This is a genomic window from Shouchella rhizosphaerae (assembly GCF_036700015.1).
Classification (GTDB): Bacteria; Bacillota; Bacilli; order Bacillales; family Bacillaceae_D; genus Shouchella; species Shouchella rhizosphaerae.
The window spans coordinates 3279206-3394548 of the sequence record NZ_CP144921.1 but is presented as its reverse complement, the minus strand read 5'-3'; the positions used below and the strand labels follow the sequence as shown (position 1 = coordinate 3394548).

The window sequence follows — 115343 nt, the reverse complement described above, 5'->3', positions numbered from 1 at the left end:
CACCAGGCACAATGACCAATCAAATGTACTTCCAACGCATTTATGCTGCTGACAGTATGAAGACAGTCGTCATTTCATTGCTTTCTACTGCCGCTCTCCTCATTTTGACGAAGCTTTACGCAGCGTTAGTCGGCATGTCCGCCTACACGATGAACCCGAACTTGGATAACCCTGAAAGTGCTGCTGGCATGTTTTTATCGAATATGCCATCGATTTTAATGGTCGCCTATTCTACTTTCATTTGTGCAACCTTGTTGTCAACGGTCACCAGCGCAGTCCAATCGGTCGTCGTTAATATCACCCGTGATATATACCAGTCGTATCTTAATCCGAAAGTCAGCGACGGACAGCTACTCCGGACATCGCGTATTTTTTCAGTATTTGTCATCTTCTTTGCATTTGCTCTTGCGACGTTATATCCACGGGCACTTGACTGGATTGTCGCTTCTTATGCTTATTCAGCCGCAGGTCTGTTTGCTCCACTGTTTATCGGCTTCGCTTTAAAAGACAGACAATTCCTTACTTTCAAAGGCGCGATTGCCGGTATGCTTTTTGGAATCGCAGGCGCAGGCTTAGCCCATTTGCTCGGTACAACCATCCCATACGTTGCGTTCGGCTTAGTTGCCTCGACAATTGGCCTGCTCCTAGTAAGTGCAGCGACCCGAAACAAGAATACGCCAACTGTCGTCCGTAAAGAAACGTCCATTTAACATCACTGAGAAAAGCAGGCTGCACTAGCCTGCTTTTCTCAGTCATGAACTAATATAATCCCCGCCATTAATATGGATCGCCTGTCCGGTCATGTAGGAAGAGTCGTTAGAAGCGAGGAGTACATAGGCACCGACAAGTTCACTCGGCTGCCCTGCTCGTCCCATTGGCGTCGTTGTGCCAAACTCAGACACTTTCTGCTCGTCAAAAGAAGCAGGAATCAACGGCGTCCAGATCGGGCCAGGGGCTACGCTGTTTACGCGGATATGCTTTGAAGCAAGCGCCTGCGCCATTGAACGGGTAAAGGCTGTAATGGCGCCTTTGGTACTCGTATAATCAATCAACGTCACGTTGCCCCGATAGGCATTAATGGAAGACGTATTGATAATAGCGCTGCCAGGCTTCAAATAATCAAGCGCTGCTTTCGTATAATACACATACGAATAGAAATTGGTCGCGAATGTACGGTGAAGCTGTTCGGCTGTTAGTTCCCGTAAATCGTTGACTGGATGTTGCTCTGCAGCGTTGTTGACTAAAATATCTAGGCCGCCAAGTTCTGTGACTGTACGTTCAACGCTCTCCTTACAAAACGTTTCATCACTTATGTCGCCAGAAATTGTAATGCACTGAACACCTTCTTGCTCGACGCGCTGCTTTGTTTGTTCTGCGTCTTCATGCTCATCTAAATAGACGATCGCAATATGGGCGCCTTCTTTGGCATACCCAACTGCCACGGCGCGGCCGATACCCGAATCGCCACCAGTAATAAGCGCTACTTTGCCGCGAAGTTTTCCTGTACCTTTGTAATCGTCGTCTTCATAGATCGGGCGCGGTTCCATCACCGCTTCATCCCCTGGTTGCTTGTCTTGTTTTTGCGGCGGAATGCCGTTTGCTAAATAATTGTGTAAGTCCATTTTCTCTCTTTCCTCCTCTTCTTCATCATTAGTATTGGTATACCTCAAAAGTGAGGGTATTTAAACATCAGCACTTTTCATCCGTTAAACACCTGAAATTTTTGCTAAAAAACTGCATACAAACGCGTTTTGATCATGCTAATCTGTGATTAAGGTGTACAAAATAGCTCTTTTTCATGCAAAAACAACTCTACTTGGACAGCCTTCAAAAAAAGCGGTATACTCTAGCATAGATTGAGGTGAAAACGGTGAAAACAATCCACGTAACAAGAAAACTTCTTTCCAAATACAAAACGATTGAAGAAGCGTTGCTTGATGCGAACGATGGGGATACGATCAAAATAGATCCAGGAACATACCAGGAGTCTGTGACAATTGCCAAGTCTGTTCATTTAGTCGGCCTTGGCGAACCAGAAACAGTCATTATTCAAGCGCCAATGGAGATCATCAATAAAGCGTCGGTGTCGATAAAAAACATCTCTTTTGCGGAATGCGAAAAAGGGCTAACCGTTAAAAACGGATATGCGCAATTGACTCATTGCCAGTTTACCCGCCTAAAAAAATGGGGGATCCATGTTCTTGAAGATGGCCATCTTGATTTAACCGACGCCACGATTCGCCACAGTGGCATCGGCCTATTTGTAGTTGGGCGAGCCCGTGCCGAGTACTGCGCCTTATACAGCCAACGGGGCAGTCAAGTATGTGTAAGCGGGAACGGCCGGTTTGTGATGAAACACTCGCATATTTACCAAGGAAAGAGCGCGGCAATTTATTTTGACCAGAACAGCCGCAGTTTTGTGGAAAATTGCCAAATCTACGGCCATCATTCTGAAAATATGCAACTTAAATCGATGGGCAATAGTGAAGTGGCTTTAAAAGATTGCCTGATCTATGAAGGCTCTTCTGGAGGGGCACTTGTCCTCGGCGAATCAAAACTGACATTGAATTCATGTACGTTGACGAATAATGTACCGAAGCAAGTAGTCGTTTTAGGCGGGGAAACGATTATCCAAAACAGTTTGTTTGAAGCTGGACAAATCGGAGTCGACATTAACGATAACGGTACTGCCCAACTTGAAGCAACGATTCTCACGTCGCACGAAGACGACCATATTCGCGTTGGCGATGGCGCCCTTTACGTGTATAGAAGCACGATTAAATTTGGGCAAAAATCAGGGGTAGTCCTGACGAAAAACGCTTATGCCCATGTGGAATCAAGTGACTTGTTCGGCCACATGATGCCACAATTAGCAGTAAGCGAACAAGCACGGATAAGCCTAAAACATAGCGCTATCTTCTATGGCAAACATTATGGGTTTTGGCTAACGGAACAAGCAAGTGCAGATGTGGGCCACTGCCGCTTTTATGAAAATGAACTGAATCAACTCGTCATTGCTGACAAAAGCGAAGCCGACCTAGAAGACATACAAGTCTTTGATGGAGCGCAAAGCGGCTTATATATTCATGACCATAGCCATGCGAATGTTGTAAATTCAACTTTTTACCATCATAATGACCTTTACCCGCAAATTTATGTAAGCAGCCATTCCACCATTACCATGAAAGAAAGCAAGCTTTATGACAGTTATGAGAGCGGCATCCGCTTTGACATGGAAGCGAGCGGGCTCCTGGAACATTGCCAGTTTAGCGGCCATTATGAAGCACAAATTGATATCCAACATAGCGCGCCAACGATTCGAGAATGCGTGATCGAAAACGGCGGGACCTGCGCCATCCGCTTGCTCCATGCTGGCGGCTTCATCGAAAATTGTACATTTACCGGTCATGAACACAATATTGCCATTGGGGGCGAATGCGACACCGACATTATCGGCCAAGAAGCTGACGCATTGCGCCAATACGCTGAAGCATTAAGCGTGACAGAAGAAATGGAAGCACAGCTCTCACAAGCTGAAATGCGAGCAGCACTAGAAAAAGCACAAAAAGACGCAGAACGTGAAGAGCGGACAGTGGAAATTGTCGGTCTGGTAGAGGAATTGGAAGAACAACTCGGGAAAAAATAATCCTTTAGCTGATAATAGCTAAAAATTGAGGCGCCCTCTACAAGAAGGCGCCTCATTATAGTTGAACATAGAAATAATCGGTAAACGGTCCTTTCTTTTAATCGTTACATGTCAAATCTGCCTCTGTTTTGCAACTTCTAAAGCTTTAAATCACGGGCTTATCCATTTTCCGTAAAAACGCGATTTGCCCGATATGGTAGGCATTATGCGTTGTTGCATTTGCAATTAACCCCCACCATTCGGCCTCTACCGGATAGCCTTTTACCTTCTCTGACAATTGCTTTTCTGTAATTAAGTCCTGCCAACGCAACAAAATGTCCAGCAGCTCCGTTTGCAAAGTTTGGAAGGTTTTATTTTTCGGGACAAGAAAGCTATCCACATTCTTTTTGACGCTAGGTACTGTACGTGCGTCCGCTTTTTCATAGCGTGTCTGCCATATTTGATTCCAGTAGATTAAGTGTTGGACAATCTCGGCAATGCTATGGCTCGATTTGTCAGGTTTCCAAAACGCCTCTATTTCCGAGATCCCTTTAACAGCTTCTTGGAAAGGAATATACCAGCTGGGGTCATTTGCATTTGCTAATAATTGGTCTAACAATACGGTCTTAGCATCAACCATTTTTCTGAACTCCTCCTAGATCTTCTAAAAAATCGGATTTGGCAGTTTCCACTGGAACTCCTTTCAGCCTGTACCGCTGTTTATCCGCTTTTTGACTCCTATTTTATTAAAAGCAAAAGGATACCATACACCTACTATCGCAGAAGTGATATAGGGCGTTGGAACCATGTCAATCACCGTAAATTGCGCCAAAACAAACAGTAGCCCGCTAAAATTGCCGCCTAGACGTAAAGAGTCATCAAAAACATAGCGGCAAAACAATTGATGAAACAGCCAACAGGCACTGAAAACAGCAAAAGACCAGCAAATACCTGACTGCTGGTCGTCTTGTTTCATTTCTTATTCCGGTACAAATACATCGTGAGCGGAGCAAAAACAGCTGCAATCAAAAACGATACAGCTACTACCCAGCCTACCTGTTCACCAGTAGCCGTTCCATGCATGAAGCCACGAACGGCATCGACTAATAAGGAGATTGGATTGATGTCGACAAAAACTTGGAGCCACGATGGCAGTGTTCCTGGATCGACGAAGACATTGCTGACAAAAGTGAGCGGAAACAGCACCATCATACTGACCATCATGAGCGACTTATCAGAACGCATAATAAGGCCAAGCGTCGTCCAAATCCACGATAAACTGAAGCAGAAAAGCAAGATTAACGCAACGGCGGCAATGACGCCAAGCGCTCCCCCTTCTGGACGGAACCCAAGAATAAGGCCAAGTATAATCATGATCGCTGATGCCATTGTATAGCGGACTGTATCTACTAGCAACGAGCCGATCAGGGCCGAAGGCAGCCAGAGTGGCAACGTTCGGAAACGGTCGAAGATGCCTTTTCGAATATCGTTGTTTAAATCAAGTCCGGTATACATCGTAATTTGCGCGACGGTCATGACAAGAATCCCTGGCAGGAGGAATTGCAAATATTCATTTGTGGAGCCAGAAATCGCACCGCCAAATAAATAAGTGAACATCAACAGGAAAATAACTGGAAAAACTGTCACATCAAACATTTGTTCAGGAATGTGCTTAATCCGCAGTAGTGCCCTAGTCGCGAATGCCATTGACGCAGCGAGTGGGCTCGGGCGAGGCGGGCGCCTGCTTTTGGCAATCGCATCCGCTAATTGCATGCTTTGTTCTTGTTTATTTCCTTCCGTTGCCTTGTTCATTCGCTTCCCTCCCTTTCTTCCTCTGGGGTTTGCACCATTTCACCAGTCAGCGTTAAAAAGACTTCATCTAGACTCGGTTGCCCAAGGGAAAAAGTACGGACAGCTATGTTTGCGCTTGCTAACTTTCCTACAGCAGCTGCCGCCACATCTGGATTACCCGTTTGCGCGGTAAGCGACGTCGGGTCTTTTCCAGCATGCACCATGGTGTTCTGATCTTCCGCCAGCAATTGGATCGCCCTTTCCCGATCACTTGCATGTTGCAGCGTCAAGTGGAGTGTATTCGTGCCAACCGATGCTTTCAACTCACTGCTTGTGCCTTCAGCAATAATCTTGCCATGGTTGATAACGGCAATCCGGTCCGCCAGCTGGTCAGCTTCCTCCAAATATTGCGTCGTAAGGAGCACGGTCGTCCCAGCATCGACTAATGTACGGACAATATCCCACACTTGGTTGCGGCTCCGAGGGTCAAGCCCTGTGGTTGGTTCATCAAGAAACAGCAGTTCAGGGGTAACAACAATGCTGGCGGCAATGTCTATGCGGCGACGCATCCCGCCCGAGTAATTTTTCACTTGCCTTTTTGCGGCTTCCTCTAATCCAAATGCATGGAGCAATTCTTCCCCTCGCTGTTTTGCTTGTTTCCGCTTATAGCCCATAAGTCGGGCAATCATCGTCAAATTTTCGATGCCAGTTAAATCTTCATCAATGGAAGCGTATTGTCCTGTTAAACTAATCCGGCTTCTGACTGCATCTGTTTCTTTGGCGAGGTCATGGCCAAAAATCTTCGCCTCACCGCCATCTGGTTTTAAAAGAGTCGCAAGCATGCGGATTGTTGTCGTCTTTCCTGCCCCGTTTGGTCCAAGAAACCCATAGACCGTTCCTTTTACGACAGACAAATCGACGCCATCAACAGCCCGATGCTTGCCAAATACTTTCACGAGGCCTTTCGCCTCGATCGCCTTTTCTTCTGTCATTTGTACCAACTGTAGCCAGCCCCCTTTTTTACCAACATTACTTCTATTCAGTCAAACGCTCATTTATGCTCAAACGCCTAATCCATAAATGATCACGCTTTGCGCCTGACACTTGGAAAAATACACTACATCATGATATAGACAGCAAGACAGATGGCGCGCACTTCATTCCGTCAATCAAGTATAGCACCTTGTTCGATGTTACTGAACGGTTTTGTCTGAACTATAAAACAAATGCTGCTAGCCAAACATACTCACCTTGCTGGACTGTTAACATCGCAGGCTCTCTTTTCCCAGCTGGCAAGAATGATGAAATCACTTCGCTAAAGCAAAAACCTCGCCTCGTGTATAAAACGAGGCGAGCTTATTTGTGTTTTCGTTAAGAATGATTCGGAGCTTCCGTCAAGTCTTCTGCCCTTCCTGGCAACTCTTCATTGCTGTCTTCAGCAGGTTTTGCCCGTTTCATGAAAAAGGCTAGTACTAACGCAATGATTGAAACGTATACGGTAACCATGAATGCGTCGTTGATCCCTTCGACCATTGCCTGTTGGCCGAGAAGCGCAGGATCAATTGTCCCAGCTAGCTCCTCTGCATGGATTCTTGTCTGTGTAGACATAATCGTCACAAGCAACGCGGAACCAACCGCCCCTGCCACTTGGTTTAGCGTATTATTCATCGCCGTTCCGTGTGGATTCATTCGTGCGGGAAGCTGGTTTAAACCATTTGTCATGACAGGCATCATCAACATAGACATGCCAAACATCCTAAATGAATACAACATAATTAACTCCGTATAAGAAGTATCAAGAGCCAATGTCGTGAAAAAGTAGGAAGTAACAATCGTGATCAACAAGCCAGTGATTGCTAAAATGCGCCCGCCAAATTTGTCAAACAAACGTCCGGTGATAGGGGACATTGCCCCCATGATTAAAGCGCCTGGCAACATGAGCAAGCCTGCATGGAAAGGCGAAATGCCACGGACCGTTTGAATATAAAGCGGCATAAGCAACATTCCCCCAAACATGCCCATCGTCACTGTAAGCGAAATCGCCGAAGATAAAGCAAACATCGGGTATTTATAAATCCGAAAGTCCAGCATGGGCTTTTCTAATTGAAATTGCCGCGTAATAAACAACACAAGGCCAACCACGCCGATGACGATTGTGCCGTACACTTCTAAGCTAGCCCATCCTTTGTCGCCAGCAGCACTAAACCCATACAATATCCCGCCAAAACCGATGCTTGATAAAATAACAGACATCACATCCAAATGTGTATGCACCGATTGTTTATTGTCATATAGGCGAAAAACAGCGAGTAAAAGGGTAACAATCGCGAACGGCAGCATCATATAAAACAATACACGCCATTCATAATGCTCCACAATCCAGCCTGACAACGTCGGGCCAATTGCCGGGGCAAATACCATGACGAGGCCAAAAATGCCCATTGCCGATCCGCGCTTTTCAACGGGAAACGATGTTAACATCACATTCATTAACAACGGCATCATAATCGCCGATCCTGAAGCTTGAATGACACGCCCTGCCATCAGTACAGGAAAACTGTGGGAGAAGCCAGCTAATGCGGTTCCTAAAGTAAACAATGTCATCGCCGTTAAAAAAAGCCCGCGCACGGAAAATTTTTGGATTAAAAACGCTGTAATGGGTATGAGAATTCCATTTACAAGCATATAGCCAGTCGTTAACCATTGAACAGTCGCAGGAGAAATATCAAAGTCTGCCATGATAGACGGCAAAGCCACGTTAAGCAACGTATTGTTTAGTAACGCAATAAATGCACCTGCAAGCAGCATCGCAATCATTTTATATGGCGGTTTCGTTGGTGTATTTTCTGTCATTCAATAACCCCCTCTAAACTGTCGGTCCAATATATATACACCAATTCTATAGTAATAACGAGATTTATCATACTCCTTTCCATTCCTCTTTTCAAGCGAAAAATTTGCGATTTGTTTTTTTTACAAATGTACGGTAGCATTAAATTTGGACGACTGGTTCAGATCATTCAATACGGGGTGACGCAATTGCTGAAACGGAAAGAACATGTCATTGAAACAGCGCTTAACCTATTTTTAAAATCCGGCATCCAAGGGACTTCTATCCAAATGATTATTGACAAAAGCGGGATTTCAAAAGGAACGTTTTATAACTATTTTCAGTCGAAAAATGACCTCCTATACGGAATCATTAAATTGATACACAATAAAGTTATCGCCAAGAGGAAAGAAATTGAAGATGATCCCGCTATTACAGGGATGGAACAATTTACAAAACAAACGATGCTGTTTAGCAAGACAAACAAAAAATACAACCTTTTTCCTTTATTTGAACAAATTTTTTTATCAGACGACCCTTCATTAAAAAAACTGTTCCAGCAATATTTCTTTCATGAAATCGAATGGATTCAAAACCAGTTTGTTCGCATGTTTGGCGAAGAAATAAAACCATACAGCTTGGATGGAGCCCTTATTTTTAACGGCATTATCCATCAATTTATGCGTGTAAAAACGATTTCCAAAAAAGAAGAAGACCAATTTTACGAAAACGTTGTCCGCTATGCCGCTGAAAGGGCAGAAGAGTTTTTCTCCAGCATGCAGCAAACACACAAAGCGCCATTGTTTACTGAAAGTTTGTTGCGGGATTGGCTTGACCAAAAAGCTACAACACCCATGAAGGATCAACGGCATTTTGACACAGCGCACAATACCCTTAAGACAGCGATTCTTTCCGCAAACCACGATACACAAATAGAAAAAGGCTTGCTCGAGGGGCTGGAATTTATTGAGCATGAACTAAAACAGCAGGAACCACGAACATTTGTAATTGAGAGCATCCTTCTCTCCTTTACAGCACATGCTTCAGAATGGAAGGAAACATTGCATCACTATAAAAAAGCGCTTGAACCTTTTATGTAACCAGTTGTTCAATCGATTTAGACAGCAATCGAAAATAGATGTTTAACAGGCCTTTTAAGAAAGGGAGAACATTCACGGTTTAATGGAAGCAACGTTTATGGATGTACTTTTTTCTGCTATACTTTTAAAAAAGGAGTAATGCTTCATGCCTATCATCATGTTGGTTGCAATTTTTGTTGTTACGTTTGTAGTCGTTTTTTTGTTAAGTGGCGTAATCGACACACTTTTGAAAAACAACCCTAGTATAAAGCGGTGGTTCCTCTCATCACTGGCAATTACTAGCATCATCTTTGTGTTTATCTGGACTACAAATCTCATTTAACGTTGTCGTCAAAAACAAATGTTCTAGCAACGAATTCATCACGATCATGCTTTAACAAGTCGCTAGCGATGCGTTCATTAGAACAAGAGATATAAAACGAATAAAATAGTGGCCACTTTCGTTGCAAAAGGAAAAACCCCCTAAACGGGGGCTTCCTCTGCCGATTTTTGAAAGAAAAATTTTAGGGCGTGGTAAACATCGCCTTTTTCTTTTAAAATATAGTGCATAAAACGGGGATCTGTGATGTTTTTGTACGCACTCATTAATGTCGAATGGCGCGAATATTGATTGACTTCCCCGTAGCCAAACAAGTTGGAACGATCCATCAGCTGGTTAACTAGTTTTAAGCAACGTGCGTTATCAGACGTTAGGTTATCACCGTCTGAAAAATGGAATGGGTAAATATTATACGCACGTGGGTTGTATTTCTCGTCAATCAACTCTAGCGCTTTCCTATAAGCGGATGAACAAATCGTCCCCCCGCTTTCTCCCTTTGAAAAGAAATCCTCTTCGCTTACTACTTTCGCTTCTGTATGGTGAGCGATAAATTCGATTTCAACTGTTTCGTATTTTGTACGTAGGAAACGAGTCATCCAAAAGAAAAAGCTGCGTGCCATATATTTTTCAAACCGTCCCATTGAACCACTTGTATCCATCATCGCAATAACAACTGCTTTTGATTCTGGCCGGATCGTTTCCGTCCAAGTTTTAAACCGTAAATCGTCATTGTAAATCGGCATAATGTTCGCTTTGCCATTTAAAGCGTTGCGCTTAATGGCGGCTAAAATCGTACGGCGTTTGTCGACATTTCCCATTAACCCTTTTTTGCGAATATCATTAAATGCAATATCTTCCACTACAAGCTCTTGTTCTTCTTTTTTTTGTAAATTTGGCAATGCAAGCTCAGAAAAAAGCATTTCTTCTAACTCCACGATCGAAACTTCAGCTTCATTATAATCTTCGCCTGCTTGATCGCCTGCGCCTGACCCTTTGCCAGCGCCTGCCTGTTTGTCACCATTTGGATCACGAGCAACGATATCGCCGATTTTGCTGTCGCCCTTCCCTTGGCCAACATGTTGGTTTTTGTCATAGTTGTAACGAATTTTGTATTCATCTAACGAGCGGATCGGAATTTTGATCACGTCTTTTCCATTGGACATCACAATGTTTTCTTCACTAACTAAGTCAGGCAAGTTTTTTTTGATGGCGTCCCGTACTTTTTCTTGGTGTCGACGTTGGTCTTGGAACCCTTTTCGATGGAGGGACCAGTTTTCCTGGGAGATTGTGAACTGCCGGCCGTTGTCTTTTTCCATACCTTCCCTCCTCAGTAAGGTTTGTTTACGTTTATCGATTGAAAGTGGAACGTTTCTAGTTGATTGTGCATATCATAAACTGGTGCAAAATATTGTTGCATGGCTACTTTTCTTATCCTATGTAAGACAAGAGCAAGAGTTGCCAAGAAATTTTTATTGGACAAGCCAAACCGCGCCATGGTAACGATGAAAAGGCTAACTGATAATAAGCATTTCGTATGTATGCATTTTGCAAAGGCCTCGTTCTTGCACCGCTAAAACCTATCAATATAAAAGCAGGCTCCCCCCTTTCGTACATTTTTTGCTACACTAATGTAAAAAGCAGGGAGAGCCTATGATACCTAGACATATGTACATTACACAGTTGCACTACGACAAGCCTGCTAATGGGCGACATCTTGGTTTTCCTCATACCCTTCCATTCCTGCAAGGCTTTGATAGTCTTTCTTTTAAAAAACCTGTCACCATTTTTGTCGGCGAAAACGGAACAGGCAAGTCAACGTTGATTGAAACACTAGCAGCGTTAATGGAATTAAACCTTGAAGGCGGCTCAAAAAACCACCGTTTCGAAACAGAAGCAAGCCATTCCAGTCTCTACCAATATTGCCGCTTAACTAGGGGGGCCTATCGCCCACGCGATGCTTACTTTTACCGGGCAGAGACGTTTTATAATTTGGCTACAGATATGGATCAATTTGCAGAAGGGGAAGGAGTGTTATCACAAGAACTATTTGGCCGCAATTTACACACATTTTCTCGTGGTGAGGCAATGACCACGTTAATGAACCATCGCTTTTTCGGCAATGGCTTTTATTTGATGGACGAGCCAGAAACTGGGCTGTCTGTAAACTCCCAGCTTCAAATTCTCCTTGCCATCAAGGAACGAATCGCCAAAAACTCGCAATTTATTTTCGCGACCCATTCGCCGATATTGATATTGTATCCAGGAGCACAAGTGTTTCAACTAAGTGAAGGCGGCATTGAGGAAATTGCTGCAGAAGAGACGCAGCTTTTTAAAGATTGGCGCATGATTATGGAACGGAACTCCTATTTTATTCACCAACTCTTTTCTGATTAAATGCAAAAACGAGTGCTAAAAGCACTCGTTTTTCAATCCATATAGCCAAATTCAGATACTGGCCAAAAACGCAATCCGACTTTGCCGATGATTTCATCTTCATTAACTGGGCCAATAACACGGCTGTCTAAGCTAGCAGGGCGGTTGTCACCCATTACAAACACATGGTTCTCTGGGACGGTTTCTTCAAATGAGTAATCTTCCGTATACGCAGGCCCTGAATAAGCAGCTTTTGCTTCTTCCAAGTAAGGCTCTTCGATTTGCTCGCCATTAATGTAAAGGATGTCGTCCTCAAATCGAATGGTATCGCCTGGTAAGCCAATCACCCGTTTGATGTAGCTATCCTCTTCCGTCGCATGGAACACAATGAGATCAAACCGCTCAGGCTCGCCAAATTGGTAGCTTAATTTATTTACAATAAAACGCTCACCGTCATGAGCAGTCGGCACCATTGAGACGCCGCGAACTTCAAAGCTGGTCATCACAAATGTCCGGACTACAAACGCAAGAATAAGCGCAATTGCAATCGCCTTTACCCAGCCCCAAAACTCTGATTTCTTTTCCGCTTCTGCCACTGCTGTTCCTCGCTTTCCGTCTTCCATTCATGAGCATCCTGCTCGCCTTTTTATTAACGTATCATTAATTCAAAAAAAGAACAAGAAATCCTCCACGAGGCGATGCGGAGGATTTCTTGCCTACCGGTTCAAAAGTGAGCCAACATAGCGGAGCAATTCGTTAGCTGAAACTGAGTTATAGCCATGTTCATCAATGAGTCTTGCGATGACATCATTCATTTTTTTCAACTGTGATTCATCTGGCGTTTTCACAGAAGTCGTGATTTTTACAATATCTTTCAAATCGGCGAATAGCTTTTTCTGAATCGCTTCACGCAACCGTTCATGGGAGTTGTAGTCAAATTTCTTCCCTTTTCGGGCATAGGCAGATATGCGAATTAAAATCTCCTCACGAAATGCTTTTTTGGCGTTTTCGGATATGCCGATTTGTTCCTCGATTGAACGCATCAGCTTTTCGTCTGGCGACATTTCTTCTCCTGTAAGAGGGTCGCGGAGTTTGTTTTTGTTGCAATAAGCTTCCACATTGTCAAGGTAATTGTCCATTAGCGTCTTCGCTGATTCATCGTAAGAGTAGACGAATGCTTTTTGCACTTCCTCTTTGGCAATCATATCGTACTCTTTGCGGGCAACTGTAATGTAGTCGATATACCGTTCTTTGTCCTCCTTAGAAATCGAAGCATGGGCGTCAAGCCCTTCCTTAATCGAACGAAGCACATCCAACGCTGAAATCGATGTTAATTGCTTACGGATAATCGCTGACGAAATGCGGTTGATCACATAACGGGGGTCGATCCCGCTCATGCCCTCGTCAGGAAACTCGGCCTGCAATTCTTTCACATCCTGGCTGTTGTATCCTTCAACCGCTTCCCCGTCATAGAGCTTCATTTTTTTCACTAGGTCAATTCCCGCTTTGTGCGGCTCTTTTAAACGAGTTAAAATCGTAAAGATAGCTGCTACCTTCAAAGCATGGGGGGCAATATGGACATGAGCTAAGTCGCTTTCAGCAATCATTTTTTTGTAAATCCGTTCTTCCTCCGAAACTTTTAAGTTGTAGGGGATTTTCATGACGATGATTCTTGAATGGAGTGCTTCATTTTTTTTGTTGGAGATAAACGATTTGTACTCTGATTCGTTTGTATGAGCTAGTATGAGTTCATCGGCCGAAATGAGCGCAAACCGCCCTGCTTTAAAATTGCCTTCTTGTGTCAACGACAGCAAATGCCATAGAAATTTTTCATCGCATTTCAGCATTTCTTGAAATTCCATCATACCGCGGTTTGCCTTGTTTAACTCCCCATCAAAGCGGTATGCACGCGGATCGGATTCAGACCCAAATTCAGCAATGGTTGAGAAGTCGATGCTTCCTGTCAAATCGGCAATGTCTTGGGACTTTGGATCTGATGGCGAAAAGGTGCCAATCCCGGTGCGTTTGTCTTCTGAGAAAAACACCCTTTCCACTAAGACATCTTCAATTCTCCCTCCGTATTCCTCCTCTAGCCGCATCATATTTAAAGGCGACAAATTGCCTTCAATTTTTATGCCATACTCCTCTTCAAAGTCTTTGCGCAAATGCAGCGGAATCAAATGGAGAGGGTCCTCATTCATCGGGCAGCCCTTGATGGCATAAACGGCGCCTCTGTCGGTGCGTGAATAGTTCTCAAGACCGCGCTTCAACATCGTTACGAGCGTCGATTTCCCGCCGCTAACTGGCCCCATTAACAACAAAATCCGCTTGCGGACATCGAGTCGTTTCGCGGCCGAATGAAAATACTCCTCTACCAGCTTTTCGAGTGCTTCCTCCAGCCCATATATGGAATCTTTAAAGAAGGAATACACTTTTTTTCCGTTTTTTTCTTCTACGCCAGCGTCTTTTATCATATTGTACACGCGTGAGTGGGCTGTTTGAGTGACCCATGGCTTTTCCTTAATTAACGCTAAATAATCGGCAAACGTCCCTTCCCACTTTAAGCGTTCTTCTTCTTCTCGGTATTGTTCAATTTTTTTTAGAATATCCAATGCGTATACCTCCGTCCTCGTGTAAGCGAGATTACTTAACGTTATGCCGAATGACGCATGAACATGCTACTTTTTGAAAATTGAATCTCTGTCCGTCCCAACAAAACAGTGGTATACTAAACCCATATTAATAGAAAGCGAGTTTTGTCATGAAAACAGGGACAGGCTGGATATTAATTGCGGTTTTAGCCTTATCGACCGTTTTTTTATTTTCCAACGTAACGGCAGAAATCACAAACGTACAATCAGTAAGACAAATAGTCAATGAGCACATTGACCGCGACGCCCTCTACTTGTCTTCAAACAGTACAATTGTTGATGCCAATGGCCGAACGTTTGCGGAACTAAATAACGGAACGAACCGAGTTTACTTGCCTTATAGCGATATTCCAGAAACAGTCATTCATGCTTTTATCGCCACTGAAGACAAGCGTTTTTTTGAGCACCACGGCTTCGATGCCACAGGCATTGCCAGAGCTTTTCTTGCAAATGCAAGCGAAGGCGGCATTGACCAAGGGGCAAGCACCATTACCCAGCAAATGGTACGCAATATCTTTTTAGACCATTCCCGTACATATGAGCGAAAAGTGAGTGAACTGCTTTATGCCTATGAGCTGGAACAACAGTATTCTAAGGAAGAAATTCTTGAGCTTTATTTAAATTCCATTTACTTCGGCAACGGCGCTTATGGCGTTGAGGCAGCGGCTCAGCTTTATTTCAGCGAAACAACGAACCAGTTGTCCCTTGCGCAAATCGCGTTTTTGACAGCCATTCCGAATAATCCAACTTATTATGATCCTTTTAAAGACGAAGCCGCACATACCCATGAACGAAAAGAATGGGTCTTGCAAAAGATGGAAGAGGAAGGGTTCATTACGTCTGCTGAGCATAACGAAGCATTGGAAGAATCGATCGTCTTACATCGTTCCCAGCTTAAAAACGAATTTCCTGATTACAGCGATTTTATCTTAGCTGAATTTAAAATGCTTATCCGCCAACTAGAGAATATGGAGGAAGCGCCAAGCGAGGAAGTCGAAGCGCGCGTTAACGAACTGCTGAAACAAGGGGTAACGATTGAAACAGCGCTTGATCCAGACCGGCAACAGCGGCTAGTCGACAGCGTGGTTCGAGAATTGCCTGACAACGCACAAGGAGCTGCGATGGTGATCGATAATGATAAACGTACGATTGTCGCGATTAGTAACGGAAGAGGCTACGAACGGGGCAACCTCATGTACGCGACACAGTCGTTTCGCCACCATGGGTCCGCTTTTAAACCATTGATCGACTATGTGCCTTATTTAGAAGAAACAGGTGCTCCGCTAACCGCAACTTTTAACGGCAATCCATCGCCTAACTGTGCTCAAAACAGCAGCAAACAAACAGTTGGCTGTGTGAATAACTACAATCATGCTATGCCTGGCGTTGTCACAATGCGAGAAGCATTCAAACATTCCTACAATGTCCCGGCGGAATACATGCTGGCGCAAGTCGGCGTCGAAAAAGCGTTATCTTACTTAGAGCCTTTTTCTTTTAGCAAACTTAATGACGAGGAACGCGGCCTCGCTCTTGCCTTAGGCACCGTTGATGTCTCCGTTTATGAAATGGCCCAAGCCTATTCCACTTTTGCACACGACGGCAAATTTGCTCCAGCACATGGCATCGTTCGCGTTGTTGATGAACACGGGGAAACGCTCTATCAATGGGACGATGTGAAAGAAGTGCTTGTCTGGTCAAAGGAAACGAATGACAAAATGCGGACGTTGTTGGCGGATGTAATCGCCTCAGGGACAGGCAAAGGAATTACGTTGGGGCAAAATGGCTACATCGGCGGAAAGACAGGAACGAGCAGTCAATACCGCGACCTTGCCTTTTCTGGACTAACCGACAAATACACGGCTTCGGTATGGGTAGGAAGGGATGAAGGTTCCGTGGAAGACTTGTCGCCAAGACGACCAGCAATGAATATTTGGGAAACGGCCGTACGCGAGTAGCCTGGCCATCAATGGGAACGAAGATAAACGGACGTAGAGAGGGTTGATACCATACAAAAAACCGGTTCCCGACTCACGACTAAAGACAAGCGCTCTATTTAGTCTAGTATGGCAGGGTCTTCCGGTTTTTTGTAACGGGCTATTGTTTATGAGGGTTGTCCTCATAGCCTCCAGCAAAAATTGAAATTAAAAAGACGACACAAACGCTCATCATCAAAAACGTTCTCATTTTTCCTACTCCTCCTCGCAGGGGCTCGGCTGATTCCATTTCATTATAGCGAATCTGCTCACACTTGAAAAGCATTCCAGTAAACTTTCTAAAACGTTTTCACTTAAAAGAAAGGGTTTTTTCACTATGTATGTTGTCATGAATGAATTGCATGTACCACCAGAAAGAAAAGCGGTGCTGACTGAACGGTTTCGTCAATCAGCAGAGCGCATGGCAGAGGTGCCAGGTTGTTTAGAGTTTTTGTTCCTCACAAACATGGAAGAAACAGGAAAGCAAATTGTTTTTACGAAATGGGCGTCAAAGCAAGATTATGAAAATTGGCTTTCCAGCCCTGCTTTCGCTAATGCTCATTCTGGCAAATCAAAGCAAGCAAAGCCTGCCGCTTCTGCTAATGAGCTTTTTGCCTATGAAGTCGCCCACTATTTTTGCAAAGGCGACTAAAACACCACGATCACCATTTTGTGTTAAGGAGACGACCATGACAAATCGGTATTTAACCGGACATCTTCCATTAATCAGCATATTGCTTTTTAGTTTAGCGTTATCGCTATTTGGCCAATCCTTTGCCATTGGCTGGCTTGAAGAGAATGGCGTTCTTGCCAGCATGACAGAGTTGATCCGTGAAAACGAAATCCGCCTTGGGGTCACGATTCTGTTTTTATTGGCCTTTTTTATGCTATTTTCGGCTTTAAAATTGATTGCCGATACAGTGTTTTCACTGTCATTGCTGTTTTTTTCAAAAGATGAAGAGGGCGCGCTTTGGCAAAAGGTACAAGGCGGCGCCTGGATTTTTCTTGGGGCAAGCATCCTATCCCTTGCTGCCGTAAAAATGATCTTTGCCATTTTGTTACTATTTGTTGCTGCTGCCTTTAGTTATTTGTTGTTTGCCATTTACCGAATTGCCGACTCTTTGACGATTCCAGGCTTAATTGGTTTTGTTTGTTTTCAGCTTTTGTTTTGGGCCGCGTTTTTAGTTACCATCATTTATTTCGCTATCCGCCTTTATAATTCATTTGTCGCCAGCCTTCCTTTATAACAGCATGAACAAGCTCGCACACAGCAACGAGGCGAGCTTGTTTTATTGGACGTTTGGAAATCCTTGTTGCCTTAATGCTTCATACAAAACAATTGCAGCTGTATTGGATAAATTAAGGGAGCGGATTAAATCGGTTTGCGGGATACGGAGGCAGCGTTCAGTGTTTGCCTCTGTTAGATGGTTAGGCAAGCCTGTCGTTTCCTTGCCAAAGACAAAAAAATGGTCAACCTCTGTGTTACGGAAATCAAAGTCCGTATATGGTTTAGAGCCAACTGTCTCAATATAATAGAAAAGCCCTTCTGGATAAGTTTCAAACAGTTCTTCAATCGAATCATAATAGTGAATCGTAACATTAGGCCAATAATCGCAGCCAGCCCGCTTCAACATCCGGTCTTCAGTGGAAAACCCAAGCGGGCGTATTAAATGGAGCGTCGCATTGGTTCCTGCGCATGTGCGGGCAATGTTTCCTGTATTTGCTGGAATTTCAGGTTGGTATAGGACAATATGTAAACTCATGAAAAGCACCTCGGTCTTTACTCAAATACCGCCATTATAGCATGTATCACATTCTTTTCCTAGTTCTCTTTGCCGTCCCCTAATACAAGTTGCCACAGTTTAAAGCCTTCTAGTCAACGACAATGCGAAAAAATTTATATTGGATATCTGGTGTATAAGCAGGTGAATTTTGGTAAGTCCAATAACGCATGCGGCTATTAACTGTTTGCGCATTGACGAGAGGTTCATTGCGCAAATCTTTCGCTACAACAATTGCGGTATGATCCCATCTCCCCGACCCATCAAAGTCATAGCAAATGACATCGCCAGGCAACAATTGGCTTGCTCGTTGTTTTTCCTCGCCACGGAGTCCCTTTTGGGCGCCGCTTAAATACCAGCGAAATGAATGGGCAACAGACCAGCTTAAACTCATCGATTGGCTGTTTTCATACCACCAACCGTGGTGTGTGTTGCCTTTAGCAGTCATTGGAGCACCTCCAGCATACAGGCATTGCGATATAAAATTGGTGCAATTGTCTTCAAAGCGCTTAAATGCGGGGTTATAATCATTCCACCACCTTTCCGCGTATCGGACTGCATCACGGCGGTTGTACTCACGGTGCTTTTGACTTTGCTCGTCTCGCGCCCCCGCGCTTTCATTTTGTGCGTCTTGCACTGGCCCTTGGAGCAGACGGACATCGGCACGTAGCCTTCCCTCTGTAAAGGTTGCCCTACGTTTAAATACCCTTTCTTCCATATAGCTGCCTTCATCTTGAACAATCAACCGTTCAAGCAAAATCGCGTAATCGACTTGTGTCACTTGTTCATGGGTGCGTACCGAAATGATGTCCCCTGAAGCTTGGGAACGGACGACTTCTGCCCCCCTTTTTTCCATCTCTTTCCGCTCTTGTTCAATTGCTTTTTTTTCATCATCGTCAAAGATGGACGCATCTCCTCTTACATACGCTTGGTTCATTTTCTCTACACGGTCATGAATTGCTTTTACGAGTTTCTTTTTCATCGCCATCCTCCTCTCTTCCAATCATATGGCGTTTTTTAAAAACAATGATTGAATAATTATTTATTAATATGTATAATTAAACAAAACGATTACGGAGGCCCTTCTAAATGATACGGTTCGCACAACAGGCAGACGCCAACGCCCTTCATCATTTATTGCAACTTGCATTTAGCAAATATGACACCGAATTGACCGATACACCAGCCCTTGCAGAAACGCCGACCTCTCTAAAAGAAAAGATTGCTTCAAGTCACAAGGCACTCCTTGTCTTAAAAAATGGGCAAATTTCGGCAATGTGTTTATTTCAATTCGCAAATCGCCGTTGCCATTTTATCCGTCTCTGTGTCCACCCGGCATACCAAGGTCAAGGGCTGGGTACTTTGCTTCTGAAAGAAATGGAACAGCATGCGAACGCCCAAGGTTGTTCCTCAATGTGTTGCCAAGCACGGAAAGCCAACTGTGCTTACTACGAAAAACTAGGCTACAGCATTTTTGGGTACAACGCTCAATCTGACTTGTATTTGTTAAAAAAGATGCTCAAGGAAAGGCAAACAAGGCAGTGTGCATAAGCACACTGCCTCCAGACTGTAGACAAACGCTCGCATACTTCGTCGTTTGCCTCACTCATCTACTCATGAACCCCCGTTCTATTCGCATCTTCCCTCGGCTGCACTCCTCGTCTGACAAACGTTTTCTATCAGTCTGAGGGCGGTTATCGACTTTGTCGACAACCTCAAGGCAGCGTGCATAAGCACACTGCCTTGTTTTATGAGGATATTTTTAATGCTCCTTCGAGGCCTAGTAATAGTTGCTTTTTCGTCAAGCCGCCTCCGTACCCCACCATTGCCCCATTGCTGCCGATTACTCTATGGCATGGGATCAATATAGGAAGGGGGTTTTGATTATTGGCGCCTCCCACTGCGCGAACGGCTTTTGGCGCTCCTATTGCCTGGGCAATATCTTTGTACGATTTTGTTTTACCATAGCCAATATTTTGTAGTTCTTTCCACACTTTTAGTTGAAACGGCGTACCGATTAAATCGATGTCGGCATCAAACTCAACACGGAGACCATTAAAGTATTCGCGCAACTGCCCACAAATATCAAGATCTTCATTTTCGTCTAAATGAATCCATTGAGGCCGGATTCCCGCTTTTGACAGCTTTGCCGTAACTTGTGCTTTGTTTATTTCACCAAAGTGGATTTGGCAAACTCCTCGCTCCGATGCGACAATGGACAACAATCCAAGGGGACTCTCCATTTCTTTGACGTACATTTGCTTAAGCGAACTCATGCCATTCCCTTCTTCCCTGAAAAGATTAAAGCCGTCTTTATTATTGGGACCCATTCTGTTTTTTCAACAGATCGAGCCCTTTTTCGATTTCAATTTGCACAAGCTGGTCCGTTTCTGTCTCTTTCGCTTTTAGCAGCGCTTTTTCCTCTTTTTCCGACCCGCCAATTTTGCCAATCGCCCAAGCTGCCGTACCACGGATAACAGGCCGAGGATCAGAAGCAAGCAATTCACACAGTTTCGGCAAAGCGCTTTTTTCCTTGTAATGAGCAAGAGCGATAATGGCATTGCGTTGGATCGGCTTTTTGCCACGCCATGAGCCTGCCATATGGCCAAACTGCTCTTTAAATTTACGATTGCTTATCGACAACAACGGCTCTAGTAATGGTTTGCACAGCTCTGGATCTGGTTCCATTTCTTGATGGTGATGGCTGTCGATTCCTTTATTATATGGGCATACTAGCTGGCAGGTGTCCCACCCGTATAAATAATTCCCGATTTTTTCCCGATACTCATCAGGCATAAATCCTTTCGTTTGCGTTTGGTACGACAAACAAGCCTGTGCATTCAGTTCCCCGGGACCAACGAGAGCGCCAGTTGGACACGCATCAATGCATTTTGTGCATGAACCACATAAATCTTCAAGCGGTTCATCTAACGGGAACGGCAAGGATGTTAATAAGTTGCCAAGGAATACGAAGCTTCCAAATTCAGGCGTAATCGTAAACGTATTTTTCGCTGACCAGCCTATGCCGGCACGTTCTGCCACAGCTCGGTCAGATAAAGCACCTGTGTCAACCATTCGCACCATTTCCGTTTCCCCAACCCGTTCGCGCAAAAATGCCTCCAGTTTTTTTAAACGGTCATTGAGGACGGTGTGATAATCTTGTCCCCATGACGAGCGCGAAAAAACGCCACGCCTTGCCCCTGGAATGCTTTTAGGCGCTTTTTTCATTTTTGTCGGATAGGCAACGGCAATCGAGATAATCGTACGTGCACTTGGCAAGCTCAGCCGCGGATCGACCCGTTCTTCCAATACCGGATGTTCAAAGCCTGAAGCATATCCTTTCTCTTGGTGCTCGATTAAACGGTCTTTTAATGACAGAAATGGCTCAGCAGATGCAATTCGCAGTTTATCAACGCCGATTTCAGCGCTATAAGCGAGCAAATCAGCTTTCAGTTGGGCGTAATCCATGCCCTTGTCTCCTTTTTTGCAATACGCTTTTATTGATTTAAGCAACCGATACGACGATAATGAATATATCACTTTAGGAGGTCGCTATGACGATTGGTTTGCTTTATTCCTATCATATCGAAATTGGCCCATCATCACAAATGTTAAAAGGACGTCTCCAGTTTTTTCAAGAATTGCTGCACTTTGATTTGCAAGATGCTCCGCTTAACGCTTTTGTTGCACGAGAAAACTGGCCCCAAAAAGGGACGCTCCATCATGAGGCCTTGTTTGCCTCGCTTCAAGAAGGGGACTTTTTTAAACCGGTCCATTCAGCAGTGGACTTGACTCGTTTTTTTATGCTTGAGTATAAATTGCCAATTACTTTTCATGACGCCGATTCCCTGAAAACACCGTTAATGGTTGATCCAAAACGGGCTACTGTTTCCGACCAATTAGGCTTGATTTCCAGTCCAGATACGGTTGCTTTGCGAACAGAAGCATCGGAAACGACGACAAATGGACTGCATGTTTTTTACTTTCCGAACCATTTACATGAGGACAAGCGCTTGCCTTTGCTCCAAGCAGCGGGCAGCATGTTTACCCATGTACATGGCGGCAGCACATCGATTCAACTTGTGGAAAGTTCGTCATCCGATGTTTAAGAAAATCGCGATCGGGTATAGTAACGGTAGGCTTACCATAAGGAGGAATCATCCATGGCACAAGAAAAAATCCAACAATTATTAAACAAACAAGTAGCAACTTGGAGTGTTTTATATGTGAAATTGCATAACTACCATTGGTATGTGAAGGGCCCGCACTTTTTTACACTCCACGAGAAATTTGAAGAGTTATACAATGAAGCTGGAGAAACAGTGGACGAATTGGCAGAACGCCTGCTTGCCTTAAAAGGTCAACCGGTGGCAACAATGGATGAGTTTCTGCAACTATCCGCGATAAAAGAGGGCGATAAAACGCTGTCTCCTGATGAAATGGTTCGTGACTTAGTACGCGATTACGAAAAAATTTCTGATGAGCTTAAAAGCGGTATTGACACATGTGGCTCTCTTGGCGACGATGCAACCCAAGACATGCTCATTGGCTTGCAAGAAAACATTGAAAAACACGCATGGATGCTTCGTGCATATACAAAAGAAACGTCGGACATTCGCTCTTAAAAAAGCGGCATACAAACGAGATAATGCGAGCGTTTTGTTATAGTTTAAAAGCTGCCCTTTGGCAGCTTTTTTTATGTGCAAGCCCCATACGCCTCTTAATGGTTCATCTCCGAATAAGTGTATGCACATAGAAGGCGATAGGTGGCTTCCAGTGAAGATTGATGGGTCCGTTCCATCGAATGGGAACCTTCAATGCCTGGCCCAATTAAGCCATGGACTAAATCATGGCCTGCCTTAATAGCAGCAGATGCATCTGAACTATAGTAAGGATAAATGTCTAATTTGTATGGAATCGACTCTTGTTGGCATAGCGAAACAAGGTGTGTCCGCAATCCATAATGGTACGGGCCGCTTCCGTCTTTCGCACAAATGGAAACAGTAAATTCATCGGTTTGCTGGCCGTCGCCAATGGCACCCATATCGACGGCAACATATTCAATCACCTTTTCGGGAATCCCAGCGTTTCCGCCGAAGCCAATTTCTTCATTGTTTGAAATGAGGAAATGGGTCGTATAAGGAAGCTTGATCTTGCTGCCTGCAAGTTGTTTCATTAACTGCAAAAGCAAGGCCACACTCGCTTTATCATCCAAATGGCGCGATTTAATAAAACCAGACGGCGTTTGCTCGAAACGAGGAGCAAAACTAATGAAATCTCCTACGGCAATTCCTAATGCTTTCGTGTCTTTTTCATCATGGACAGCGGCATCAATTCGCACTTCAATATTTTCTTCATTCCGTTTTGCAGTGTCTGCGTCCTTGTAAACATGGACAGAAGATTGATGCATGACAATCGTTCCTGACACCGTGCTTTTGTCTGATTTATGGATCAGGCAATATTCCCCTTCAATGGAGTGAAACGCGTATCCGCCAATTTTGTCAATCGCCAATCGCCCGTTCTCTTTAATGTCTTTCACGATCGCCCCTAATGTATCAACATGGGCAGTGAGCATTCGCTGCTTATCATTGTTTTTCCCATCAATTGTGGCAAGGAGCGCCCCTTTATTTAACAATTGCGTCTGGATTCCGACATCCTCCAAAAAACGCCTAATATAGGCGATCGCTTCGCCGGTGTACCCTGAAGGGCTTGGAATGTGGACCAAGTCTTTCAAAATGGAAATGATCCCCTGGAGTTCTTTATCATACATTTTGTCTGTTCCTTCTTTCTATATAGCCTTCTTCTCATCATAGCGACTTTGCTACAAACTCGCAATTATTCAAAGTTCCAATTTGCGTGTGAGAAAAACAGATACACCCATGTAAACAAAAACCACTACTAGCGTATCGATAAGCATTTGCCACGGACTCGTCTGTGAAAACAGCACGATTGGATTGCTGTCATAAGGCACAGTGGTATTTGCTTCAAATTTAATGGAAATATACGGATAAAAAACCCAGACAAGAACAATATAGACAGCAATAATACCTACTTTTTTCCAGCTGCGAGGGATGCCTAATAAAAGAAACAACAATAAAAATACAACTAAAATACCGCTAATAGGGCTAATAAACAGCGCCCACAAATATTCCCAGCCAAACACTGGCAACATCTCAAATCCTTTTATCATTCGAGTCGCACTTTCTACGCCTGATGTCCAAAGTGTCATCACCAAGAACAGCGAAAAAGCAAGCACCATTTGAATGTATTGCCACCCTAATACAGCCAATATTTTGCTCGCCAACTTCACATGGATCGAGCCAGGCATGGCGTACCAATCATATTGGGTGCGTTTCCGCCACTCTTTCCAAATGGCTTCCACAGCGATGGCTAAACATAATACAAACACGAAAACAAAAAACAATGCGCCTGCCGCCGTCAACGCTTGTATTCCAAAAGGTTCGCCAATTCGTACTTGCAATGCTTTTAGAAGAATCACACCAGTGAACAAAAGCAAAAAAATGATCGTGTTCACAGGAAGCAACATAAAAAAATTACGTTTCAGATAGAACCAAAATACGTTCATTTTTTGCCCACCTCTGCAAACAAATCCTTGAGGGACTGTCCTTTCTCTAAGCGCCATTCCTCTAAATCAGTAATAACGTCCGCTTCATCTTCGCGTAAAAAAATGACACCATCAGCAAGCATTTCCACATCTTCATACGCATGGGTCGCCATGATGATCATCCGTTCTTCTTCCACTAGGAAATCTGTTAACACAGCAATCATCGCCTCTTTTTTTGCTGTATCAAGATTAGCGAGCAATTCGTCAATAAAAATAAAAGGCTTCGGCTTAGCAAGGGCAACGATTAACGAGAGCAAGTGTTGCTGCCCTTTTGAAAGCGCCCCCCATTTAGTCCCTTCTTCCAATCCGGCGGTTTTGCACATTTCTAACGCACGGCGATGCTGGAACGTCTCGTAAACCGCTTTTTGGTCATGCAAAATCGTTTTTACCCGTTTATGGGGCTCGAAACCACCCTCTTCTGAGACATAACTGGCTAATTGAACACGCGCCGCTCGCTTATGCTCGCCATCGAGGGAGATGCGGCCCTTTCCAGCCGGCGCAAGTCCTGCACACACTTTTAAAAATGTCGTTTTGCCTGCACCATTTGCGCCTAGAAGTACGATAAAGCGATTTTTTGTCATCTCTACTGATAAATTTGCAAAAACACGCTTTCGGCCATATTTTTTTTCCAGTGATTCGACCACTAGTGCACTCATGGGTTTCCCATCTCCTTTAATGACCGTTCTAAAGAGGCGCTAATTTCTTGATTGGAAAAACCGAGCTTTCTCATGAATGTAATTAACGCTTGCATCTGCGCATCAGCCAATGTTTCCTTCAGCTGTTTAATCACGGTTAAATCGGTTGTTACAAAAGTACCTTGACCCCTTTTTGAGAACGTAATTTGTTCACGGTCCATTTCTAAATACGCCCGTGAAACAGTGTTTGGGTTTACTTGCAATCGTTGTGCCGTTTCCCGGACCGAGGGCAGCTTGTCTCCAGGAGCCAACTCGCCGCTGCATATTTGCTGATAATAATATTCGGCAATCTGTGTGTAAATAGCCTTATTCGGATCAAATTGCATGCTGCGGATCACTCCCCCCTCTTATCTAAATGAAATAAAGCCAGGCGAGTTACGCCTGGCCCAGACTGTAGCCAAACGCTTGCATCCTTGGCTTCGTTGCTCACCTCGGCTGACAAGCGTTTTCTATCAGTCTGAATTTAAACGCCCGACTTTTTTATTAAAGCACATCTCGCTTTTGAAAAACAACATGTGCCACAAGAAGAATCAAGGCAATATGGGCAGCTAAAAAGCCGAGTGATGCCCACATGTTTGCAAACGGCTCCGGCATCGTCCCCAATTCATGATAGTTGCTGTAAAAATCAATATGAGATAGAACAATCCACTTCGACCATTCGTATCTTACAATAAAAAATTGCACAATTGAGCCGAAAAACATCGGTAAAAACGTAATAATGATTGTTAAAGCGGTGCTTTTTGTGAGGACAGCAATCAATGTTGCAAGCGCCATATAAAAGACAAGCGTCGGCAACTGATAAAGGGCTGTCGCTGCTGTATCTTTTGCGATCTCCAACACAGTTGCGTCTGATTGGAAAACAAGAATTCCTGTTACGGTTGTGATAAGAACAAGAATCCCAAAGGCAAGCCCTGCCAAAAGAAAATTGCCTGCCCATTTGCTTATCAAAACCTTCGTCCGCGATGTGGGGCGAATTAACAATTGTTTGACCGTTCCATGCGCATGTTCGCCTGCAATAGCGCCTGCAATGAGAACGACCCCATAAAGCATAATAAAAGTTGGAAATAACATGACGCTTATTTCAGAAAAATCTTCGGCAGCAATCGTTATGTCAGTGTTTGCTTGGACAAGAAGAGCGATGCCAAGTGCCCCTACCATGAAGACAGCCATTACAATCGAAAATAGCCACATTTTTCGCCCGTACCACGACTTTAGCCACTCATTATGAATAAGACCGATCATGAGACATCCTCCTTTTGCCCTTCTGTTATTGAAAAATAAGCGTCTTCCAAACGATTGCGGTAAGACATGCCATAGACATTGACTCCTGCTGCAACGAGGGCATTAACAAGCTTTGGTATTTGCTCATACGGTTGTTTTTCTAGTTCCAATTTCCCTGCGACTTCCCCTACTTTTCCGAAGCCAGCAAGCACACTTTTTGCTTGCTCTACAGGCTCTGCTTCAATTTGAATATTAAAAGTTGCCGCTTTTTCTTTAACAGCAGTATTCATTGAAATTTGTTCGATGACTTCCCCATGTTTAATGATAATGGCTTTGTCACACAACATTTCGATTTCGTTTAGTTGATGGCTTGAGACAAGCAACGTGACGCCGTCTTCTCGTGCGAGCCGTTGCAAATAGTGACGCAAATCACGGATTCCTTTCGGATCAAGGCCGTTTGTCGGCTCATCAAGAATAAGGACGGAAGGCTTATGAAGCAAAGAGACGGCAATGCCCAGCCGTTGTTTCATACCGAGTGAATAAGATTTGACTTTTTTTTGCATCGCCCCTTCTAGCTCTACAAGCGTGACCACCTCATCGATCCGTTCTTTTGAAACAGGAGTAGCGCTCATCCGCGCAAAGTGCTCAAGATTTTGTCGTCCTGTTAAGTAGCCGTACAAATCTGGATCTTCGACAATGGCACCAATATGCGCCAATGCCTCTTCACGGTTCGTGCGCACTGATTTCCCTTCTATTTCCACATCTCCTGAATCAGGGGCAATTAAGGAAACAATCATACGAATTGTAGTTGTCTTCCCTGATCCATTTGGCCCTAAAAAGCCATAAATCGCTCCCCGTTCCAATTGGAATGACATGTTTTTTATAATCGGCTTTTTCCCAAGCGATTTATTAAGTTCTTTTACCTTTAAAGGGTACTCCATTTTCTCCACTCCTAACCCTATGTTCTAGTGTTCTATTTAAATAGTACACTAATATTAAGCTGGTTGCAAGAAAAATAAAAAGCTACTTCTCGGCATGTAACCATATACGTTCCCGCAGGTCTTCTTTAAATTTTAGGCTCTGTGAATTTGATACGTTTCCAAAATGCTGTTACAATAAGAACGAACGTTCTCTCCCAAAGGGTTGAACTGAGCAAAGTGTTTCGTTATTTAGTTTTTATTTCATTAACGAAGCAAGATGTTTAGATATAAAACGTAATAAAACAAGAAAATTTATGATTAGCGGATTCTAGAAGGCATTGGATGACGTAGTATAAAAAATAAGGAGTACAAAGCAGTGAATGAATTTTATCAGGCGTTAACATATGTAAATAAAATTTTTTATGAGCCAAATCACTTAATTATAAATGCTATTCAAGAAGAAGCGCAAAACTCAGATTATGGAGCTGGTATATTTCAACTAAATTCAAAATCGGTTAGATTTAGAGTCGCAAAAATCACACCTAACAAGATAGGACAGTTTGTTGTTTTTTGGGAAAAAGATCAAGCCAATAAAAATCAAGCCTTTTCATATGAAAAGGCTACTGATTTATTGGTTATCAATACTTTTACTAGTGACAATCATTTTGGCCAATTCGTATTTCCGAAAGAAGTTCTTGTAAAACAAAATATCCTTAAAACACCCACTACAAAAGGAAAAATGGCTATTAGAGTTTACCCTAGATGGGAACATCCCACTAGCAAACAAGCGCTTGAAACACAAAAATGGCAGTTAGCATACTTTATAGAGGTGAACAATACAAATCGTTTTCCAGGACAAGAACTATTAAAGCTGTATTCTTAACTAATTCCTAAGTTGGCTAATTAGTAACTAACAGATGCGTTATTGAAGAAGAACAATCAAATTTAGAAGAGCCACAGGTTTGATCCTTTTCTGATACACCTTCAACACTGCACTAGTACATGTCAGTTGATTTTTTATATTCATAAGGGGTTTTCCCCATGACTTCCTTAAATACTTTTCTAAACGATTTCACGTTAGGGAAGCCGGTTTCATAGGAGATCTCTGTAAGCGACTTGTTCGTAGTATCGAGCAAATCAATTGCTTTCTCTAGACAAAGGATCTGCTTGTACTCCGTAAATGTCTGCCCTGTATATTCATGAAACATCCTGGACAAATAAGCCTCAGAATAACCGCATATGCGGGCGGTTTCGGCCAAACTGATGTTTTCGGTATAATGCTCTTTAATAAAGTCTAGAATCGTTTGGATTTTTTGTCGATCGGATCTGCTAGTAGCAGGGGAAAGCTCGGCTGTTTGGCTAAAATGGCGCGCCAGCCAGTATTTCAACTCAATGATCCGGCTTTGTGCCAGAATATAGTCATACGTGCCCGTTGAATAATGAAGGTTGTATATTTCCATAAGCAGCGTTCTTAGATTGGACAGGACCTGCTCATCCAGCTGTTCTTCCGAGGTGTTCAATTGGATAAGAACTTGTTCGCTGGCAAAAAAAGATTCCGGAAAATACAGCACTAGCACGCGGTTCTCCGTAAGACTTTGAGTGGAGTGGGGGATATTGCTGTTTATGAACAGCATATCCTTATCCATTAGAGTGGTAACTTTTCCTTCGTGCCAGACCCGCAAGCTTCCGTTAATGCAGTAAATCAGTTCCATGTTGCTGTGAAAATGCATCGGAATAACTCTTTCTGTCGTCCTCGCCTGGAAAATAAAGAGGTTAATCAGCTTTTTACGATCGATTTCGATATGTTCATACATCTTTTTCATTTTGCCACCCCGTCACCAAACCGTGAACATGAACCTGCTTGGTTCCTTGGAACTAGAACCAGTCCCTTTTACCTATAGTATACCGATAGTAAAATACGCAAACAAGCGTCAATCCGTCAAAGGCATAAACGCAAAAAAGAAGGCAGCTCCGTCCACGGTGGGATCACTGCCTTCTCTTACCTGCTTGTACATTCAAAAGGGAGAGTCAGGGTACAAGGCAAGCCCGTAATGATGGGTACGTCAGAATCATTCGCTTCTGCCTCATTTATCTTTATACTTCCAGCAGGTTCAAATATATTGGGAACAATTACCGGCTAATCGCTGACAAGCCTATCATGGCGTTTTTGAGCGATGGAAAGTGATAAGTCACTCCTCGTCTATACTTTCTTGCAAGCGGTACATGCTTAAGACAGCTTCGCTGCAGTCTGACTCAAACCGCACGCTGCGCTCGTTCGTATCCTCTAGAAAGTAACGCAAAGAGAATACTTCCTCCCCTTCATTCACAAATAGCTCTATGCTGGAGCTTTCAATAAACATGTGCAATTCTGCAAGCGAATGACCGAGCACAGCTTTACGGTGTTCCTTCTCGTTCGTCAACCAGTTCGTTCTCCAGACAGTCAAACTGTTTTGCTCATGATCATAGTCGATCTGTACGGAGTTTCTGATGATGAGCTGGAAGCTGTCAGGTTGCTCCATAAACCGAATAACGACCTCAGCTGCTAGGGAAGGCAAGCTCCATTGACCGCTGTTGCTAATTCCTTCGTGCACTTCATGCTGCCTTAATAGCTGGAGCTCATGTAACGGTCTCTGATATAGCACACCATCTGCGAAAACGATTTCCCTTGGAAGAGTCAATGCATGAACCCATCCTTCCTCGATTGTCGGGACAGCTTGCTCTGTTTCCTCCGTCATTGCGCTCATCCACCCGAACATCAAAATTCGATTGTTGACCTTGAACGTTTGCGGGGCATAAAAATCAAATCCCCGGTCGAGCTCGTTGAAGTCAGACAACGTACCAAGAAATTTCCCGGACTCTAAAATGCGCCCAATAATATAACCTGATTGATTCGGATTTTTATATTGATCGCCTTCCTCTGGCAAGCCTTGCGGGGAAAAGACAAAGACATCATGTTCAGGAAACTGGAGCACATCAGGACATTCCCACATATATCCGAATGAATGCTCCTGTTCGAGAAACGATCCCTGGCACGACCAGCTGATCAAGTCTTCGGACTTATAAACAAGCGCATCTCCCGTAAGATCTTCCCGCTGGGCCCCTACGATCAACCACCAGTTGCCTGAATCGTCTTTCCAGACTTTCGGATCGCGGACATGTCTCGTATAACCAGCAGGATGCTCGAATAACGGACCGAGTTTCTGGAAATGGTGCCCGTCTTCAGAAACAGCCGCGCATTGATAACTTGCCCGTGTCCCATCTTTGTTGATGACGTTACCTGTATAGAAGAGATAAAGCTTTCCTTCATGAACAATGCTTCCGCCGGAATAAATGCCGTCCTTGTCGTACCATTCCGAAGGTACCAATGCCGTCTCTTTCCTATGCCAGTTCACTAGGTCATCGGAAACAACATGACCCCAGCTTTTGTTTTTATGTTCGGTGCCATAGGGATTCCACTGATAAAAAACATGATACTGACCTTGGAAATAGGCAAGCCCGTTCGGGTCATTTAATAAGCCGTGTGTCGGCGTAATATGGTACTTCAAGTTATAAGCGTCACTTTTACTCATCATGTTCCCCCGCCCGTAAAGCGAAGTTGAACGTCAGCGGCGTTTCTTGTGAGCTTGTGCCGATATAAACCTCAAAATCCCCCGGCTCGCTCTCGAACTTCATACTGGTTCCGTAAAATTTAAGCATGTCTTCTGAAATTGAAAACTGGACAGTCCCCGTTTCGCCGCTCCGCAAAAAAATCTGCTTGAAATCGGCCAACATTTTTATTGGCCTAGCTACACTGGCGAATTGGTCGCGGATGTACAGCTGGACCGTTTCCTTCCCATCATACTTTCCGGTGTTGGTAACGGATACCTCGATGTCGACTGGCTTATCGGCGCTCATTTCCTTGCGGCTGACGGACAGGAGGCTGTAGTCAAACGTCGTGTAGGATTTTCCGTACCCGAACGGATATAGCGGTTCATTCGCTTCATCAATGTACCGTGAGGCAAAACGGTAAAAACCATTTTCAGGCAAGTTTGGCCTTCCTGTTTTAAGCTCGTTGTAATAAACCGGAATTTGGCCAACGCTGCGAGGAAATGTCATCGCCAGCTTCCCTGACGGATTGGCTGTTCCGTATAGGATATTGGCCAGCGCTTCCCCTCCCATTGTTCCCGGGTACCAGGCCTGGATGAGGGCATCAGCTTGGGCCGCTACTTCGGTTAAAATTAACGGACGGCCGCTGTACACGATCACAACAAGTTTTTTGTTCAATTGACTGACTTCGTGAAGCAACTTCAGTTGCGGCTCTGGCAATGTAGGATTCGTGCGGGAACCGCCTTCTCCGCTTTGGTAGATGCTTTCTCCCAACGCGAGAACAACAACATCAGCTTCGCTAGCCTTGCGAACCGCTTCCTGGAGTAACACATCCTCATCAACCGTTTCAACAGGCAGTTTGTCTACATACTTGCCAAGCGCATCTCTGGCATAATCAGGCAGGAGGTGTGAACCCCTGCATACGGAAATTTGCTCAGGATCCACGTGCTTGAGCAGCCCTGTTTTCAAATTCACCGTATCCCTTTCATCCCCCTTAATGGCCCACATGCCGAGGGTAGAGGTTTCCTCTGCGTACGGACCAATCAAAGCGATCTTTGCCTGTTTCGACAACGGCAGCAGTTCTTGCTCATTCTTTAAGAGAACAAGGGATTGCTCTGCCAAAGACCGGGCGGCCGTCTTATGTTCGTCTGACAAGATGCGCGTTGCCAGCAGCGGACGGCTTTCCTTTAAACCGCGGAATGGGTCCTCAAACAGTCCTAAGTCGTTCTTCAGCTTTAAGACGCGGTACACAGCGTCATCCAGAAGCTGCTGCAATTCCTCATTGCCGTTTATTACGTTCTCCAACTGATTGGCGTAAACCGCTGTCTTCATATCGATATCAACACCGGCCACCAAAGCGAGCTTGGCGGCTGCTGCTTCATCTTCCGCGTAACCATGCATGATCAGTTCTTCCACAGCTGCGTAGTCTGAGATCAGCACTCCGTCAAACTTCATTTCCTGCCTGAGCAAATCCCGGTTCAGCCATTCGTTGCCTGTGGCGGGGATGCCGTTCAGCGTATTAAAGGCAGTCATGACAAGCTTGACTCCTGCATCGATTGCAGCCTGATAGCCAGGCAAATAATATTCCCTAAGCATATGCTCCGACATATCTACGGCGTTATACTCCCGGCCGGCTACAGGTGCGCCATAGGCGGCAAAGTGTTTGACACAAGCAGCAATTTTGTCGGCAGGAATGCTGTTTTCCCCTTGTCGGCCTTGGATGCCGTGTACCATGCTTTCTGCATACTTCTTAGCCAACAGCGTGTCCTCACCAGATGACTCCATTACCCGGCCCCAGCGAGGATCTCTGACGATATCGACCATAGGGGCAAATGTTACGTGTACACCTTCCTCGTAACATTCCCGGGCAGCAATCGACGCCGCGTACTCAATAGACTCAAAGTTCCAACTACACGTTTGGGCGAGGGGAATCGGAAAGATCGTCCGATAGCCGTAGATAATATCCGCCATGAACAGCAGTGGGATTTTATGATTGGATTTTTCCAGATAATCGGTTTGCAGCTGAATAATTTTTTCGCGATCGGTCACGTTGAGGATCGAACCGGTGTTATATACATTATAATTTTGATGCAGCCCCAATTTTTTAAGCGGTCCTGTGACAACCGTATCTAGATCTCCTTCAAAAAAATCACCAGTCAACTGTACAAGCTGGCCGATTTTCTCTTCAACAGTAAGACTGCCCAATTTCTCAAGCAGCTGATTATTTTGCATGGTTCTCCTCCTAATTTGTTTATTTCAGATTTGTTTTCTCTTTAAAGCCAAACATCCATGTAAGGGCAAACGCTATCCCAAATCCAATCACGCAGACTGCAATGTACGGAATGATTTGCGCGTTTAAGTACAGCAACATACCTGGAATGACTGTAATCGACATGCCTGTTGCCTGAACATCGAGGATCCGGGCAAAGAATCCAGCAACGGCGCCACCGATCAAGCCCATCAGGAACGGCTTGCCATAACGGATATTCACACCGAAAATAGCTGGCTCCGTAATGCCGAGCAAAGCAGACAAGGAAGAAGGGTAAGCAATCGACTTCGTCTTGAGGCTTTTCGCCTTCAAGCCAACAGCCAACGCGGCTCCCGCTTGTGCAGCGATCGAACCAGAGCTGATTGCATTGACCATATTCCAGCCGGTGTCACTTAGCATTTGAATTTCGATCAAGTTTAAGGCATGATGAAGCCCCGTCACAACGATAAATTGATTAATGCCACCATAGATGAAGCCGCCAATTCCGAACGGCAACTGCAGAATCCATGTAACTGCTGTCAAGATTAAAATCTCTACTTCATGGAACACAGGACCGAGCACAAACAGTCCTAGCATTAGAGCGATCAGCAATGTTAAAAATGGCGTCAAAATTAAATCCAACGCAGCGGGAACGAGTTTGCGGATTCTTTTCTCTAGCAACGCACCAACTATACCGATAATAAACGCAGGCAACACCGAGCCCTGATAACCGGCTACTTTAATAAATCCAAGGAACATTAGCGGTTCCTGAACATTCTGGGCGACATCCCAGGACGTTGGCAGGGAAGGGCTGACGAGCATCAAGCCGAGCACAATCCCAAGCAGCGGTGAACCGCCAAACACTCGAAAGGTTGACCAACATACGAGCACGGGCAAGAAACCAAAAGCAGTGTCTGTCAAAATTTGCGTGAACACTAAAAAATTGTCGGAAATGCTGTCTGGAGTAAGTCCAAACCACGCGAGGATGGCAGGCTGCGTAATAAGGCCTCTGACACCCATGAATAATCCCGTAGCAACCAACGCTGGGATAATCGGTACGAATACGTCCCCGAACACCCGGATCATTCGCTTAAAGAAATGATCATCTTGCTCAGAAGCCTTCTCTTTCAATTCCGCTTTGGAAGTAGAAGAGACGTCCTCTCCGATCATGGCCTCATATACTCGATTGACGGTACCGGTTCCAAAAATGATTTGATATTGCCCAGAAGTAAAAAAGACCCCTTTAGCCTTGTCCACGTTCTCAATAAATTCATCATCAATGATATCCCGATCCTTGACAATCAGTCTAAGTCGTGTGGCACAGTGTGCCATCGATATGATATTTTCTTTTCCACCAAGCCCTTTAATTACATCCTGGGCAATTTTTTTATATTCCTTTTCAGGCCCCATCTGTCTCTTCCTTTCAACTAATTAAGTAGCTTCCTGCTTCTAAGCATATCAAGATGGCGCTTACAATCAACGCTATTATTTTACGTGATTAAGGGCAAATTTTGACCTTTTGTATATTTTGCCCTGGGAAGACGGGCGGAACAGCAATATATGTAAGCTATTTCTAAATTCTGGACGCCACTTCTGTTCTTTTTCCATGCAATGTATAAACATAAAGTGTATTTTGTCCAAAGATATTCTTTATAAACCTTAAAAATGATAGGTACTACAATGGTCCATGCCATCTTGATTCGCCTCTAGTCTTTGTTTAGGCAATGATCGGTACAATAATGTGTTTAAAATTGGAAAAGATCGTCTTCTGACGATCTTTAAGAGGAGCTTTAATTGTAAATTTTTTCTTCATTAGTAGAAATCACTGAAAATCCCTCATAGTCTTTGGCTGCAATTCGATCACAGATTTGACGGTAATTGCCGACCCCTCCCAGATAAGCTAAGAACCCTCTTGGCTTACCTACAATGTTCGTCCCCATGTACCAGGAGTTCGTCTTAGTAACCAACGTAGAATTAGCAATTTCCTGGAAATGCTTGCTCCACCCTTCTTCCGCTTCCACCGTTGCTTCCAAGGCTTCAATCTCGTTACTGCGAAGATATTCAATACAGTCGGAAATCCATTCAACGTGCTGCTCAATGGAAACCAACATATTGCCTATCACAGAAGGACTCTGAGGGCCTGTAATCATAAAAAGATTAGGAAAATCAGCGACTGCGATTCCAAGGTATGTCCTTAACCTTGCTCCCTCTTCCCATTTTTCCTTCAACGAAATTCCAGACTTACCGCGGATATCCATTTTAAATAAGGGCCCTGTCATGGCATCAAATCCAGTTGCACATACAATCATGTCTAGATCATACATTGCTTCCACTGTCCCCGTTGAGGTAATCTCTTCAATCGGGGCTGACCTGACATCAACCAAAGAGACATTGTCACGGTTAAAGGTTTCAAAGTAATTGTTGTCTATAACCGGTCGTTTCGTTGCGTAATAGAACGACGGCATCAGTTTCGTTGCTACTTCAGGATCCCGTACAATTTGACGTATCTTGCAACGGAAGAAATCGGTGATCGTTTCATTCGCTTTTGCTTCAACGAGCAAATCGTTATAGCTGTACAACATCGATAAGAGCCTGCCATCCTCCCACGCTGCCTCATATACAAGTTCGCGTACTTCTGGTGAATCTTGCAGCGCAGACTGATCACGAGCGTGGAACGGTACACCGTGCATAGAGTCACGCATCCGTTCCTTAATTTCTTCATAGTTTTCAACGGTTTTCCGCATGAACTCCCGATTGTAAGGATGATTTTTTGCTGGGGCGCTATACTGTGGCGTACGTTGAAAAATAGTAAGATGCTTCGCCTCTTGAGCAATAATCGGGATACACTGGCTGCCGGTCGAACTTGTCCCAATCACGCCGACCCGCTTACCTGCAAAGCTTACCTTCTCATGGGGCCAACGTCCAGTGTGGTACATCTCGCCTTGAAAGGTATCTATGCCCTTGAATTTCGGCATGTTGGGTACAGATAAACAGCCTACCGCTGTGATGAAGTATTTTGCCGACGCCTGCATGCCATTGCTAGTTTGGATATTCCATCTATGGGTTTGATTATCATAATGGGCTGCGATAATCTTTGTCCCTAATTCGATATCACAGCGCAGATCGAACTTATCGGCCACATAGTTGATATAACGTAAGATTTCCGGCTGATCTGCATACCTCGATGACCACGTCCACTCATGAAGCAATTCTTCGGAAAACGTATAGTTATAATAGATGCTTTCGATGTCGCAACGTACTCCGGGATAACGATTCCAGTACCACGTGCCCCCGATATCGTCACCAGCTTCAAAAACCCGAACGGATAAACCAGCTTCACGTAAACGATGAAGCATATACAAACCCGAAAAACCTGCACCTGCAACAATTGCATCAAAGTTAGTGCCTCGATTTGCTTGTTTAGTTGATGACATTGTATGGCTACTCAATCCCCATTCCTCCTAAAAGTAGGCTGCAAAAATTCATCCCCTCAACAAGTTATTGTTGGTTACTATGAATTTCAGGATAATGTTTGGGCCATATGTTCAAGAAACGCTTCTTCGCCCAACTCTCTACGAAGCTTCAAAAGTGCTTTTGCATCTTTACCAACAACATACCTGAACTGGTTAGTTCCGTCCGTTGCTGCCTGACAGATGGCTTCCGCAACCAATTCTGGGGAAGATATGCTGTCAGAATTTATGGTTGTTTCCTGCCATCTGGGTCGATTTAAAGTATTCTTGATAATCTGTCAACGAATCATCGGACAACACCTCGATCGATCTTCCGAAAAAGTCGGTTTTGACCACACCACGTTTCATCGCATCGCGCCCCCTATTAAACAATGGTTGTTCCACATCACATGTCAAGTTAAGTAATGTGGAATCCTCACGTTGCATTTATGCCCTTCTCACTGCTCTTTTAAGTAGTCATAAACAACGTCCGGTTTAGATAACGTCAAATCAGTCACGATGTGTGAAGCGGAAATAACCTCAAGCACGGGAAGATCCGCCATAGGAGCCAGTGCATGGGCAAACAATTGCAACCGGGCCGGTGCAGTCCAAGCGCCATGAATGGTCAAATCCTTGGTCTGTGTGCGCAACAGTCGGCATACCTGCTGACTACCGTCAAAGTCCGGCACAATTTTCAGCATGTATGTTGGTTTTGTAAGCTCTTGACGAGCGAGCTCTAAGTCGAGAGGTTGATGTTTATAACCCATTGTAGCCGTGGCCACGCGTAACGACCCATAGTCCAAAGTACCAACTAATGTGTCCGAATCAATGTACAATCTTGGCGAGCCAAGTTTTTTCGGGTATGCACTTGCCTCACGTCCACCCGCAATCGCAGGATGATTGTCCACATACATAGCATGTAGATAATCGCCCTTCTCGCCGTTGAAGGATACCGGTATCACTTGGCCGGATTCTGTGTAGGCCCCCAAACCAGTAACATCCGGCATATACATGATTTCAAATTTGACCAGAGGCTCATCAATTTCAAGCGGCTCGGGAACGATACGTCTTAGCGCTTCCATATCGGTACGATACAGAATGTTCAGATACTCGCGATTACGAAAATAAAAAGGGCCAGAAGGATATGCAGGAGCCCCCAACGGAGTCGTCATTTGCTTGCGTATTTCATTTTTCTTCATTATTATGTATCTCCTTGTCGCTTTTCAATTTCCATAAAATTAATTGTCTGGTTACTTTCAACAAATATATCAATACCTTTAATGGTTTCTTTTGGGAGTTCTTCTACTAATGCTTGCATTTGATCCTCATCGCGATAAATGAGCCACCAATCCATGACAGCTTCCATATAGGCAATAGTAGGAGAGTCGGGATGGTAGTTAATGATTAACAATCGCCCGCCTGGATTAAGGAGCTGAAACAATCTCTTTGTTAATCTTTTAGCCAGTTTGTCTGAAAGATAATCATATACACCAAGAGAGTATATAAAATCAAATGTAGGAAGAGGCACTTTGTTTCTAATGATGTCAACCACGGAAGCGTGGATCGTTTCTCCAAAACCCTTTATCGCCTCTGCAGCAACCGAAAGAGCTTCCCGGTCTTGATCAATGGCGACAAATTTTCCAATGCTTTTGTTTTTCACCGCAGTACAATCCGATGTTTCCCTTAAATGGCCACAAGCGACTGAGAGAATAGAAGGATTCGCAACACGTTCTGATGTTTGATTAATCATTTTGGAAAGTATCCGCCTTCTTTCTCGATTAGCATGATTTGCATGACCTATACGGTTTATGTCGTAATAAAGAAGATCGGAAATTTCTGCTTGTTCATTCTCGTAGGGTGACGATTCCAATTTTTCATAGTCATACTGCAAGTCCAGCATTATCGGATCACCTGCATAGCCTCGGGGTTTTTCAAATGCTCGACGAGATAGTGGCTCTTGCCAGAAAAATGCACTTACTGGATGCTCACGATATTGAGAGATAAATTGCTTCCAATCTTCTGTGGAAGAATGGTGACGTATGTTTCTTAATTCATCATAAAGAGTGCTAAAAGCCTCAGAGTATTGACCTTGATTAATTTTCGTTTCAATATTATTAAGTAAATTTCGAATAAAATTGGTTTCCATGTACGTTTTCCTCCTCTTAAGAACTTTGCTACAGATCCACGGTTTATCTATAAACGGTTTACCAGCTCCTTAAAGTACAAAGTTAAACAAAAACAATTTCAAAAATACTAATATTCGGTTAAAACAGACGGGCATTTTACAGATTAAAGGTTTGTAAATCGTTTAGTTTGTAAGTTTTCAAACGCCTCGAACCCATCCAGAAGTTTTCTTTTTTAGATTCGGATACGATTTACCAAATAACAGAACAAACAGACCATGAATATCCGACCCCAAAACCAACTAACATAAGCTTGTCTCCTCGTTTTATTTTCCTATCCCTTGATTCATGGTACAGGGCTATTGGGATAGTAGAGGAGACTGTATTACCGTACTCACGTAGTTGAATGGAGAACTTGTCTTTGGGAATTTCTAATTTCTCCCGTAGCGCCTTCATCATATGTTCATTAGCTTGATGAAAAACAAAATAATCATAGTCAGTAATAGTCTCGTTGTTCTGCTGAAGAAATTTTCTAACACAGCTCGTTACTTCTTTCGACGCAAATTTAAATATTTTATAACCATTCATATACAAATTTACTCTGGAACGGATATTGCCTTTATCATCTTGCTGTTCCATTAGTGAGTCAGTTGTTTGTCGTTCGCGCATTCCACCAGCAGGAACAATGAGATTCTTGCCGCCGCTTCCATCAGTACCGAATTCAAAAGGCCCTACAGAAGAATGAGGTCGCTCACACCTAGTTATTAAAGTAGCAGCTGAACCGTCTCCAAATAATTCTGTGACCGAGTAGTCTTTTGGATGAATAAATTTACTGTAGGTATCTGCAGTAATCAATAGAACGTTTTTTGCTGTTCCAGTTTCAATCAATCCTTTTGCGAGCGATAAACCATACACAAAACCTGAACAACCAAGATTTATATCTAAAGCCCCGCAGGAAGTTGGCAAACCCATTCGATCTTGAATTAAACAAGCAGTCGTAGGCAAGTAATGATCAGGTGACTGTGTACAGAATAATAAAAAATCGATATCTTCAGGTTTGCATACATTTGAATCAAACAGTTTTCGGGCAGCTTCACAAGCTAAATCTGAAGCAAGTTCATCTTCTCCAGCAATATGTCGTGAATGGATACCGATTTTTTTAGTTAGTTTGCTTTCCGGATCGTTTCGAACTTTATTATAAGGAACAAAAAATTCAATCGATTTGATGTAGCTTGAATACATGCTGCCCTCCTATTTTGCCGCAAAATCCCATTCTAGCGTCAAATGTTCTTATTCTAGTCATGATGTTTTCTAGTAAAGTCTCCGTCACCGGGAAATGGCCGAAGTATGCTCAATTTGGAACACATTGCTATAGTTCACTTTATTCCACCCCTTCCATTAATTTATCCTAAAATTTACTACAGTGTTATAGCAATTAGAATAACTAAAAGCATAAATAAATATTAAATATTTGCAATTTTAAATGCAAACAAACTTATTATGATTAGAACTGAACTTATTCGTAGTTGCTTTAATCATTATTAATATATTTACTTCAAAGTAAATCTAGTACCTATTAATAGATTATACTACTATTAATTTAATTACAAGAGTTTTTTGATTAAATATTCACTTTTTTTGTTGACAATTCTTTATTAATCATGCTTGTTTTGGGGTTTTCATCCATATTAGTATTCTATCATACTTTTATTACATACAATTTACTAGATCACTATTAATTTAATTAATAGATTATTAAAAAGCTGCGCTCTGAGCGCAGCTTAGCTTTACATTTTTAAAGAAACGTACTTGCTTTCAAGAAATTCCTCTAACCCTTCATGGCCTCCCTCACGGCCAATCCCGCTTTGCTTGAAACCACCAAATGGCGCCTGGGCAACCGATGGGCCGCCGTCGTTTAAACCGACTACCCCGTAGTCCAGCTTTTCTGCAACTCGAATCCCGCGGCTTAGATCAGTGGTAAATAAGTAGGCGGCAAGCCCGTAAATCGTATCGTTTGCCCGTTTGACGACTTCTTCTTCTGTCTTAAAAGTAGATATCGGTGCGAGGGGGCCGAATGTTTCCTCTGACATGCATGCCATGTCATCCGTTACTCCTGCTATGACAGTTGGTTTAATAAACAGCCCGTCACTGCTGTTTCCTCCTGTTAGTACTTCTGCCCCTTTGTCTTTTGCATCTCGAATATGGGTAAGGACTTTATCAACTGCATCTTCATCAATCAGTGGACCAATGTCTGTCTCCTCGTTCAATCCATTCCCCACTTTCAGCTGCTCGACTGCTTGTTTCATTTTCGTTATGAATGCTTCAGCAATCGATTCATGCACGTAGATACGATTGGCGCATACGCACGTCTGTCCGCCATTACGGAATTTGGAGGCGATTGTTTCTTGGACAGCGTTATCGATGTCGGCATCTTCAAACACAAGGACCGGTGCATGCCCGCCAAGCTCCAAAGAGATTTTCTTAACGGTTTGCCCCGCTTCACTCATAAGAGTGCGGCCAATTTCCGTAGAGCCGGTAAACGTCAACTTGCGGACACGCTCGTCTTCCTGCCACGCTTTTGAGATGTCACTTGTTGACCCAACAACAACGTGGAGCACGCCTTTTGGCAATCCTGCTTTTTCAGCAAGCTCTGCTAGTTTCAATGCAGTCAATGGCGTTTGCGATGCTGGCTTGATCAGCACTGTGCAGCCTACTGCCAACGCCGGTGCCACTTTCCGCGTAATCATAGCGGCCGGGAAGTTCCACGGTGTAATCGCAGCGATGACACCTACAGGCTGTTTTACCACAAATAAACGTTTATCAGGAGATGAAGCCGGAATGGTTTCCCCGTATATGCGTTTGCCCTCTTCTGCATACCACTTTATAAATGAATTGGCATAGGCGATTTCCCCTCGCGCTTCATTAATTGGTTTGCCTTGTTCCATTGTCATTAATCGAGCTAGTTCCTCTTTCTGTTCAGCAATAAGATCGTGCCACGCCTCTAATATGGCGCTTCGTTCATAAGCTGAACGCGCTGCCCATGCAGGCAACGCCTCGTAGGCGCCATCGGCTGCGACTTTTGCCTCCTTCGCTCCTCCTTTCGGCACCGAGCCGACAACTTCGCCGGTAGCCGGATTCACCACGTCAAATACATCCAGCTCTTCGCTAACCCATTCGCCATTTATAAAAAGTTTCATCTTATCGAACTCCTTTGAGGCTTTTTTATTCTGTTCCCTTTCCCTCTATATGTAAACGTCGAAAAGAGGCTCTGATCTAGTGAAGACAGCACCGATATTTTTTCAGAAAGAATTGAATTATCGATTTAATAAATGTATACTAAACACATGTATGTAACCGCTACCAATTTGAATGAGGTGCCCCATGCCAACTGAATTGCCTTTACGCCAACTGCAAAACGCTTTAAAGCACCAGTTTGATGTGTATGAAGACGACCATCTTGGCCATCTCCCACTGCGCTTCAGTGCCCATTATCAGCGGCGCGATGAACGTTATGTCCTTTCCAAGAAAGCAACAGTCTGGAGCGTTGAAAACAACCAGCACTTTTTCTTTTATGAGCCAAAAACAGCAACAATGGACACATTTTCTGAATTTGTGCGCCAGCTTGATGCTCATATTCACACAAACGCAAACCATTCATCTCAGCATATGTCGTCGATTTACATCGGACTGCTGCTAACAGCAACAGTGCCTTCGCCTGAGCTGTGTCAAGCGGCACGCCGTTGCCGTAGCTTATCATTCGTCAAATGGGGCTTGCATGGCTGGGCAGAACGCTATGCAGGAATTTTGCTTCAAGACGGAAGCGAGCTTTACGCGCACAAAAAAGGGAAGCCCTTTATTGAACCATTTCTGCAAATTTATAAAACGTGAGGTGGTCTTGTGAATTTTGTGACGCTTATGCTTATTTGCGTTGCCTTGTTAATTGTCGCCTATTTCACTTATGGAAAATACTTGGAGCGTCGCTTAAAAATTGACGGACAACGGACAACGCCTGCACATACGTTCTATGACGGACAGGAGTATATTCCGACGAAAACGCCTGTACTGCTTGGCCATCATTTCACGACAATTGCAGGCGGCGGTCCGATTACTGGGCCAATTGCCGCGATTGTGTTCGGCTGGCTGCCTGCCGTTCTATGGATTATAATCGGCAGCATTTTTGTAGGCGGCACCCATGATTATGCATCTTTGCAAGCTTCCATTCGCCATAAAGCTAAGTCGATTGGCGAAGTCATTAAAGAACATATGGGGAAACGTGGGCAGTTAATGTTCTTAGCCTTTTCGATAGCGACGTTAATTTTGATCATTGGCGTCTTTATCATTCTAGTTGCAAATACGTTTGTGTCCTTTCCAGGCGCAGCCACTGCTTCCCTTTTGTTTATTGCTGTCGCGATGGGTTTCGGCGTTCTTGTCAACCAAGTGCGCATCCATTTAGCGCTTGCAACGTTGCTTGGCGTCGTCGCCATGGCACTATCGGTTTGGATTGGCCTAAGCTTTCCAATCACCCTTAGTGCTACTGCTTGGTCGCTCATTTTAATCGTTTACGCCTATTTCGCGTCCGTGTTGCCTGTCTGGTTTTTACTACAACCCCGTGATTACTTAAATTCATTTTTGCTCTATTTTCTAATTGGTGGCGCATTTTTAGGTTTGTTAATCGCTAGGCCTACTATTCAAATGCCTGCCTTTACCGGTTTTTATAATGATACGCTCGGCTTTTTGTTTCCCATTTTGTTTATTACAATTGCATGTGGGGCGATTTCCGGCTTCCATTCACTCGTTTCGTCGGGAACAACGTCCAAACAGCTGAATAACGAAAAGAATGGCCGCTTTGTCGCTTACGGTTCCATGTTAATCGAAGCATTTGTTGCCATCATCGCGATTGGTTCCGTTGCTTATTTAACACTTGACCAATTTAATGCGCTTATGGCCGAACTGAATGATCCGATTAGTGTGTTTTCCGTGGGCATTGGACACTTTATGAACACGTGGGGATTGCCTGTGGCAGCTGGTGTTACGTTTACGGCACTCGCTGCATCGGCATTCTTAATGACAACACTTGACTCGGCCACGCGGCTCATGCGTTATGCTGTTACGGAACTAGGCGAAAGCATCAACGTGCAGTTGCTTCGTAATAAGCATACGGCAACCGTACTCGGCTTAATAGGAGCAACGACGCTTGCCCTTTCCGGCACATGGCAAAGCGTATGGCCGCTGTTTGGCGCCGCCAACCAAATGCTTGGGGCGTTGGCTCTCCTTGCCATTACCTTATGGCTTGTGAAAACAAAATCGAAAGCATTGTTTGTGATCATCCCTATGGTGTTTATGTTTATTGTCACCACATCAGCGCTTCTCGTTATGATGCATTCCAATTTTCTTGCCGGTGATTACTTGCTCGTTGTTGCTTCTTTCATCCTATTTGTGATGTGCGTATTCCTCGGCATCGAGGGGGCCCGCAGTGTTACAAAACCTAAAAACAAGCAAAAACCAACTGATTTAAACGCATAAAAAGCATGGGGCGTCTGCCCCATGCTGAAGTTATTAACAAAGTAAGTCGATAATGCCCTTCAGACTGATAGAAAACGCTTGTCAAACGTTTGAATGCTTTGCTGCCAAAAAGTTAAATGGTCTTCGTCTCAAGTGTTTGCCGGGCTTCCTTCGCTGCCTCCACCATCACCTTTAATGCAGCCACTGTTTCTGGTTCTTGCCGTGTTTTCAAGCCGCAGTCAGGATTGACCCAAAATTGCTTTGGATGTAAGACATTCAGCGCACGCTCAATGTTACGGGCAATTTCTTCTTTAGCCGGAACGCGGGGGCTGTGAATGTCATATACACCGAGGCCAATGCCTTTGTTATACGTGTACTCTTCGAATGATGAAATTAGTTCCCCGTGGCTACGGGACATTTCGATTGAAATGACGTCTGCGTCAAGCCCGTCAATCGCTTCGATAATATCTTGGAAATCAGAATAACACATATGCGTATGGATTTGCGTTTCTGGCTTTACTTGGTTGACCGTCAACTGAAAGGCCGTTACCGATTGGTCAAGATAGCTTTGCCATTTCGCGCGCTTAAGCGGCAATCCTTCCCGCAAAGCAGGTTCATCTACTTGAATGACGCCAATTCCATGTTTTTCAAGGGCAAGGACTTCTTTGCGCAAAGCGAGAGCAATTTGATTAACCGCCTCCCCTTCCGTAATATCAGCCCTTGGAAACGACCAATTGTAAATCGTGACTGGACCAGTTAGCATCCCCTTAACCGGTTTGTCTGTTTTGGATTGGGCATAAACCGTTTCTTTTACAGTCATTGGTTGTTTAAAGTAAACATCTCCGTAAATAATTGGCGGTTTGACACAACGTGACCCATAAGACTGAACCCAGCCATATGTAGTAAACTGGAAGCCGCCAAGCTTTTCGCCAAAAAATTCAACCATGTCTGTCCGTTCAAATTCGCCATGGACAAGGACGTCGAGCCCAAGCTGTTCTTGGATAGCGATCCAGCGGTCTATCTCGGCGTTAATGAATGTTTCATAGCCAGCACTGTCCAATTTTCCTTTGCGCCAGTCTAACCGTTTTTTACGGATCTCTTTTGTTTGTGGAAAACTGCCAATCGTCGTCGTCGGCAACAGCGGCAGTTTCAGTTTGGCCGCTTGCAACTTGGCACGCGTAGGTGCGTCTAGACCACGGGATGGGTCCTCGCTGCTGATTTGTGCTACTTCTTGTTGGACCGATTGATTGTTCCGGGCTTCTGAAGCATTTAATCGCCCTAACGCGTGTTTGCTCGCTTCTAATAACGAAGGTGGCTCGTGACCGTTGACCACTTTCGCCAATGAAACGATCTCGATTATTTTTTCATCCGCAAATGCAATCGCTTCTTTTAATTCATCTGCTATTTTCTCTTCTGATTGGACCGTTACTGGCACATGCAAAAGGCTAGATGATGGTTGGAGAATGAGCCTTTCCCGTTCAACTACCTGTAACACTTCCTTTAGTTCGGCATTGACAGCTGTAAGATCCGTCCGCCAAATGTTACGTCCATCAATAACGCCAAGTGCTAACAGCTTATCGTTTGGAAATCCGTTTACACGAAGATTTTGAAATGTTTCTTCTTTTCCAGCTACAAAGTCAAATCCTAGCCCCGCAACTGGCAGCTGTATAAAACGGTTATAGTCAGCGACGCTCTCAAAATAGGTTTGCAGCAAAAGCTTGGCGTTTGGCGCTAGTTTCGCTAATGACTGATACGTTTCCTCGACAACAGCCCACTCTGCTTCGGTCACATCGCCAGCCAAAATCGGTTCATCTACTTGAATCAATGGCGCGCCTGCCTGTGCCAATTCAGCCAGTACTTGTCCGTACAAAGGCACAAGTGTCTGCACATGTTCGGAGAAGGATTTATTTCCATATTGTTTTGCTAGTTTCACAAAACTGACTGGCCCAAGAAGTACCGGTTTGCCGTTAATGCCAAGTTCACTTTTTGCCTCTTCGTACAAACGTAGCCAGCGGTTATCGACAAGGGCTGGTTCTCTGCTAGCCGTTAACTCTGGGACAATATAGTGGTAGTTGGTGTTGAACCACTTTGTCATTTCGGCTGCGACAGCATCATCCGTTCCCCGGGCAATCGCAAAATACGTTTCCTCCTCCACTTTTCCGCCAGCATACGCAAATCTTTCTGGCACAATTCCGAAAGCAACAGCCGTGTCTAACACATGGTCATAATCACTAAAATCGCCTACCGGAATGAGATCAAGGCCGAGCTGTTGCTGTTTTTGCAAATAAGATAGCCTTAACGATTTCTGTTCCTGCAAAAAATCAGTTTTTGAGCGCTTTCCTGCCCAAAACGCCTCAAGGTTTTTTTTCCATTCTCGCTGGCCGCCAATCCGCGGATACCCTAATGATGAACTTCTCACTTTGCTCAAATTTCTCCACCCCTTCATGTTTTTATCATCGACAAACAAAAAATCCCCATTACGTAATTAAAAGGGATTTGGAAAGTTAGCCAATTGTTAACTCGCGCCTCGGCACAAACATTCCATTGGCTTTGTTATCCACTCCTCTCTATATCCACGTAGAGTCAAGCAGTACAAACAGGCAGGCAATCTGACTTCACGAATAAATGTTGCATCTCGTGTCACAGTGGCGGGACCGTCCTGGATTTTCACCAGCTTCCCCTTTTAAGCGGCAATAGCCGCACCTGGTTGCATCTATAAAATTGAAAAACACCCGTTCCGGGATTGGAAAGGGTGTTGTTTTCACGAAATGAATCCCCTTATCTGCCAAAGTTCCCTTTGCTGGATTTAGCACCTTTTCATCGCAATGAATGGTTGCTGAAGCTTCATTGGGCCAGTCCCTCCGCTTCTCGTTATAAGAGTGTTTTTATGAAAATGTGTTGTTCATACTGTAGCATGAGTTTTCATAGTTGTCAAAACAAAAATAGAATCCATTTTTATTGCAAAATGTGACACGATTCTCGTAAACTATAAAAACGCAAACGAATATTTTTAAAAGCAGGTGATCGTTTTTTGAAATCAAAGTCGTATTCTCAGGCAAACAAAATTGGTCTCGTGCTTGGCCCGATTCTGGCTTTGCTTGCTTTTTTGCTCATCCCAGACGATGCCATTGGCTATGAAGGGCGCGTTGTTCTTGCCACAGTCGCATTAGTCGGCACTTTGTGGGTAACTGAGGCAGTTCCAATGGCAGCTGCTTCCTTAATACCGCTTATTATCATCCCCTTATTTGGCGGTGCACCGATTGACGTTGTATCGAGTGGCTATTCGGAACCTGTAATTTTCATGTATTTAGGCGGCTTTATTCTCGCAATTGCGATTGAAAAATGGAATTTACATAGGCGAATGGCTTTATCCATTATTGATTTTATTGGAACAGAAAGCCACAAAATCATTTTGGGCATTATGTTGGCGACAGGCACGCTTACGCTATTCATTTCAAATGCCGCTACCGCTCTTATGATGTTGCCTGTTGCCCTTGCTCTTATTTCTGAAGTTCGCGAAAAACACATTTTAACCGGGGAAAACGTACACTATTTTGCTAAAGCGATTTTGTTAGCGGTTGCATACACAGCCACGATTGGCGGGCTTGCCACTTTAGTTGCTGCCGTGCCCAATGCGGCCCTTGCCGGTATTGCTAGCATTCAGTTTGGTATTGAAGTCACTTTCTTGCAATGGCTTATTTTCGCTGGCCCTGTTGCAGTGGTAATGTTTATTTGCCTCTATTTCTATTTGACAAAAATCCGGTTTAAAGTCAAAGTCAAGCAACAACGCTCTGTCGGATTTATTAAAGAAGAAAAGAAAAAACTAGGGCCTATTCAAACGGAGGAATGGATCGTCATTGTCGTATTTCTTATCACCATTTTCCTCTGGGTCGGAAAACCCGGTATTCTTTGGCTAGCAAACACCTTCTCAGCCTTGGTGTTTCTCGATAACCTCGGAAACTTGCCTGATGCAAGTGTTTCGATGTTAGGAGCGATCTCACTCTTCTTTTTACCAAGCACTAAACAGGGTGAACGGATTTTAAAATGGGAGGACTTAGCAAAACTGCCATGGGGCGTTCTCATTTTATTTGGAGGCGGGCTTGCCTTAGCGAAAAGCCTTGAATCGTCAGGCGTAAACGACTGGATTGCCGTAGCGTTAGAAGGACTTGAAAAATACGCGGCCTTTATTGTGATTCTTTTGCTAGTAGTCATTGTACTGGCGATGACTGAGATTTTATCGAATACCGCTGTCGCCAATTTGGTGCTGCCAATTGCGGCCGGGTTAGGAGTGGCTATTGGCATGGATCCCCTCTTTATGATGGCTGCTGTTGCGCTCGCTGCAGGCTCTTGTTACATGCTTCCTGTGGCAACACCCCCTAATACGGCCGTCTTCAGCGCAGGTGAACTGGATATAGCCGACATGGTTAAAGCAGGCGTATGGCTAAACATTCTTAGTGTCATTGTTATTACACTGGCCGTCTACTTTTGGATGCCTGTAGTCTTCGGAATTTCAAGATAACAATCCACATAATCCATTAAACGAGTAGAGAACGCTTATTAGCCGAAGGAAGAACGAGAGCGTTTTGCTACAAACTGATGCCCATGCTCTAGAGTGTGGGTTTTTTTATGCCGATCACGCACTTATCTTTTCTATGTCCCAACATTTCCCCAGGCAAACACCTTTTTTTCTTTGTGGAATCTGTTAAAATAGGAGAGTTGATTGATAAGGAGGAACATCGATGCCTAAACGAAACGATCTGTGCCCATGCGGGAGCGGAAAAAAATATAAAAAATGCTGTATGAATCGCTCATCTAGCCAGGCGATGGTCGTACAAGACGAACTAAACCAGCTTGAAACCGAATTGCTTTACATGGCATTTACCCGCTATCAAAAACAGTTAACAAATTGGGTGCAAAGCTACCATTCCGTTTATCCTGAGGCTGATAAAACGGTGACTGAAACACTTTCAAGCATGTTGCTTGTTTGGTTGATTTTCACAAAGCCCATTCAAGAGGATGAGACAACGATTTTTGATGTTTTTTATGAAGGGAAAAAGAGAAAGATCAAACGCCCAAAAACTGCTTTCCTGTTGGAAACTTGGAAACACACGCGCCCAGCTGTTCTTGAAATTAAACAGCAAACGGATGAGCGCGTGTACAGAAGCGTCGATTTGTTAACGGGACAGCAGATCGACCATACATTGCCAACTGAACATGAGAAGACTGCACGACCAGGCTCCACTGTCATCGGCTTTCCGGCAAAATCTGATGCGCACATGTCCTTTATTGGTCCTGTTATTAGCCATTTGCCTGAAAAAACGGCTGCTATTAAACAAAAAGTCGCTTCGTTTGTAAACGAAACAGAAGACGCCTTTTTGCAGAAGTGGCCGCAGCTGTTGTCCGCCCTTTTAAATAGCGAACAGGCTCCAACAGTTGCTCCTGATCAGTTTCGCTGGCATACAGACAAACAAAAGGAAACAGCCGAAGCATTGCTCAATGGCCTCCGCCTTGATCGATGCCCGCCGGAAATTGAAATGCTTGCCTTAGAGAAATGGAACCAGTTTTGCCAGGAACAGAATCCGGCAATCCGCAAGCCAGCAGCGTACGCTGCTGCGATGGAATACGCCCTTCAAACAATTGCGCCTATTTCTGCTACACAAAAGGCACTTGCTAAAAAGTATGGTGTTAGCCCATCAACAATTTCCGCTCGCTCTGCAGAAATTGTGACTGTGCTAAAAGAAACAGCAACGGCCTAATGGCTGAACAGCCAAAGTCTTCGCTTTGGCTGTTCGATTCTCGTTTACGCGCCTTGCGCTTTTGTTATCGTCTAGCTTCAGGCGCCATCAGCTCGAGACGCTTCGGGCCATCAGCTCGAGGCGCTTTTGTTAAAAGGAGGGATTTGATGCGTAAGGGTTCTTCGCTGCTCACTGTATGCGTAACTGTGTTTTTTATCATTGTCATCTCAGCAGCGGTTCTCGCATTCATCTTTGGTATATATTATTTAGGGATGGCCGGTTTGTTCCAACTGCTAGGCATCGGCTATGACTCTGTTCAAGCTTTAGCTTTGTTTGTCTTGCTTTTTTTGCTGCTCGGCATTTTTGTTGAATTGTTTGTTAAAGTGTTCAATACGTTGCTTCTCCCTGCTGTCGCAAGCAGACTGCTTCAGAAAATACTAGAATTTTGCATAAGGTATACATTCACACTTCCTGTTGTTTTTTTGCTTAACCACTATATGTCTACCATCCATATTAAACTGATGTCCCAAGCAGCCCTTGCTGCGTTTGTCGTCGTAATAGAGATGCTCATTGACAATGAGGATTACAGCCAGAAAGGCTGATAGAAGTTTGCTTACCGATAGGTGCTTGCCCTTAGGCAGGTGATCTATTTTGTTTAATAGACGGAATATTATGATTTTATACCCGCTTTTCTACTTCCTATACTAGTACGTCCCTCTTATTTTTAGCGTAACTTTTACAATCTATTACATTATAAAACACTATTAAGCGGTTTTTTCTGCTATGATTTGAGTAGGCCCATTTGGTGCTGATCATCTTTTAAGGAGGAACAATATGCCGGTACGAAAATCAATGCGACACATGATTCTGCTTGTTTTTACTCTATTCGTCTGTTTAACCGTCCCACAATCCGCTTCTGGAGAAACAGGTGAAAAAACACTTCATATCATTCATACGAATGATATCCATGCTAGCTTTGACGAGTACGGGAAAGTAGCAGCTTACATACAGAACAAGCGGCAATCGTCCGACCATTTTCTGTATGTCGATGCCGGCGATTTTGCGAGCGGCAATCCTGTCGTCGATTTAAACAACGGAAAGCCAATGATTGATGTATTTAACCTTGCTGGCTTAGATGCGTTCACTATTGGCAATCATGAGTTTGACTACGGACAAGACCATTTAAAAACGAACATGGAACAGGCAGACTTTCCTTGGCTTGCGGCCAACCTTGATACAGGGGCGACGGGTGTCGAAAATACGAAACCTTATGTGTTAATAGATGCAGATGGCATCTCCGTTGCATTATTTAGCTTAACGCAAGCGCCGCCAGCAACAGCACCAGCAAATGTAATTGGTATGGAATTCGATAATGATTATATTGGAACAGCACTTGCTTATAAGGACGAGCTAGAAAGTCAAGCTGATGTCATTATTGCTCTAACTCACATCGGCTACGACCAAGACCGCCGCCTTGCAAATGAAGTCGAGTATTTTGATGCGATTATAGGTGGCCATTCTCATACGACGTTAAACGCTCCTGCTGTTGTAAACGGCACGCCAATTGTCCAAACGGGTTCCAATTTGCAACATATTGGTGAACTCGATTTCACCTACAATGAGACAACTGATGAAGTAACCGAAGTTTCAGGCCAGCTTACTGCGGTATCCTCCTTAACAGAAACAGACGAAGACGTCCAAGCAGTTATTGACAAGTACAACGAAGAGATGGATGAGCTTCTCGGCAAAGTAATCGGCTATTCAAACACCGGGCTATCCCGTGACGGACGCTATGATCGCGATGCTCCTCTCGGCAATTTTTGGACAGATGCCATGCGCGCTTTTGCCGATGCAGATATTGCCTTAACGAATAATGGCGGCATCCGCGACAGCATTGCCCCTGGCGAAGTGACATTAAACGACATCTATAAAATTGAGCCTTTTGCCAACGAGATCATGGTAATTGAAATGACAGGCGAAGCGATTGAAAACGTCATCGCTTATTCATACGCCCGTGATGATCGCAACCAAATCGATTTGCAAACATCAGGACTGCACTACGAAATCATAACAGGAATGACAGGCAACTTTATTGACGTGAACCTATCTATCGATGGCCAGCCACTTGAGGCAGACTCCACTTATAAAGTCGCAGTTGCTGACTATATTGGTACTGGCGGATCAGGCTACCATTTTGAAGGCGAAATCTTACAAGAAACAGTAGGCCTAATGACGACGGCAATGGAACAATATGCTTTGGAACGTACGGCTGCAGGCCAAGCGCTTGACTATGAAAGCGAGGGGCGGATTGCTTTAAAAGTGGATCCAACTGCGCCAAATCCAGGGGAAATCATCGGCTCGACGAACACTGGCCTTTATTCTGAAAACAAAAACAAACAAGATGTTGGCCTTGGCAACTTATACGCCGATTCAATTCGAGCTAAAACAGGCAGCGACTTTGCGCTATTAAACAGTTCTTCCATCACTGGAGAAATTCCTCCAGGCTCGATTACAGACAAACAAATTGAAGCTCTTGACCGTTATGGCAACACCATTGTAGTAGTCGAAACGACAGGTTCCCGCCTAAAAGAAGTTTTGCTCGAACAATCACGTTACCATCGAGGCGTTGATTTGCAAGGTTCGGGCTTGACTTACACGCTCATTCCAGACGAGAACAGCGTCTTTAACGATGTGACTATACTACTTGAAAACGGCGAACCACTTGACCTTAATGGAACGTATACTGTCGCTTATAACGACTATATGCATGCCTCAACCTTTTACAACCTTGGCACGGCTATTGATAACAGCTACGGCCCTGTTTGGCAAGCTGTCGTTGATTATGTATCTACGCAAACAGAGCCAATCGATTATACAGAAGGAAGCCGCATTGCCATTGAAGGCAAAGAGCCGGAAGACCCTACTGGCACACTGACTGTCGCAGAAGCAATCGCCAACAACTCAGGCACAAAGGCAGTCAAGGGCTACATTGTCGGGTCGATCAATAACAACCGACCTATTATCGGTGAAGGAAGCCACGCCCCTTCTAACTTGTTATTGGCAGACTCACCAGATGAGACAGACAGGGCGAAGATGTTGCCTGTTCAGCTTGTGAACGGCACGCCTGTCCGAAATGGGCTAAACTTAGTCAACAATCCTGAAAACATTGGCAAACAAGTACGGATAACAGGTTCGCTAGAAACTTATTTTGGAACGCCAGGCATGAGAAATCCATCAACATACGGTTTTATCGAAGAACCAGTTGAACCAGACCCCGAGCTGCCAGCATGCGATTATAAAGCGTGGGACAAAACTGCCATTTATACAGCTGGCGACCGCGTCGAGCATGAAGGCGATTTTTATGAAGCCAAATGGTGGACACAAGGAGAAAATCCTGCTGCTTCAGGAAGGTGGGACGTCTGGAAAAAAGCAACTGATTGCTATGAGGAGCCTGATGGACCACAAGAATGGCAGGCAGATGAAATCTACACTGCCGGTGATCGTGTCTACTATGAAGGCCAGCTGTACGAAGCCAAATGGTGGACGCAAGGTGAGAATCCGAGTGAATCGGGACAGTGGGATGTTTGGAAAAAAGTAAGCAACTAACACAAAAAAGTCGGGAGCACTCCCGACTTTTTTGTTTATAGCGATTCATTCATGATACAGTGATGGATGTCTCAATGCTTGAACGTTTTACTTTTAGGCTGCTTTCGTCGCTTGTTCTCTCGCTAGCGAGGCTTCTTGCTTTTGTTCACGGAAACCGATATAGACAAAGAACAACGCAATTAAGGCATAGCCAATCGTATAGTCGAAAGCGGCATTAAGAGCGAGTGAAGGGGCATGTGTAAAGCCAAAGAACGCAAGGACAGCGCCGATCCCGGCAAAAAGCGCCGCTTTGTGGAACGTTCGATCAATGAGGCACACGGTAATAGCGCCAATGATTATGGCTGTAAACATTGCTCCTTGACCTAGAGGCACAATCCCTTCAGAAATGCCTGCCACCACTTCCCCTGCGCTATTGTTAAAACGTGTCATCATGTAGTTGGCGATATAAGGAAGCATGGCTAAAGCAACCGCCGGATAGTACTTCTTCTCGTTGTTGGCAAAAGTACTCGATATCATCGACATGCCGACAAAGACAAGAATCGGCGCAATCGCCGCCATCGGAATAAGGGCCGAAAAAGCAGCGATAAGACCAGTTGCTGCTGCAAATAAGAACATCACCGCATTTAAGATGCTGTATCCCCGACCTGCTCCCATTTCTTTAGCGCCTACTGTTGCAATATACACAGTTGTCGGGAACATACCTCCAAAACAAGCGCCAAGCATCGCGCCAACGCCATCTACTGCTTGGCATTCACGAACATCATACGAGTCGCCCGCTGCCGCCATTGCATCAACATTGTTCATCGTTTCAATCGCATTGTAAATCGTAATAGGAATGAGTATGCCGAGCAAACCGATCATCACGCCAAATAAAGCGGACATGCCTTCGAACGCTGCCAACGTTGGCAAAAATGGATAGAAACCAACATTGGCAAACGCGTTTCCAACGTCTGAACTAGATTGGTAGCCTAGTGCAAACGCTAGTATAACGCCAATAATGATCGCAAAAAGGGACGTAGGAATGCGAAACGGCATCCCGACTTTTGCCACAAAGCCAAGCAAAATGATCGACAAGGCCACAAGGCCAATGACAGGCACATCAAAAACAGAAAACAACATTTCCCCGGCAACAAACGTAAACGCCACCCCTGCTAATGCGCCTAATAACGCCGGACGCGGCGTGTGCTTTCTGACCCAATTGCCAAAAAAAGCAACAAGCGCTTCAACAAGGCCTGATAAGAAAGCAGCAGCTACAGCTATTTTCCAGGCTAGTTCGTAGTCGTTTGTCATCGCCAAAGCCGGAGCGGTAACACCGAATAGAAACACAAACATGACAGGCGTGGACACGCCATAAGATAACGCCGTTACATCTGTACGATTTTCTTTTTTCGCTAGCCGTTTGGCCATGTGTGCATAATAGAGGTTTCCGGCAATAACAGCGACAGCCACGCCAGGAATAATTCGCCCGAAGACAAGAGACTCTGGAAATCCCATCCCCAGTAAGGTAACCGTTATGACAACAAAGTTTGCGAGATTGTTTTGAAAAAGAGCAAAAAAAGCATCAATGTCTTGTTTTTTAAATAAAGGATAATGGCCATTCATAAATTGTATATTCCGCCCTTTTTAAGATTTGTTGTAAGCAAAATGTGCCGATTCTTCTACAAACTGAACCTTGTTGCCTTCTAGTGAAGAAATGCGCGCCAGCGATTCAATCCGATAACCTTTTCCTTCAAGCAACGCCCTTCCATCTTGGAAAGACTTTTCGATCACTATGCCGATCCCGGCTACAGTGGCACCTGCTTCTTCAACAATTTGCGTGAGTCCTGTAGCAGCTTGTCCGTTTGCAAGGAAATCATCAATGATTAACACACGGTCACCGGGGCAAAGCCAATCCTTTGAAACGGTCACCTCTGAATATTCCTTTTTAGTAAAAGAGTACACACGACTCGAATAAACGTTTTCTTTGTCCATCGTCACTGATTTCTTCTTTCTAGCAAAAATCAATGGCACTTGAAGAGAATGGGCACACATAAAGCTTGGAGCGATACCAGACGACTCGATGGTCACGACTTTCGTTACATGTTCATCCACAAATAGGCGGGCAAATTCCTCGCCAATTGCGCTCATCAAGTTGGTATCGACTTGGTGGTTTAAAAATTGGTCAACTTTAAGCACGCCACTCGACAACACACTTCCCCGCTTACGGATCGCTTCTTTTAGTAATTCCATTGCTTTCTCCTTTCAAAATAAAAAGCCGAAAGATCACTATAAAAATAGAGTGATCTTTCGGCTTTGAAAATAACAACTGAAAAAGACCACTCGTAGTCAGGCCGTTATCGGCAGCCTGGTAGAGACTCGCGGACCATATTACCGCTATTATACGAGCTGATGCTTTGTTCGTTTATTTAGTTTCCCTTGCCTATTATAAAGAATCTAACCAAAAATAAAAAGAGGTTTGTGGCAAATTAGCCAGAATTACTTTTCCCATTTTATTGCAGTCGGTTTCAAGCAGCTCCTACATTCAAAATCGACTGTCAACGTATGGATTGTCGTTTCCGAATGACAATGAGGACACGTGACCGTTTGCACACGCAACAACGATAAGCCCACACAAATAATCGAAACTGCCAAAATGAGAAAGGCCTGCACCATGCTTTTCGCTTCTAAAGAAGCAATCGCTATTCCGGCAACGACACCGGCAATGCCTATAAAGCCTATGGCCACTTTCCCTATTTTTAATGGCAATGGACTTTTTTTGCGGACCAACACAACCGTTTCTTTATCCATTAAACAGCCTTCTTTCTATTCGTTCGTTTTTTATATGTTAACTGTACCATATTGCTATAGGAAGCCAAAGCGTTATCTTAAACACTGTTCTACCATTTGCCACTACAGCCGGCTTCTTTCATCTTCTAATAAACCAAAGACAAACGAGTCACGCCAGCCATCGCTCAGCCGCAAATGATCCCGCAAGCGCCCTTCCTGCTGCATCCCGACCTTCTTTAATACTTTGGCAGAAGCAATGTTACGAGAATCGCATGTAGCCCATATGCGGTGGAGTTTAAGCCGGTTAAATCCATCGTCTATCAGGCATGTAGCTGCCTCTGTTGCTACGCCTTGTCCCCAATAATCAGGATGGACAATGTAGCCAATCGCGCCGCTGCTGTTAGCACTGTCGATAACTAACTCAGCGGCCCCGACCACGCGCTCCCTATTTTTCAGAGCAATTGCAAATGCAAACCTCGTCCGAGGACATTTGCGAGCATCGGCAATCGCTTGTTTAACATAGTTTTGTGAATCATTTTCGTTATTAGGGCCCCATGTCTGGTACCGGCAGACTTGTTCAAGCGAGGCATATGCATGGACGTCATGCCAATCATCAATTTTAAACTCACGCAAATAGACATTTTTCCCCTTCATTGCTGTCTGCCTCCCTTTAACGATGATCGACTGTTATCGATCGACTCGTTTAAACCAATCAACCACCTGCTGGCTTATACCACTTCTTGAACCGTTCCAGTTCATTTACGGTGCAACGAACATTCGGGAAGTTGCTCATTTTTTTAATCAAACGGACACTGTCAACGTTATAAACAATCAATTGCACACCTTCACGACTGCACTGCTCCGCAAATTTTCTGCTGAAATGGCGGATGTGAATAGCCAGAGAGGAAGCATGGATTGTCTTCATATATGGAAGCAATGCTTTCGTTGGCTTCGTTTGAATAAGGCCCAGCTCAAGCGCTGGAGAAAGTTCCCGCATCCTTTCAATGGACGCATGGTTAAATGAATTGATATAAACATCCTGCTCCAAGTTATAGTCTTTAATCAATTGGTATACCGCATGCTCAATGCCATTGTCGCCGTTTTTGTCTTTCTTTAGCTCTATCGCCATTTTGCAGCGGCCCGCAAAAGCAGCAAACACTTCTTTTAAAGTAGGAAGTCGTTCTTTTTCATAGACCGTTAACTCTTTTAACGCAGCAAGGGAGTAATCTTTTACGCATCCCTTGCCATTCGTCACCCGGTCGACTTTTGGGTCGTGGATAATCAGCGGTACACCGTCTTTCGTAAGCCTCACGTCCATTTCAATCCAATAAAAACCTAAACGGATTGCCGCTTCGAACGCAGACAGCGTGTTTTCTGGGTATTTGCGCGAATAGCCGCGATGGGCAATTGCTTTAATCATTCGGTCACCACCTCACCCGTTCTCTCACATTAAATGGAGACAATCGATTTTTCAAGGAAAAGTCAGTAACTTATAACATAAACTTAAAAATAAACCCTTCACACATAAGAATTATTACGATATAATCAAATTTGCTTTTATAAATCGTAAACATTACGCTTAAAAGGAGAGACTGATGAGAAAATATTTGATGATAGCTAGCGCGTCCTTGCTTGCGTTAGGCGCTTGCCAGCCGGCAGACGAAAGCCAGTCTGGTCCTTCTGAAGAAGATACAATCACTGTATACACAACGATTTTTCCTTATGAAGATTGGACGAAAAAAATTGGTGGTGAATTTGTGGAGGTCGAAAACATCGTTCCTGTAGGCGCCGACGCCCATACATATGAGCCAACGCCACAAACGATGATTGACGTCGCTGAAGCCGATGCTTTCATTTACAACGGGGCAAGTCTAGAACCATTTGCTGATAAAATTACTTCCGCCGTTGAAGACTACGATGTGGTCACATTAGAAGCTTCTGCTGCAACAGATTTAATTGCTCGTGAACACGACCATGAGCATGGAAACGAACATGACGCTCATAATCATGAAGCTGAAGACGAGCATGGTCATCACGACCATGACGAGGAAGATGGACATGACCAGCATGACAATGAAGGAGAAGGGGATAGCGCTACAGCCACAATTGACGATCATGAGGAGGAAGGCGGCTCACACGATGGCCATCATCATGGAGACCAAGACCCCCACGTTTGGCTTGACCCAATTCGTTCAATTGAGATGGCAGAAGCGATGAAAGACATGCTCGTTGAGCTAAAACCTGAACAAGAAGCCTATTTTAATGACAACTTTGAAACATTAAAGGCGCAATTTGAAGAGCTTGATGCACAGATGCAGGAAATGGTTAACGATGCTTCAGTCGATACATTCATTGTTTCTCATGCTGGTTACGGCTATTGGGAAGAACGTTATGGCATTAAACAAATTGGGATAGCAGGCATTTCCTCGACAGATGAACCGTCGCAAACCCAACTTGTCGAAACGGTAGAAACAGCGAAAAAGCTTGGTTTACATTACGTAGTCTTTGAGCCAAATATTACGCCTTCTGTTGCTAAAGTCGTGCAAGACCATCTTGGCGCAGAAGCACTGACCATTCACCCTCTTGAAGCCCTTACACAAGAGGATGAACAAGCCGACGCGGATTATTTCTCGATTATGGAGAACAACATTGAAACTTTGCGCACAGCGCTTAACAATTAAAGGCTGTATGCAATAAACACCAAAAGCGCCTGGATTTTCGCGGCGCTTTTTTCGTGTTACTGGTTTGAATAGTTTTTTTTCTTCTGATGGTGCACCATATCAAGAACAATCATTAAGGCAATGCCGATTGTCTCATGGCGTTGATCGTGAATCGTTAAATGGTATGTATCTCCCCAGCTCAACCATTGTTTCTCAACATTCATAATTTCTTTGCCATCTCCGACCACCCGATAATGATGGTCCAACAAACTGCCCTCTATCGTCCAATTAAGGGGGTTAATTTCATACTTGGCACGAAAGAAAGTCAGTTTCTTTGTTACGTAGCACAGTTCTTTTTCTTCATTCGAAATCGTGTAATGAGGCAAAAACGAAAACAATCTCTCTTTAATTTGCAAGACTGGGTTCCCATCTACGGTTGTGATCGCCAATTGGTTAGCAAAGGAAAACAATTTGCCTTCCACTTTGTATAGCGGTTTTTCATTCCCATCATAAACCGTGAACTGATCTTTAAAGGAGAAAATACGTTGTTTTACATAATAATCCATTGTCCACTTGCCACTCCCTTTCCCCTGTCCATAGCATAAATGAAGCATAGCTTATTATCAACACGGTTCTGTGGAGTACACTCGGATACTTGCCTCTTGGCGGTTCGTTTGCGATAATAAAACCAGTTTTAATACTTTTACAAAGGACCATGTGCCATGAATATTTTGGTGACCCTTAACGCCCATTACTTAAAACCTTTACAAGTCATGTTGACATCACTATTTATGAATAATGCACACGAAGACTTTACGATTTACTTAATCCATTCGTCCATTCCAGAAAAACAGCTTCAACTGCTGGAGCAATTTGTGTGCCATCAAGGGCATTCATTGGTCATTGTAGAAACGGACAAAACGCTATTTGCCAATGCGCCTGTCGTCAAACATTATTCCTCTGAAATGTATTACCGTTTGTTGGCCTATCGATTTCTTCCGACGGAGCTTGACCGCATTTTATACTTGGATCCCGATATTTTGGTGTTAAACCCGATTCGCCCTCTGTATGAAACCAATATCGATTCCTATTTGTATGCGGCGGCACAGCATAGCTTTATTAACATCCAAGAAATCAATAAGTTTAGACTGAATGCGTATGAAATGGACGCATACTACAATTCAGGCGTCCTCCTTATGAACTTAGCCAAGCAACGGGAAACCATGGACATAAACGACATTTTTGCCTATGTCGAAACATACAGAAACCGTCTCGTCCTTCCTGACCAAGACGTATTAAACGCACTCTATTCTCCTCAGATCAAAAATGTCGATGAACGTCTTTATAATTACGATGCTCGTTATTACCGCTACTACAAACTAAAAAGCGGTGGCCGTTTTGACATTGACGCTGTACTGCAGCAAACAGTCATCCTCCACTTTTGCGGAAAAAAGAAACCATGGCATAAAAATTACAATGGCAAGTTTCATTCCCTTTATAAGCATTACGAAAAACAGGCATTTCTAAATAAATCACTAGGCTTTTGAACGTGGCCCAATGGTTTTCTCTCCCTATGATCGGCAAAAAACGCTCTCGTCCCTTTCTTTTGGACGAGAGCGTTTTTTCTTACTGACTTCTTCGCTCCATTAGGTTAATTCCTAGTCCCAGGGCGACAATTCCAATCAACACCATAACCAACAATGACATGCCCACATCCTGCAAACCAGCATTATAAAAGATGACGGCCATAATGGCGTCCATCGCATGTGTCAGCGGAAATAAATCGGCAATAAACAGCAACACCGGGTTTGTAATCGTCCCAGGCATCATATATGCCCCACTAATTAGCGGTATAATGGGAATAAGCGAAGGGTAAATCGCCAAAAATTGCTCCGGCGTTCTTACAAAACCGGTAATAAGCATCGCCACGCTAATCATGCTAAAAGTAAAAAATGCAGCGATCAAAACGACAAGCCCTAGTTGGTCTCCTATTTCATAATTTAAGCCATACTTAAACACGATCAGCACGACGCAAATTTGAAACATGGTTATTAAAAAACTATATAAGAGATGACTGCTGTACATATTGGTTTTGCTTATCGGCGACAAAATCATTCGGTTCCATACGCCAGAAACTTTATCGTACATCACATTGTTTACTTTAAAACCGGCAATAAACATGGAAACTAAAAAAGTAAAAGCAAACAATAACTGCGTGCTTATGTTATACTCAACCGTTTCCTCACGGTCAATGCCTTGAGCCTCTAGTTGAAAAGGGGCATCCGCCAAATACCGCTCAAACGCCTCGCGGCTACTTCCAGCTTGAGACGAAATCGCCCTACCGTATGCCTCCTGTTGAAAGACTTTATCAACATGCTGCTGAACAATGGCCACACTTGGCAGTTCGCCGGCGGCAATGAGTTTATAATCTGACTCCATTAGCTTTACTGCCACATCAACTTGGCCAGCTCGTATGTCCTCCCGGGCTTGCTCAGGATCAACAATGACAAACTGGAATGCATCATCAGCATTCAACAATTCTTCCCATTTTTTCTCAATGTTTGATGCATTCTCCTCTTCACTAAAAATAGCAACTGTTGTCGGCGAATAAACACCGCCAGCAAATAAGAGTGTAGCGAGAATACTTCCAGCAATAAATAAAACTAACAAAAGTGGGTTCCGCTTATCTTTCATAAATTGAGCCCAAAATACTGGTTTCATTACGCTTCCCCCCTTTTCGGATAAAAGGCTAAACCAGCAATACTACACAAGGCAAAGAATGAGATCAACAGGAGACTTGGTCCAACTAGCGACGTTCCTTGTTCAAAACGGATCCAGTCTGTAAACATGACTAATGCAAGACCATTTGGTGTCCATTCACCGATTCGTTGGAGCCAATCAGGCAAGATGTAAATTGGAACAAAATTTCCTCCTACAACACCAAACAGTATAATCACGAGTGCAAATAGGCCATTTGCAGCCTCCACCTTCTTCATTCTCAGTAAAACGGTGGTGAATATAGCAGCTAAGCCGGCAATCGCTAAAGAAACCAAGGTAACGATTCCTAAGAGTCCCAACCAAAAAGACGACGTTCGCTCAGGAAATGCATCAAGAATGAAATGGGCCAACGTAAAGACAAGCATGATTTGCAGCCAAGCCAAACAAAAAGTTGATACCGCTTTTCCAAGTAGAAAAAGCACTCGATTTCGATCTGCTATCAAGATGCGATTAAATACTTGTTGCCTCATTTCCAGCCCTGTTTTTGTAGCGACCGTTTCCGCAGTAAATAAAGCAAATAATATGCCCATCGTAATTGTGAAATATTGCGTTAAAGAAAAGTTCTGCCCTGCTTCCTCCTGTTCAAAGCCTCCTTCAGGAAGCTTTACCTCTACTTCAGTAGCGCCGGAGAGGGTTTCCAAAGCAAAGTGGTAATTTAAATGATCCATAAAGCCGTGAATAATATTGTATAATGCACTAGTAGCACTCGTTTCTTTTTCCCTCTTAAACGTCAACGTCGTAGCCGGAGATTCTCCTGTTACCGCGGCATATAAACTGTCTACAGTAAAGCCATCCGGTATGAGAACAAAGCCATCTATCTCCCCCTCTTCAACCTTTTCGACTGCCTCCGCCTCCTCTAGTTCGTAAACAGTCACCCACTCTTTTAAGTCGTCGCTTTCGAAATAGTCGACAAGTACTTGCATTGGGCGCACTTCATTTGTTCGTCGAACTAGGTCTTGTGCTTCTTGTTCTGCCAATGAAGCATCATGAAGCAATTTTTCCTTTAATTGTGCTGATGCTTCTGTATCATCATCCTGATTGACGAGCGCTAAACGTAAATCAATCGTTTCCTCATCGTTTCCAAGCAACCCAGAAAAAGCAAAATTGAGTACAACTACTAAGAGAATCGGCAGCACCAGCACAGTAATCAGTTCTTTCCGATCACGCCAAAACGTGAGCAAGTCTTTTTTTATATAACTTCGCATAGTGGCCTCCCTTAATCCCGTAGCCTACGTCCAGTTAAGTGAAGAAACACATCCTCCAAACTTGGCGTTTCCGTATGAAAATTAATGATTTGAATACGATGCTGTTCAGCAAGATGAACGAGCTCACTAATTAAATTGCTTCCTTTTTTTGCAATCATCTTCAACTCCACATGGGAGCCCTCTACTTCGCGAATACCATTCAGCGCTTTTACTTGTTTGACAAAACCGGGTTCGACTTTACTAAGCTCCACTTTGATCGTGTCCTCTGTTGATAAGATGCTAAGCAGCTCTGCCTTTGTACCTGAAGCAATGACTTCCCCATGATCCATAATGTATAACCGATCACAAAGTTGCTCCACTTCCTCCATATAATGACTCGTGTATAAAACCGTTGTTCCCTTCTTTTCATTTAGCATGCGCACCGTTTCCAAAATATGATTTCTCGATTGGGGGTCAATGCCGACAGTAGGCTCATCTAGTATGAGGATTTGGGGTTGATGCAACAAGGCTGCGGCAATATTCATTCTTCGTTTCATCCCACCAGAAAACGTTCTCACCAATTCTTTGCGGCGATCGGCTAATCCAACAATTTCTAACGCTTGTTGGATTCTTCCTTCTAGGTCTTTGTTTCTGATTTTATAGATGGAACCAAAAAATTTAAGATTTTCATATGCCGACAACTCTTCGTATAACGCTAATTCCTGTGGCACAATTCCTAATACCTTTCTCATCTCGCCTGGTTTATCTACAACATTCATTCCCTTTAGCCTAATTTCACCGGCTGTAGGCTTGATTAATGTGGATATCATGGAAATGGTAGTCGATTTCCCTGCCCCATTTGGGCCTATTAAACCAACCGATTCGCCATGATCCAAATACAAGCTAACATTTTGTACTGCTTTCTTCCCTTTAAATGATTTGCTTAACTGTATCGTTTCAAGCATAGAGAAGCCTCCCTTTTTTACTTTCTTACATGTAGCTTAAAACAAAAAAACCGCAGTCCCTACTGACTCCGGTCATTCGTTCAAATGACTGTTGTTACTTTCGTCACTTTTTCTCCACTCACACAAGCCGATGGCGAATCGCATAAATGGCCAGTTGAGTCCGATCCCTTAATGCCAACTTGTCAAAAATCTGGCTCGTTTGATTTTTTACTGTGCCAACTGACAAGCCTAATCGCTCTGCTATCTCTTTGTTATTTAGCCCTTCCCCTATACATGTTAAAATCGCCCTTTCCCTTGGGGTTAGGCTAGGATCAATAGACGGCTCCTCTTGATTTTGCAGAAGAGTAGGCACTACTTTAGCAGCTACTTGATCCTCAAGGGAAAGACCTCCATTTATAGTACTTTTAATCGAACGAATCAATGATTCCGTGTCGCCGTTTTTCAGCATATAACCATTAACGCCTAATTTTAAGGACTCGACCACGTACTGATGATCATCAAACGTGGTCAGCATCAAAATTTTCATTTTCGGATAACGCAAGCGCATCATCTTGGCCGCTTCAATTCCATCCATTTCAGGCATGCGAATATCTAAAATCGCCACATCGAACACTTGCGCCTCACATAAACGAAGCGCTTTTCTCCCATCATCAGCCTCTCCAGTTACTGTGATGTCTTCATCGGTTTCGATCATTGCTTTTAACCCTTGCCGTACCATGACTTGGTCTTCTGCTAGCAGCACCTTAATCATTCTATCCTCTCCGATCAGCTAATCGTATACTTCCCCTGACGACAAATTGTGAGCCATCATGAATAACGTCCATAGAACCATTCACTTTTTCTAATCGGTCTCTCATCGCTTTTAAGCCATAGCCCTCTTGAAAATAAGAATTCGGAGTCGCCTCATTCGCCACTTCAAAGCGAAATATACTGCCACCAGGTGATTCAAACATCACTTGCACTTCCCTTGTAGAGCTGTGTTTCATTATATTCGTAAGCGCTTCTTGTACAGCACGATAGACCGCAAAGGATTGCTCACCTGACAACGATGCAGCAAACGCACCATGCTTCACAGAGAAATGAATTTTCATAAAGCTTTCCATTTCCAGCTGACGAATCAAACGGATCACACCCTGTAACCCACCTACATCCTTTTGCTTAAAGGATTTCACTGCCTTCCTTGTTTCCTCTAAGCTTTGTTCAGCCAGTTTTTTAAGCTCCGCAATTTTTTGTTTGTCCTTTTCAGCGGCGGTTAAACGAAAGGCTTCAAATTGCATAAGCAGCGCTGTAAGTTTATGTCCGACAGAATCATGGATTTCGTGGCCAATCAACATCCGCTCTCCCTGCCTCGCCTGCTCCTCCTCTGTCACAAGTTGCCTTTTCATTTTCCTGTATTCTTCAAGTAAAGCGCCGTGCTTTTGTACCAAATCCATTTGCCGATTATGGATCGATTGATAATACAACAAAGATATAAGTAGCAAAAGATAAAATAAGCCTATCCAAGCCAGTTCTGAAATCGCGAGACGTATTTCAGCTACGATCAATAGCATAAAGCCTATTTGAACGCCAATGACAATCAAACTTTTTAAACGTGGCAAGTAAAAAACAGCCTCGGCGAGGACTAACGCTTGAACGAATAATAAAAAGGGAGAAAACCCATTTCCGTTCGGATAAAAGATAACCGTAATCGCCAGTATTTGGATAAGGAACAACGTCATTTGCATCATTGATTTTCCTGCAAACAGCGGGAGCAAAAACAGCAAGAGAAAAAATAAACAAAGACTCGCAAGTTGAATTTCGTTTAAATGAGTGGTCATGCTTGCTATCGCAACCAGCCATACAAGAAAATGGATCCCAATCCAAATAAAATACGTTTTATTCATCCTACAAACTCCTTCCAGGCGTGCCCGCAATCCAATTAGGCAACCAACCTGAAGAATGTGCGAACTTACTTATATATAAACGAAACCACTTTGCCTTAGAATCACGCTTATAGCTATCATCATTCCTCTGGCCCATTCCAAATCCTCTCCACATTTATTAGGTTTTTGCTCTGAAACATGAGTTTATAAATATCAGGCATCTCAAGGCTTTTCCAAAAAAGAAAATCATAGTTTCGGTCAAAGAAGTTCATCAGTAAAACCATGATATTGCCGTGAGTTCCTATGACAATGTTCTTCCCTTCATATTCTTCCAACACGTTTAGCAGTGCTTGAACGCCCCGCTTTTGGGCGGCCACGTTCGATTCTCCCCCTTCCCAAAAGAACGTAGGGTCTTCCCAAACTTTTGCAATCGCTGCTTGAAAGTCCTCCATCGGCTTTTCAGACAAACGCCGTTCCTTAAAGCCCTCTTTTATGATCACTTCTTTCCCAATTCCGGCGGCCACACATTCCACCGTTTGAATCGCACGCTTATATGGACTGGAAAGGACAACGTCAATTTTTTTCCTTGCAAAGAGTTGCCTCACGTTCTCGCTAGCGGCCATCCCTTTTTCTGACAGTGGCCTTCCAAGCTCATCTGCTGTGTACGTTGAATGGGCGTGGCGGACTAAATACACATTCGTTTGCAAATGATCGCCTCCCTTTATGTAGCTCGCATTCCTTTGACTTGAGACAAACGGAATCAATCGTCAGCAATTACTCTCCTAAAATCTCACGTAAAAACAGCTCACGATTTTCTAAAAAATGCCGTGTCAATTGGTAGTGTTCCGTTTGCTCATAGTCAATCTCTTTGATCACATCCTGATCAAAACTAAAAATCGTTCCATGTGGATAGCCTAATAAAATCGGAGAGTGAGTCGCAATAATGAATTGGCTATCCCCTGTCGAAACCAAATCATGTAAAATCGCTAAAAACGAAAGTTGCCGCTGTGGCGACAGAGCCGCCTCAGGCTCATCTAGTAGATAAATTCCTTTTTTATTGAATCGATTCGTAAAAAGGGACAAAAATGCTTCTCCGTGTGACTGATGATGCAAGGAACGCCCCCCGTATGCATCGAATGTACCGATTGCATCAATATGGGAAGCAAACTGATAGAAAGACTCAGCCCTAAGAAAAAAACCATTTGAAACTTTTGGCAACCATGAAAGGCGAATATAATCACCAAGCGCAGATTCTGACGCATCCACTTCATAATAATTGTTGCGTCCGCCCCCCGCCGTATTAAAATCGCATTTATCGGCAATCGCTTCTAGCAATGTTGATTTTCCTGAGCCATTTTCGCCGACAAAAAAAGTGACATGGCTCTTCAAATCAAGCCTATGAAAATGTTTCATAACGGGAATAGAAAAAGGATACGATTGAAAAGAAGAAATTTTTTCCCGCTGCAATTCAATCCGTTTTAAGAACATGTATGCCCACCTACCATTCAATAATCGTACTTTCCACCATGGATCACCCATTTTTTAGCCAGCGCTTGTTAGAATGCAGAGCACCCTTGCTTCTTTTTACATTGTACAAAAAAAGCTTGTCGCCTGTCCTAACAAAACCGAAATGCAAACGGCAAAGTCGTGCCTGGACGTAAAGTTGTACTCCTTTATGTTAAAAGGAGCAATTAAAAAGAAGTATAAAAATCATAATTATGTTATCCTATTGTCCCACCAACCTAAAAGGAGTTTCGGATGATGAGCAACCTTACAGCTAAAAGCTTTATTGATGAGTTGCAACTCCATCAGAATGAAGCGGACAAAGAAAAAATGAAAAAATTCTTTAAAGGGTCAGACAAAAACACGACGTGCTTAGGGTTAAACATGCGTACGGTGTTCCAAATTGCCAAGCAATTCACGGACATGCCCCTGACAGAAATAGAACAGCTCTTAGAAAACGATTATTATGAAGTAAGAATGGGCGCCGTCAGCATTATGGATTTCCAGGCCAAGAAAAAGAAGCTCACAGATGAACATAGACAGGCCTTGTACGACCTTTACATTCAAAGACATGACCGTATCAACAATTGGGATTTTGTCGACCGCGCCGCTCCTTCTGTAGTCGGAACATATCTACTGGATAAACCAAAAGATAAGCTGTACGAAATGGCGCATTCCTTGAATATTTGGGAGCGGAGAACGGCGATTGTAAGTACGTTTAGCTTTATTAAAAACGGCCATTTGGAAGATACATTTTCTATTGCCGAAATACTCATCAACGATAAAGAAGAGTTAATCAACAAAGCGGTCGGCAGTTTTATTCGTGAAGCCGGAAAGAGAGACGAGGAAAAGTTAAAGTCATTCTTGAATAAACACGCCCGCACGATGCCTCGGATTACGCTTAGATATGCGATTGAGAAGTTTGATAAAAGTACACGGGACTACTATTTAAGCTTAAAAAACAATTAACATGATAAAGCGAATCAGCCAAGAGTCTGAACTTTCATCATTATGCCTTGAATACAATCAGTAGTCTGCGCTATACTATAAAAATTAACGACATTAGGCCAATGAAGAGAATCCAACTCGGAGGCGTTTTCGTCAAGGGGAAGCCTTTCCCCCTAAGTTAACCGGACCCGCCCGTTACCGCGGAACTAAGTGGATTGGACAGTTATGCTGTTCGGTCAATTTGGGTGGCACCGCGAGAAAAGCGCTCCTCGTCCCAATCGGACGAGAGCGCTTTTTGTATTCTCATTAAAAAGGAGTGCGTTGCCATGTTGGACATCAAGTGGATTAGGCAAAACCAAGCAAAAGTGCAAACAATCGCGGACCAAAAGGGGATCCCCATCTCCATCTCTCAATTAGTTAAGTACGATGACAGACGGCGAGCCCTGCTCCACGAGTTGGAACAGCTGCGCCAAGATCGGAATCGGCTCAGCCAAGAAATTAGCGTGTTCATGCGGAACAATGAACGTGAGAAAGTGGACCACCACAAAAAACGCGTGAAAGAAATCAACCAACGCTTACACACTATTGAAGAGGAGCATAAAGAAGTCGAAGGCCATTATAGACAGCTCATGCTTTATGTACCCAATGTTGTGTCACCGGATACGCCGGTGGGCGTATCCGATCATGACAATGTCGAGATAAAACGGGTCGGCGAACCGACAACGTTTGCTTTTGAACCAAAAGATCATGTAGCGCTTGGAGAGCTCCATCAGATGATTGATCTCCCCCGCGGCGTTAAGACTGCCGGCAGCCGCAATTACTACTTGACGGATATGGGAGCGCTCTTGCACCGGGCAGTGCAGCAGTTGGCCATTGACGTGTTAGTCCAAAGAGGATTCAAGCTGCTTGAAGTGCCGCTCATGGTCCGGACAGAGGCCTTGCTGAATACCGCACACTTCCCGCTTGGCCAAGAGCAAACGTTCAAAATGGCAGAGGAGGACAAATGGCTGGTCGGTACATCTGAAGTCCCCCTTGTGTCGTATTACGATCATGAAATGATAGACGTCGCAGAGCCGATCAGACTTGCTGCCGTCTCTACCTGCTTCCGCAACGAAGTGGGGTCAGCAGGAAAAGACGTTCATGGCTTGTACCGGTTGCATCAATTTGCAAAAGTCGAGCAAGTCATTTTGTGTGAAGCTAATTTGGATACGTCGGAACAGCTCTTTCAAGAGATTACGGCCAATGCGGAGGAGATCCTGGCGCTCCTTGAACTTCCTTATCGCATCATGGCTGTATGCACCGGCGACATGTCTCAAAAAACCTATAAACAATGGGACATCGAAACCTGGATGCCAAGCAGGCACGGGTACGGAGAGACTCATTCCGCCTCTAACCTGCTGGATTTTCAAGCTCGCCGCTCAAACATTCGCTACCGAGATCGAGACGGCAAGACACAATTTTGCTACACCTTAAACAACACGGCCATCGCTTCTCCCCGAATATTGATTCCACTGCTGGAAAATCACCAGCAGGAAGATGGTTCCATTCGGATTCCTCAAGCTTTACAGAGATACATGCAAGGGCTGGAACGCCTGGAGCCCTGATCATTAAAGGCAGCCCCTTTTGTTCACAGGGGCTGCTAGGTTTTATTCCTGGAAGCCTCCCTGTCGCTGCTATCATTTACGACCTAACCGCCCAAGACAGTCAATATAATCTCGGGTAACAGAGGTTTATATGCTTGCCTTCTATCATCTTTTCATTTTATAATGAATGAGTAAAATTTCACTCATAAAAAATGAGGAGGCAACTACAGCTATGCCCCGTAGCAAAAAACAATTCGAAGAAATGCGTAGCGCAACTCGTGATAAAATTCAATCTGCCGCCATGCACCTGTTTGTTCATCAAGGTTATGGCTCAACGAATGTGCAGCAAATTGCCGATGTAGCGGGTATCAGCATTGGCTTGTTATACCGACATTATAAAAACAAAGAAGTCCTTTTCCATGAGTTGGTGGATTTCGCCATGGCCGGGCTGCAAGCAGTAGTTGATTCATTCCGCACGGGGGATTCACCTAAAAAACAACTTGAGCAATTTGTAAAAGAAATATATAGCGATTTGTCCACAAGTGACGACCTTGCCAACTTGATGGTTCTGATGACACAGTCCTTCTTCTCAGGAGGTGCCAGCCAGAAACATCATGAAATCGTGGGACTGAATCAACAAATGCTGGAGGCGACAGCTGATTTAATCAAAAGAGGACAGGAAAAAAATGAATTTAAGCAAGGACCGCCGGATGAAATGGCGATGCACTTTTTTTCAACTATACAGGGACTGGCCATTATGAAAATTACATTAAAAGAACGATTTGTAATGCCTTCTGTACAAATCATTATTGCTGGACTTTCTAAGGAAGGAGAAAAATAGCATGAACATTCGCCCGCCATTCGAAGTAGTTAGAGCAGATCAAATGCCCCATGATGCAAGAAATCAAATGGCCCATATATTTGCCGATGGATTCAGCCAATGGCTCGATTATTTCTCCAATGACAAAAAAGTAATTGCCAACGCTTTTGCCCATATGTTCAAAATGGACCAGTTTTATGTAGCTGTATCTGGGCAGGAAATTGCGGCTATGGCAGCATGTACCGACTGCCATACCTTATCGTTACAGTTGGACAGAAAACAGCTAAGGAAATTCCTGGGCCTTTATAAAGGGGTGTTAGCAGGGATCATTTTAAAACGGGCGTTTGAAAAACCTTTTGAAGATCCTCCGTCTAACACCGGATCAATTGAATTTGTCGGCACCGCTCTTAAATTTAGAAGCCAGGGGGCAGCTTCTCATCTAATCGATACGATCATGAAAATGATACCGTTTGAGCAATACATTATTGAGGAAGTAGCCGATACCAACTTGCCTGCCATGAAATTGTATCACAAGCTCGGCTTTGAAGAATACAAACGAAAACGGCTTTCCACCTCTGCGGCTAAGAAGAGCGGTATTCAATATATGATTTCTTTAAGACGTATGAATAATAAGCAAACCACTTAGGAAGAGTACAACAGGCCACGATTAGGGATTTTGCTTTCTTTTATATGTTCATTTTAAACATCTGTTTTTTTGCAAGTGATACCAAACCATTTCGCGGCGAGATATGCGGCACGGGCAACCCACTGCCCACTCCCCTAACGAGTAAACTTGCTAGGAAATTGCCAGTTTAATTGTTTTGGTTAGCGACTCCCCATTCACATAATTCCTCCAAAACAGGTAATAATGTCTCTGCTTTTTCAGTGAGGCTGTACTCGACTTTAGGAGGGATTTGCGGATACTCTTTCCGTTTCACCATGCCATCAGCTTCCAATTCTTTCAGTTGCGAACTTAATGTTTTATAAGTAATTGTTCCTATTTGCCTTTTCAACTCATTGAAGCGTACCGTTTCGTTTTCCGCCAAAAGGTAAATAATAACCATTTTCCATTTACCGCCAATAACAGACAATGTGTAACCAAAAGGCGTATCTTGAATATGTTTCACTTTGCCTTTGTATTCAGCCATACTCATCTTCACACTATCCTTTCGGGTAGTACCTATCAAAATAGTGCGTACTACTTTTTATTTTGTGCCCAGTTTATACTAACCTTACTTTGAAGTAAAGGAGAAAAACGATGACACAAAAAACAGTACGCTTATTAATGCCCCCATGGCAAGGAGGAAACAACCCTAACTACTCTTTTGGAGCCGAACTGCTTGCTTGGCTTGCTCCGAACAATGATCAACCTCTTATTCATGTGCCCGTTCAAGCTTATAATGGTACTCCCCTTGAGAACGAGAACGGGATGAATGGTAGAACGCAGTTGCTTGCACAGTTAGAAGCTGCTCAGCATATCATTCATGCTCATAAACCGGATCGCATTGTCATGTTTGGCGGCGACTGCTTAGTCGAGCAGGCCCCATTTGCCTATTTAAACGAACGATACGGCGGGGAATTAGGTTTAATTTGGATTGATGCTCATAGTGATTTAGTTAGATATGTCGGGTATGATAATGCCCATTCTTTACCTCTCGGGGATGAGGAGTTCGCAAAACATGTGAAAATCCCTTTAAAACCAGAAAACGTCTTTATCGCGGGATTAGCGGCTCCTACAGAGCAAGAAATGGAATTGTTTGCAGAAGCGTTTCAAAGACTGGGTATAGCTCCTACAGAACCAGATACGGAAGTAATTCAAAGACTCGGTATTAGAACGGCTGGGACTGAGGAGTTGGCAAACAGTACTGCATCCATTAAAGAGTGGATTAAAGAAAGCGGCATTAAGCACCTGGCTATTCACCTTGATTTAGATGTCCTTGACCCAAAAGCATTCCGTTCTTTATTATTCGCTAACCCTGAAGCACCTTTTAACCTTACTCCGGAGGGAACGATGCAAATCCCGCAACTGATTAATCTGATTAAAGAACTATCTGAAGAAACGGATGTGGTTGGATTAGGAATAACGGAGCATATGCCGTGGGACGCTATTAATTTGAAGAACTTACTTCGGGATATCCCCCTATTAAATGAGTAAGTTTTACTATTTCACGCTTTGACATGTCTTTATAAAAAGAGTACTTCCCGAAAACTGTGAACGCTCATGTCACTGGTGGTCCACTTTCTCCACAGATGACATGAGCATTATTCGTTAGCACAAGTCCCAAAGATAGTCACTGCACGAGTGTCAATTTAGCTTTCTACAAAAAACTCGCCCCCCTAGTAAGAACCAATTTATACTTCCTTCATACGGATCCTGGCGGCAATTATCAAAATCAAATCGCAGATCATTCCAAATGAAATTAGGAATTGAACGCCATGTTACGTGCTGTTTTATAATAAATTCAATCACTTAGTTGAAGGAGGCTAGTGATGTATACAATCGGCCAGCTTTCCAAGAAAACAGGCGTTACAGTTATACTTGACTACTATAGAGCGAGATCAACTTGCTGAAACCTGCTGCCGCCAGCTTTGCGACGATGCCTTTGTTGTTTCGTCAGGCTTGTTTTTGCCGGACTCTATTTAGAATTCATCAGGTTGATTCTTGTTCATGGTTCTATATTGAATAAATTCTTTAGCTCGCGTATATAAAAGGATACTGGCAAACAATCCAGCTAATCCAAAGGAGAACAGAATCCATTGAATGGGGTAAGCGGCAGCTATTAAAGCACTTAAAACAGCATACGCAATAGGGTCAAACCCATTCATGGCCAGATAAACTAAGCTAGTAACCCTGCCCATGATGTGCTGTGGTGTCTTTTCTTGAACACCTGAAAACACTGGAATATACGTAAGTGCAAATCCCCCTCCAATAAAGAAGAGTAGGACAGTGAGTAAATACAGATTAGTTGCTTGGCTAAAGAGAATGAAAAATACAAGCAAAGCGAACAGAGATAAAAGTGCTAGGTATCCCTTACGATCAATCTGTACTTTTGCTAGTATTGATGTTCCTGCAACAATGCCTATACCTAATGAAACCTCCATAAAGCTTAAATTAAGTGGCGTTCCACCGAATGTGTCAACGAGAATAGGGATAGCTAAATGTAACCCTCCAATTACAAAGAAGTTACTAAAGATTAACACCATAATGCCCGTCTTTAAAAATGAAGAGGACATTACATATCGAAAACCCTCTTTAATATCTTTTAACGGTGACTCTAATTTGTCACTGTCAGCAGGAGCTTCTTGTATAAATGGTGGGAATACGAAAAAGGCTGAAAATCCAATAAGTATTGTAGCGACCAAATAACTGATTGAGGCATCACCATACTCCAAAAGGACTCCGGCTAAAATAGGACCTACAAGAAAACATACTTGTGTGATACCTTGATATACAGCATTTGCTTTTTGAATTTGAGAGTGTTTTACAATCTTAGGTATCATAGATGTACTCGCAGGACCGAAGAACGCATCCAAAGCACCGAAAACAGCAGAAATAGCAATTAAAGAAAACACACTTATATAATCATAAGCTACCAAAAATGTTAACAGTCCTAATACAGGAAATTGAACTAAGTTAGTTGAAAACATAATAGTTGTTTTCTTAAATCTATCAGCTAAAAAACCACCAAATATCATCAAAGCAAGTCTAGGTACACTCGATGCAATTAACACGATTCCCAGTATACTTGCCATACCTAAATCCGAAACGATGTACCACGTAGTGGTGGTTAAAAACATACTAAATCCTGATATAGCGAATATGTTTGCTATAGATAATAAAATAAACGTACGATTTTTATAAAGCGATAATGAAATGTCCATTAAAAATTGTCCTCTCAAGTTAGATACATAGACAGACCGTCCGGTTTGTTGGTTCTAAAAAATATTATCAATTACGTGTTATTACTTTAAATCATTCTTTTCTTCTTCCCACGTAATTTTGTATTCGTTAATCTTTTTTTCAATATTCAATTCAATATTCATATTTTGGAACATAGCAGTTACTTCTTCTGTCCTCTTTCTTCGGTCTTTTTCATAATAATAAAACGCATCTCGGTAATCATGATCTCTGAGCATTTTTGCTAGTACCATCGAATCTTCTAGACTAAATGAAGCTCCTTGACCTAAAAAAGGATTCGCTGTATGGACAGCGTCTCCAACGAGAACAACACGACCTTTTGACCACATAGGTAAATCGTTGACCTCGTAAATACTCCTCGGGAAAAACATCTCTGTGTTTTCTATCATACGTTGGAGGTTTTTAGTCACTTTCCAATCTTTCATTTGTTCAGATATAAACTCTCTAATGGTTTCTTTATTGGCTTTCTCAAAATGTTTTGTAGGAAGTTTCTCAGGGCGCATAGAGAAGGCTTGCCATAGAATATTAAACTTGTTTGTGGGATGTGCTTTTCCAAAAATAAAGAATAGATTTTCATCGTAGTATAAATAACTACTGGATTCATCCCATTCAAAATCTTCGACATACGAGACCCCTTGAAGTCCCCACATACCGCTATAATCTAATTTAGCGCTTGATGCAACAGCTTCTCTAGTTCTTGAAAAAGTTCCATCTGCTCCAATAAGAATATCGGTTTTTATTGATGTTTCATCTTCAAAAAAAGCTTCAATTGAATTAGAAAGTTGCTTTACCGAAATCAACTTTTTGCTGTATTTAATTTCTATCCCTTGACGTTGAGCTTCTTTTAAGAGAGGATTTAAGATATTTGACCTCATAACATTAATTAAAGGAGCATTAAAGTGTTTTTCATTGTAATTATTTATAATTGCTTCCACTTCATTTTCACTGTTTATTTGACAAATACTTTTTATGATCGTTGAATTAGCAATGACCTCCTCCTTACACCCTATCTCACCTAAAACTTTCACTCCATTTGGAGACAGTAAAAAACCTGCACCCGTTTCTATTTCGGCTGATCTACTTTCATAAATAGTGCTTTCAATGCCTGCCTTTTTTAAAAATAATGCGGTAGCTACCCCTGCAACACCACTTCCAATAATCGCTACATGCTTATGATTCATGACATTACTCTCCTCTCAATTATAGACAGACCGTTCGGTCTATTATAGTATAAAAAAAATATTTAGCAACAGGGATCCGAAGGAAGCGAAATTTATGCTACCTTCTTACCCCATTTAAGAAAATATCTATGGCTTTCTTATGAAAATTATTCTCATTTTCCTCAAAATCATCATAATAATGTTTATAATCACTACTTATAAATAATAGGCTCATAAGAAAATAGCCTAATACGCTCGGGTCTTCATTTTGGTTGATTTGTTTAGACGTTTGGCATTGCTTAATAATATCCACAAAAAAATCAAGGTATAGTTTATCTATATCTTTAATCTTTTTCATCACCTCGTCTGATTTGAACGCACTAAGATAAAACTCTTCGGTTGCTTTATGGTAATAAAGATTAATGCTAGACTTGGCTACAAATTCTGAGAGTGTATATAAAATATGGTTTGAATTATTTTGTTTTTTTTCAGCTTCTATTTTCCAATCTTTCAGCCATTGATTAGCATCTTCTTCAAGAATATATACAAATAGATTTTCTTTGTTTTTGAAATGGTGATACAAATTCCCTTTACTTGATTGTGCAGCTTCTATAATTTGATTCATTGAGGTTTCTGAGAAACCTTTTGTTTGAAATAATTTTCTAGCTGCTGAGATGATCTTCTTTTTTTGTTCACTCATTATAGTGCTCCTTATATTGAAGTAGTAATTATAAACATAATAGTATGGAATGGATGACTTCGCAAACAGGTTGAATGAGGAACAAGGATTGGTAGTTCAGTAAGTATCCGGTCTAAGCAACTACATAGCCGATGCGTTCATTTCTCACTGTGCGAAAAACTTCGTTATTTGTAACCGCTTCAATTTCTTATATACAAACTATGCTGTTGGTGATAAAATAATTTCTACAGGAAACAATTTTATTTTTACTGAATACAAAAGGAGGACATGACTCATGGATCCTATTGAAACGACTATCCCATCTTTTGATGGTACAAAGCTTTACTTTGTAAAAAATCTGGTAGACCATGCGAGGGCTGCCGTCGTCATTGTTCATGGCTTATGTGAGCACGCCGGACGCTACGACTATTTGACGGAAAACTTAAATGCGCGCGGCTTCAATGTATACCGTTTTGATCATCGCGGCCATGCCAGATCAGAAGGCAAACGCACATTTTATAGCAACTTTCACCAAATTATTGATGACGTGAATGTAATGGTTGATCAAGCATTACAGGAAAGCACCAATATACCCGTGTTTGTGATTGGACATAGTATGGGTGGCTTTGCCTCAGCAGCATTTGGCACCAAGTACCCTGGCAAAGTGAAAGGAATTGTATTGTCGGGAGCACTTACCCGCTATAATACCCAGGTTGCAGGGGAACTCCCGCTTGCTCTTCCCACGGGAACTTATCTTCCGAATGAACTTGGCAGCGGAGTGTGCAGCGACCCTGAAGTTGTAGCGGCCTATGCGAATGACCCGCTTGTAGAAAAGCAAATTTCCGTCGATCTGTTTAATTGTTTAGGTGAAGGTGTAGCGTGGCTAAAGCAGTCTGCTGAAAATTTCGTTGATCCGGTCTTTGTCATGCATGGTGCGAATGACGGCCTTGTCAGCGAGCAGGATTCCCGTGATTTTTATGGAGATATCGCATCCGCTGATAAATCTTTAAAAATTTACGCTCATTTGATGCATGAAATCTTCAACGAGCCAAGCCGCGACGAAGTCATCGCAGAAGCGATTGCGTGGCTAGAAAAACGCATCTAATTGTAAAGGTCTGTGAAATACGTAATTAGAATATGTTATGATCCTTTCTAAAGGCACACGATTTAACTATGGAAGGGATTTATTAATGAAACTAGAATGGATGGGGGAACATCGAGCCCTTATTGAGAAGATCATTAAGTATGGCAACGCCTATTCCAATACTTATAAGCAGCAGCGAAGCTATGGTACAGATATAACGTTTTCCGCAGCGCAGATCCAAACGTTGGAGTATATTCTAGAGGCTGAGGAAAAGGAGGAGAAAATGTCCGAAATGGCTGCGCGCCTCGGAGTCAGCCGCAGCACGTTCTCAAAGAATGTTAAACACCTAACAGAAAAAGGCTTATTAGAAAAGTATCACTTAAGCGGAAATCGTAAAGATATTTATGTTAAGCCTTCTGCCAAAGGACGCGAAGTGTACGAACAATATACGCGATTTGTTTACAAGCTCTGCTTTGAGGAAATCTTTCAATACGCAGACAAAATTTCAGAGGAAGACAAGGACAACTTCATCCGTATTTTAGATTTATTCGCCGATGTATTGCTCTGGTACGGTAAAAAAGAACAAGAGCCGCGAAAGCTTATAAAAATTGATGAACAAGGTAAACCCGATTCACCTATGTAAGAAAGTGAACAGAGCAAGCAAGCTTGTTTAATTGATCAGACAGCATCCCGCAGGACCAAGCTCGGAACGTTTAATCCTTGCGGGATGTACAACTGCTAGTAGAAAAATAGGAAAGCGCTTTTGCCCTTAGTATCCATTTTACTTTCGTGGGCCGTTTATCCTCATTCCCTCCACTTTATTTGAGCAATCGCCCCCTCTTCTATTGTTTTGGACAGCTGCTTGTATACGTAATCTCGCTTAGGTTAAGCAGTAAGTGCCAGTTCACGTGCTTCTTTGATAGTAAGTGGGTTGCATCCAAGATCCTCATTCAGATGAATGCCATCACAATAGATTTTTTCCTAGTGTCTCGTCCACACTAAGTGTGACCTATCCAAATGTACGTTGCATATCCCTCGCCCAATATATTTCAATCCATTCTCACATACAGAGGGAGACAAAAGAGAACAGCAGTTTTATAATGGGTGCAAGTGATTTCAATCCACTCCCTCATACAGAGGGAGACGTGCCGAATGGGAAATCCCGTTCTACCGGTTCTTGAGCTCTATGGTTTAATTTTTCATCTTTTGGACCACGCTGCTTCAAGCTACAATTAATTGAAAACGGCACTATTGGATTAAATATTGGTAGAAATAGACTCATGAAGAGCATGATAAATTTAAATGTTTATCCCTAAAATTAGCCAAAGTGTGTGGTCATATGCTGATTCGGACTTACATTCCGCAAATGCCTTTATCTATGTTTGTCGATTACTTTTGGTATATGGAAGCTTACAATCCTTCTCATCCGAGGGAACTGACTTTGCCAGACGGTTCTGTGGAAATGATTATCGATCTTGGGGAGGATGTGATTCGACTGTTTGATCGCCACAATCGCGAGTTGGTTTTTGGCCATGCCATTGTCTGCGGCCCGCATTCGGAATATTTTGTGATCAATTCGACATGTGCGTCAAGGGTGATCGGCATTCATTTCAAACCGGGCGGCATCCACCCGTTCCTGAAAGAACGACTTGATGAGATTCATAATACACATCTTCCGTTACATGCATTATGGGGATCCAGAATTAGTGGACTTCGTGATGAACTGCTAGATTCCTTAGTACCAGAAAAGATGTTCCAGATTCTTGAACGAAGATTGCTATCGCTTGCGATAAGGGATTTAGAAAGGCATCCGGCAGTACAATATGTGCTGAACAACCTTCATGGGAATCGAATAGGCGAAATCATTGAACAAGTCGGCATCAGTCATCGAAAATTCAATCAACTATTCAAGGAAGAAGTGGGCATGACGCCAAAGCGATTAAATCGCATTTATCGGTTTCAGGAAGTACTGCGCAATCTTCATTTCGGGGAAACTCGTTCATGGACTGACATTGCCTTGGAATGCAGTTATTACGATCAAGCACATTTCATTAAAGATTTCCAATCATTCTCCGGGCTTAATCCAAGCGAATATAAGCCCATATCAGGAAGGCATTATAATCACGCTGCGATTTTCACATAAGGTCAAAAATTTACAATAAAGCCTCATGGTTACAGGCTATAATAAATATAACAAGGTGTATACATTCATGGAATCAAGGTTGTCCAGGCTTTTGAAGAAGGTTTTTTCGAAATGAAGGAGGGCTGCATAAGTGGCTAACAAAATCGCACCACAGGGTTATCTATAGTAAGAGATGCAAATCAGTTGATTGCGTTTCTGAAAAAGGTGTTTGAAGCAGAAGAGTTAAACCGGGGAACAAGTGAAGGTGGAGCCATCACTCATGCAGAAATACGAATTGGCGACACGATCGTTGAATTGTCTGAAGGGAATGAGAAGTTCCCGCCGAGAACGAATGCGATTCATGTGTTTGTTGAGGATGCAGATGCTTGTTATTCACGAGCAATAGCTGCTGGTGCGACATCACTGTACGAGCCTGCGGATATGCCCTATGGAGAACGCAGTGGAGGAGTGGAAGATCCTTTCGGTAACCATTGGTATATAGCGACCTTTACTGGGAGAGAAGGCCATGGTTACTATTGACCAGGTTCGGCAATTGGCGCTATCTTTACCGGAAACGGAAGAAGTAGAGCATTGGGGAAAGCCTTCCTTTCGTGTACGAAACAAAATTTTTGCAGTGATCCAATTGGACGGTGTGTCACTGGTCATCAAAACGACAAAGGACGACCTACTGGCTTACACGACAATGGCGCCCGAGATTTATCGCATACCAGACAGTTTTAGCAATCTGGCTTTCATGATCGTTCGCATGGATCGCGTAGACTCTGGAGAATTCCGCGATTTCCTTATGCTAGCATGGAGTCTCGTGTCTCCTAAAAAAGTAGTGAAGGCTTACTATGCAGCAATACAAGGAAGAAAATGAACGATAAAGGAGACACAATAATGGCAAAAGTGATAATTCACGCCACAACAACACTTGATGGATTTATGGCTGACAAAGACGGTGGTATCGATTGGATGTTTGATTTTGAAGCTGTGGAACAAGATTATGCAGTAGTCAATAAAGTTATGGAGGAAATAGGTGCCATAGTTGGTGGCGCCAATAAATCGAACACAATTGAAGAAGGGGAGATACCGTACGGCGGCATGTTGAAAGTCCCAATATATCTGATGACGCACGAAGCCCATGAACCAGTTGAAAAAGATGGTATTACGTACCGTTTCGTCGTTAACGATATTAAGCAAGCTGTTGAGGCTGCAAAAGAAAGCGCTGGCAATAAAAATGTCGCTCTTTTGGGAGGAAGCATCTCCAGACAATGTCTTAAACTCGGTCTAGTGGATGAAATTGTACTAGATATAGTGCCTCTGCTATTGGGTGAAGGCATTTCATTGTTTGGTGGGCTCGGAGAGCGTATTAAGTTGGAGCGAATAGAAACATCGGCCTTTGCGAGTGAAACTCACCTGCGATACCGGGTTGTGAGGTAACGTATCCTAGCTTTTATGAAATGATGCGGGTTGACGACATTTCAATCCACTCCCTCACGCAGACGGAGACACCCCTGTCCGCACAATTAGTAAATGTAATTTAAAATTCACTCCACGAACGTGAATTAGATTCTTGCAGCATGTGCTCGTTCAATTGCCGTTCGTAAGATTATCTGGAAATAAGATACCATTCCTTCTTGCACAGCGCGAAAACTTATTCACAAGCGGGAAGAAAACAGCTTGTAGCGACTAATGCCTGTCTTCAGATTTTATCCATGAGCAACGCGCCTTCCTTTTTTGTTAGGTTTTGAATCGTTCCTTTCAGATAAAAAGACATCCAGCACAAACACTGGATGTCTCTTTCCTTTACAACGGCAATGGCGCGACCGCTGAGATGAGTTGTTTTTCAATTAATTCCTGCCAGAACGCTTCTGGGATTTTCTCTCGTAAGGCTTCGAGGTCTTCCTTAATGCGATCGGATCTCGTTGATCCAGGAATGACCGCAGCTACCGCTGGATGCGCTGTTGAAAACTGTAGCGCTGCTGCTTTTAGGCTGACGCCGTGAGACTCTGCTACTTCTGTGACTTTGTTGATTTTCGTTTGAACGTCTCGTGGGATCTCACCGTAGTTATAGTGATCTCCCCCAAGTAGGGCACCTGAGCTATACGGTGCACCTACAACGATGGCTGAATTCGATTGCTCGACTTCAGGCATCATTCTGCGCAGTGTGTCTTCATGATCAAGAAGGGTGTATTGGGTTGCTTGCAAACTAATAGTTGGATGCACTTCTTCAAGTTGAAGGGCAAGCTCAATTGGGATTGTTGTGTTTACACCAAGGCCCCATCCTTTTATGACACCTTGTTTCTTTAAGTCATCAAGTACAAGGAAGGCACCTGTTCGCGCTTCTTCAAATTTGGCGATCCATTCGTCCCCATGAAAATCAGGTGACAGATCGTGTACAAACACAAAGTCCAGACGATTGGTCTGAAGTCTTTCCATGCTTTGATCTATGGAGGTGTGCGTAGCCTCTGCAGAGTAGTCTGTTGTCATTTTATTGGTTCGACCATTCGTAAAGAGGCCTTCTTTTTCCTCCGTTTCGTCTTCAATGACGCGACCGACCTTTGTACTTAAAACATAGTCATCTCGATTTTGCTTAGAGAGAAACTTCCCTAAACGAAGCTCTGCAAGACCTGCCCCATAAAATGGTGCTGTGTCATAATAACGAATGCCTGCATTCCAGGCTGCTTCGATCGTCGCTTGGGCTTCTTCTTCTAGCACTTCACGAAACATATTGCCAAGCGGTGCTGTTCCAAGTCCTATTTTTTGGGTCAGTAATTCTTTTATGTGCTTCATGTCTCATTCTCCTCCGTTTCATTCATATGCATCTTTTACCGTTCATCTTAAGGTTTAAACCTCCCATAAGTAGGATATTTCTTCCTTAACAAGCATAGGAAGGGCTAACCCTTTCAAGATGATCAATCTTGAAAGACAAGGAACTTATGAAATTGGTTTGAACCATGTCAGCCAAATCATGCCACTTAGACCGGTTTCTTATTAATGACATGAAACGGATTGTAGATGAAAATTTAACACGTATAACGTCCACATAGATTATAAAATTCGTTCTACTCTATATCCCTCTTTTTCTAATAATGTAGGGATACTTGGTTCAAGAATGACGGGAAATGTACCGACAAAGACAAAGAATGTCTGATCTTGATTAAACTGTATGGTTTGATCAAGCTTCTTTGACATTTTTAGATTACGTTGATCATGTAACTGCAATAAACAGGCTCACTGTCGACAATCACACCGTCCATATCAAAAATGACTGCATATGCGCCGTCTTTTTTCATCCTTTTACTTCCATTTCATACTAATTAACTGCTTGATTTTCTCCACTTCTGTTTTGCCGGTCTCTTGGTCAATCAGTGATGTATACAAATGAGGAATCACCGTTTTTGCCCCGTTGTCAAGACAGACTTGAACGATGCGCTCGACATTGTCCACATCAATTCCCCCTGTTGGCTCAAAGATTGTTAAACCGGCATTGACAGCCGCCTTGACCATTGCCGCGACTTCGTCAAGACGTTTTTCACCATCGATCGGATAAAACTTGACAGAATTTACGCCAATTTCAGCAAGTATGGCCGCAGCCAGTTCACAGGAAACGTTTTCTTTAAAGTTAGAACTGCTTGGACCAGTAGAAATATAGACTTCACCAGCTGTCCCAGATGGTTCGATGAGTGCATTGACGAGTGTAGTCGACGCCTTTAGCTCGCTCATCCGCCCACGTGTATAGCCGGCTGCTGGAAAGACTTGATTGATATGGTTTGGCACCGTCTTGGCGGAAACATCAGCAACCATTTTCCACATTGCAGGGTCGCCAGCTCCTAGTCCTACTGAGACAGGAATATCGTTGTTTTTATACAATGCCACCTGTTCAATTGCTTCTTTGGCTGATGGAAAATGTTTGACCATTACGCCTATGAGCACACGGTCCCCTGCTACTTCCACTAGCTCTTTTGCGTTTTCTACATCTTTGGCCAATACGTTGAAAATGACTTTTTCGTTCATGAGGACTGCCCCTCTTTCAGTATCCGTTTGATTTCACTTGCAATGATGTCTTCTTGTCCTTTCAGTAAAGGACGGGGATCAACCGATAATATTCCCACATTTACATAATGATGCCGTAAAAAGATGGCTGGGTTGCCTGATTCAAGCCGGTGGAGAAGCTCTGCAGCTGTCATGCCTGCTTTGTTGGCATCGACTTGAATTTGCGCACGGTAAATGGCTCTTCCCGCCTCGTCTTGTTTGATCGAACAATGCAATCCTTTCGCATCTGCCAAAGCCTCGGTCAGCTTTGTCATACGTTCAATCTGTTCATCGCCATTGTCTTCCTTAGACGGATATTGTTTTAAAGCAGCAATAAGCCCGGCAACCCCTTCTTTCCCAACTTTCATTGGTCGGCCAACTCCTTTATATTGCATGCGGCATGCTTCCATCCATTTCTTTTTCCCGCAAATCAAACCAGAAGTGGGACCTTCCAATGCTTTTCCACCACTGTAAATAACGATATCTGCGCCCATTCGGATATATGCTTGAAAATCTTCTTCTGCCGCTGCATCAACAATGAATGGTAACTGGTGTTCCTTCGCAATCCTCATCATTGTTTCAAGCGACTGCGTGCCTTTTTGAACAGCATGATGGGATTTTATATAAAGAAGTGCGGCTGTTTTCTCTGTAATCGCCTGTTCGATATGATCTGGCTCGACCTTATTCGCATTGCCAACCTCGATCGGTTTCCCGCCACCGATTCGAACCATTTGCGCAATGCTGGCCCCAAAATGAACTTGCTGGCCTTTTTGAATAATCACTTCATTTCTGAGCCCTTCGGAGTCCGGCATTCTTTCGATTAATGAAAGATTTTTTCCGGTTATCACCGAAGCTGTGGCGATGGCAATTCCTGCGGCTGCGCCGCATGTAGGGCAGCCGTCTTCCGCGCCTGTGTATTCGGCGATCACACTGCCGGCGAATTCCATCATTTCATCGATATCGACATAATCTTGCGCGGCACGCTTTAGCGCATCTGCAACTTCATCACTGACTGCAGACGCACCTAGAGCCGTCATTTTCCCACTTGCGTTAATGACTTTACGAAGACCCAACTGTGCAAAAAAACTCATCGCTCACTCATCCTATTCTAAAGAGATTGGAAATATTGCGCCAAAAATCATGGCGCCTAAAATCGCTCCGCCTGCTACTGGCTTTTTCCATATATAGAAAATCGCCGCACCAATGGTTGAACCAATTCCGATTGGGATCGAGGCACTTGCTGCAGAAAGGACGATTAACGGTCCGAGAAAGCGGCCCGATGTATTTCCGGCGCCCATCATAATATCAGCACCAAACGTGGAATTGGATTGCCCGACTGTTAATTTGCGAATCGCTAAAATGGCATAGCCAACGAGTGCCCCTAACACAGCGCCTGTTAGCAAGGAAAGGATAAAATTTTCAATTGGGGCTGTGATACCCGACGCTAGCAGGATTGCCGGCACACCTATGCCAAGACCGGTTTGCAAGGATCCGCCAATGTCTAATATCCCTACAAGCGCCCCTTCTAACACGCGGGCGAATAAAAAGCTCGCGCCAAAAGCGGCAGCTGCCCCATAGCCTGCTCCTTGAATCCCAGCTTCCAACATAGCGACAATTGCGACATCATTAAAAGCGCCAATTTTATACACATAGTACATATGCGTTCCGGCAAAAATGCCTGACGAAAGAAGGGCGACAAAAATGGGAAAGGACCAGTCCGCATACCAAAACGTTTTATACATATCTTTTTCAGCGAGAGACTCTGATTGCGTTGTCACCTTACTTCACCTCTAATCCTAACAGTTTATGAAAGTCTAAAAGCCATTCTGGTGGAGCCATGTTCATGCTCTCCAATAACTGAATATCGAAGCCACGGAAAAATGCGCTTAAAATAAAGAGAACAATAACTGAAATAAGCAATGTCTTCGTTACTTTCGTCCAACCGCTATCATCGACTCCCTTGCCGATTAATATGCCAAGCACCACACCTGGCACGGCATTCCCCATAATCAAATGGGCAGCACCACCGAAAATCGTCCCCCAGAAACCAGAGCGCTTGCCAGCGTCTAATGCGGCCAACCAGAAAATGACGGGCATAATCGGATCGATTAACAAATTTGCTGCCGGCACAAGGACGTGGACGGCAATCGCTTGCAATGATTCCGGAATCGCAGAAGCTGTCAAGTTCAAAAAGGCAACGACGATAATCCCAATAATGCCGCCTGAAATCGCCATTTTTTTCGGATTATGTAGCGTATCTTCTGGGCGCTTGCCTTTGCGCATTAATACCGCTGCCGCCCAGTTAGGAATAATACGGTGGTCCACATCCTGTGTGAAGGCACCTGCCCCGACAGAGGACGCCCACGCATTAAAGAAGAAGCCTAATCCGAATGAAAAGTGGGACGCCGCATCTCCCGCGCAAGCATTTAGCTCCCCAAGTGTCCGGAATGCCCCCATTCCTTGTGCTTTTGGTGCATGGAACATCCGGGCGGCCCCAGCACCGACACCAACACCGACAAAAGCACCAATAATGATTGATTTTATTGCTACCTCTATCATCTCCATATGTTTCTCCTCCGCTATTTATCCGCTACTTGTCTATTGCGGAAAATATGATTTACAATCCCATCAGGCGACTCGATTTTTTTAAAAGGAATCTCCTCTACTTTCAGCAGTGTAATCTTTACATCCACTTCTAACTTGACCGTATACTCGCTTCTTTTTCTCGGGAAGAAAAAGAGCAAAAAGCGCTCCGTGTACGTATGCTCAATCGCTTCATTGACATGGATGCTTACAGGTTCAATCCGGATAATCATCGCTTTATACTCATCCATCACTTTTCTCTGGATTTTCCCGAGCGCCGTGTTAATGGCAAGCTCCTTAGACTTTCCTTTGCCGCTTACTAGAACGGTGTGCTGGACCATCTTCTCCATCATGTTACCCTTGCACTTTCTTTAAATAGGCTTCCGTAATTCTCTTGCCAAGCTCTTCTGTATCCATAAAACCAAAACCGAGTACTTTTTTTCCTTCATTAATGGCTGTGATGCCTTCATCAACAGAACGCATGCCATAATGTGCTGGGTAGCCGTATTTTGTTTGTGCAGTGATGGCACCTGCTCCACCGCTTCCACAGAATGAAATACCGATATCAGCATTCTCTGTATCCATAACATCACCAAGACGCATGTCCGCGCCAACACCGGAAATGACAATCGCCTTCCCACCAGCAGCTTCAACGCCTTTTGCTACATGATGTCCTTTACCTAAGCGATCCCCGATAACCACAACAACTTGACTCATTTTACATTCCCCCTCCAATGATTAATCCTTCATTTTAGCTGTTTCAAAATGGATAGAAAGCAAGTATTTCTCATCCTCATGCAAATCCGTCAATCTGTTGCACACTTTTTCTGCCATTTCGATTGATTGCTTGGATACTTCCTGAAATAGATGTTTATCGATAGGCTCGATCCGTTCCTTATGCGTGGAACGGTAGACCATCGCTGAAAGATGGGACAATAACGATAGCTTCTGCGCGTCTGTCGTCTGAATATGCTCTTGCCTTAATAGGTTTTCTGTAAATTGCATCACTTCCACGCACAGTTCGTAGTTTTCACTCTTGCGGTATAATTCTTGCACTTTCCCTTCCATTTTCCTTCGTGTATGCCACCTTTCCAGTCTTAACGGTTATATACGGGGTAAGCACTTGATGATAGCTCAGTTGTTCACCTTCTGAATCAATAAGTGTAGACATCCCTTCTTCTTTAAGGCCGAATATCGTCACATCTGCTATGGTCCCAAGGCGAAATGTTCCTTGCTCTGTTAAGTGAAGCGTGTCGGCTGCTCTTTTTGTTACAGCGGCAACCACATCTGTCAATCGGTACCCTAGTGCAAGAAGCTTGGTCATCGTCACCATCAGGCTGCCTACTGGAGTTGCATAGTTGTTTTTATAAATATCTGTGCTTATCGTAAATGGAAGATCATAGTTGTCCTTAAATCGTTTCATTGTTTTATAGCTAAAGCTCGAAGTGCCATGCCCCACATCGAAGCGGACGCCTCTTTCAATCGCACTTCTTGCTTCCGGAATCATGTCTCCTGACTCAGTTAAAATTCCATGCTTCTTTCCATGAAAAGCATGCGTGACAATATCCCCCTGTTTAAGAAGGGGAAAAATCTCCTGTAAAGGCGGCGGTGGATTCCCGATATGGACCATAATTGGCTTGCCAAGCCGGTCTGCCAACTGTCTGGCATGGACTAATGGCTTGATTCCACTGTTTTTCACAACAGAACCGCTCATACGCGCTTTTATGCCTACAAGGCTCTGCTCTTGTTGGAAAATTTCGTTTGCTTCTTTTAGCGTCATTAACTCATCTAATTTGGCAAGCTCAGATAGGCCATTACATAAGCCCTTTCGTGACAGGTTTAAAAAGGCCAATATTTCTGTCTTGCTTTTCTCGATCACGGTTTCCTTAAAAATTGGATAGTTCTCGTACCCCGCACTGCCAGCATCCACGATTGTTGTGACTCCCTGATCGATCCCTACTAAATCGGGCTCAATGCCCAGCTCGGTATAATCTTCAAACACATGGGCATGCAAGTCGATAAAACCTGGTGCAACATAATGATTGGTTGCATCGATATACTGAACCTCTCCACCTGCCTGTATCACATCTTCTACTGCCGTAAAAACACCATTGACGATGCCAATCTCTTTTTTGCTAATCGTTAAAGTTTCCGGGTCAATCACGAAGCCGTTCTGGATAATAATGCCTTGAATCATATAATCACTTCCATTTTTTCAAGTACTGTAAAAGAGTAATAACCTCAGCTTCATGAACATGTAAATCTTTATCCTGTAAAATTTGCTGCACGCTATGGAACATTTCCTCGTCGCTGTCTAGCATTTGATTATTTGCATAGAGGTACTGGTCATATTGCTTATCAAAGTAATAGCGGTGAACCATTAAAAAGACGTGCATCATAAACGCATTTTTCCATCGTTCTTCTGATTTAATTGGAAAGGCTTCCAATAATGCATGAGCAGCTTCAAAGCCTTTTAAAATAATTTCCTGGCTGAGGTTCTCACTATCTTCACTGATCGTAAACTCATTGTTCTCCAACAGCTCGTTCGTCTGCTCGTCGTCTGAACCGATCATCGCTCGTACTTGTTTGCGAATTTCTTCAATATCTCTTTTTGCAGGCAGCGGCTCGACAACGACAACAGGAACGGCGGCTTCAACAGGAAAAACGCTGATAATCAAATCCACCTCTTCAGCCTGACAAATCTCTTCCACTTCAAGCAAGGAACAATAACAGACAATATCGACGGCAGGAATTTCTTTTTCTACCCGATTTTTGATTAACCGGGCAACCCCTCTTCCTGTTGAACATACATATAAAACTTTTACTTTCTTTTTTCGTTTAAATGTATTTTCATAGGAAACGAGGAAGTGCAGAACAATAAAAGAGATAAAAGAATCTTGGGCTATCAATGTGTGTTGTTTCACATACTTTCGACAAGATTCCTTGACGCTTTGAAAAAGAGACGCATGGTTTCTTTTCACTTCGTCCTCCATTGGGTTCATTTCATTTAAATAAAATGAGCCATTTTGAAGCCTCAGTGACAAATGAGAGAGCAGATTGCTATAAAGTTTAGGGTCTTTTTTATAGTCAATTCTTTCTTGTTCGCTTACATACTGGATCATCTTCTCTGTGATATCGACTACATCGATTTGTTCAGATTCTTTTTCCATGATTCCGGCTACATACGCGTATTCTTCCTCGAGCAACGGCAACTGCATATCTGTGTAGACTTTCTCCATAACGTTCACCAGAAACAAGGAGAGTTCATCTTGATCATGAGAAGGCTGCAACATCCGATAGCTATGAATAGCACGCCCCATCGTTAATCTTTTCACCGAAAACGTGAGCCGCAGTAGGAATTTCAACAAATCAGAGAGCCGCAACAAAGATGCCAAGGATGGCGAATAGAACGCGCTCATATGATTTTCAGCCATTTCATAAATAGGTTTTAATGGCTCTTCCAATATCGTGCCAATCTCGATTTGCCGCTCTTTTTTCGTAATTCGAGTCGTTAGCTTATAGATTTGATAATCATCTAAGCTGTTGTAAATAATATGCTCAAGCATCAGCCGCAGCTGAAGTTCATTGCCATGAAGGCGATACCCTGTTCTTTGCTTCCGCTCCAACTCAATATTCCATGACGTTAAAAACTCGTCTACATGATTCAAATCGCTTAAAATCGTGTTTCTGCTGACCGCTAGCATCTCCGATAATTGAGCAGCGGTTTTATAATCATTCGTCCATAATAGGGACAGAATAATCCTTCTGACACGCATCGTTTGATCGGGGTAAATTTGCGATCGCTTAAATTGTGTCAAAATCCCCCTTAATTCAGTCCGCTCCCGATCACTGCATTGAAGCCAAATCCCCTTGCTTGTCTGGGAATTCACCGTCTTCCCCTGCAACTTAAACCATTTGCGAACATTTTCAAGGTCATACTTAATCGCTCTTGTGCTCACCCCAAACTCGATTGACAAATCTTTGATTCTAATCGGAGCTTTCGTATTCAACAGCTTATTTGTTAAATGAAATTCCCTTGCGCTTAGCATGATTTCACCACTCTACTAGTAGTCGTGATTCATAATCGATTATAGATCAATTATAAGTACATTTACCTAGATCGGACAGACAAAATTACTTCCCCATCCTTAGTGAAATCCCTTGAATATTGGAGCAATTGCAGAAAAAATGGCCAAAAAATGGGAGCAGCGATCAGACTTGATCTCTACTCCCATTCTTTCTTTTAATGCTTGTTCCTTATCCTGCAATGCTAGAGCACAAGAGGTTTACACACTAGAAATTATGGTTTCTGTTTAATAATCCATACATCACGGCCTGCAAGCTCCTCTTGTTCACCATCTAGCGTGCGGCCGCTCAGCAGCTCAACGCCAGCACGTTCGCCAAGCTTGATGTTGACAGGGTTCTCGTTATGATTAAGTACGAAGAGATACGATTGACCTTCCTTTGAACGAAGCGTCGTCTCCACTCCTACCGGCATATCGTTAATAAGAGGATGAATGCCAATGGAAGAGCATAGCTGAGACAACCAATCTTGCAGGAACGACGCTTCCGGGCTTGTCGCCACATACCAGGCTTGGCCTGCCCCAAATTTGTTCACAGTCAGAACCGGCATGCCCCGGTAAAAATCGTTGCCGTACACCGCTTTGACCTCGGCTCCTTCTGAATGAATCAAGTCGCAAAGAATGCCGCACTCGTATTCCGATTTTAATCCGGGAGCTTGATCTGAGAGGACAATTCGGTTACGTTGACTCGGAAGCAAGGCGTCAATTTCCTCCGCCCATATGCCAAGCAGTTTCCGAAGTTCGCCAGGATATCCGCCTGTTTTGACAAGATCATTTTCATCGACGATGCCACTGAAGAAGGTTGTGATGAGGGAGCCGCCGCCATGTACATATTTTTCTAGCTTGTCAGCTATACCTGCTTTCACCATATACATCACTGGGGCAATGACAAGATCATACCTACTGAAATCGGCATCGACGCCGACGACGTCTACCGAGATGCCTAAACGGTAAAGGGCATCATAATATTTATGCACTTCGTCCACATAGCGAAGATCGATCGACGGGCCGCTGGACATTTCGACCGCCCACCAGTTCTCCCAATCAAACAGCAATGCGACTTTCGCCTGAACGTTAGCATCGAGAAGCGTATCGCCAAGCTGGCCGAGTTCCTGCCCGAGCGCGGCACATTCTCGAAAGACGCGCGTATGCTCATGGCCGACATGCTCGATCACGGCACCGTGATATTTCTCGCAGGCGCCAATTGACCGGCGAAGCTGGAAAAACAGAATCGTATCAGCTCCCCGCGCCGCTGCTTGGTAACTCCATAGCCTCATGACACCAGGACGTTTAAGCGAGTTGTACGGCTGCCAATTTTGCTGGCTTGGCGTCTGTTCCATCAGCATGAACGGCTGTCCGTGCTTCAAACCGCGCATCAAGTCGTGCATCATCCCCGTGTAACTGTGAGGCGTATCGAACCGTGGATAATTGTCCCATGATACGACATCCATATGCTTTGCCCATTTATGGTAGTCCAGTTTTTTAAAGGCGCCCATCAGATTCGTCGTGACAGGAATGGACGGCGTATGCTTTTTGACTGCTTCGTATTCCAGCTTGTAACATTCGAGCAAACTGTCGGAATGGAAGCGCATATAGTCGAGGGAGATTCCTTGGAAATTCGTCTCCGTCCGCCCGTTCGCACCTGTCCACTCCTCGCTCAGTCCGCTAGGCAAAACGATGTCTTCCCAACTATGGAACGTGTGCCCCCAAAATCCGGTATTCCATGCTCGATTCACTTCATCAAGGGAACCGTAACGCGCCTTCGCCCATTCCCGGAAAGCGGTTTCACAATTGTCGCAGTAACAATTGCCTGCCCCGCCATACTCGTTGTTAATATGCCAAATAAGCAAAGCCGGATGATCTTTATAACGCTCGGCAAGCTTTTCTGCCATGCGAACTGCATACTTGCGGTAAGTCGGGCTGTTCGGACAAGAATTATGACGTCCGCCAAACTTTCGTTTGCGCCCGTAAAAGTCGACTTGGAGCACATCAGGGTACTTGCGCGCCATCCAAGCCGGATGGGCGGCCGTGCTCGTCGCAAGGCAGACGCCAATCCCGTCTTCATGCAGCTTATCCATCATCGTATCAAGCCAGCCGAAGTCATATGTATTCTCATCCGGTTGGTTTTTTGCCCAAGCAAACACATTGAGCGTCACCACGTCGATTCCCGCCAGTTTAAACATGCGTAAATCTTCATCCCAAATCGATGAATCCCATTGGTCAGGATTGTAATCACCGCCGTACCAAATCTTCGGTTTTTTCGCATTAATCATCTTGCCACACCTCACCATATATGATAAAACTGCATTTAATAGTTTAATCATATGTGTTGTAATCACTAGATCCAATATAAAATTGATGTACATGGATATAAGAATATGGAGGTATGTAAGATGCGTCGAGCTGTCCCTGCCACCCCATCGGAGCTGTTGCCCTTGCAGCTAGAGACAATCGGCATTCAATATGACCAAGAACCGGTAACAAGGCCACACGGGTACCCATATTACCATTGGCTTCAAACGCTGGCAGGAGAAGGCGAACTGTCAATGAACGGGCGCACCTGGAACATGCCAGAACGATCAGGCATTCTCCTCGCGCCAGGCACACCCCACCACTACAAGCCAAGAAGCGACAGCTGGCAAACCGGCTACATTACGTTTCACGGGAGCACGGCTGGGAACATCGTCCAATCACTCGGTTGGAGCATCATTGAACACTTTCAGTGGGGAGCGAGCCACGATCCAATCACCGGCCAAATGAAGAGCTTGCTTGCCTTTGCCGAATCTGGCGGCGATCCGTCGGGATGGCGCTACTCCGCCGACTTATACCGCTTCCTAACGTTGCTTCGCACAGAAGCCCGCACCGATAAACGGCGCCTATCTCCAAACGACTAAACCGAGTCCAAGACTTGCTTCACTGGCTCGAACAAGAATACGCCAACCCAGAAATCGGATTGGCGGAGATGGCGGCGCAGCTCGGCATCGGGAAACGGCAGCTGAACGAACGCTTTCGCGATCTATTCGGCCAGACCGCATACGCTTACTTGATCCAATTAAGGCTCCGCAAAGCAAAAGAATGGCTTCCTTCCCGTCCCGACTGGACCGTTCGCCGCATCGGAGAAGCGGTCGGCTTTCGCGATGCGAGCCACTTCGTCGCCACGTTCCGGCAGAAAGAAGGGATGACGCCAGAGACGTACCGGAAATTGTATGCCGCAAAGCCGGGGAAAAATAGGGAGTTGGATTAGTGGGGGGGCTGCCAGCACTCTTCTTACGACTCCTATTCCCTTGCAACTCAAAATCGAGATTGTGACTACCTTCCTTTTAAGGTGACAAGAATGGTTGTAGAAGTAACGAAATCTTTTTACCTTTATAGATCTGGTGAAGATCATATTTTGCTTTTGAAATCAGTTTTTTTCATAATAAGATCAATTAATTAGTTTTCAGTCGTTCTTCCGCCTTCTCTACCTGAATGATAGTGGTTTTCTACCATATTTCCTCGACGTTAGTTTAACGGGTACATTGGTTAAGTGGCCTTCCCATTCACTAATGTGTTCAAGCCAGTTTACTATGAGCATACTCTTTCTCCTGCTTATAAATTAAAATCTGACGCTAGCAGATTACTGATGTACTGCTTTTCTCCGAGGCAAGGACGATCATGCCTCTCTTGCCCAACACAGCTCAGTGGAACGTTATCTTTAGCGGATTCAAGGACTTAATCCAAACGACTCTCCAAACAGATCGTCGTAAAACAGCGGCAAGAAAACCGCTGTTTCAACCAAAAAATAAAAATGGTAGTGGGAGCTTATCAAGCCCCCACTAGGATTATCACGTCTTACTTAACGAGTAACATTTGTCAATTGGCTTCCCCATTCACCGATAGGCTCAAGCCAGCTAACAATTCTGTCATCAATTAAACTAGTAAGAGCTTCTTCGTATTCTTTGCGATAAGGCTTTGGAAATTCTTCCTGTATCCAACGATCTCTTGTACCTTGCCAGATTTCATAAATAACAAGATCATTCGAATTATCGATATCATCGGAGACGATGGCCGTTACGAAGGTAGGTTCGTTTCTGAAATTGTTAATCATGGCAAAGAGACTGTCGCGAAAAATTTCTTTCTTACCTGGTTTTATTTTGAAACGGATATTTAGAATAACTTGATTTGTGGACATAGGCACACCCCTTTAACATGTTTTTGAAACCTCATTCCTTCCCTATATCGCACAAGAGTCATTATGAATCAAACGTGTCAAATTGAAAAGTACACACTTTTTAGTTATATAGTAACCAAAAAGTAATAATTGTGTTTTTCATTGTAGTCATACACGCGCATTCCTTGATTAAAAATGAAAACTAAATTTTTGGGACTATGGTGAGCCACTTCGCTCAATACCTTTATCCACTCCAGAAATCCTACAATGTTATTATTGGTTATTGTAAATTAGCCTAGGCTTTGGATTTATGAATGTTAATTCAGATAAAGACTAGAATGTCCCCACGCCTTTCATTTGTTGAAAGAAAGGCGTGGGGACATTCGTACAGCGTTATACGTTTAATCCATATGCAAAATTTCGAATTCATCTTGGGCGAATGAGCTCTCTGCATAAATCCCACCCCAATTGCAAAGTGCTTCCAAAATAGATTCAAGAGATTGACCAAGTTCAGTAGTTGAATACTCGACTTTCGGAGGTACTTGATTATACATTTTTCTAAGTATGAGCCCACTCATTTCTAATTCTCTAAGCGTTTGAATTAGCATTTTTTGAGTAATAGTTGGTATCAGTCTCTTTAACTCACTCGTCCGCTTTGGGCCTTTTATCAAATAATATAAAACAAGAGCCTTCCACTTTCCTCCAATTACATCTAAAGTAACCTCTAAGCCACAGTAATAAGTTTTCATTTTGAAATAACACCTCCTGTTGTCAATATCCATTTTTATCCTCATTTTTCAATAATTTATTAACGATCAGAAGTAATTTTATCTCTCTGTGCCTCATCCTGTGAAGAAGTTTGCTGACTCTCTTTCCAATCAAGGTTATTAAGACTTGAAAATTTAGTCCATACACTCCTTTCTATTGATAAATTAACATGGATCACTTGCTTCAGGAATGGTAATTAAAATTACCAAAACGGACTATCATTGCTCGGAATCGGCAGCATTGATGGTCATTTCTTTCACAAAGCGTAGTGTGTCAACAGCCGACCCGTTCAGCCACTTCTGGCTCATCCTCTGTATACCAGAACAGACGCATGCCCTTGCCATCTTCACTGTCAAGAAACTCAAGCTCGGTCGCCGTCTGTTCTTCATAATAACGGGTCGATGTCAGGGGCAGCAATGACAACCGCATTCCATTGTCCAACTTCATATAGAGCTTATCCTCCTCTACGTATACTTCTACGTCAAGGGACTCTTCCGTCTCGCTGGCAAATCTGTACTTCCCAAGCAGCGTTTCCACATTCTTTTGGTCAAGCGGAATCACTTTCTTTGTCTCCAAAGGCCTCGGTACATCGTATTCTTCTCCAACCATAATCTGTTCGATGCTCTTCACTAGTTGCTGCGTATAAGCATGGTCGCGCTCTCCGTTTTGTAGCATAATCAATGTCATATCACGATCGATATAACGTTTAAACCATGTAGAGTAGCCCGGCCATCCCCCGGTATGGTGGACGAAACGCCCCAGCTGCTCGTCACGCTCGATCAGCCAACCCATCCCATAATTGAATGTCTCGCCATTATTCATCGTCACTGGCGAAAACATCAGTTGACGCAGCATTGGACGAACAAACTCATCATCATACAAGGCTCGATCCAGTCGCAACAAATCGCCCACTGTACTGTTGACCATTCCATCCCCTTGCAAGCCGTCTAAATAGTGTACGTAATTTAGTTCAGGCACTTCATCAGGCAGGACATATCCGCCATGCCCAATCCGATAGACGTATCCCCAAGCATAATCATCGGGTACAGGACCTGGATCCACCCGGCGATTATACACTTGCGTTCGCGTCATTCCAAGTGGTTGAAAGATCTGCTCGTCCAAAAAGTCGCCATAACGCTTGCCACTAATCCGCTCAATTAGGATAGCTAGCACAATGTAGCCCGTGTTGCTGTACATCCAACTGTCATTAGGAGCGAATAACGGATCAGGCTGATGCTTAATCAGCATTTGCAACACATCCTCATTGCGAGCATAACGCGTAGGATCCCACACGTTTGCAAATAACTCCATGTAATCAGGCAAGCCTGATGTATGGTTTAACAGATGCCGTATCGTAATCCCTGGATACGGCAGTTCGGGAATCCAATTAGCGATCAGATCATCCCAGTGCAATTGCCCCAGTTGCTGCAAACGGATAATACCTACAGCCGTAATCGGTTTGGATACAGAAGCGAGTTCAAACATGGAGTCCGTTGTTAAATCGCGTGCGCCCCCGCTTTTGTATTCTGCTATTCCCATCGCTTCACATAACACTGCTTCCCCACCAACAGCTACAAGAACAACACCATTGAAACTTCCTTGCTGTTTGACGTCTTCGAATAATGCCTTGAATTGTTGTTCCACCTTTTCTTTTTTCACTATTTTGCACCTCCGTTTAATTGTGAGTGAAGATCCCATTCTACGAAACTTTCATGATTCTCGGGTAATAATAGGAGCACTCGCTGTTAGCTCGCCTTGCTCAGTCAACATATATTTAGAAAAATAATGTTCCAATGCCTTATCCAACCATGCTGTCTCCTTTTCATTTAATGGCATCTCCACTAATTGGTCAAGTTGGGTAAGCTGTTCCTCATCCAAGTTTCTCAAATTGTCGATTGCCTTCTGATCAATGTAAGTCATTGCCCAGTTCACGTATGCACCGATCACGGTCTCAGCTTCCTGTGAATTGCTCGGACCATGCGATAATCGTTTCACATCTCGGGAGAAGCGCACCGTTTCCGCATCCATTTTCTTTATCGCTTCCGCTGACCGATCAAATAGCGTTTGTGCTGTATACTCGGATAGATGGTTCGCCACCCACTCTCGCTGCATATCTTCTTGGTTCATATTGCGAATCAGACTGAACAATAGCGGATGCTCCAATTGATCCTCAGACTGAACGATTGCCATCATACGGCTTATCAGTTCAAGAGATTGTTTTATCTTTACAAGCTTTACTTCCAACGCTTGCTGTTGCAACCTCAACGTCTCAACCAGAGATTGATCAAATTTTGGAAGTTTCAACAGTTCACCTATTTGGGTTAGACTAAAGCCAAGCGCCTTCAAACTCAATATTTTCTGTAATTCTACCATGTCCTCGATCTGATATACCCGATGCCCGTTTGCCTGTCTAAGTGGGTTTAAAAGACCTAACTCTTCATATTAATGGAGCGTTCTCACTGGGATGCCCGTCAGTTTCGAACATTGACCAATTGAATAGGTTTCATCCATTTGACTGCCTCCTTTTATCCTGATTGTAATACCTACAGTAACTGTAGGCGCAAGCTTTATTTAGTATGGTTTGGTAGAAAAAGATAGGAAGTCTAGCAAGTGACATTAAGTGCAATATAGCTTACCATTTTGGATGGAGAGGTGAATGATGAACAGAAAACGAGCCTTAGGTATATGCTGGTACCTAATTAGATTTAGCTCATATTGCCTTTAAACATTGAAATAATCCCGAATGGAGTTGAATAAATGAGTGCTAAAGTTATTGCTATTAGTGGAGTAACTGCTGGAGGAAAGACGACTTTGGTTAATCAGTTAGTAAAGGAATTTCCGAGCGCATGTGCTTTTTACTTTGATCATTATGAATTCGAAAATGCCCCCGATATGAAAAACATTCTAAACAAACCAGCTGATTATTTTAATGCTTATAGATTAGATAGGATGATAAACGACTTGAAGGAAGCACAAGATAAATATGATTATATTTTTCTCGATTATCCAATCGGTTATGAAAACAAACAAATGGGTATGTACATAGATAAAGTCATTTATATAAAAACCCCCTTGGATATCACCTTTGCAAGATATCTACTGAGAGATTTTGCGAATTCCTCTGGGAATGACATTTTAAAATGGGCAAAATGTTATTTAGAAGAAGCAAGACCGCTATTTATTACGCATGAAGAGATCGTTAGCAAACATGCGGATTATATAATGGATGGCACTCTTGAAGCAGAAGAAAAAATAGCAAAAATCAAACAGTTATTAACCTAGAGATGATCTGACAAACATCGTAGTGGAGACAAAAAACCCATTACATAAAAAAAGCTCCCTACAAAGTAGAAAGCATCTATGACCTTGCGAATTGTTCTGAATGAGGTTTTTTTTCGGTCGTCACACGGCCCGGCTGCTAACCTTTTGGCGGCACTGCCGCGGCAGTGCGCTGCATGAATTTTGGGATTAACACCAACGATAATAACGCGACTGCAAAATGCAAGGGATTGGCCACGGTTCCAATATGAGGCTCCATCGGATTTGAGGCCGTGTTGATGGTCATCAGTACAGCCATTGCCAAACTCAAGATTGCATAGTATATTACTGCCCTGGACGATCTCTTTTGCCAAAAACGGTAAATGAATGCCCCTATTACATTAGCGAAAAATGCGGATAATGTAATCGAAAACCCATTCAACATTTCGAATTGAAAATCATTGGCCGCGATAATTCCCCAGGCCAGCAGATTAGATACAATGGCTGAAATCACTCCTGCCGAAGAACCCGCAATTAATGTTCTACCTATCTTAGCGGAACTGGCTATCTGTTGTTGTGTCGTTGTCTGCATGACAAGCAACTCCTCTCTTTTATTCACTTATTGGTATCATGTCCTTGTGTCGGAACGGCTGAATCAAGAAGCTGTGGCTTCCGCAGTGTAAGACTGAGAACGATACCTATGGCTGCCAATATTGCAGTCAATAGAAACGTATCACTGTAAGCTGCGGCAATACTTTGTAACTCCACATTCATAGTCATCTCATTCATTCGATAGGCTAGAAATCCCGTAAGCCCCGCTACCGCGAAAGATGTTATTACATGCTGCGCTGCTGTAGTGAGTGAAGTAACTCTTCCGACGAGATCACGCGGAGCGGAATTGAGGACGTGAGTATTTAGCGCCATCATAATTAGCCCCATGCCGGAACCAATCATAAACAAGGGTAGCAAGAGCATTGTCAGCCCAGCCTCCGGTGAAACGTGCGATAGCCAGAAAAGCGCAGCCGATACGGCGGTTAAACCGATCAGCGCCAGCGGACGGGCACCCACCTTGTCATACATACGCCCCCCAACAGGCGTGAAAAGGATCGAACCGACCGCTTGAGCAAGCATGATCAATCCCGTATCAAGCGGCGAATATCCCCGAACAGTCTGGAGATATACCGGAAACAGGACCATCACGCCAAACAATGCAATTTGCACAAGCCATAAAAGCAGAATACTTCGTGTGAAATCAGAAGATTTGAACACACGCAATTCAAGCAAAGGCTGCCTGTGCCGCAGCTCTGTTACAATCAATCCGACCAATGCCGCGGCTCCGAAAGTAAGGGCAACCACAGTGCGGGTGGACGTCCAGTCTACGGCCCCTTCGCCTACTCCAAAAGCCAGCATGGAGAAAGCCAACGGAGCCAGTATCATGCCAAGTGTATCGAGCTTTGGCACTTCACCCTGCGGAAAGGCTGGCAACCATTTCATCCCTAACGCAATGGCTATAATGCCAATCGGCAGATTAATGAGAAAAATCCATTGCCAAGATACATAATCGAGAAGCCAACCCGATAATACAGGACCGAGCGCAGGAGCAATCAGGATAGGGATACCTAGCACACCCATTACTTCCCCTATCTTATGGGACGGCGTCAGCCTGTATATCACCGCCATGCCAATCGGAGTTACCATGCCTCCGCCAATACCTTGCACAATCCGGAAAATAATCAATTGCTCAATGGTTTGCGCCATTCCACATAGTACGGATCCCAAGGTAAAGAGCGCAACGGTTGTTAAAAAAATACGCTTAGCTCCGAATTTGTCCGTCATCCAGCCTGCAAGTGGAATGACAGCAGACAACGCCAGGGTATAGCCGGTGAACGTCCACTGCACGACAGCCAACGTACTCCCAAACTCCTGTTGAAACTTTGGAAAAGCCACATTGACAATGGTGCTGTCCAGTATGACCATCACCATGCCAACGACAACGGCAATTAAAGGACCGATAATCGTTCGTATGGAAAAAGCCTGCATGTCAGTCAAATGAATCCTCCCTTCCATACTGTGATTTTTAAAATCACAGTTTAAAGTAAAAAAACTTGAGATATCTCAAGTTACATTATATTCACAAACTGTGTGTTTGTCAATCACAGTTTTGGGTTTAAAGTTATTTTAATTTCCCTCGTTGATTTTCTTGATCAAATCCGCTATTGTATGCCGCTCTAAAACCTGAATTAACTGTTTTTCCGACTCATTAATCACGGTAGTGAACATTTCCCGGGTTTCTTGGGCAAAAGGCCCGCTGGTGGTTGTATCAAGCAAACCCGTATAAAGCGGATCGACCACCTGAATCGCCCGGTATACATCAGCAAAAGAGATATCCTCCGGTTTTCTGCGAAGGGCATAGCCACCCTCTCGCCCTTCTCTTGCCTCAACGATTCCCGCCTTGACCAGTCGGGACAGGACGCGGCGCGTTAACGTGGCTTCACTGCAAACATGTTCAGCAATTTCATTGCTGGCACAATGCGATTTTTGCTGGCCGGACATGAACACGAGTGACTGAAGGGCATAGCCCAACCATTTTGGCGTTGCTGTTGGCGTGTATTTTTCAGTTGGCATTAAATTAACGTCACCTCATTACATTGAAAATCAGTAATTCTATTGTAACAGCAGACATCGACCGACGCCAGTTGTTGGCTCTTGTTTTATCCCACTTGTCACCTGACCCGAGTGGCAAAATTGCGGTTACGATAATCTGAACGATCATCATGAGTCGACAATCGTAATCATTCCCAACACCATAGACCTAAAACTTCAAACTGAATTGATACTAAGTTGCTTCATGTCTCACCTCAAATTGAGGCACCATCAACTAAATTAAGTTATCCTGCCGATAAGCAGAGCAAGGCCGCCGATCGATCGACTGTAACCTCGTCCTGTTGTATTTATTTTGTTCTTATACCGGTAATTTTACATTCGTACTCTAGACGAGAATTCACTGTTTAGAAAAATATAAAATTGCCGGCAACACCACATGATCAACAATCTCTTCCAATTTTTGATGCGACACCAATCCATTTTCAAGCATAAACGTATAGCGAATTTGCTCAAAAAGAATGAGTTTGGTCGCTTTAGGTGGGAATTTTGTGATTTCCCCCCGTTGTATGGCCCGTTGAAGAACGTCATCCATAATCTTAATATTGGATTCCGTTGCTTCGGCCAACATCTGGCCTGTCCGTTCTCGCTCCTGCTGGTTAATCATTTCGGAAAACAGCATTTTAAACAATCTAAACGGTCCATTGTTGGACTCCAAAATAAAATGTTGACCAACATATACTAAATGATCGCGGAGACTGCCCCTGTCAAAATCAAGATTCTCGAATTTCCCTCCCGCTTGTTGCATCCGTTGTCGGACAGCGGCAAACACTAAATCAAACGGGGTATCCCAATAACGATAAACCACTGAACGACTGGTATTCGCCTCACGAGCAATACGCGTAAAATTAATCGCACTATACCCTTCCGTTTCCAGCAGGCGATACGTTGCTTCATAAATATCATTTTGTAATTTGTCGCCGCGGCGGCGGCTTTTATTTGGTTCCGTCATCATTCTTTCTCTCCTTGTACGTTCATTATACACCAAACTGTATCTTAAATAAATAAGATTCACACATGTATCTAATTGACCTTTTAAGATACAATAGTGTATCCTAATTATAAAATAAGATACAGAAATGTATTTAAAGGAGAGGTAATAATGAAAACTATTGTTTTAGGAGCATCCCATGGAGGTATTGAAGCAGTTGAGGCATTACGAATGATGTGTCCAGAAGTAAACGTTCAATGGTATGACAAAGGAGACTTCTCCTCCACTTCGGCCAAGGATCTTGAATCCATTCAACAACAAGGAGTAACCATCTTCAGCAACACTGAAATAACGAAAGTAGAACCTGGCAAACACCAAGTGGAAATATTCGATCATGCGACAGGGGAAACGCGCAAGGAGGGTTATGACAAAATCATTTTAAGTCCTGGTGCAAAGCCCTTTATTCTTCCTGTCCCTGGACATCATTTAAAAAACATCGGTACGATGAGCAGTCGACAAGATCTATTTAATATGAGAAAACATGCTGCAGATCCAAATATTAAAAACGTTGTTATTGTTGGCGCAGGATACATTGGGACTGGAGCAGCTTCATTATTTGCCGAATCAGGGAAAAAGGTTACGTTAATGGACATCAACAATCGTCCTTTAAGCTCCTATTTAGATAAAGAATTTACGGATGTCCTTGAAAAAGACATGAAAGATCGAGATGTGGAATTGGCACTAGGCAACTCGATCACCGAATTTGTTGGTGATGAAAATGATAGAGTCATCGAGGTTGTAACTACAAAAGGCACCTATTCAGCTGACTTAGTCATCTTGTCTGCCGGTAATCGTCCCAACACGGAATGGTTGCGAGGCGCAGTGGAATTATGGCCGGATGGCAGAATTAAAACAGATGAATACATGCGTACAAGCGATCCCGATATTTTCGCCATTGGGGATGCAACAACGGTTTGGTACAATCCCGGTAAAATGCGGATGAATGTTTCATTAGGAACCAACGCGCGCCGTCAAGCACATTATGCAGTAAAAAATTTATTCGAAGCCATTCATCCGCTTCCTGGTGTACAAGGCTCTTCAGGTGCGCATATCTTCGATTATTATTTCGCTACAACTGGTTTGAATGATAAAACGGCAAAAAAGCTTGGCATTGAAATAAAATCTGTTTACTTGGAACAAGAGACGCCCTTGTTTTCTCCGGAGACGATCGTTATGTTCAAGCTGGTTTACGATCCAACAACTTTAGAGATTTTAGGAGGACAAATCATGTCTAAAGTTGATTTGACTGCTACTATTAATACGGTCTCCCTTGCGATTCAAACTGGATGCACATTAGAACAATTGGCCTATGCCGATTTCTTCTTTCAACCAGAATTAAATACTCCATGGAATGTAATAAATACGGCAGGATTAAAAGCATTACTACAGGAAAATTACTACAGGAAATCTAGTGTATGAAAAGGAAAAATCCATTGAACCGCCAGCCTTGGCCACCTGACTTCCAGAGCCAGGTGGCTGACTTTTTGAGGTTCATATTTGCTTCGCAAAGTATTTCTTTCGCTGAAGATTATCCAAACCCAGTTCGGAAATTTGTTCAGCCCCAGTGTCGGCGATCCGGATAAAATGGCGCAGCAGATTATTGGCCGAGTCAACCAGGGAGAGGGCCCGCTACGTATGGCGTTGGGCAGTGACGCCTATGACCAAATCCGGACAGCCCTTTTGGACAGACTGGCCGCTCTGGAAGCACAGAAAGAGCTGGCGTACTCCACGGATTCAGATGATGTGGTAAAACCCTTGTAAAGGACACCAAAAAATTCGGCATCCACGATAACTGGTATGCTCCTCTGCAAGTAGCCGGTTTATTTATTAAACTTGCTTACTTAAAGGGGAGCATTTTTAAAACTTGCCGTTACTTTGATACATTTCTCCGTTTCAACTACAGAGCGGGTTACGGGACAAACCATCCGTGTTAATGGTGAATTCATTTAGGACGTGCTGAAAACTTTATGGTACGATTTGAGGAAACGATTAGAGCTTTCTGTCCGTTAAAATATTGATTTATGCCAGCGTACCACACCAGCTTGAGGGATATAATGACGATGTATTAAGAAGAGGAGAGAAATCATTTTGACGATTGAACGTTTTCAAATCCAGGTCTCTGATGAAATCCTGAACGATCTGCAATACAGAATCAATCACATCCGTTGGCCGGATCAATTGGAAAATGCGGATTGGGAACGGGGCACGGAATTAAATTACTTAAAATCGTTAGTTTCGTATTGGAGGGACCATTATGATTGGCGCGCACAAGAAGCCAAGTTGAACCGCTTCTCCCAGTTTCGCTGCAAGATCGATGGGATCGACGTGCACTTCGTACATGAACGCGGCAAAGGTCCTGACCCTTTGCCCCTGATTCTAACTCACGGATGGCCCGACAGTTACCTTCGTTACCACAAAATCATCCCGCTACTTACAGATCCGGCCAGCCATGGCGGCAACCCCGAGGACTCTTTTGACGTAATCGTCCCTTCATTACCTGGCTTTGGATTCTCCAGCCGCCCTAAACACCTCGGGGTCAACAATTTTCGTGTCGCCGAAATGTGGGCTAAGCTCATGACCGAAAAATTAGGCTACAGTAAATTCGCTGCCGCCGGGGGGGATATGGGCTCCGGTGTGACTAGATACCTGGCGGCAAACCATCCCGAACAGTTATACGGAATCCATCTGACCGATATCGGGATTATCCGAGATCTCATAGCTTCATCTGATCAGGGCACGCTTTCGGAAGAAGAGCGGCAATACAAGAATAAGGCTTCGGCATGGATGGCTCAGGAGGGCGGCTATATGTCCATTCAATCGACGCGCCCCCAAACCCTCGCATATGGACTTTCCGACTCGCCCGTAGGTTTGGCCGGTTGGATGACGGAGAAATTCCGATCATGGAGCGATTGTAACGGCGATCTTGCGCAAAAATTCAGCGAGGATGAACTCCTTACGCATATTATGGTGTATTGGGTGACGAACACCATAGGATCGACAGCGCATATGTATTATGATAATGCGCATTCTTTGCCGCCAATCGGCTACATCGAGGTTCCGACTGGCCTTGCCCTATTCCCGGCGGATATCCTGTTGCCGCCCAAGGAATGGGCCATGCGCAACCTGAATGTAACCCGCTGGACTTCGATGCCTCGCGGCGGACATTTTACCGCTCTAGAGGAACCAGAGCTTTTTGCCGATGACATTCGCGCATTCTTCAGACCTTTTAGAACGAAAAGCTGGTGAATCAGAACCGTTTCGAAACAAATCTAAATACACTGTCTAGCAGCTAATAAGAAAAGTAGACAGATCGTGGTCAGCCCCTGATCCTGCATCATGTTGCCGCTCAGTTCCCCCGTCGGGAAACGAGCGGCTTTCTCTTGACCTTGAAGGCACCTTTGGCGGATTAATTGACAATCCTTATCAACCACGGTTTTGTTACAAAAGGTATTTACTTTAATTAAATACTTTTTTAACAAAGTCAATAAGCTTGGACTTTAAGGCATCACCGCGCTCTCCCCTATGGTACATATCTGTTCCGTGATAACCACTCTCATCCACAATTAGCTCTTTATCCGTTGCTCCAGATGCTTGATATAATTGGCGCACTTCTTTTTCAATTGAGCCTCCATAATCGCCAGGTGAAAAAACAAACATGGACGGTGCTTTAATCTTCTCAACGCTCGGAATTGAATCAAGGGGCCCACATTGTGCAGGAGAAGAAAGAATAATCAGCCCCTCAATAGGCAGCGCCTGATTAACGCCTGCAATGATTGCTGTACTACCGCCACATGATGCCCCCGCCAAAAATACTCTTTTTGCACCCAATCGTTCGAGTTCACCTAAGGCAGCATCTGCATCACGATCTATATTCTGATTATCCTCCGGAAAATTCTGTGAGGCACCGTGATTACGATATTCAGGAATAACAACCAGATACCCACTGTCAGCCAGTTCAGTTCCCATGTCTAGAAAAGAGCAAATGTTATAACCTTGCTCGTGTGCAAGCAGGACTCCTTTATCTCCACTGCCAAGCACAAGTGCAGACAGATACACCCCATCACTGGTTGTTAATGTAGTTGCTTTATTTCGCAGCTCATCCGGAACACAAGTATTCACAAGATGCCCGTTAGAAGACTTCACCGAACGGTCCGGCCAGGCAGGATCATAATCAACCGGTTTGTTTGGTGGTATGTCCTTCACTTCGGCAACTGGTGTTTCAGGTACAGCATTTTCTACAGATTTCGTATTTTGAGGTTGATCAGATAAAGATTGATTTTCATTTGAAGATATAGGCATTTTGGTGGAGCATCCTGTAATCGTTAATAATAAAATAAGCAATACAAATACCATTTTTGTTCTTTTAGAAAATACGTTCATTGATTTTCTACACCACCAACTATTACTGAAATTATAAGTGATTATTGAGCCTATTCCATTCGTTCTACTACAAACCCGTTCTGCATACAGATTTGGGTTAAGGTCCGCGTCCAATGTCACCTTGCCATCCGTAACTTCGCATTTGGGATGGCCCATTAAGGCCGAAGCCAATGTGCTTTTTCACGTCCCATTAGACCCCATAATCGCATGAATCTCGCCGCCATGAACCTCCAGTGTAAGCCCTTTTAAAATCTACTTCCCGCCAATCTTGGATCTTAAATCCTCAATCTTTAAGGTTGTCATTCTCCCTAACTTCCCTTCCCTAGAGTTATTCGGCACGCGCCAACAAATCACTCATAAATTTTCCGATCGTTCGTAACTCCGTCTCAGAATAGGATTCGAAAATTGGTAAAAACTTTTTTCTGGTTTCTTGAGGTACGTCAGCAATAGAAGTCAACCATATCCCCAAACAGCTGTTTGATAAATTCAAGCTCGCGTTCGTTGTATCTTTCCAAAAACTCATACATCCGTTGCTTTTCCTTCGCGTGGAGCTCCTCATGAGCAGCAAACAGCTTTTTGCCGACAGGCGTTAGCCGAAAATACACTTCCTTTTTGTTATCGTTGAGTTGGGCTTTTCGCACCCAACCTGCTTTAAGTAATTTATTTGTAATTTTGGAGGTATTCCCTTTGCTTACATTTATCCTTTCCGCGAGGGTTGTGACATTGATTGGCTCCCATTCACCGATACACGCAATCGTGTGCAGTTCCGTCATATTCAAACTGAATTCCGATTCAATATGCTTCCGGATATCCTCCAGGTATGTGGCAGTTATTCGAGTTTCATATTGCTCTTTTCGCTCAAGAAACTGAACGAATAATTCATGAATGGCGTTTTTGTTTTTATTGGCAGTATCCATGCTTATGCTCGCTCCTTGACTTATTTATTATATTATATCATAGATTGTTTTCTGGGAAACAAAGAGAAACAAATGGATATGCTTATGTTGAGATGGGGGTTGACAGGATAAAGAGTGACCCAGTACACTATTATTGTTTCATATGAAACTAAAATTATATGTAACCTTTATCACACCCTTTTTTTATAAGCAATAAAAGAGTTTCCGAAGAAACAATAATTAATGAAGGAGGTGCATACCGGCCTATGGAAATCGTGAATCCAAAGACATTGACGGAAAAGGTTACATCTGTCATTTCTCATGTTGTGGTAACGACTGCCTCCAAACTGGCCTTCATCTCAGGTCAGGTTTCTGTGGATGAAACAGGATCATTGATCGGTTCAGGGGACTATTACACGCAAGCGATTCAAGTGTTCACCAATCTCAAGTATGCATTGGAAGCCGTGCGGGCGGATCCATTGTACATTGCAAAAATGAATATTTTTGTGGTAAACCACAACCCGGAATTGATTTCGATTATTTTCGAGGCAGGATTTCATGTGCTTGGCCCTAACTGGCCGAAGACAGCAAGTACCTATATAGGCGTTCAAGCGCTAGCCGATCCTGAATGGCTTATCGAAATAGACGCTATCGTGATCTTCCCATAATGTTTAAGAAAAGAGGTTATTGATATGAAATATGAAGTCATCCTTATCGGTGGCGGTCCTGTCGGCATGATGTTGGCTGGGGAATTGGCATTAGCCGGTGTAAAGGTCTGCGTCATTGAGCGACTAAAGGAGACAACTCCTTATTCACGGGCGCTTACCGTACATCCACGCACCCTGGAAATTTTAGATATGCGTGGAATGAAATCACAATTAATCAAGCAAGGACGCTTACTTTCGAGAGGCCATTTCGCCGGACTAGAAACCCCCTTAGATTTCTCGGTATTGGATTCCTCTTCCAATCACACTCTCTTTTTACCGCAGAGTGAGACGGAGAAGGCGCTGGAGGAATGGGCGCTTAGCCTTGGCGCAGAAGTCTGGAGAGAGGTCGAGGCACTATCTGTGCATCAGGATGCGGCTGGCGTCGATGTTAAGATCGCCGGTCCTCATGGAGAAACAACATTACGATCTGCTTATGTGGTAGGTACGGATGGAGCCAGAAGCTTGGTTCGCAAGCACTCTAACATATCGTTTGAAGGTACAGACACGACCTTCACGGCTATTTTGGGGGATGCCATTCTATCTGATTTGGCTCCTATGAGTGTCATCTCCCGGATTACAGAACAAGGCTTGGTCAGCATCATGCCGATCAATGATTATTTCTATCGGGTCTTGATGATCGATATGGAGAGACGTAACATCTCTAAGGATGAACCCGTAACATTGGAAGAGTTTCGTTCATCGCTCATCCGTACAACCGGAAGCGACCTAGGATTGAACGATGTGAAATGGATGTCCCGTTTCGGAAATGCGACGCGGCAAGCGGGACGCTATCGGAATGGTCGAATGTTCTTGGCGGGAGATTCGGCGCATATTCATTTTCCGGCTGGTGGACAGGGAATGAACGTTGGCTTACAAGAAGCGATGAACTTAGGCTGGAAGCTTGCAGGGGCAATCAAAGGCTGGGCTCCGGACTGGTTATTGGACAGTTATCATGCCGAACGTTTCCCATGGAATACGGCTTTGCTCCGGAATACCGAAGTCCAAACCATGCTTCTGGATGTGACTCCTCCCATCACGGAACTGCGAAGCATGCTGGCTGATCTGATTCAAATACCGGAGGCTAATTATCAAATCGCTGCACAGATTTCCGCCCTAGATGTACATTATGCACCCGACGCCGAAGCCCCTTCCCATCCTTTAAACGGGAAACGGTTCAAGGATCTTCGCTTAAAGCTGAAAGACGGGCAATTGATAAACGCCTATTCGCTCCTGCACAAAGGTACTTTTCTTCTGTTGCATTTCCATTCTAATGAACAGAATAGCAGTCAATGGGAAACGTATAGCAACCTTCAAGTTGTACATGCCTCTTTGGCCGATGCTGATGCGGATTGGAACGACGTCCATACAGCGCTTATTCGGCCGGATGGACATATTGCCTGGGCGATTTCTTTATCCGAGCCAAATCCAATGCAAACCATAAACGAAGGAATCACTCGCTGGTGCGGAGACATTACGGATTAGGAATTCCTTTGAGGTGTGTAACCGCCTCCCTACCCAGCTAGGGCCAGGTCTGTAGATGATTGAACAAGCACTGTCCTTTCCATCAATGGAATCAAGTTCTTGTTTTCAGGTTAGGATAAAACTTGATTCCTTAAATTCTTCCAATTTTGCAGAACCCATTATCACACCCTTGACCCTGCGCTTTACCGCTATTTGTGATACGGTTCTCCTCGTGTCTTTTAGTTGTCATGCATCATCTTCCGAAACTAGAAGATGATGCATTTTAGTCGTTTGCCATCAATTGCAACTTCAATTCATTAATTGCATGCCTTTTTAAACTTCATCCAGATACTCTCCGATACCTTGACTGCCGGCACTCATTCGCGCCCTCAAGAACGTCGTTATTACGATCGCAATAGCGACTCCAACCACTCCGACCCATGTAATGGATGAAAGAGACACTCGGTCAACCATGACGCCTCCGATTGCAGCACCCGCAGCCATGGACAACTGCATCATGGATTGGTTCAAACTTAGCATGATTCCAGAATAATTCGGTTCAATCCGAACTAGATTGACTTGTTGCGTTGGACCGGAAGACCATGCCGCAAACGACCACAAAATCAAGAGGATGACAATCGGCAGCCATGCATGCGTATAGGTAACGGTTAAAGAGAGGAGAAGCAGCGCTATGACGTGCAAGAGCATCCCCCCTGACAGTGTCGGGAATACCCCCCATTTATCCGTGCTGAAACCGCCGAATTTGGATCCGAGCAAGCTAGCGATGCCGAAAGCCAACAGCACTCCACTCAGCATCCCTTCTTTTAACCCGGCAACATCAAGTAGATACGGTGAAATGTAGGTGTAGGCAATCGAGTATCCGCCAAGCCAGAAAAAGGTAATCGCAAGCCCTAGCGCTACGTTTCCGTTTTTCAAAAAGGCAAGTTGCTTGGACAACGGAATCGGTTTATCCCCTTGAATTCGAGGGATGATGACGTACAGAACGAACATAGCCACCAGACCGGCCAGTGCCAATATACCAAAAACAGCTTTCCATCCAAACTGTGCTGCAACGATACGTCCTAGAGGCACGCCGATAATCAAGGAAGCCGTAAAGCCCATGACCACGGTAGCAATCGCGCTTGCTTTTTTGCCTGGAGCAGCAATTTTTGCGGCGATGTCCAAAGCAGTTACCACGACCATTCCCGCGCCTAGAGCCATGATGACGCGAGCTGCGAGAAACGATGCATAGCCAGGCAAAACGAATGACAGTACATTCCCAATTACGAAGATACCTAGCGCCCAAACCAGCAGTTTTTGTCTTTCCACCTTAGCAGTCAACGCCATCAGGATCGGGGTACCAATGGCGTATACAAAGGAAAAAATCGTGACTAACTGCCCCGCAGAAGTAACGGAAATACCCATTGTATCCGAGATTTTATCTAAGATGCCAGAAATAACGTACTCTGATGTACCCACTAAAAAAGTAACTAAAGCCAATAAATAGACTTTCCACGTGTTAGACAATGCATTCACTTCTCCTTTTTTTATTGTTTTTACAGTTACCGATATATGAGGATCCTTTTTAATTTACATATCGCGATATGTCGATATGTAAGGCCGAAAAACTGAATACGTTTAAGGTATTCAGTATCAGTATTCAGTTCAGATTAGAGTTTCTGATTCAAATATGCAGCCAACTCACTGATCTTCTCTTCATCTCGTTTGTAGTACGTGTATTTGCCGATCCGCTCAGTTCGAATCAGTCCGGCCCGTTGTAGAATGAACAAATACTGCGATGCTGTCGACTGTGTCATGTTCAACTTATCCTTCACTTGACTGACACACACCCCGATTTTCCTCATATCCACTCCTTCATGGGGCACAAAATGTTTTTCAGGCTCCTTGAGCCACTGTAAAATCTGTAATCTCGACTCGTTAGACAACGCTTTGAATACTTCAATTGGATCCATGCCTTTTATTATATCTACATTTTGCGATATGTCAATCCTAATTCTACTCTCGCTCATTTTATTCCTCTACGGCGATGCCGGCAGCTCTTAAGTGCCCATAGGCAACGATTTTACTAAACTGAGATGAAACCTCCTCTGTAGAAAGGGGCTTATCGTTTTTAATCCACCAAATGACAATTCCCATTAAAGCCGATCCGAGGTATTCGATCAGCAATTCATTGGATATCGCTAATGGGGCATTTTCCTGAGCAGGTTTCCACCCCTCCATTAATTTATCCTTAATGATATCCTCCATTTTGGCTTGAAACGGATAAATTCGATTCTCTTCAATTAACATGGAACGGTAAAAGGTCATGTTTAGAGAAATATGCTCCAGTACCGTTTGCATGACTGTCTCGAGTAGAGAAATGCTGAAAGGATTCATGCTGATCGGACAAAAAAGGATTGCATCCTTAAAATCGCTTAACAGTTCATTCATACATGTATCTAATAAATCAGGTTTGTTTTGGTAGTGGAGATAAAACGTATTTCGATTGATCATAGCCCGATCAGCAATATCCTGGACCGTTATCGCCTCGTATCCTTTTTCCTGAATAAGCTCATAAAACGCTTTTCGAATCGATTGTTTCGTGCGCAGTATTCTTAAGTCGGTTTTCTTATTCATTGGTTTCGTTCCCCCTAAATTTATTTAGGTCGTTAAGCGACAAAGTTTTATATGTTGTCTGTTATCCATCATAACTAAAAATATTGAATATTGAGCGTTATATTAACCTCTATTATAATGAGCAGCAGATAAATAAACAACGTATTGTTCATTATTTATCTAATGACCAAAAAATTTCAAGGAGGATATTTCAATGACATCCAACCATCAAAATGAGCTTGTTCGTAAGGCAGTCGCCGTACTGGAAAGTTTTGAGAGCGGCAACCCCGAAGCGATTATGGCTTATGTTCATCCAGACCAATACATTCAGCACAACCAGGCTTTAATCGATGGTCGTGAAGCCATGCTTGGCGCACTAGATCATTTAAAGGAGATTGGTACTAAGGTAAGCATTAAACGGACTTTAGTCGACGGAAATTATGTGGCTCTTCATTCTGTATATGATTTTCACGGTCCTAAAATCGTATTTGATATCTTCCGTTTTGAGAATGGATTAATCGTTGAGCATTGGGACAATTTGCAAGAGATGGTGGAAAAGACACCAAGCAATCATACGATGATTGACGGGCCGATTACGATTAAGGATATCGACAAGACCGACGCCAACAAAGCATTAGTCAAAAGCTTTGTTGAGAACATCTTGCTAGGGAAGAATCCTGACCTGCTTGCCTCTTACTTTGATGGAGATAACTACATTCAGCATAGTCCCCATATAGCGGACGGTCTTTCTGGCCTACACGCTGCTTTGCACATCAAGTCATCGGACAAGGCGATTTTGTTCTTACCGTGAGTGAAGGCCTATTTGATGGTCAGCATACCGCTTTCTACGATTTGTTCCGCGTAGAGAATGGAAAGATCGCTGAACATTGGGACGTAATCGAGGCCATCTTGCCAGCAGAAAAACGAAAAAATTCGAACAGTAGATTTTGAAGTTTGTGTAGCTAAATCTCAAGAAAGGCATCGCCGAATGTCATGACGGTGATGTCTTTCGCTTCGCGAATGTATTTGAGTAATCAATTTTGTAATCAAATGGATAAGAAGCGTTGCTACAGCAATGCTATTTTTGTTCATAACAGTGACCTTGTGTTGTAGCCATATAAAATGCAAGCCTTTCACAAATAAATATTGCGGTTGATAATTAACAATCTTACGAGGAGGAGAGGAGCATAAAAATGCTGGCACAAAAAACGATGTGGCTAGGAATGGTGCTCGTCCTGATCGTGTTAACCGTATTCGGGGTAGCGATGATGGGATCGGTGCTTGGATCGAAGCCAAAGGAGCTCCCGGTGGCTCTCGTTATCCTCTCATATGTAAAAAATAGCACAAATGAAACAGTTATTAGCCTAGAGACGATCTTACAAACAATATAGTGGAAACAAAACATGAAAAAAGCTCCCTACAAAGTAGAAAGCTCTCGTGTAATAGGCATTGCTATTACTTAGGTTTGGCACCTAATACCGGTGGTCGGGGTCGAACCGACACTCCCGAAGGAACACGATTTTGAGTCGTGCGCGTCTGCCAATTCCGCCACACCGGCCCATTTTTTGAGAAGCTAGGTTGCTCTCATCAACTGACAAGAACTAATATACCACGCATTGGTAAGGTGGTCAATACTTTTTAATAAAAAAATAACCATCAATATAAAATAAATTAGAGAGCAGCAAAAATGCTGCTGCTCTCCTATACAATGGTTACTTGATAAAACACAAAGCGACACCATATCCCTTGTCCTCATCGTACGCTTTTGTAAGACGCATGACTTTTATCGGTCCATTTTCTCCTGGCACGCCTATTCCACCGTTGGCTTTTACATAATCTCCTGGCTGGACGGAGTCAGAGACACGGACGTGAATTTGACCTGTTAGCCCGACGATATTCCACTCTTGGCGTTTACTGCGTGGAGTGTAAGGCAGGCTTGGATCATATTGTGGATTTTCTAACGGCAGTTCAACAACCTCTTCTGTATACGTAGGAAGCGTATTGCCGTCTTCATCGACATCATACGTGCGGATTGTTTGTGGCTCATAGACCATGCCGCCAAACTCGTTAGTTAAATATCGGCCTTGCCAATAAAGTGCCGATTCTCCAAGGACCACCCCTGCTGTTTCAGAAATAGCGCCAAGAATATCGTCTCCTTCCTCAGCCACGCGGATTTTATCTCCATCAAGAGTGACAAGCAGGCCAGTGGCAATGGGGTTTCCATCTATGCTTTCGAAGTACTCGGCATAATCGGTAAATGTCTGTGCACTTGAAAGCGTGCCCGCAGCTCGGACTGTACCAGTACGGCTATTAAGCTCCCACTTGATATTGGCGCTGCTTGGGTTGCCTGAAGCCCCATACCCGCCGACTACAGAATAGCCATTTGGGTTGGCTACTAAATTACTCGCAAGTACCATCGAGCTAAACGCCCCTCCTGACTGGCCAGCAACCGCGCCGCTGGAGCTAAGGATGCCGCTTCGAGGCCCTTGCGCCCGTGAATTGCCTGCACTTCCTAGGACGATTGCCCCTTCGCCAACTGCGTGGGAATTAGATGAGGCAGCCACCAT

114 protein-coding genes, 1 tRNA gene, 1 pseudogene and 3 riboswitches (2 of these 119 running past the window's edge) are annotated in these 115343 nt (G+C 43.7%); of the genes and pseudogenes, 40 read left to right on the top strand and 76 right to left on the bottom strand.

Annotation, left to right across the window (positions count from 1 at the left end; genetic code table 11):
• Positions 1-710 carry the 3' end of a sodium:solute symporter family protein gene (locus tag V5G21_RS16775; RefSeq protein WP_304450342.1) on the top strand. It extends 712 nt beyond the left edge of the window, so the window shows 710 of its 1422 coding nt (coding positions 713-1422); its start codon lies beyond the left edge, outside the window; its stop codon occupies positions 708-710.
• A 42-nt stretch (positions 711-752) separates the two neighbouring features.
• Here the strand turns inward: V5G21_RS16775 and V5G21_RS16770 are convergent, their stop codons facing one another.
• A complete protein-coding gene (locus V5G21_RS16770; protein ID WP_035204447.1) occupies positions 753-1622 on the bottom strand; it encodes an SDR family oxidoreductase in 870 nt (289 codons plus the stop codon).
• A gap of 248 nt (positions 1623-1870) precedes the next feature.
• Between V5G21_RS16770 and V5G21_RS16765 the strand changes: the two genes are divergently transcribed.
• Positions 1871-3646 carry a right-handed parallel beta-helix repeat-containing protein gene (locus tag V5G21_RS16765; protein ID WP_011246327.1) on the top strand — a complete coding sequence of 592 codons (1776 nt, stop codon included), beginning with the start codon at positions 1871-1873 and terminating at the stop codon, positions 3644-3646.
• Positions 3647-3791: 145 nt separating this feature from the next.
• Here the strand turns inward: V5G21_RS16765 and V5G21_RS16760 are convergent, their stop codons facing one another.
• The 5 genes from V5G21_RS16760 to V5G21_RS16740 all read right to left on the bottom strand — a co-directional run bounded on the left by V5G21_RS16760 (position 3792) and on the right by V5G21_RS16740 (position 8269).
• The gene (locus tag V5G21_RS16760; RefSeq protein WP_063608289.1) at positions 3792-4265 is read right to left on the bottom strand and encodes a DinB family protein; all 474 of its coding nucleotides are present in this window, start codon (positions 4263-4265) and stop codon (positions 3792-3794) included.
• A 63-nt stretch (positions 4266-4328) separates the two neighbouring features.
• Complete coding sequence (locus V5G21_RS16755; protein ID WP_338464963.1) at positions 4329-4601, bottom strand: hypothetical protein; 273 nt, start codon at positions 4599-4601, stop codon at positions 4329-4331.
• A complete protein-coding gene (locus tag V5G21_RS16750; RefSeq protein WP_011246325.1) occupies positions 4598-5437 on the bottom strand; it encodes an ABC transporter permease in 840 nt (279 codons plus the stop codon). Before V5G21_RS16750 ends, V5G21_RS16755 begins: the two co-directional genes overlap by 4 nt.
• The gene (locus V5G21_RS16745) at positions 5434-6408 is read right to left on the bottom strand and encodes an ATP-binding cassette domain-containing protein (protein ID WP_063608308.1); all 975 of its coding nucleotides are present in this window, start codon (positions 6406-6408) and stop codon (positions 5434-5436) included. The genes V5G21_RS16750 and V5G21_RS16745 overlap by 4 nt, the downstream gene beginning before the upstream one ends.
• Positions 6409-6787: 379 nt before the next feature.
• The gene (locus tag V5G21_RS16740; RefSeq protein WP_035204441.1) at positions 6788-8269 is read right to left on the bottom strand and encodes a DHA2 family efflux MFS transporter permease subunit; all 1482 of its coding nucleotides are present in this window, start codon (positions 8267-8269) and stop codon (positions 6788-6790) included.
• Between the two features lie 186 nt (positions 8270-8455).
• Here V5G21_RS16740 and V5G21_RS16735 point away from each other — a divergent pair, with 186 nt between their 5' ends.
• The gene (locus tag V5G21_RS16735; protein WP_035204440.1) at positions 8456-9346 is read left to right on the top strand and encodes a TetR/AcrR family transcriptional regulator; all 891 of its coding nucleotides are present in this window, start codon (positions 8456-8458) and stop codon (positions 9344-9346) included.
• 314 nt (positions 9347-9660) lie between these two features.
• Here V5G21_RS16735 and V5G21_RS16730 read toward each other — a convergent pair whose 3' ends face one another.
• The gene (locus V5G21_RS16730) at positions 9661-9795 is read right to left on the bottom strand and encodes a hypothetical protein (protein WP_257391332.1); all 135 of its coding nucleotides are present in this window, start codon (positions 9793-9795) and stop codon (positions 9661-9663) included.
• Positions 9796-9808: 13 nt separating this feature from the next.
• Complete coding sequence (gene yhbH, locus V5G21_RS16725) at positions 9809-10981, bottom strand: sporulation protein YhbH (protein WP_011246321.1); 1173 nt, start codon at positions 10979-10981, stop codon at positions 9809-9811.
• Positions 10982-11315: 334 nt separating this feature from the next.
• On the opposite strand from yhbH, the gene V5G21_RS16720 reads away from it, so the two are divergent.
• Positions 11316-12059: an AAA family ATPase gene (locus tag V5G21_RS16720; RefSeq protein WP_035204439.1), complete on the top strand. Its 744-nt coding sequence runs from the start codon at positions 11316-11318 to the stop codon at positions 12057-12059.
• Between the two features lie 32 nt (positions 12060-12091).
• Here V5G21_RS16720 and lepB read toward each other — a convergent pair whose 3' ends face one another.
• Together lepB and V5G21_RS16710 are read right to left on the bottom strand one after the other, a co-directional pair.
• On the bottom strand, positions 12092-12661 hold the full coding sequence (gene lepB / locus V5G21_RS16715; RefSeq protein WP_011246319.1) for a signal peptidase I: 570 nt from the start codon (positions 12659-12661) through the stop codon (positions 12092-12094).
• 93 nt (positions 12662-12754) lie between these two features.
• Positions 12755-14650 (bottom strand): PrkA family serine protein kinase, encoded by a 1896-nt coding sequence (locus V5G21_RS16710; protein WP_011246318.1) that lies wholly within the window; start codon positions 14648-14650, stop codon positions 12755-12757.
• Between the two features lie 149 nt (positions 14651-14799).
• Here V5G21_RS16710 and V5G21_RS16705 point away from each other — a divergent pair, with 149 nt between their 5' ends.
• The 3 genes from V5G21_RS16705 (at position 14800) to V5G21_RS16695 (ending at position 17909) form a co-directional block, all read left to right on the top strand.
• A complete protein-coding gene (locus V5G21_RS16705) occupies positions 14800-16644 on the top strand; it encodes a transglycosylase domain-containing protein (protein WP_011246317.1) in 1845 nt (614 codons plus the stop codon).
• 355 nt (positions 16645-16999) lie between these two features.
• Positions 17000-17314, top strand: coding sequence for an antibiotic biosynthesis monooxygenase family protein (locus tag V5G21_RS16700; RefSeq protein WP_011246316.1), 315 nt, complete (start codon positions 17000-17002; stop codon positions 17312-17314).
• 37 nt (positions 17315-17351) lie between these two features.
• A complete protein-coding gene (locus V5G21_RS16695) occupies positions 17352-17909 on the top strand; it encodes a YufK family protein (RefSeq protein WP_011246315.1) in 558 nt (185 codons plus the stop codon).
• Between the two features lie 42 nt (positions 17910-17951).
• Here the strand turns inward: V5G21_RS16695 and trmL are convergent, their stop codons facing one another.
• On the bottom strand, positions 17952-18425 hold the full coding sequence (gene trmL / locus V5G21_RS16690) for a tRNA (uridine(34)/cytosine(34)/5-carboxymethylaminomethyluridine(34)-2'-O)-methyltransferase TrmL (RefSeq protein ID WP_011246314.1): 474 nt from the start codon (positions 18423-18425) through the stop codon (positions 17952-17954).
• A 109-nt stretch (positions 18426-18534) separates the two neighbouring features.
• Complete coding sequence (locus V5G21_RS16685; RefSeq protein ID WP_011246313.1) at positions 18535-19425, bottom strand: amidase domain-containing protein; 891 nt, start codon at positions 19423-19425, stop codon at positions 18535-18537.
• Between the two features lie 107 nt (positions 19426-19532).
• Here V5G21_RS16685 and V5G21_RS16680 point away from each other — a divergent pair, with 107 nt between their 5' ends.
• The gene (locus V5G21_RS16680) at positions 19533-19994 is read left to right on the top strand and encodes a GNAT family N-acetyltransferase (protein ID WP_035204437.1); all 462 of its coding nucleotides are present in this window, start codon (positions 19533-19535) and stop codon (positions 19992-19994) included.
• Positions 19995-20191: 197 nt separating this feature from the next.
• On the opposite strand, the gene V5G21_RS16675 is transcribed toward V5G21_RS16680, so the two are convergent.
• On the bottom strand, positions 20192-20719 hold the full coding sequence (locus V5G21_RS16675) for a methylated-DNA--[protein]-cysteine S-methyltransferase (RefSeq protein ID WP_011246311.1): 528 nt from the start codon (positions 20717-20719) through the stop codon (positions 20192-20194).
• 40 nt (positions 20720-20759) lie between these two features.
• A complete protein-coding gene (gene queG, locus V5G21_RS16670; RefSeq protein WP_011246310.1) occupies positions 20760-21911 on the bottom strand; it encodes a tRNA epoxyqueuosine(34) reductase QueG in 1152 nt (383 codons plus the stop codon).
• Positions 21912-21997: 86 nt separating this feature from the next.
• Here queG and V5G21_RS16665 point away from each other — a divergent pair, with 86 nt between their 5' ends.
• Together V5G21_RS16665 and V5G21_RS16660 are read left to right on the top strand one after the other, a co-directional pair.
• On the top strand, positions 21998-22552 hold the full coding sequence (locus V5G21_RS16665; RefSeq protein ID WP_011246309.1) for a hypothetical protein: 555 nt from the start codon (positions 21998-22000) through the stop codon (positions 22550-22552).
• A gap of 54 nt (positions 22553-22606) precedes the next feature.
• Positions 22607-23068 (top strand): Dps family protein, encoded by a 462-nt coding sequence (locus tag V5G21_RS16660; protein WP_011246308.1) that lies wholly within the window; start codon positions 22607-22609, stop codon positions 23066-23068.
• Between the two features lie 95 nt (positions 23069-23163).
• Here the strand turns inward: V5G21_RS16660 and V5G21_RS16655 are convergent, their stop codons facing one another.
• From V5G21_RS16655 to V5G21_RS16630, 6 genes are all read right to left on the bottom strand, one after another.
• Positions 23164-24213: a M42 family metallopeptidase gene (locus tag V5G21_RS16655; protein WP_063608285.1), complete on the bottom strand. Its 1050-nt coding sequence runs from the start codon at positions 24211-24213 to the stop codon at positions 23164-23166.
• A gap of 69 nt (positions 24214-24282) precedes the next feature.
• Positions 24283-25029 carry a hypothetical protein gene (locus V5G21_RS16650; protein ID WP_011246306.1) on the bottom strand — a complete coding sequence of 249 codons (747 nt, stop codon included), beginning with the start codon at positions 25027-25029 and terminating at the stop codon, positions 24283-24285.
• Positions 25026-25724, bottom strand: coding sequence for an ATP-binding cassette domain-containing protein (locus tag V5G21_RS16645; protein ID WP_035204429.1), 699 nt, complete (start codon positions 25722-25724; stop codon positions 25026-25028). Before V5G21_RS16645 ends, V5G21_RS16650 begins: the two co-directional genes overlap by 4 nt.
• Positions 25721-26101 carry a GntR family transcriptional regulator gene (locus tag V5G21_RS16640; RefSeq protein ID WP_142237501.1) on the bottom strand — a complete coding sequence of 127 codons (381 nt, stop codon included), beginning with the start codon at positions 26099-26101 and terminating at the stop codon, positions 25721-25723. Before V5G21_RS16640 ends, V5G21_RS16645 begins: the two co-directional genes overlap by 4 nt.
• A gap of 145 nt (positions 26102-26246) precedes the next feature.
• Positions 26247-27005: an ABC transporter permease gene (locus tag V5G21_RS16635; RefSeq protein ID WP_035204427.1), complete on the bottom strand. Its 759-nt coding sequence runs from the start codon at positions 27003-27005 to the stop codon at positions 26247-26249.
• Complete coding sequence (locus tag V5G21_RS16630; RefSeq protein ID WP_011246302.1) at positions 27002-27925, bottom strand: ABC transporter ATP-binding protein; 924 nt, start codon at positions 27923-27925, stop codon at positions 27002-27004. Before V5G21_RS16630 ends, V5G21_RS16635 begins: the two co-directional genes overlap by 4 nt.
• Before the next feature lie 355 nt (positions 27926-28280).
• On the opposite strand from V5G21_RS16630, the gene V5G21_RS16625 reads away from it, so the two are divergent.
• Complete coding sequence (locus tag V5G21_RS16625) at positions 28281-28787, top strand: MepB family protein (protein ID WP_011246301.1); 507 nt, start codon at positions 28281-28283, stop codon at positions 28785-28787.
• Positions 28788-28899: 112 nt separating this feature from the next.
• Here V5G21_RS16625 and V5G21_RS16620 read toward each other — a convergent pair whose 3' ends face one another.
• The 10 genes from V5G21_RS16620 to V5G21_RS16575 all read right to left on the bottom strand — a co-directional run bounded on the left by V5G21_RS16620 (position 28900) and on the right by V5G21_RS16575 (position 42506).
• The gene (locus V5G21_RS16620) at positions 28900-29727 is read right to left on the bottom strand and encodes an AraC family transcriptional regulator (protein ID WP_338464960.1); all 828 of its coding nucleotides are present in this window, start codon (positions 29725-29727) and stop codon (positions 28900-28902) included.
• Between the two features lie 366 nt (positions 29728-30093).
• Positions 30094-31473 carry a glycoside hydrolase family 32 protein gene (locus tag V5G21_RS16615; RefSeq protein WP_338464959.1) on the bottom strand — a complete coding sequence of 460 codons (1380 nt, stop codon included), beginning with the start codon at positions 31471-31473 and terminating at the stop codon, positions 30094-30096.
• Positions 31466-33721: a beta-glucosidase BglX gene (gene bglX, locus V5G21_RS16610; RefSeq protein WP_338464958.1), complete on the bottom strand. Its 2256-nt coding sequence runs from the start codon at positions 33719-33721 to the stop codon at positions 31466-31468. The genes V5G21_RS16615 and bglX overlap by 8 nt, the downstream gene beginning before the upstream one ends.
• A gap of 19 nt (positions 33722-33740) precedes the next feature.
• Entirely contained in the window at positions 33741-35147 is a 1407-nt protein-coding gene (locus tag V5G21_RS16605) for a sucrose-specific PTS transporter subunit IIBC (protein WP_011246297.1), read from the bottom strand.
• Positions 35148-35527: 380 nt separating this feature from the next.
• Entirely contained in the window at positions 35528-37186 is a 1659-nt protein-coding gene (locus V5G21_RS16600; RefSeq protein ID WP_279626583.1) for a flavin-containing monooxygenase, read from the bottom strand.
• Between the two features lie 240 nt (positions 37187-37426).
• Positions 37427-37633, bottom strand: a complete 207-nt coding sequence (locus V5G21_RS16595; RefSeq protein WP_073303918.1) for a hypothetical protein — start codon at positions 37631-37633, stop codon at positions 37427-37429.
• A gap of 11 nt (positions 37634-37644) precedes the next feature.
• Positions 37645-38385, bottom strand: coding sequence for an acetoacetate decarboxylase (locus tag V5G21_RS16590; RefSeq protein ID WP_073303915.1), 741 nt, complete (start codon positions 38383-38385; stop codon positions 37645-37647).
• 2 nt (positions 38386-38387) lie between these two features.
• Positions 38388-39332, bottom strand: coding sequence for a class I SAM-dependent methyltransferase (locus V5G21_RS16585; protein WP_338464957.1), 945 nt, complete (start codon positions 39330-39332; stop codon positions 38388-38390).
• A 229-nt stretch (positions 39333-39561) separates the two neighbouring features.
• Positions 39562-40551 (bottom strand): 3-oxoacyl-ACP synthase III family protein, encoded by a 990-nt coding sequence (locus tag V5G21_RS16580; protein ID WP_073303910.1) that lies wholly within the window; start codon positions 40549-40551, stop codon positions 39562-39564.
• A 545-nt stretch (positions 40552-41096) separates the two neighbouring features.
• Positions 41097-42506 (bottom strand): NAD-dependent succinate-semialdehyde dehydrogenase, encoded by a 1410-nt coding sequence (locus V5G21_RS16575; RefSeq protein ID WP_073303907.1) that lies wholly within the window; start codon positions 42504-42506, stop codon positions 41097-41099.
• Between the two features lie 184 nt (positions 42507-42690).
• On the opposite strand from V5G21_RS16575, the gene V5G21_RS16570 reads away from it, so the two are divergent.
• Positions 42691-43197 (top strand): hypothetical protein, encoded by a 507-nt coding sequence (locus V5G21_RS16570; RefSeq protein ID WP_011246295.1) that lies wholly within the window; start codon positions 42691-42693, stop codon positions 43195-43197.
• 9 nt (positions 43198-43206) lie between these two features.
• On the top strand, positions 43207-44832 hold the full coding sequence (locus V5G21_RS16565; protein WP_011246294.1) for a carbon starvation CstA family protein: 1626 nt from the start codon (positions 43207-43209) through the stop codon (positions 44830-44832).
• A 112-nt stretch (positions 44833-44944) separates the two neighbouring features.
• Here the strand turns inward: V5G21_RS16565 and metE are convergent, their stop codons facing one another.
• Positions 44945-47239, bottom strand: a complete 2295-nt coding sequence (gene metE / locus V5G21_RS16560) for a 5-methyltetrahydropteroyltriglutamate--homocysteine S-methyltransferase (RefSeq protein WP_041823739.1) — start codon at positions 47237-47239, stop codon at positions 44945-44947.
• 154 nt (positions 47240-47393) lie between these two features.
• A riboswitch (cobalamin riboswitch) is annotated at positions 47394-47533 on the bottom strand.
• A 53-nt stretch (positions 47534-47586) separates the two neighbouring features.
• A riboswitch (SAM riboswitch) is annotated at positions 47587-47691 on the bottom strand.
• Positions 47692-47842: 151 nt separating this feature from the next.
• Between metE and V5G21_RS16555 the strand changes: the two genes are divergently transcribed.
• The 4 genes from V5G21_RS16555 to V5G21_RS16540 all read left to right on the top strand — a co-directional run bounded on the left by V5G21_RS16555 (position 47843) and on the right by V5G21_RS16540 (position 54152).
• Complete coding sequence (locus tag V5G21_RS16555; RefSeq protein ID WP_011246292.1) at positions 47843-49330, top strand: SLC13 family permease; 1488 nt, start codon at positions 47843-47845, stop codon at positions 49328-49330.
• A gap of 220 nt (positions 49331-49550) precedes the next feature.
• Positions 49551-50567, top strand: coding sequence for an SEC-C domain-containing protein (locus V5G21_RS16550; protein WP_011246291.1), 1017 nt, complete (start codon positions 49551-49553; stop codon positions 50565-50567).
• 146 nt (positions 50568-50713) lie between these two features.
• Positions 50714-51148, top strand: a complete 435-nt coding sequence (locus V5G21_RS16545; protein WP_011246290.1) for a regulatory YrvL family protein — start codon at positions 50714-50716, stop codon at positions 51146-51148.
• Between the two features lie 232 nt (positions 51149-51380).
• On the top strand, positions 51381-54152 hold the full coding sequence (locus V5G21_RS16540) for a 5'-nucleotidase C-terminal domain-containing protein (RefSeq protein ID WP_011246289.1): 2772 nt from the start codon (positions 51381-51383) through the stop codon (positions 54150-54152).
• Between the two features lie 93 nt (positions 54153-54245).
• On the opposite strand, the gene V5G21_RS16535 is transcribed toward V5G21_RS16540, so the two are convergent.
• The 5 genes from V5G21_RS16535 to V5G21_RS16515 all read right to left on the bottom strand — a co-directional run bounded on the left by V5G21_RS16535 (position 54246) and on the right by V5G21_RS16515 (position 58338).
• Positions 54246-55754 (bottom strand): uracil permease, encoded by a 1509-nt coding sequence (locus tag V5G21_RS16535; RefSeq protein ID WP_011246288.1) that lies wholly within the window; start codon positions 55752-55754, stop codon positions 54246-54248.
• A gap of 21 nt (positions 55755-55775) precedes the next feature.
• A complete protein-coding gene (locus tag V5G21_RS16530; RefSeq protein WP_035204402.1) occupies positions 55776-56381 on the bottom strand; it encodes a xanthine phosphoribosyltransferase in 606 nt (201 codons plus the stop codon).
• A 73-nt stretch (positions 56382-56454) separates the two neighbouring features.
• A riboswitch (purine riboswitch) is annotated at positions 56455-56556 on the bottom strand.
• Positions 56557-56627: 71 nt separating this feature from the next.
• Positions 56628-56939 (bottom strand): hypothetical protein, encoded by a 312-nt coding sequence (locus V5G21_RS16525; RefSeq protein ID WP_011246286.1) that lies wholly within the window; start codon positions 56937-56939, stop codon positions 56628-56630.
• Between the two features lie 102 nt (positions 56940-57041).
• Positions 57042-57572 (bottom strand): GNAT family N-acetyltransferase, encoded by a 531-nt coding sequence (locus V5G21_RS16520; protein WP_035204400.1) that lies wholly within the window; start codon positions 57570-57572, stop codon positions 57042-57044.
• Positions 57573-57630: 58 nt separating this feature from the next.
• Positions 57631-58338, bottom strand: a complete 708-nt coding sequence (locus V5G21_RS16515) for a glycerophosphodiester phosphodiesterase (protein ID WP_095316901.1) — start codon at positions 58336-58338, stop codon at positions 57631-57633.
• A 175-nt stretch (positions 58339-58513) separates the two neighbouring features.
• Between V5G21_RS16515 and V5G21_RS16510 the strand changes: the two genes are divergently transcribed.
• On the top strand, positions 58514-59599 hold the full coding sequence (locus tag V5G21_RS16510) for a metal ABC transporter solute-binding protein, Zn/Mn family (RefSeq protein ID WP_338464956.1): 1086 nt from the start codon (positions 58514-58516) through the stop codon (positions 59597-59599).
• Positions 59600-59655: 56 nt separating this feature from the next.
• Here V5G21_RS16510 and V5G21_RS16505 read toward each other — a convergent pair whose 3' ends face one another.
• The gene (locus tag V5G21_RS16505; RefSeq protein ID WP_011246282.1) at positions 59656-60144 is read right to left on the bottom strand and encodes an LURP-one-related/scramblase family protein; all 489 of its coding nucleotides are present in this window, start codon (positions 60142-60144) and stop codon (positions 59656-59658) included.
• A 156-nt stretch (positions 60145-60300) separates the two neighbouring features.
• On the opposite strand from V5G21_RS16505, the gene V5G21_RS16500 reads away from it, so the two are divergent.
• On the top strand, positions 60301-61125 hold the full coding sequence (locus V5G21_RS16500; RefSeq protein WP_095236126.1) for a glycosyltransferase family 8 protein: 825 nt from the start codon (positions 60301-60303) through the stop codon (positions 61123-61125).
• A gap of 79 nt (positions 61126-61204) precedes the next feature.
• On the opposite strand, the gene V5G21_RS16495 is transcribed toward V5G21_RS16500, so the two are convergent.
• The 7 genes from V5G21_RS16495 to V5G21_RS16465 form a co-directional block, all read right to left on the bottom strand.
• The gene (locus V5G21_RS16495; RefSeq protein ID WP_212930307.1) at positions 61205-62299 is read right to left on the bottom strand and encodes an ABC transporter permease; all 1095 of its coding nucleotides are present in this window, start codon (positions 62297-62299) and stop codon (positions 61205-61207) included.
• Positions 62299-63561, bottom strand: coding sequence for an ABC transporter permease (locus V5G21_RS16490; protein WP_338464954.1), 1263 nt, complete (start codon positions 63559-63561; stop codon positions 62299-62301). Before V5G21_RS16490 ends, V5G21_RS16495 begins: the two co-directional genes overlap by 1 nt.
• An 11-nt stretch (positions 63562-63572) precedes the next feature.
• A complete protein-coding gene (locus V5G21_RS16485; protein ID WP_338464953.1) occupies positions 63573-64505 on the bottom strand; it encodes an ABC transporter ATP-binding protein in 933 nt (310 codons plus the stop codon).
• A 118-nt stretch (positions 64506-64623) separates the two neighbouring features.
• Positions 64624-65256 carry a response regulator transcription factor gene (locus tag V5G21_RS16480; RefSeq protein ID WP_095316898.1) on the bottom strand — a complete coding sequence of 211 codons (633 nt, stop codon included), beginning with the start codon at positions 65254-65256 and terminating at the stop codon, positions 64624-64626.
• 1 nt (position 65257) lies between these two features.
• The gene (locus V5G21_RS16475) at positions 65258-66388 is read right to left on the bottom strand and encodes a sensor histidine kinase (protein WP_338464952.1); all 1131 of its coding nucleotides are present in this window, start codon (positions 66386-66388) and stop codon (positions 65258-65260) included.
• A 119-nt stretch (positions 66389-66507) separates the two neighbouring features.
• Positions 66508-67074 (bottom strand): histidine phosphatase family protein, encoded by a 567-nt coding sequence (locus V5G21_RS16470; RefSeq protein WP_338464951.1) that lies wholly within the window; start codon positions 67072-67074, stop codon positions 66508-66510.
• Positions 67075-67141: 67 nt separating this feature from the next.
• Positions 67142-67855 carry an AAA family ATPase gene (locus tag V5G21_RS16465; RefSeq protein ID WP_073303869.1) on the bottom strand — a complete coding sequence of 238 codons (714 nt, stop codon included), beginning with the start codon at positions 67853-67855 and terminating at the stop codon, positions 67142-67144.
• 273 nt (positions 67856-68128) lie between these two features.
• On the opposite strand from V5G21_RS16465, the gene V5G21_RS16460 reads away from it, so the two are divergent.
• From V5G21_RS16460 to V5G21_RS16445, 4 genes are all read left to right on the top strand, one after another.
• The gene (locus V5G21_RS16460) at positions 68129-68839 is read left to right on the top strand and encodes a DNA alkylation repair protein (RefSeq protein WP_094428932.1); all 711 of its coding nucleotides are present in this window, start codon (positions 68129-68131) and stop codon (positions 68837-68839) included.
• A gap of 305 nt (positions 68840-69144) precedes the next feature.
• Positions 69145-70422 carry a serine--tRNA ligase gene (gene serS, locus V5G21_RS16455; protein ID WP_073303864.1) on the top strand — a complete coding sequence of 426 codons (1278 nt, stop codon included), beginning with the start codon at positions 69145-69147 and terminating at the stop codon, positions 70420-70422.
• 211 nt (positions 70423-70633) lie between these two features.
• The gene (locus V5G21_RS16450; RefSeq protein ID WP_095326866.1) at positions 70634-71242 is read left to right on the top strand and encodes a TetR/AcrR family transcriptional regulator; all 609 of its coding nucleotides are present in this window, start codon (positions 70634-70636) and stop codon (positions 71240-71242) included.
• A 1-nt stretch (position 71243) separates the two neighbouring features.
• Positions 71244-71867 carry a GNAT family N-acetyltransferase gene (locus V5G21_RS16445; RefSeq protein WP_338464948.1) on the top strand — a complete coding sequence of 208 codons (624 nt, stop codon included), beginning with the start codon at positions 71244-71246 and terminating at the stop codon, positions 71865-71867.
• Between the two features lie 166 nt (positions 71868-72033).
• Here V5G21_RS16445 and V5G21_RS16440 read toward each other — a convergent pair whose 3' ends face one another.
• Complete coding sequence (locus V5G21_RS16440; protein ID WP_073303794.1) at positions 72034-72375, bottom strand: winged helix-turn-helix transcriptional regulator; 342 nt, start codon at positions 72373-72375, stop codon at positions 72034-72036.
• A 104-nt stretch (positions 72376-72479) separates the two neighbouring features.
• Here V5G21_RS16440 and V5G21_RS16435 point away from each other — a divergent pair, with 104 nt between their 5' ends.
• Positions 72480-73376 (top strand): arginase family protein, encoded by an 897-nt coding sequence (locus tag V5G21_RS16435; RefSeq protein WP_338464946.1) that lies wholly within the window; start codon positions 72480-72482, stop codon positions 73374-73376.
• Positions 73377-73861: 485 nt separating this feature from the next.
• On the opposite strand, the gene V5G21_RS16430 is transcribed toward V5G21_RS16435, so the two are convergent.
• From V5G21_RS16430 to V5G21_RS16420, 3 genes are all read right to left on the bottom strand, one after another.
• Entirely contained in the window at positions 73862-75103 is a 1242-nt protein-coding gene (locus V5G21_RS16430) for an MFS transporter (RefSeq protein WP_095316895.1), read from the bottom strand.
• A gap of 81 nt (positions 75104-75184) precedes the next feature.
• Entirely contained in the window at positions 75185-76321 is a 1137-nt protein-coding gene (locus tag V5G21_RS16425; RefSeq protein ID WP_338464945.1) for an NAD(P)/FAD-dependent oxidoreductase, read from the bottom strand.
• Between the two features lie 97 nt (positions 76322-76418).
• On the bottom strand, positions 76419-77000 hold the full coding sequence (locus V5G21_RS16420) for a TetR/AcrR family transcriptional regulator (RefSeq protein ID WP_338464944.1): 582 nt from the start codon (positions 76998-77000) through the stop codon (positions 76419-76421).
• A gap of 274 nt (positions 77001-77274) precedes the next feature.
• Here V5G21_RS16420 and V5G21_RS16415 point away from each other — a divergent pair, with 274 nt between their 5' ends.
• From V5G21_RS16415 to V5G21_RS16390, 6 genes are all read left to right on the top strand, one after another.
• Complete coding sequence (locus V5G21_RS16415) at positions 77275-78084, top strand: alpha/beta hydrolase (RefSeq protein ID WP_011246266.1); 810 nt, start codon at positions 77275-77277, stop codon at positions 78082-78084.
• Between the two features lie 85 nt (positions 78085-78169).
• Positions 78170-78706 (top strand): MarR family winged helix-turn-helix transcriptional regulator, encoded by a 537-nt coding sequence (locus V5G21_RS16410; RefSeq protein ID WP_011246265.1) that lies wholly within the window; start codon positions 78170-78172, stop codon positions 78704-78706.
• A 696-nt stretch (positions 78707-79402) separates the two neighbouring features.
• Entirely contained in the window at positions 79403-80206 is an 804-nt protein-coding gene (locus V5G21_RS16405) for a helix-turn-helix domain-containing protein (protein WP_212930296.1), read from the top strand.
• 183 nt (positions 80207-80389) lie between these two features.
• A complete protein-coding gene (locus V5G21_RS16400; RefSeq protein WP_095294526.1) occupies positions 80390-80725 on the top strand; it encodes a VOC family protein in 336 nt (111 codons plus the stop codon).
• On the top strand, positions 80712-81065 hold the full coding sequence (locus V5G21_RS16395; RefSeq protein ID WP_035204378.1) for an MmcQ/YjbR family DNA-binding protein: 354 nt from the start codon (positions 80712-80714) through the stop codon (positions 81063-81065). The genes V5G21_RS16400 and V5G21_RS16395 overlap by 14 nt, the downstream gene beginning before the upstream one ends.
• Before the next feature lie 20 nt (positions 81066-81085).
• Entirely contained in the window at positions 81086-81628 is a 543-nt protein-coding gene (locus V5G21_RS16390; protein ID WP_035204377.1) for a dihydrofolate reductase family protein, read from the top strand.
• Positions 81629-81994: 366 nt separating this feature from the next.
• Here V5G21_RS16390 and V5G21_RS16385 read toward each other — a convergent pair whose 3' ends face one another.
• The 12 genes from V5G21_RS16385 to V5G21_RS16330 all read right to left on the bottom strand — a co-directional run bounded on the left by V5G21_RS16385 (position 81995) and on the right by V5G21_RS16330 (position 93161).
• Positions 81995-82981 carry an aldo/keto reductase gene (locus tag V5G21_RS16385; protein ID WP_095294524.1) on the bottom strand — a complete coding sequence of 329 codons (987 nt, stop codon included), beginning with the start codon at positions 82979-82981 and terminating at the stop codon, positions 81995-81997.
• Positions 82982-83239: 258 nt separating this feature from the next.
• Positions 83240-83383, bottom strand: a complete 144-nt coding sequence (locus tag V5G21_RS16380; protein WP_081427587.1) for a hypothetical protein — start codon at positions 83381-83383, stop codon at positions 83240-83242.
• Between the two features lie 105 nt (positions 83384-83488).
• Entirely contained in the window at positions 83489-84205 is a 717-nt protein-coding gene (locus V5G21_RS16375) for a KDGP aldolase (protein WP_338464943.1), read from the bottom strand.
• Positions 84202-85314 (bottom strand): DgaE family pyridoxal phosphate-dependent ammonia lyase, encoded by a 1113-nt coding sequence (locus V5G21_RS16370; RefSeq protein ID WP_095255013.1) that lies wholly within the window; start codon positions 85312-85314, stop codon positions 84202-84204. The genes V5G21_RS16375 and V5G21_RS16370 overlap by 4 nt, the downstream gene beginning before the upstream one ends.
• 12 nt (positions 85315-85326) lie before the next feature.
• On the bottom strand, positions 85327-85965 hold the full coding sequence (locus V5G21_RS16365) for a DUF4310 family protein (RefSeq protein ID WP_035204593.1): 639 nt from the start codon (positions 85963-85965) through the stop codon (positions 85327-85329).
• Between the two features lie 37 nt (positions 85966-86002).
• Positions 86003-86788 carry a DUF4311 domain-containing protein gene (locus V5G21_RS16360; RefSeq protein ID WP_035204369.1) on the bottom strand — a complete coding sequence of 262 codons (786 nt, stop codon included), beginning with the start codon at positions 86786-86788 and terminating at the stop codon, positions 86003-86005.
• A 14-nt stretch (positions 86789-86802) separates the two neighbouring features.
• The gene (locus V5G21_RS16355) at positions 86803-87156 is read right to left on the bottom strand and encodes a DUF4312 family protein (protein ID WP_035204366.1); all 354 of its coding nucleotides are present in this window, start codon (positions 87154-87156) and stop codon (positions 86803-86805) included.
• A 4-nt stretch (positions 87157-87160) separates the two neighbouring features.
• Positions 87161-87523, bottom strand: coding sequence for a glycine-rich SFCGS family protein (locus tag V5G21_RS16350; protein ID WP_041823734.1), 363 nt, complete (start codon positions 87521-87523; stop codon positions 87161-87163).
• A 21-nt stretch (positions 87524-87544) separates the two neighbouring features.
• Entirely contained in the window at positions 87545-87862 is a 318-nt protein-coding gene (locus V5G21_RS16345) for a PRD domain-containing protein (RefSeq protein ID WP_160162505.1), read from the bottom strand.
• Positions 87837-89003, bottom strand: coding sequence for an amidohydrolase/deacetylase family metallohydrolase (locus V5G21_RS16340; RefSeq protein ID WP_011246253.1), 1167 nt, complete (start codon positions 89001-89003; stop codon positions 87837-87839). The genes V5G21_RS16345 and V5G21_RS16340 overlap by 26 nt, the downstream gene beginning before the upstream one ends.
• Before the next feature lie 4 nt (positions 89004-89007).
• Positions 89008-90855 (bottom strand): BglG family transcription antiterminator, encoded by a 1848-nt coding sequence (locus V5G21_RS16335; protein ID WP_011246252.1) that lies wholly within the window; start codon positions 90853-90855, stop codon positions 89008-89010.
• Positions 90856-91106: 251 nt separating this feature from the next.
• On the bottom strand, positions 91107-93161 hold the full coding sequence (locus V5G21_RS16330; RefSeq protein ID WP_011246251.1) for a beta-galactosidase: 2055 nt from the start codon (positions 93159-93161) through the stop codon (positions 91107-91109).
• Between the two features lie 120 nt (positions 93162-93281).
• On the opposite strand from V5G21_RS16330, the gene V5G21_RS16325 reads away from it, so the two are divergent.
• Positions 93282-93782: an AraC family ligand binding domain-containing protein gene (locus V5G21_RS16325; protein WP_338464942.1), complete on the top strand. Its 501-nt coding sequence runs from the start codon at positions 93282-93284 to the stop codon at positions 93780-93782.
• Positions 93783-93796: 14 nt separating this feature from the next.
• Positions 93797-94132 carry a helix-turn-helix transcriptional regulator gene (locus tag V5G21_RS16320; protein ID WP_338464941.1) on the top strand — a complete coding sequence of 112 codons (336 nt, stop codon included), beginning with the start codon at positions 93797-93799 and terminating at the stop codon, positions 94130-94132.
• A 591-nt stretch (positions 94133-94723) separates the two neighbouring features.
• Here the strand turns inward: V5G21_RS16320 and V5G21_RS16315 are convergent.
• The 4 genes from V5G21_RS16315 to V5G21_RS16300 all read right to left on the bottom strand — a co-directional run bounded on the left by V5G21_RS16315 (position 94724) and on the right by V5G21_RS16300 (position 98110).
• Complete coding sequence (locus V5G21_RS16315; protein WP_035204352.1) at positions 94724-95059, bottom strand: putative quinol monooxygenase; 336 nt, start codon at positions 95057-95059, stop codon at positions 94724-94726.
• A gap of 380 nt (positions 95060-95439) precedes the next feature.
• Positions 95440-95787, bottom strand: a complete 348-nt coding sequence (locus V5G21_RS16310; protein WP_095255009.1) for a winged helix-turn-helix transcriptional regulator — start codon at positions 95785-95787, stop codon at positions 95440-95442.
• 292 nt (positions 95788-96079) lie between these two features.
• Positions 96080-97465, bottom strand: coding sequence for a serine hydrolase domain-containing protein (locus V5G21_RS16305; RefSeq protein WP_338464940.1), 1386 nt, complete (start codon positions 97463-97465; stop codon positions 96080-96082).
• A 51-nt stretch (positions 97466-97516) separates the two neighbouring features.
• Positions 97517-98110 (bottom strand): hypothetical protein, encoded by a 594-nt coding sequence (locus V5G21_RS16300; RefSeq protein WP_269029481.1) that lies wholly within the window; start codon positions 98108-98110, stop codon positions 97517-97519.
• A gap of 453 nt (positions 98111-98563) precedes the next feature.
• Here V5G21_RS16300 and V5G21_RS16295 point away from each other — a divergent pair, with 453 nt between their 5' ends.
• Positions 98564-99088 carry an adenylyl-sulfate kinase gene (locus V5G21_RS16295; protein WP_269029480.1) on the top strand — a complete coding sequence of 175 codons (525 nt, stop codon included), beginning with the start codon at positions 98564-98566 and terminating at the stop codon, positions 99086-99088.
• 136 nt (positions 99089-99224) lie between these two features.
• Here V5G21_RS16295 and V5G21_RS16290 read toward each other — a convergent pair whose 3' ends face one another.
• The 4 genes from V5G21_RS16290 to V5G21_RS16275 form a co-directional block, all read right to left on the bottom strand.
• Positions 99225-99656 carry a hypothetical protein gene (locus V5G21_RS16290; RefSeq protein ID WP_035204341.1) on the bottom strand — a complete coding sequence of 144 codons (432 nt, stop codon included), beginning with the start codon at positions 99654-99656 and terminating at the stop codon, positions 99225-99227.
• Positions 99657-99679: 23 nt separating this feature from the next.
• A complete protein-coding gene (locus tag V5G21_RS16285; protein WP_248290851.1) occupies positions 99680-101104 on the bottom strand; it encodes an MDR family MFS transporter in 1425 nt (474 codons plus the stop codon).
• A 138-nt stretch (positions 101105-101242) separates the two neighbouring features.
• Positions 101243-101689: an RrF2 family transcriptional regulator gene (locus V5G21_RS16280; protein ID WP_011246241.1), complete on the bottom strand. Its 447-nt coding sequence runs from the start codon at positions 101687-101689 to the stop codon at positions 101243-101245.
• A gap of 376 nt (positions 101690-102065) precedes the next feature.
• Complete coding sequence (locus V5G21_RS16275) at positions 102066-102680, bottom strand: TetR/AcrR family transcriptional regulator (RefSeq protein ID WP_248290847.1); 615 nt, start codon at positions 102678-102680, stop codon at positions 102066-102068.
• A gap of 147 nt (positions 102681-102827) precedes the next feature.
• Between V5G21_RS16275 and V5G21_RS16270 the strand changes: the two genes are divergently transcribed.
• From V5G21_RS16270 to V5G21_RS16260, 3 genes are all read left to right on the top strand, one after another.
• The gene (locus tag V5G21_RS16270; RefSeq protein WP_338464938.1) at positions 102828-104135 is read left to right on the top strand and encodes an FAD-dependent oxidoreductase; all 1308 of its coding nucleotides are present in this window, start codon (positions 102828-102830) and stop codon (positions 104133-104135) included.
• Between the two features lie 78 nt (positions 104136-104213).
• Positions 104214-104477 carry a hypothetical protein gene (locus V5G21_RS16265; protein WP_244835581.1) on the top strand — a complete coding sequence of 88 codons (264 nt, stop codon included), beginning with the start codon at positions 104214-104216 and terminating at the stop codon, positions 104475-104477.
• 327 nt (positions 104478-104804) lie between these two features.
• Positions 104805-105962, top strand: a complete 1158-nt coding sequence (locus V5G21_RS16260) for an epoxide hydrolase family protein (protein WP_338464937.1) — start codon at positions 104805-104807, stop codon at positions 105960-105962.
• Positions 105963-106172: 210 nt separating this feature from the next.
• On the opposite strand, the gene V5G21_RS16255 is transcribed toward V5G21_RS16260, so the two are convergent.
• From V5G21_RS16255 to V5G21_RS16245, 3 genes and pseudogenes are all read right to left on the bottom strand, one after another.
• Positions 106173-107096, bottom strand: coding sequence for an alpha/beta hydrolase (locus tag V5G21_RS16255; RefSeq protein ID WP_338464936.1), 924 nt, complete (start codon positions 107094-107096; stop codon positions 106173-106175).
• A gap of 102 nt (positions 107097-107198) precedes the next feature.
• A pseudogene (locus V5G21_RS16250) lies at positions 107199-107348 on the bottom strand (ATP-binding cassette domain-containing protein); the annotation flags it as partial.
• A 188-nt stretch (positions 107349-107536) separates the two neighbouring features.
• Positions 107537-108013, bottom strand: coding sequence for a MarR family transcriptional regulator (locus V5G21_RS16245; protein ID WP_011246236.1), 477 nt, complete (start codon positions 108011-108013; stop codon positions 107537-107539).
• 245 nt (positions 108014-108258) lie between these two features.
• Here V5G21_RS16245 and V5G21_RS16240 point away from each other — a divergent pair, with 245 nt between their 5' ends.
• Both V5G21_RS16240 and V5G21_RS16235 read left to right on the top strand, forming a co-directional pair.
• Complete coding sequence (locus V5G21_RS16240; RefSeq protein WP_095236087.1) at positions 108259-108660, top strand: RidA family protein; 402 nt, start codon at positions 108259-108261, stop codon at positions 108658-108660.
• Between the two features lie 24 nt (positions 108661-108684).
• Positions 108685-110181, top strand: a complete 1497-nt coding sequence (locus V5G21_RS16235) for a monooxygenase (protein ID WP_095236086.1) — start codon at positions 108685-108687, stop codon at positions 110179-110181.
• Between the two features lie 312 nt (positions 110182-110493).
• On the opposite strand, the gene V5G21_RS16230 is transcribed toward V5G21_RS16235, so the two are convergent.
• From V5G21_RS16230 to V5G21_RS16220, 3 genes are all read right to left on the bottom strand, one after another.
• Positions 110494-111687: an MFS transporter gene (locus V5G21_RS16230; RefSeq protein ID WP_095236085.1), complete on the bottom strand. Its 1194-nt coding sequence runs from the start codon at positions 111685-111687 to the stop codon at positions 110494-110496.
• Positions 111688-111830: 143 nt separating this feature from the next.
• A complete protein-coding gene (locus V5G21_RS16225; protein ID WP_011246232.1) occupies positions 111831-112133 on the bottom strand; it encodes an ArsR/SmtB family transcription factor in 303 nt (100 codons plus the stop codon).
• A 58-nt stretch (positions 112134-112191) separates the two neighbouring features.
• On the bottom strand, positions 112192-112797 hold the full coding sequence (locus V5G21_RS16220) for a TetR/AcrR family transcriptional regulator (RefSeq protein WP_095236084.1): 606 nt from the start codon (positions 112795-112797) through the stop codon (positions 112192-112194).
• A gap of 193 nt (positions 112798-112990) precedes the next feature.
• Between V5G21_RS16220 and V5G21_RS16215 the strand changes: the two genes are divergently transcribed.
• Both V5G21_RS16215 and V5G21_RS16210 read left to right on the top strand, forming a co-directional pair.
• Positions 112991-113587 carry a nuclear transport factor 2 family protein gene (locus V5G21_RS16215; RefSeq protein WP_257006128.1) on the top strand — a complete coding sequence of 199 codons (597 nt, stop codon included), beginning with the start codon at positions 112991-112993 and terminating at the stop codon, positions 113585-113587.
• Positions 113588-113969: 382 nt separating this feature from the next.
• Positions 113970-114167 carry a hypothetical protein gene (locus tag V5G21_RS16210; RefSeq protein WP_011246231.1) on the top strand — a complete coding sequence of 66 codons (198 nt, stop codon included), beginning with the start codon at positions 113970-113972 and terminating at the stop codon, positions 114165-114167.
• An 85-nt stretch (positions 114168-114252) separates the two neighbouring features.
• Here V5G21_RS16210 and V5G21_RS16205 read toward each other — a convergent pair.
• Together V5G21_RS16205 and V5G21_RS16200 are read right to left on the bottom strand one after the other, a co-directional pair.
• Positions 114253-114334 (bottom strand) — tRNA-Leu (locus tag V5G21_RS16205).
• A gap of 154 nt (positions 114335-114488) precedes the next feature.
• A protein-coding gene (locus V5G21_RS16200; RefSeq protein ID WP_095295438.1) for a peptidase G2 autoproteolytic cleavage domain-containing protein crosses the window boundary here: on the bottom strand, positions 114489-115343 show its final stretch. It continues 1530 nt past the right edge of the window; 855 of the gene's 2385 nt are visible here — the last part of the coding sequence; its start codon lies off the right edge, out of view — the gene reads right to left on this strand; the stop codon is at positions 114489-114491.

Bases quoted from the DNA above. Each gene is read 5' to 3' on its own strand.
- V5G21_RS16695 (WP_011246315.1), top strand. From the start codon at position 17,352: ATGACAAATCGGTATTTAACCGGACATCTTCCATTAATCAGCATATTG.
- V5G21_RS16390 (WP_035204377.1), top strand. From the start codon at position 81,086: ATGGCAAAAGTGATAATTCACGCCACAACAACACTTGATGGATTTATG.
- V5G21_RS16450 (WP_095326866.1), top strand. From the start codon at position 70,634: ATGCCCCGTAGCAAAAAACAATTCGAAGAAATGCGTAGCGCAACTCGT.
- V5G21_RS16380 (WP_081427587.1), bottom strand. From the start codon at position 83,383: ATGTCAAAGAAGCTTGATCAAACCATACAGTTTAATCAAGATCAGACA.
- V5G21_RS16585 (WP_338464957.1), bottom strand. From the start codon at position 39,332: ATGGAAACCAATTTTATTCGAAATTTACTTAATAATATTGAAACGAAA.
- V5G21_RS16340 (WP_011246253.1), bottom strand. From the start codon at position 89,003: ATGATTCAAGGCATTATTATCCAGAACGGCTTCGTGATTGACCCGGAA.
- V5G21_RS16575 (WP_073303907.1), bottom strand. From the start codon at position 42,506: ATGAAACTTTTTATAAATGGCGAATGGGTTAGCGAAGAGCTGGATGTA.
- V5G21_RS16430 (WP_095316895.1), bottom strand. From the start codon at position 75,103: ATGGACATTTCATTATCGCTTTATAAAAATCGTACGTTTATTTTATTA.
- V5G21_RS16755 (WP_338464963.1), bottom strand. From the start codon at position 4,601: ATGAAACAAGACGACCAGCAGTCAGGTATTTGCTGGTCTTTTGCTGTT.
- V5G21_RS16705 (WP_011246317.1), top strand. From the start codon at position 14,800: ATGAAAACAGGGACAGGCTGGATATTAATTGCGGTTTTAGCCTTATCG.
- V5G21_RS16665 (WP_011246309.1), top strand. From the start codon at position 21,998: ATGACGATTGGTTTGCTTTATTCCTATCATATCGAAATTGGCCCATCA.
- lepB (WP_011246319.1), bottom strand. From the start codon at position 12,661: ATGGAAGACGGAAAGCGAGGAACAGCAGTGGCAGAAGCGGAAAAGAAA.
- V5G21_RS16240 (WP_095236087.1), top strand. From the start codon at position 108,259: ATGGAAATCGTGAATCCAAAGACATTGACGGAAAAGGTTACATCTGTC.
- V5G21_RS16550 (WP_011246291.1), top strand. From the start codon at position 49,551: ATGCCTAAACGAAACGATCTGTGCCCATGCGGGAGCGGAAAAAAATAT.
- V5G21_RS16580 (WP_073303910.1), bottom strand. From the start codon at position 40,551: ATGTATTCAAGCTACATCAAATCGATTGAATTTTTTGTTCCTTATAAT.
- V5G21_RS16225 (WP_011246232.1), bottom strand. From the start codon at position 112,133: ATGGATCCAATTGAAGTATTCAAAGCGTTGTCTAACGAGTCGAGATTA.
- V5G21_RS16570 (WP_011246295.1), top strand. From the start codon at position 42,691: ATGCCAACTGAATTGCCTTTACGCCAACTGCAAAACGCTTTAAAGCAC.
- V5G21_RS16385 (WP_095294524.1), bottom strand. From the start codon at position 82,981: ATGAAGCACATAAAAGAATTACTGACCCAAAAAATAGGACTTGGAACA.
- V5G21_RS16215 (WP_257006128.1), top strand. From the start codon at position 112,991: ATGACATCCAACCATCAAAATGAGCTTGTTCGTAAGGCAGTCGCCGTA.
- V5G21_RS16630 (WP_011246302.1), bottom strand. From the start codon at position 27,925: ATGGAGTACCCTTTAAAGGTAAAAGAACTTAATAAATCGCTTGGGAAA.
- V5G21_RS16685 (WP_011246313.1), bottom strand. From the start codon at position 19,425: ATGAAAAAGAAACTCGTAAAAGCAATTCATGACCGTGTAGAGAAAATG.
- serS (WP_073303864.1), top strand. From the start codon at position 69,145: ATGTTGGACATCAAGTGGATTAGGCAAAACCAAGCAAAAGTGCAAACA.
- V5G21_RS16655 (WP_063608285.1), bottom strand. From the start codon at position 24,213: ATGTATGATAAAGAACTCCAGGGGATCATTTCCATTTTGAAAGACTTG.
- V5G21_RS16635 (WP_035204427.1), bottom strand. From the start codon at position 27,005: ATGATCGGTCTTATTCATAATGAGTGGCTAAAGTCGTGGTACGGGCGA.
- V5G21_RS16615 (WP_338464959.1), bottom strand. From the start codon at position 31,473: ATGAGTAAAAGTGACGCTTATAACTTGAAGTACCATATTACGCCGACA.
- V5G21_RS16540 (WP_011246289.1), top strand. From the start codon at position 51,381: ATGCCGGTACGAAAATCAATGCGACACATGATTCTGCTTGTTTTTACT.
- V5G21_RS16375 (WP_338464943.1), bottom strand. From the start codon at position 84,205: ATGAACGAAAAAGTCATTTTCAACGTATTGGCCAAAGATGTAGAAAAC.
- V5G21_RS16370 (WP_095255013.1), bottom strand. From the start codon at position 85,314: ATGAGTTTTTTTGCACAGTTGGGTCTTCGTAAAGTCATTAACGCAAGT.
- V5G21_RS16310 (WP_095255009.1), bottom strand. From the start codon at position 95,787: ATGAAAACTTATTACTGTGGCTTAGAGGTTACTTTAGATGTAATTGGA.
- V5G21_RS16535 (WP_011246288.1), bottom strand. From the start codon at position 55,754: ATGAATGGCCATTATCCTTTATTTAAAAAACAAGACATTGATGCTTTT.
- V5G21_RS16590 (WP_073303915.1), bottom strand. From the start codon at position 38,385: ATGAAGAAAAATGAAATACGCAAGCAAATGACGACTCCGTTGGGGGCT.
- V5G21_RS16330 (WP_011246251.1), bottom strand. From the start codon at position 93,161: ATGATTAATGCGAAAAAACCGAAGATTTGGTACGGCGGTGATTACAAT.
- bglX (WP_338464958.1), bottom strand. From the start codon at position 33,721: ATGCAAAATAATCAGCTGCTTGAGAAATTGGGCAGTCTTACTGTTGAA.
- V5G21_RS16650 (WP_011246306.1), bottom strand. From the start codon at position 25,029: ATGAACGTATTTTGGTTCTATCTGAAACGTAATTTTTTTATGTTGCTT.
- V5G21_RS16475 (WP_338464952.1), bottom strand. From the start codon at position 66,388: ATGAATAAAACGTATTTTATTTGGATTGGGATCCATTTTCTTGTATGG.
- V5G21_RS16480 (WP_095316898.1), bottom strand. From the start codon at position 65,256: ATGATTAAGGTGCTGCTAGCAGAAGACCAAGTCATGGTACGGCAAGGG.
- V5G21_RS16315 (WP_035204352.1), bottom strand. From the start codon at position 95,059: ATGTCCACAAATCAAGTTATTCTAAATATCCGTTTCAAAATAAAACCA.
- V5G21_RS16465 (WP_073303869.1), bottom strand. From the start codon at position 67,855: ATGTTCTTAAAACGGATTGAATTGCAGCGGGAAAAAATTTCTTCTTTT.
- V5G21_RS16720 (WP_035204439.1), top strand. From the start codon at position 11,316: ATGATACCTAGACATATGTACATTACACAGTTGCACTACGACAAGCCT.
- V5G21_RS16420 (WP_338464944.1), bottom strand. From the start codon at position 77,000: ATGAGTGAACAAAAAAAGAAGATCATCTCAGCAGCTAGAAAATTATTT.
- V5G21_RS16325 (WP_338464942.1), top strand. From the start codon at position 93,282: ATGCGTCGAGCTGTCCCTGCCACCCCATCGGAGCTGTTGCCCTTGCAG.
- V5G21_RS16745 (WP_063608308.1), bottom strand. From the start codon at position 6,408: ATGACAGAAGAAAAGGCGATCGAGGCGAAAGGCCTCGTGAAAGTATTT.
- V5G21_RS16415 (WP_011246266.1), top strand. From the start codon at position 77,275: ATGGATCCTATTGAAACGACTATCCCATCTTTTGATGGTACAAAGCTT.
- V5G21_RS16405 (WP_212930296.1), top strand. From the start codon at position 79,403: ATGCTGATTCGGACTTACATTCCGCAAATGCCTTTATCTATGTTTGTC.
- V5G21_RS16410 (WP_011246265.1), top strand. From the start codon at position 78,170: ATGAAACTAGAATGGATGGGGGAACATCGAGCCCTTATTGAGAAGATC.
- V5G21_RS16770 (WP_035204447.1), bottom strand. From the start codon at position 1,622: ATGGACTTACACAATTATTTAGCAAACGGCATTCCGCCGCAAAAACAA.
- V5G21_RS16275 (WP_248290847.1), bottom strand. From the start codon at position 102,680: ATGATGACGGAACCAAATAAAAGCCGCCGCCGCGGCGACAAATTACAA.
- V5G21_RS16425 (WP_338464945.1), bottom strand. From the start codon at position 76,321: ATGAATCATAAGCATGTAGCGATTATTGGAAGTGGTGTTGCAGGGGTA.
- V5G21_RS16435 (WP_338464946.1), top strand. From the start codon at position 72,480: ATGACACAAAAAACAGTACGCTTATTAATGCCCCCATGGCAAGGAGGA.
- V5G21_RS16530 (WP_035204402.1), bottom strand. From the start codon at position 56,381: ATGGAATTACTAAAAGAAGCGATCCGTAAGCGGGGAAGTGTGTTGTCG.
- V5G21_RS16595 (WP_073303918.1), bottom strand. From the start codon at position 37,633: ATGCAACGTGAGGATTCCACATTACTTAACTTGACATGTGATGTGGAA.
- V5G21_RS16520 (WP_035204400.1), bottom strand. From the start codon at position 57,572: ATGAAGGGGAAAAATGTCTATTTGCGTGAGTTTAAAATTGATGATTGG.
- V5G21_RS16255 (WP_338464936.1), bottom strand. From the start codon at position 107,096: ATGAACGTATTTTCTAAAAGAACAAAAATGGTATTTGTATTGCTTATT.
- queG (WP_011246310.1), bottom strand. From the start codon at position 21,911: ATGGATTACGCCCAACTGAAAGCTGATTTGCTCGCTTATAGCGCTGAA.
- V5G21_RS16675 (WP_011246311.1), bottom strand. From the start codon at position 20,719: ATGAGTTCGCTTAAGCAAATGTACGTCAAAGAAATGGAGAGTCCCCTT.
- V5G21_RS16270 (WP_338464938.1), top strand. From the start codon at position 102,828: ATGAAAACTATTGTTTTAGGAGCATCCCATGGAGGTATTGAAGCAGTT.
- V5G21_RS16440 (WP_073303794.1), bottom strand. From the start codon at position 72,375: ATGAGTATGGCTGAATACAAAGGCAAAGTGAAACATATTCAAGATACG.
- trmL (WP_011246314.1), bottom strand. From the start codon at position 18,425: ATGAGTTTACATATTGTCCTATACCAACCTGAAATTCCAGCAAATACA.
- V5G21_RS16350 (WP_041823734.1), bottom strand. From the start codon at position 87,523: ATGAGTCAAGTTGTTGTGGTTATCGGGGATCGCTTAGGTAAAGGACAT.
- V5G21_RS16750 (WP_011246325.1), bottom strand. From the start codon at position 5,437: ATGAACAAGGCAACGGAAGGAAATAAACAAGAACAAAGCATGCAATTA.
- V5G21_RS16660 (WP_011246308.1), top strand. From the start codon at position 22,607: ATGGCACAAGAAAAAATCCAACAATTATTAAACAAACAAGTAGCAACT.
- V5G21_RS16280 (WP_011246241.1), bottom strand. From the start codon at position 101,689: ATGCCAACTGAAAAATACACGCCAACAGCAACGCCAAAATGGTTGGGC.
- V5G21_RS16285 (WP_248290851.1), bottom strand. From the start codon at position 101,104: ATGCAGGCTTTTTCCATACGAACGATTATCGGTCCTTTAATTGCCGTT.
- V5G21_RS16545 (WP_011246290.1), top strand. From the start codon at position 50,714: ATGCGTAAGGGTTCTTCGCTGCTCACTGTATGCGTAACTGTGTTTTTT.
- V5G21_RS16360 (WP_035204369.1), bottom strand. From the start codon at position 86,788: ATGGAGATGATAGAGGTAGCAATAAAATCAATCATTATTGGTGCTTTT.
- V5G21_RS16220 (WP_095236084.1), bottom strand. From the start codon at position 112,797: ATGAATAAGAAAACCGACTTAAGAATACTGCGCACGAAACAATCGATT.
- V5G21_RS16445 (WP_338464948.1), top strand. From the start codon at position 71,244: ATGAACATTCGCCCGCCATTCGAAGTAGTTAGAGCAGATCAAATGCCC.
- V5G21_RS16235 (WP_095236086.1), top strand. From the start codon at position 108,685: ATGAAATATGAAGTCATCCTTATCGGTGGCGGTCCTGTCGGCATGATG.
- V5G21_RS16515 (WP_095316901.1), bottom strand. From the start codon at position 58,338: ATGATTAAAGCAATTGCCCATCGCGGCTATTCGCGCAAATACCCAGAA.
- V5G21_RS16355 (WP_035204366.1), bottom strand. From the start codon at position 87,156: ATGGAGAAGATGGTCCAGCACACCGTTCTAGTAAGCGGCAAAGGAAAG.
- V5G21_RS16335 (WP_011246252.1), bottom strand. From the start codon at position 90,855: ATGCTAAGCGCAAGGGAATTTCATTTAACAAATAAGCTGTTGAATACG.
- V5G21_RS16290 (WP_035204341.1), bottom strand. From the start codon at position 99,656: ATGCAGACAACGACACAACAACAGATAGCCAGTTCCGCTAAGATAGGT.
- V5G21_RS16680 (WP_035204437.1), top strand. From the start codon at position 19,533: ATGATACGGTTCGCACAACAGGCAGACGCCAACGCCCTTCATCATTTA.
- V5G21_RS16495 (WP_212930307.1), bottom strand. From the start codon at position 62,299: ATGAAACCAGTATTTTGGGCTCAATTTATGAAAGATAAGCGGAACCCA.
- V5G21_RS16505 (WP_011246282.1), bottom strand. From the start codon at position 60,144: ATGGATTATTATGTAAAACAACGTATTTTCTCCTTTAAAGATCAGTTC.
- V5G21_RS16605 (WP_011246297.1), bottom strand. From the start codon at position 35,147: ATGGGGCCTGAAAAGGAATATAAAAAAATTGCCCAGGATGTAATTAAA.
- V5G21_RS16700 (WP_011246316.1), top strand. From the start codon at position 17,000: ATGTATGTTGTCATGAATGAATTGCATGTACCACCAGAAAGAAAAGCG.
- V5G21_RS16645 (WP_035204429.1), bottom strand. From the start codon at position 25,724: ATGAGTGCACTAGTGGTCGAATCACTGGAAAAAAAATATGGCCGAAAG.
- V5G21_RS16510 (WP_338464956.1), top strand. From the start codon at position 58,514: ATGAGAAAATATTTGATGATAGCTAGCGCGTCCTTGCTTGCGTTAGGC.
- yhbH (WP_011246321.1), bottom strand. From the start codon at position 10,981: ATGGAAAAAGACAACGGCCGGCAGTTCACAATCTCCCAGGAAAACTGG.
- V5G21_RS16460 (WP_094428932.1), top strand. From the start codon at position 68,129: ATGAGCAACCTTACAGCTAAAAGCTTTATTGATGAGTTGCAACTCCAT.
- V5G21_RS16760 (WP_063608289.1), bottom strand. From the start codon at position 4,265: ATGGTTGATGCTAAGACCGTATTGTTAGACCAATTATTAGCAAATGCA.
- V5G21_RS16525 (WP_011246286.1), bottom strand. From the start codon at position 56,939: ATGGATAAAGAAACGGTTGTGTTGGTCCGCAAAAAAAGTCCATTGCCA.
- V5G21_RS16485 (WP_338464953.1), bottom strand. From the start codon at position 64,505: ATGCTTGAAACGATACAGTTAAGCAAATCATTTAAAGGGAAGAAAGCA.
- V5G21_RS16490 (WP_338464954.1), bottom strand. From the start codon at position 63,561: ATGCGAAGTTATATAAAAAAAGACTTGCTCACGTTTTGGCGTGATCGG.
- V5G21_RS16395 (WP_035204378.1), top strand. From the start codon at position 80,712: ATGGTTACTATTGACCAGGTTCGGCAATTGGCGCTATCTTTACCGGAA.
- V5G21_RS16740 (WP_035204441.1), bottom strand. From the start codon at position 8,269: ATGACAGAAAATACACCAACGAAACCGCCATATAAAATGATTGCGATG.
- V5G21_RS16365 (WP_035204593.1), bottom strand. From the start codon at position 85,965: ATGTATAAAACGTTTTGGTATGCGGACTGGTCCTTTCCCATTTTTGTC.
- V5G21_RS16210 (WP_011246231.1), top strand. From the start codon at position 113,970: ATGCTGGCACAAAAAACGATGTGGCTAGGAATGGTGCTCGTCCTGATC.
- V5G21_RS16245 (WP_011246236.1), bottom strand. From the start codon at position 108,013: ATGGATACTGCCAATAAAAACAAAAACGCCATTCATGAATTATTCGTT.
- V5G21_RS16500 (WP_095236126.1), top strand. From the start codon at position 60,301: ATGAATATTTTGGTGACCCTTAACGCCCATTACTTAAAACCTTTACAA.
- V5G21_RS16620 (WP_338464960.1), bottom strand. From the start codon at position 29,727: ATGAAAAAGATGTATGAACATATCGAAATCGATCGTAAAAAGCTGATT.
- V5G21_RS16295 (WP_269029480.1), top strand. From the start codon at position 98,564: ATGAGTGCTAAAGTTATTGCTATTAGTGGAGTAACTGCTGGAGGAAAG.